General features: G+C 64.6%; 112 protein-coding genes and 1 tRNA gene. 53 read left to right on the plus strand and 60 right to left on the minus strand.

The window, feature by feature from the left end; translation table 11 throughout:
• On the plus strand, positions 1–318 hold a 318-nt coding region (locus JJ959_RS13370; protein WP_292884349.1), incomplete at its 5' end, for a hypothetical protein.
• Between the two features lie 35 nt (positions 319–353).
• Here JJ959_RS13370 and JJ959_RS13375 read toward each other — a convergent pair.
• Both JJ959_RS13375 and polA read right to left on the minus strand, forming a co-directional pair.
• Positions 354–884 carry a GNAT family N-acetyltransferase gene (locus JJ959_RS13375; RefSeq protein ID WP_292884350.1) on the minus strand — a complete coding sequence of 177 codons (531 nt, stop codon included), beginning with the start codon at positions 882–884 and terminating at the stop codon, positions 354–356.
• 12 nt (positions 885–896) lie between these two features.
• Positions 897–3,749 (minus strand): DNA polymerase I, encoded by a 2,853-nt coding sequence (polA, locus tag JJ959_RS13380; protein ID WP_292884351.1) that lies wholly within the window; start codon positions 3,747–3,749, stop codon positions 897–899.
• A gap of 163 nt (positions 3,750–3,912) precedes the next feature.
• Between polA and JJ959_RS13385 the strand changes: the two genes are divergently transcribed.
• Together JJ959_RS13385 and JJ959_RS13390 are read left to right on the plus strand one after the other, a co-directional pair.
• A complete protein-coding gene (locus JJ959_RS13385) occupies positions 3,913–4,536 on the plus strand; it encodes an SAM-dependent methyltransferase (RefSeq protein WP_292884353.1) in 624 nt (207 codons plus the stop codon).
• A 52-nt stretch (positions 4,537–4,588) separates the two neighbouring features.
• Positions 4,589–5,194 (plus strand): SAM-dependent methyltransferase, encoded by a 606-nt coding sequence (locus tag JJ959_RS13390; protein ID WP_292884355.1) that lies wholly within the window; start codon positions 4,589–4,591, stop codon positions 5,192–5,194.
• A gap of 6 nt (positions 5,195–5,200) precedes the next feature.
• On the opposite strand, the gene JJ959_RS13395 is transcribed toward JJ959_RS13390, so the two are convergent.
• Positions 5,201–5,386 (minus strand): zinc-finger domain-containing protein, encoded by a 186-nt coding sequence (locus JJ959_RS13395; protein ID WP_292884357.1) that lies wholly within the window; start codon positions 5,384–5,386, stop codon positions 5,201–5,203.
• A 117-nt stretch (positions 5,387–5,503) separates the two neighbouring features.
• On the opposite strand from JJ959_RS13395, the gene JJ959_RS13400 reads away from it, so the two are divergent.
• The 8 genes from JJ959_RS13400 (at position 5,504) to JJ959_RS13435 (ending at position 13,996) form a co-directional block, all read left to right on the plus strand.
• On the plus strand, positions 5,504–6,505 hold the full coding sequence (locus JJ959_RS13400) for an ABC transporter ATP-binding protein (RefSeq protein WP_292884359.1): 1,002 nt from the start codon (positions 5,504–5,506) through the stop codon (positions 6,503–6,505).
• On the plus strand, positions 6,495–7,541 hold the full coding sequence (locus JJ959_RS13405; RefSeq protein ID WP_292884361.1) for an alpha/beta hydrolase: 1,047 nt from the start codon (positions 6,495–6,497) through the stop codon (positions 7,539–7,541). Before JJ959_RS13400 ends, JJ959_RS13405 begins: the two co-directional genes overlap by 11 nt.
• An 83-nt stretch (positions 7,542–7,624) precedes the next feature.
• Positions 7,625–8,131, plus strand: a complete 507-nt coding sequence (locus tag JJ959_RS13410) for a molybdopterin-dependent oxidoreductase (RefSeq protein WP_292884363.1) — start codon at positions 7,625–7,627, stop codon at positions 8,129–8,131.
• Between the two features lies 1 nt (position 8,132).
• Positions 8,133–10,034: an ATP-binding protein gene (locus JJ959_RS13415; RefSeq protein ID WP_292884365.1), complete on the plus strand. Its 1,902-nt coding sequence runs from the start codon at positions 8,133–8,135 to the stop codon at positions 10,032–10,034.
• Positions 10,031–11,002, plus strand: coding sequence for a response regulator (locus tag JJ959_RS13420; protein ID WP_292884367.1), 972 nt, complete (start codon positions 10,031–10,033; stop codon positions 11,000–11,002). Before JJ959_RS13415 ends, JJ959_RS13420 begins: the two co-directional genes overlap by 4 nt.
• Positions 11,003–11,100: 98 nt before the next feature.
• Positions 11,101–11,177, plus strand: a tRNA-Arg gene (locus JJ959_RS13425).
• Between the two features lie 186 nt (positions 11,178–11,363).
• Positions 11,364–12,275: a hypothetical protein gene (locus JJ959_RS13430; protein WP_292884369.1), complete on the plus strand. Its 912-nt coding sequence runs from the start codon at positions 11,364–11,366 to the stop codon at positions 12,273–12,275.
• Between the two features lie 92 nt (positions 12,276–12,367).
• Complete coding sequence (locus tag JJ959_RS13435; RefSeq protein ID WP_292884371.1) at positions 12,368–13,996, plus strand: FMN-binding glutamate synthase family protein; 1,629 nt, start codon at positions 12,368–12,370, stop codon at positions 13,994–13,996.
• 93 nt (positions 13,997–14,089) lie between these two features.
• Here JJ959_RS13435 and JJ959_RS13440 read toward each other — a convergent pair whose 3' ends face one another.
• The 7 genes from JJ959_RS13440 to JJ959_RS13470 all read right to left on the minus strand — a co-directional run bounded on the left by JJ959_RS13440 (position 14,090) and on the right by JJ959_RS13470 (position 22,202).
• Positions 14,090–14,923 carry an XdhC family protein gene (locus JJ959_RS13440; protein ID WP_292884373.1) on the minus strand — a complete coding sequence of 278 codons (834 nt, stop codon included), beginning with the start codon at positions 14,921–14,923 and terminating at the stop codon, positions 14,090–14,092.
• Between the two features lie 12 nt (positions 14,924–14,935).
• The gene (locus JJ959_RS13445) at positions 14,936–16,141 is read right to left on the minus strand and encodes a VWA domain-containing protein (protein WP_292884375.1); all 1,206 of its coding nucleotides are present in this window, start codon (positions 16,139–16,141) and stop codon (positions 14,936–14,938) included.
• Between the two features lie 2 nt (positions 16,142–16,143).
• Entirely contained in the window at positions 16,144–17,028 is an 885-nt protein-coding gene (locus tag JJ959_RS13450; RefSeq protein WP_292884377.1) for a MoxR family ATPase, read from the minus strand.
• 59 nt (positions 17,029–17,087) lie between these two features.
• Complete coding sequence (locus JJ959_RS13455) at positions 17,088–19,508, minus strand: aerobic carbon-monoxide dehydrogenase large subunit (protein WP_292884378.1); 2,421 nt, start codon at positions 19,506–19,508, stop codon at positions 17,088–17,090.
• Positions 19,505–19,999 carry a (2Fe-2S)-binding protein gene (locus JJ959_RS13460; protein WP_292884380.1) on the minus strand — a complete coding sequence of 165 codons (495 nt, stop codon included), beginning with the start codon at positions 19,997–19,999 and terminating at the stop codon, positions 19,505–19,507. Before JJ959_RS13460 ends, JJ959_RS13455 begins: the two co-directional genes overlap by 4 nt.
• Positions 20,000–20,012: 13 nt before the next feature.
• Complete coding sequence (locus JJ959_RS13465; protein WP_292884382.1) at positions 20,013–20,876, minus strand: xanthine dehydrogenase family protein subunit M; 864 nt, start codon at positions 20,874–20,876, stop codon at positions 20,013–20,015.
• Positions 20,877–21,053: 177 nt separating this feature from the next.
• Complete coding sequence (locus JJ959_RS13470) at positions 21,054–22,202, minus strand: MHYT domain-containing protein (RefSeq protein WP_292884383.1); 1,149 nt, start codon at positions 22,200–22,202, stop codon at positions 21,054–21,056.
• 275 nt (positions 22,203–22,477) lie between these two features.
• Between JJ959_RS13470 and JJ959_RS13475 the strand changes: the two genes are divergently transcribed.
• From JJ959_RS13475 to JJ959_RS13495, 5 genes are read left to right on the plus strand one after another with little or no spacing between them, the layout of a single operon-like run.
• Positions 22,478–23,935, plus strand: coding sequence for an amidase (locus JJ959_RS13475; RefSeq protein ID WP_292884384.1), 1,458 nt, complete (start codon positions 22,478–22,480; stop codon positions 23,933–23,935).
• Complete coding sequence (locus JJ959_RS13480; RefSeq protein WP_292884386.1) at positions 23,932–25,005, plus strand: ABC transporter ATP-binding protein; 1,074 nt, start codon at positions 23,932–23,934, stop codon at positions 25,003–25,005. Before JJ959_RS13475 ends, JJ959_RS13480 begins: the two co-directional genes overlap by 4 nt.
• Entirely contained in the window at positions 25,002–25,931 is a 930-nt protein-coding gene (locus JJ959_RS13485; protein ID WP_292884388.1) for an ABC transporter permease, read from the plus strand. Before JJ959_RS13480 ends, JJ959_RS13485 begins: the two co-directional genes overlap by 4 nt.
• Positions 25,924–26,748, plus strand: coding sequence for an ABC transporter permease (locus JJ959_RS13490; protein ID WP_292884390.1), 825 nt, complete (start codon positions 25,924–25,926; stop codon positions 26,746–26,748). The genes JJ959_RS13485 and JJ959_RS13490 overlap by 8 nt, the downstream gene beginning before the upstream one ends.
• A gap of 41 nt (positions 26,749–26,789) precedes the next feature.
• A complete protein-coding gene (locus tag JJ959_RS13495) occupies positions 26,790–27,821 on the plus strand; it encodes an extracellular solute-binding protein (protein WP_292884392.1) in 1,032 nt (343 codons plus the stop codon).
• A 72-nt stretch (positions 27,822–27,893) separates the two neighbouring features.
• Here JJ959_RS13495 and JJ959_RS13500 read toward each other — a convergent pair whose 3' ends face one another.
• Entirely contained in the window at positions 27,894–28,316 is a 423-nt protein-coding gene (locus JJ959_RS13500; protein ID WP_292884394.1) for a DCC1-like thiol-disulfide oxidoreductase family protein, read from the minus strand.
• 337 nt (positions 28,317–28,653) lie between these two features.
• On the opposite strand from JJ959_RS13500, the gene dctP reads away from it, so the two are divergent.
• From dctP to JJ959_RS13515, 3 genes are all read left to right on the plus strand, one after another.
• Entirely contained in the window at positions 28,654–29,649 is a 996-nt protein-coding gene (dctP, locus tag JJ959_RS13505) for a TRAP transporter substrate-binding protein DctP (RefSeq protein ID WP_292884396.1), read from the plus strand.
• 78 nt (positions 29,650–29,727) lie between these two features.
• Positions 29,728–30,237 (plus strand): TRAP transporter small permease, encoded by a 510-nt coding sequence (locus tag JJ959_RS13510; RefSeq protein ID WP_292884398.1) that lies wholly within the window; start codon positions 29,728–29,730, stop codon positions 30,235–30,237.
• 1 nt (position 30,238) lies between these two features.
• Positions 30,239–31,516, plus strand: a complete 1,278-nt coding sequence (locus JJ959_RS13515; RefSeq protein ID WP_292884400.1) for a TRAP transporter large permease — start codon at positions 30,239–30,241, stop codon at positions 31,514–31,516.
• 15 nt (positions 31,517–31,531) lie between these two features.
• Here JJ959_RS13515 and JJ959_RS13520 read toward each other — a convergent pair whose 3' ends face one another.
• From JJ959_RS13520 to JJ959_RS13545, 6 genes are all read right to left on the minus strand, one after another.
• Positions 31,532–32,440, minus strand: a complete 909-nt coding sequence (locus JJ959_RS13520) for an amino acid ABC transporter substrate-binding protein (protein WP_292884401.1) — start codon at positions 32,438–32,440, stop codon at positions 31,532–31,534.
• Between the two features lie 119 nt (positions 32,441–32,559).
• Positions 32,560–32,940, minus strand: coding sequence for a hypothetical protein (locus JJ959_RS13525; protein ID WP_292884403.1), 381 nt, complete (start codon positions 32,938–32,940; stop codon positions 32,560–32,562).
• Positions 32,941–33,063: 123 nt separating this feature from the next.
• The gene (locus JJ959_RS13530; protein WP_292884404.1) at positions 33,064–35,625 is read right to left on the minus strand and encodes a PAS domain-containing protein; all 2,562 of its coding nucleotides are present in this window, start codon (positions 35,623–35,625) and stop codon (positions 33,064–33,066) included.
• An 86-nt stretch (positions 35,626–35,711) separates the two neighbouring features.
• A complete protein-coding gene (locus tag JJ959_RS13535; protein ID WP_292884406.1) occupies positions 35,712–36,632 on the minus strand; it encodes a glycosyltransferase family 2 protein in 921 nt (306 codons plus the stop codon).
• Between the two features lie 218 nt (positions 36,633–36,850).
• A complete protein-coding gene (locus JJ959_RS13540; RefSeq protein ID WP_292884408.1) occupies positions 36,851–39,241 on the minus strand; it encodes a PAS domain-containing protein in 2,391 nt (796 codons plus the stop codon).
• 391 nt (positions 39,242–39,632) lie between these two features.
• The gene (locus JJ959_RS13545) at positions 39,633–40,235 is read right to left on the minus strand and encodes a superoxide dismutase (protein ID WP_292884410.1); all 603 of its coding nucleotides are present in this window, start codon (positions 40,233–40,235) and stop codon (positions 39,633–39,635) included.
• Between the two features lie 198 nt (positions 40,236–40,433).
• Here JJ959_RS13545 and JJ959_RS13550 point away from each other — a divergent pair, with 198 nt between their 5' ends.
• Together JJ959_RS13550 and nudC are read left to right on the plus strand one after the other, a co-directional pair.
• Complete coding sequence (locus tag JJ959_RS13550; RefSeq protein ID WP_292884412.1) at positions 40,434–41,225, plus strand: phosphodiesterase; 792 nt, start codon at positions 40,434–40,436, stop codon at positions 41,223–41,225.
• A gap of 67 nt (positions 41,226–41,292) precedes the next feature.
• Positions 41,293–42,249 carry an NAD(+) diphosphatase gene (nudC, locus tag JJ959_RS13555; protein ID WP_292884414.1) on the plus strand — a complete coding sequence of 319 codons (957 nt, stop codon included), beginning with the start codon at positions 41,293–41,295 and terminating at the stop codon, positions 42,247–42,249.
• A gap of 7 nt (positions 42,250–42,256) precedes the next feature.
• On the opposite strand, the gene JJ959_RS13560 is transcribed toward nudC, so the two are convergent.
• Complete coding sequence (locus JJ959_RS13560; RefSeq protein WP_292884416.1) at positions 42,257–42,565, minus strand: 4a-hydroxytetrahydrobiopterin dehydratase; 309 nt, start codon at positions 42,563–42,565, stop codon at positions 42,257–42,259.
• 78 nt (positions 42,566–42,643) lie between these two features.
• Here JJ959_RS13560 and JJ959_RS13565 point away from each other — a divergent pair, with 78 nt between their 5' ends.
• The 4 genes from JJ959_RS13565 to JJ959_RS13580 all read left to right on the plus strand — a co-directional run bounded on the left by JJ959_RS13565 (position 42,644) and on the right by JJ959_RS13580 (position 44,381).
• Positions 42,644–43,033: a metallopeptidase family protein gene (locus tag JJ959_RS13565; protein ID WP_292884418.1), complete on the plus strand. Its 390-nt coding sequence runs from the start codon at positions 42,644–42,646 to the stop codon at positions 43,031–43,033.
• Positions 43,034–43,140: 107 nt separating this feature from the next.
• Positions 43,141–43,596: a group III truncated hemoglobin gene (locus JJ959_RS13570; protein ID WP_292884420.1), complete on the plus strand. Its 456-nt coding sequence runs from the start codon at positions 43,141–43,143 to the stop codon at positions 43,594–43,596.
• A complete protein-coding gene (locus tag JJ959_RS13575; RefSeq protein ID WP_292884422.1) occupies positions 43,593–43,817 on the plus strand; it encodes a hypothetical protein in 225 nt (74 codons plus the stop codon). Before JJ959_RS13570 ends, JJ959_RS13575 begins: the two co-directional genes overlap by 4 nt.
• 135 nt (positions 43,818–43,952) lie before the next feature.
• Positions 43,953–44,381 (plus strand): Rrf2 family transcriptional regulator, encoded by a 429-nt coding sequence (locus JJ959_RS13580; RefSeq protein ID WP_292884424.1) that lies wholly within the window; start codon positions 43,953–43,955, stop codon positions 44,379–44,381.
• A 9-nt stretch (positions 44,382–44,390) separates the two neighbouring features.
• Here the strand turns inward: JJ959_RS13580 and JJ959_RS13585 are convergent, their stop codons facing one another.
• From JJ959_RS13585 to JJ959_RS13615, 7 genes are all read right to left on the minus strand, one after another.
• Positions 44,391–45,020 (minus strand): GNAT family N-acetyltransferase, encoded by a 630-nt coding sequence (locus tag JJ959_RS13585; RefSeq protein ID WP_292884426.1) that lies wholly within the window; start codon positions 45,018–45,020, stop codon positions 44,391–44,393.
• A gap of 2 nt (positions 45,021–45,022) precedes the next feature.
• Positions 45,023–46,864: a DNA mismatch repair endonuclease MutL gene (mutL, locus tag JJ959_RS13590; protein WP_292884552.1), complete on the minus strand. Its 1,842-nt coding sequence runs from the start codon at positions 46,862–46,864 to the stop codon at positions 45,023–45,025.
• 29 nt (positions 46,865–46,893) lie between these two features.
• A complete protein-coding gene (locus JJ959_RS13595; RefSeq protein ID WP_292884428.1) occupies positions 46,894–48,222 on the minus strand; it encodes a glucose-6-phosphate isomerase in 1,329 nt (442 codons plus the stop codon).
• An 83-nt stretch (positions 48,223–48,305) separates the two neighbouring features.
• Positions 48,306–49,658, minus strand: coding sequence for a pitrilysin family protein (locus JJ959_RS13600; protein WP_292884430.1), 1,353 nt, complete (start codon positions 49,656–49,658; stop codon positions 48,306–48,308).
• A 10-nt stretch (positions 49,659–49,668) separates the two neighbouring features.
• Positions 49,669–51,018, minus strand: coding sequence for a pitrilysin family protein (locus tag JJ959_RS13605; RefSeq protein ID WP_292884432.1), 1,350 nt, complete (start codon positions 51,016–51,018; stop codon positions 49,669–49,671).
• An 89-nt stretch (positions 51,019–51,107) separates the two neighbouring features.
• The gene (locus tag JJ959_RS13610; protein ID WP_292884433.1) at positions 51,108–51,866 is read right to left on the minus strand and encodes a molybdate ABC transporter substrate-binding protein; all 759 of its coding nucleotides are present in this window, start codon (positions 51,864–51,866) and stop codon (positions 51,108–51,110) included.
• Positions 51,863–52,072, minus strand: coding sequence for a TOBE domain-containing protein (locus JJ959_RS13615; RefSeq protein WP_292884435.1), 210 nt, complete (start codon positions 52,070–52,072; stop codon positions 51,863–51,865). The genes JJ959_RS13610 and JJ959_RS13615 overlap by 4 nt, the downstream gene beginning before the upstream one ends.
• Before the next feature lie 104 nt (positions 52,073–52,176).
• On the opposite strand from JJ959_RS13615, the gene JJ959_RS13620 reads away from it, so the two are divergent.
• Genes JJ959_RS13620 through JJ959_RS13630 form a run of 3 tightly spaced genes read left to right on the plus strand, consistent with a single transcriptional unit; the run spans position 52,177 to position 55,057 of the window.
• Positions 52,177–53,256, plus strand: a complete 1,080-nt coding sequence (locus tag JJ959_RS13620; RefSeq protein ID WP_292884437.1) for an iron ABC transporter substrate-binding protein — start codon at positions 52,177–52,179, stop codon at positions 53,254–53,256.
• On the plus strand, positions 53,253–54,284 hold the full coding sequence (locus tag JJ959_RS13625; RefSeq protein WP_292884439.1) for an iron ABC transporter permease: 1,032 nt from the start codon (positions 53,253–53,255) through the stop codon (positions 54,282–54,284). The genes JJ959_RS13620 and JJ959_RS13625 overlap by 4 nt, the downstream gene beginning before the upstream one ends.
• On the plus strand, positions 54,275–55,057 hold the full coding sequence (locus JJ959_RS13630; RefSeq protein WP_292884441.1) for an ABC transporter ATP-binding protein: 783 nt from the start codon (positions 54,275–54,277) through the stop codon (positions 55,055–55,057). Before JJ959_RS13625 ends, JJ959_RS13630 begins: the two co-directional genes overlap by 10 nt.
• 9 nt (positions 55,058–55,066) lie before the next feature.
• On the opposite strand, the gene JJ959_RS13635 is transcribed toward JJ959_RS13630, so the two are convergent.
• From JJ959_RS13635 to JJ959_RS13655, 5 genes are read right to left on the minus strand one after another with little or no spacing between them, the layout of a single operon-like run.
• Complete coding sequence (locus tag JJ959_RS13635; RefSeq protein WP_292884443.1) at positions 55,067–55,660, minus strand: DUF3035 domain-containing protein; 594 nt, start codon at positions 55,658–55,660, stop codon at positions 55,067–55,069.
• 32 nt (positions 55,661–55,692) lie between these two features.
• On the minus strand, positions 55,693–56,211 hold the full coding sequence (lspA, locus tag JJ959_RS13640) for a signal peptidase II (protein WP_292884445.1): 519 nt from the start codon (positions 56,209–56,211) through the stop codon (positions 55,693–55,695).
• A gap of 4 nt (positions 56,212–56,215) precedes the next feature.
• Positions 56,216–59,023: an isoleucine--tRNA ligase gene (gene ileS / locus JJ959_RS13645; protein WP_292884447.1), complete on the minus strand. Its 2,808-nt coding sequence runs from the start codon at positions 59,021–59,023 to the stop codon at positions 56,216–56,218.
• 40 nt (positions 59,024–59,063) lie between these two features.
• Entirely contained in the window at positions 59,064–59,996 is a 933-nt protein-coding gene (locus JJ959_RS13650) for a bifunctional riboflavin kinase/FAD synthetase (RefSeq protein ID WP_292884449.1), read from the minus strand.
• A 12-nt stretch (positions 59,997–60,008) separates the two neighbouring features.
• Complete coding sequence (locus tag JJ959_RS13655) at positions 60,009–60,485, minus strand: MaoC family dehydratase (RefSeq protein WP_292884451.1); 477 nt, start codon at positions 60,483–60,485, stop codon at positions 60,009–60,011.
• A 114-nt stretch (positions 60,486–60,599) separates the two neighbouring features.
• Between JJ959_RS13655 and JJ959_RS13660 the strand changes: the two genes are divergently transcribed.
• A complete protein-coding gene (locus JJ959_RS13660; RefSeq protein WP_292884453.1) occupies positions 60,600–61,373 on the plus strand; it encodes a fumarylacetoacetate hydrolase family protein in 774 nt (257 codons plus the stop codon).
• Positions 61,374–61,383: 10 nt separating this feature from the next.
• Here the strand turns inward: JJ959_RS13660 and JJ959_RS13665 are convergent, their stop codons facing one another.
• Together JJ959_RS13665 and JJ959_RS13670 are read right to left on the minus strand one after the other, a co-directional pair.
• The gene (locus JJ959_RS13665) at positions 61,384–61,938 is read right to left on the minus strand and encodes a hypothetical protein (protein WP_292884455.1); all 555 of its coding nucleotides are present in this window, start codon (positions 61,936–61,938) and stop codon (positions 61,384–61,386) included.
• Between the two features lie 62 nt (positions 61,939–62,000).
• Complete coding sequence (locus JJ959_RS13670) at positions 62,001–63,413, minus strand: amidase family protein (protein WP_292884457.1); 1,413 nt, start codon at positions 63,411–63,413, stop codon at positions 62,001–62,003.
• Positions 63,414–63,620: 207 nt separating this feature from the next.
• On the opposite strand from JJ959_RS13670, the gene JJ959_RS13675 reads away from it, so the two are divergent.
• From JJ959_RS13675 to JJ959_RS13685, 3 genes are all read left to right on the plus strand, one after another.
• On the plus strand, positions 63,621–64,637 hold the full coding sequence (locus JJ959_RS13675; protein WP_292884459.1) for an Ldh family oxidoreductase: 1,017 nt from the start codon (positions 63,621–63,623) through the stop codon (positions 64,635–64,637).
• 12 nt (positions 64,638–64,649) lie between these two features.
• Positions 64,650–65,141, plus strand: coding sequence for a GNAT family N-acetyltransferase (locus tag JJ959_RS13680; protein ID WP_292884461.1), 492 nt, complete (start codon positions 64,650–64,652; stop codon positions 65,139–65,141).
• Between the two features lie 82 nt (positions 65,142–65,223).
• On the plus strand, positions 65,224–66,060 hold the full coding sequence (locus JJ959_RS13685; RefSeq protein WP_292884463.1) for a mechanosensitive ion channel domain-containing protein: 837 nt from the start codon (positions 65,224–65,226) through the stop codon (positions 66,058–66,060).
• Positions 66,061–66,078: 18 nt separating this feature from the next.
• Here the strand turns inward: JJ959_RS13685 and JJ959_RS13690 are convergent, their stop codons facing one another.
• On the minus strand, positions 66,079–67,080 hold the full coding sequence (locus JJ959_RS13690; RefSeq protein ID WP_292884465.1) for a S1C family serine protease: 1,002 nt from the start codon (positions 67,078–67,080) through the stop codon (positions 66,079–66,081).
• 176 nt (positions 67,081–67,256) lie between these two features.
• On the opposite strand from JJ959_RS13690, the gene JJ959_RS13695 reads away from it, so the two are divergent.
• Positions 67,257–67,643, plus strand: a complete 387-nt coding sequence (locus JJ959_RS13695) for a hypothetical protein (protein WP_292884467.1) — start codon at positions 67,257–67,259, stop codon at positions 67,641–67,643.
• 30 nt (positions 67,644–67,673) lie between these two features.
• Here the strand turns inward: JJ959_RS13695 and JJ959_RS13700 are convergent, their stop codons facing one another.
• From JJ959_RS13700 to JJ959_RS13715, 4 genes are all read right to left on the minus strand, one after another.
• Positions 67,674–68,315 carry a hypothetical protein gene (locus JJ959_RS13700; protein WP_292884469.1) on the minus strand — a complete coding sequence of 214 codons (642 nt, stop codon included), beginning with the start codon at positions 68,313–68,315 and terminating at the stop codon, positions 67,674–67,676.
• Positions 68,316–68,521: 206 nt separating this feature from the next.
• Positions 68,522–68,896 (minus strand): hypothetical protein, encoded by a 375-nt coding sequence (locus tag JJ959_RS13705; protein ID WP_193184338.1) that lies wholly within the window; start codon positions 68,894–68,896, stop codon positions 68,522–68,524.
• Positions 68,897–68,965: 69 nt separating this feature from the next.
• Positions 68,966–69,457, minus strand: a complete 492-nt coding sequence (locus tag JJ959_RS13710) for a hypothetical protein (protein ID WP_292884472.1) — start codon at positions 69,455–69,457, stop codon at positions 68,966–68,968.
• A gap of 17 nt (positions 69,458–69,474) precedes the next feature.
• Positions 69,475–69,960 (minus strand): response regulator, encoded by a 486-nt coding sequence (locus JJ959_RS13715; protein WP_292884473.1) that lies wholly within the window; start codon positions 69,958–69,960, stop codon positions 69,475–69,477.
• Between the two features lie 240 nt (positions 69,961–70,200).
• Here JJ959_RS13715 and JJ959_RS13720 point away from each other — a divergent pair, with 240 nt between their 5' ends.
• The 4 genes from JJ959_RS13720 to JJ959_RS13735 all read left to right on the plus strand — a co-directional run bounded on the left by JJ959_RS13720 (position 70,201) and on the right by JJ959_RS13735 (position 75,054).
• Complete coding sequence (locus JJ959_RS13720) at positions 70,201–71,199, plus strand: D-2-hydroxyacid dehydrogenase (protein ID WP_292884475.1); 999 nt, start codon at positions 70,201–70,203, stop codon at positions 71,197–71,199.
• A 75-nt stretch (positions 71,200–71,274) separates the two neighbouring features.
• The gene (locus JJ959_RS13725; RefSeq protein ID WP_292884477.1) at positions 71,275–71,802 is read left to right on the plus strand and encodes a PAS domain-containing protein; all 528 of its coding nucleotides are present in this window, start codon (positions 71,275–71,277) and stop codon (positions 71,800–71,802) included.
• Positions 71,803–71,864: 62 nt separating this feature from the next.
• Positions 71,865–72,563 carry a gamma-glutamylcyclotransferase gene (locus tag JJ959_RS13730; protein WP_292884479.1) on the plus strand — a complete coding sequence of 233 codons (699 nt, stop codon included), beginning with the start codon at positions 71,865–71,867 and terminating at the stop codon, positions 72,561–72,563.
• 67 nt (positions 72,564–72,630) lie between these two features.
• On the plus strand, positions 72,631–75,054 hold the full coding sequence (locus JJ959_RS13735) for a Lon protease family protein (RefSeq protein WP_292884481.1): 2,424 nt from the start codon (positions 72,631–72,633) through the stop codon (positions 75,052–75,054).
• A 3-nt stretch (positions 75,055–75,057) separates the two neighbouring features.
• Here the strand turns inward: JJ959_RS13735 and JJ959_RS13740 are convergent, their stop codons facing one another.
• Entirely contained in the window at positions 75,058–76,038 is a 981-nt protein-coding gene (locus JJ959_RS13740; protein WP_292884482.1) for a GNAT family N-acetyltransferase, read from the minus strand.
• A gap of 40 nt (positions 76,039–76,078) precedes the next feature.
• On the opposite strand from JJ959_RS13740, the gene JJ959_RS13745 reads away from it, so the two are divergent.
• Positions 76,079–76,288, plus strand: coding sequence for a hypothetical protein (locus JJ959_RS13745; RefSeq protein ID WP_292884484.1), 210 nt, complete (start codon positions 76,079–76,081; stop codon positions 76,286–76,288).
• Here JJ959_RS13745 and ltnD read toward each other — a convergent pair whose 3' ends face one another.
• The 4 genes from ltnD to JJ959_RS13765 all read right to left on the minus strand — a co-directional run bounded on the left by ltnD (position 76,289) and on the right by JJ959_RS13765 (position 79,100).
• Positions 76,289–77,197 (minus strand): L-threonate dehydrogenase, encoded by a 909-nt coding sequence (gene ltnD, locus JJ959_RS13750; protein WP_292884486.1) that lies wholly within the window; start codon positions 77,195–77,197, stop codon positions 76,289–76,291.
• A gap of 10 nt (positions 77,198–77,207) precedes the next feature.
• Positions 77,208–77,957: an SDR family NAD(P)-dependent oxidoreductase gene (locus JJ959_RS13755; RefSeq protein WP_292884487.1), complete on the minus strand. Its 750-nt coding sequence runs from the start codon at positions 77,955–77,957 to the stop codon at positions 77,208–77,210.
• A gap of 91 nt (positions 77,958–78,048) precedes the next feature.
• Positions 78,049–78,534 carry an isoprenylcysteine carboxylmethyltransferase family protein gene (locus JJ959_RS13760; RefSeq protein ID WP_292884489.1) on the minus strand — a complete coding sequence of 162 codons (486 nt, stop codon included), beginning with the start codon at positions 78,532–78,534 and terminating at the stop codon, positions 78,049–78,051.
• The gene (locus tag JJ959_RS13765) at positions 78,531–79,100 is read right to left on the minus strand and encodes a nucleotidyltransferase family protein (protein ID WP_292884491.1); all 570 of its coding nucleotides are present in this window, start codon (positions 79,098–79,100) and stop codon (positions 78,531–78,533) included. Before JJ959_RS13765 ends, JJ959_RS13760 begins: the two co-directional genes overlap by 4 nt.
• Positions 79,101–79,257: 157 nt before the next feature.
• Here JJ959_RS13765 and JJ959_RS13770 point away from each other — a divergent pair, with 157 nt between their 5' ends.
• The 3 genes from JJ959_RS13770 (at position 79,258) to JJ959_RS13780 (ending at position 83,006) form a co-directional block, all read left to right on the plus strand.
• Positions 79,258–80,295, plus strand: a complete 1,038-nt coding sequence (locus JJ959_RS13770) for an AbrB family transcriptional regulator (protein WP_292884493.1) — start codon at positions 79,258–79,260, stop codon at positions 80,293–80,295.
• Between the two features lie 88 nt (positions 80,296–80,383).
• On the plus strand, positions 80,384–81,574 hold the full coding sequence (locus JJ959_RS13775) for an acyl-CoA dehydrogenase family protein (RefSeq protein WP_292884495.1): 1,191 nt from the start codon (positions 80,384–80,386) through the stop codon (positions 81,572–81,574).
• A gap of 235 nt (positions 81,575–81,809) precedes the next feature.
• On the plus strand, positions 81,810–83,006 hold the full coding sequence (locus JJ959_RS13780) for a matrixin family metalloprotease (RefSeq protein ID WP_292884497.1): 1,197 nt from the start codon (positions 81,810–81,812) through the stop codon (positions 83,004–83,006).
• Between the two features lie 106 nt (positions 83,007–83,112).
• On the opposite strand, the gene acs is transcribed toward JJ959_RS13780, so the two are convergent.
• A complete protein-coding gene (gene acs / locus JJ959_RS13785) occupies positions 83,113–85,053 on the minus strand; it encodes an acetate--CoA ligase (protein WP_292884499.1) in 1,941 nt (646 codons plus the stop codon).
• Between the two features lie 122 nt (positions 85,054–85,175).
• A complete protein-coding gene (locus JJ959_RS13790) occupies positions 85,176–85,781 on the minus strand; it encodes a RecX family transcriptional regulator (protein WP_292884500.1) in 606 nt (201 codons plus the stop codon).
• 115 nt (positions 85,782–85,896) lie between these two features.
• Here JJ959_RS13790 and JJ959_RS13795 point away from each other — a divergent pair, with 115 nt between their 5' ends.
• Positions 85,897–86,733: an ABC transporter permease gene (locus JJ959_RS13795; RefSeq protein ID WP_292884502.1), complete on the plus strand. Its 837-nt coding sequence runs from the start codon at positions 85,897–85,899 to the stop codon at positions 86,731–86,733.
• Here JJ959_RS13795 and JJ959_RS13800 read toward each other — a convergent pair.
• On the minus strand, positions 86,723–87,457 hold the full coding sequence (locus JJ959_RS13800; protein WP_292884504.1) for a Stf0 family sulfotransferase: 735 nt from the start codon (positions 87,455–87,457) through the stop codon (positions 86,723–86,725). The two genes, JJ959_RS13795 and JJ959_RS13800, sit on opposite strands and share 11 nt — an antisense overlap.
• Before the next feature lie 188 nt (positions 87,458–87,645).
• Between JJ959_RS13800 and JJ959_RS13805 the strand changes: the two genes are divergently transcribed.
• Positions 87,646–88,803 (plus strand): 2'-deoxycytidine 5'-triphosphate deaminase, encoded by a 1,158-nt coding sequence (locus JJ959_RS13805; RefSeq protein WP_292884506.1) that lies wholly within the window; start codon positions 87,646–87,648, stop codon positions 88,801–88,803.
• A gap of 127 nt (positions 88,804–88,930) precedes the next feature.
• On the opposite strand, the gene JJ959_RS13810 is transcribed toward JJ959_RS13805, so the two are convergent.
• Complete coding sequence (locus JJ959_RS13810) at positions 88,931–89,101, minus strand: hypothetical protein (RefSeq protein ID WP_193184387.1); 171 nt, start codon at positions 89,099–89,101, stop codon at positions 88,931–88,933.
• Positions 89,102–89,376: 275 nt separating this feature from the next.
• Between JJ959_RS13810 and JJ959_RS13815 the strand changes: the two genes are divergently transcribed.
• The 4 genes from JJ959_RS13815 to JJ959_RS13830 all read left to right on the plus strand — a co-directional run bounded on the left by JJ959_RS13815 (position 89,377) and on the right by JJ959_RS13830 (position 93,162).
• Positions 89,377–90,552: an aspartate aminotransferase family protein gene (locus JJ959_RS13815; protein WP_292884509.1), complete on the plus strand. Its 1,176-nt coding sequence runs from the start codon at positions 89,377–89,379 to the stop codon at positions 90,550–90,552.
• 62 nt (positions 90,553–90,614) lie between these two features.
• Entirely contained in the window at positions 90,615–91,517 is a 903-nt protein-coding gene (gene argF / locus JJ959_RS13820; protein WP_292884511.1) for an ornithine carbamoyltransferase, read from the plus strand.
• Between the two features lie 30 nt (positions 91,518–91,547).
• Positions 91,548–92,513: an Hsp33 family molecular chaperone HslO gene (locus JJ959_RS13825; RefSeq protein WP_292884513.1), complete on the plus strand. Its 966-nt coding sequence runs from the start codon at positions 91,548–91,550 to the stop codon at positions 92,511–92,513.
• Positions 92,514–92,577: 64 nt separating this feature from the next.
• A complete protein-coding gene (locus tag JJ959_RS13830) occupies positions 92,578–93,162 on the plus strand; it encodes a hypothetical protein (protein ID WP_292884515.1) in 585 nt (194 codons plus the stop codon).
• Between the two features lie 55 nt (positions 93,163–93,217).
• Here JJ959_RS13830 and JJ959_RS13835 read toward each other — a convergent pair whose 3' ends face one another.
• Both JJ959_RS13835 and JJ959_RS13840 read right to left on the minus strand, forming a co-directional pair.
• A complete protein-coding gene (locus JJ959_RS13835; RefSeq protein WP_292884517.1) occupies positions 93,218–93,700 on the minus strand; it encodes a peroxiredoxin in 483 nt (160 codons plus the stop codon).
• A gap of 94 nt (positions 93,701–93,794) precedes the next feature.
• Entirely contained in the window at positions 93,795–95,915 is a 2,121-nt protein-coding gene (locus tag JJ959_RS13840; RefSeq protein WP_292884519.1) for a protein-disulfide reductase DsbD domain-containing protein, read from the minus strand.
• Between the two features lie 145 nt (positions 95,916–96,060).
• Here JJ959_RS13840 and JJ959_RS13845 point away from each other — a divergent pair, with 145 nt between their 5' ends.
• From JJ959_RS13845 to JJ959_RS13855, 3 genes are all read left to right on the plus strand, one after another.
• Entirely contained in the window at positions 96,061–96,651 is a 591-nt protein-coding gene (locus tag JJ959_RS13845) for a YqgE/AlgH family protein (protein WP_292884521.1), read from the plus strand.
• Between the two features lie 100 nt (positions 96,652–96,751).
• Positions 96,752–97,072 carry a type II toxin-antitoxin system RelE/ParE family toxin gene (locus JJ959_RS13850; protein ID WP_292884523.1) on the plus strand — a complete coding sequence of 107 codons (321 nt, stop codon included), beginning with the start codon at positions 96,752–96,754 and terminating at the stop codon, positions 97,070–97,072.
• Positions 97,065–97,349, plus strand: coding sequence for a helix-turn-helix transcriptional regulator (locus JJ959_RS13855; RefSeq protein ID WP_292884524.1), 285 nt, complete (start codon positions 97,065–97,067; stop codon positions 97,347–97,349). The genes JJ959_RS13850 and JJ959_RS13855 overlap by 8 nt, the downstream gene beginning before the upstream one ends.
• Positions 97,350–97,370: 21 nt before the next feature.
• Here JJ959_RS13855 and JJ959_RS13860 read toward each other — a convergent pair whose 3' ends face one another.
• Together JJ959_RS13860 and JJ959_RS13865 are read right to left on the minus strand one after the other, a co-directional pair.
• Positions 97,371–98,570 carry a M20 aminoacylase family protein gene (locus JJ959_RS13860; protein WP_292884526.1) on the minus strand — a complete coding sequence of 400 codons (1,200 nt, stop codon included), beginning with the start codon at positions 98,568–98,570 and terminating at the stop codon, positions 97,371–97,373.
• A gap of 87 nt (positions 98,571–98,657) precedes the next feature.
• Positions 98,658–99,536 (minus strand): LysR substrate-binding domain-containing protein, encoded by an 879-nt coding sequence (locus JJ959_RS13865; RefSeq protein WP_292884528.1) that lies wholly within the window; start codon positions 99,534–99,536, stop codon positions 98,658–98,660.
• Between the two features lie 113 nt (positions 99,537–99,649).
• Between JJ959_RS13865 and JJ959_RS13870 the strand changes: the two genes are divergently transcribed.
• Positions 99,650–100,600, plus strand: a complete 951-nt coding sequence (locus JJ959_RS13870; protein ID WP_292884530.1) for an AEC family transporter — start codon at positions 99,650–99,652, stop codon at positions 100,598–100,600.
• 3 nt (positions 100,601–100,603) lie between these two features.
• Here the strand turns inward: JJ959_RS13870 and JJ959_RS13875 are convergent, their stop codons facing one another.
• The 3 genes from JJ959_RS13875 to thrC form a co-directional block, all read right to left on the minus strand.
• Positions 100,604–101,215, minus strand: a complete 612-nt coding sequence (locus JJ959_RS13875; RefSeq protein ID WP_292884531.1) for a GNAT family protein — start codon at positions 101,213–101,215, stop codon at positions 100,604–100,606.
• Between the two features lie 85 nt (positions 101,216–101,300).
• Positions 101,301–102,572 carry a pitrilysin family protein gene (locus JJ959_RS13880; RefSeq protein ID WP_292884532.1) on the minus strand — a complete coding sequence of 424 codons (1,272 nt, stop codon included), beginning with the start codon at positions 102,570–102,572 and terminating at the stop codon, positions 101,301–101,303.
• Entirely contained in the window at positions 102,569–103,993 is a 1,425-nt protein-coding gene (gene thrC, locus JJ959_RS13885; protein ID WP_292884533.1) for a threonine synthase, read from the minus strand. The genes JJ959_RS13880 and thrC overlap by 4 nt, the downstream gene beginning before the upstream one ends.
• A 106-nt stretch (positions 103,994–104,099) precedes the next feature.
• Here thrC and JJ959_RS13890 point away from each other — a divergent pair, with 106 nt between their 5' ends.
• Positions 104,100–104,996 carry an NAD(P)-dependent oxidoreductase gene (locus JJ959_RS13890; RefSeq protein ID WP_292884535.1) on the plus strand — a complete coding sequence of 299 codons (897 nt, stop codon included), beginning with the start codon at positions 104,100–104,102 and terminating at the stop codon, positions 104,994–104,996.
• Here the strand turns inward: JJ959_RS13890 and JJ959_RS13895 are convergent.
• The gene (locus JJ959_RS13895; protein ID WP_292884536.1) at positions 104,993–105,460 is read right to left on the minus strand and encodes an Lrp/AsnC family transcriptional regulator; all 468 of its coding nucleotides are present in this window, start codon (positions 105,458–105,460) and stop codon (positions 104,993–104,995) included. The two genes, JJ959_RS13890 and JJ959_RS13895, sit on opposite strands and share 4 nt — an antisense overlap.
• Positions 105,461–105,589: 129 nt before the next feature.
• On the opposite strand from JJ959_RS13895, the gene JJ959_RS13900 reads away from it, so the two are divergent.
• Complete coding sequence (locus JJ959_RS13900) at positions 105,590–105,850, plus strand: DUF6356 family protein (protein WP_292884538.1); 261 nt, start codon at positions 105,590–105,592, stop codon at positions 105,848–105,850.
• A gap of 11 nt (positions 105,851–105,861) precedes the next feature.
• Here JJ959_RS13900 and JJ959_RS13905 read toward each other — a convergent pair whose 3' ends face one another.
• From JJ959_RS13905 to JJ959_RS13930, 6 genes are all read right to left on the minus strand, one after another.
• On the minus strand, positions 105,862–106,308 hold the full coding sequence (locus JJ959_RS13905; protein WP_292884540.1) for a hypothetical protein: 447 nt from the start codon (positions 106,306–106,308) through the stop codon (positions 105,862–105,864).
• Between the two features lie 5 nt (positions 106,309–106,313).
• On the minus strand, positions 106,314–107,306 hold the full coding sequence (locus tag JJ959_RS13910) for a hypothetical protein (RefSeq protein ID WP_292884542.1): 993 nt from the start codon (positions 107,304–107,306) through the stop codon (positions 106,314–106,316).
• Between the two features lie 99 nt (positions 107,307–107,405).
• Positions 107,406–108,902, minus strand: coding sequence for a carboxypeptidase M32 (locus JJ959_RS13915; protein WP_292884544.1), 1,497 nt, complete (start codon positions 108,900–108,902; stop codon positions 107,406–107,408).
• A complete protein-coding gene (locus JJ959_RS13920) occupies positions 108,892–109,641 on the minus strand; it encodes an SURF1 family protein (protein ID WP_292884546.1) in 750 nt (249 codons plus the stop codon). Before JJ959_RS13920 ends, JJ959_RS13915 begins: the two co-directional genes overlap by 11 nt.
• Positions 109,642–109,698: 57 nt before the next feature.
• Entirely contained in the window at positions 109,699–110,073 is a 375-nt protein-coding gene (locus tag JJ959_RS13925; RefSeq protein ID WP_292884548.1) for a DUF983 domain-containing protein, read from the minus strand.
• Positions 110,074–110,107: 34 nt separating this feature from the next.
• Positions 110,108–110,292 (minus strand): cytochrome c oxidase subunit 3 (locus JJ959_RS13930; RefSeq protein WP_292884550.1); only part of this gene is annotated, 185 nt, incomplete at its 5' end.

Raw genomic sequence — 110,292 nt, forward strand, 5'->3', positions numbered from 1 at the left:
GAGGGGGGATCTGGTCTGGTCAGATACCGCCACACCTACAGCGTCGGTATCTCGCAGAATGTTGATTACGACTTCAATGCCGACGGCTCTTTCAACGCCAATACCAACTCGCCAAACAGCAACTGCGACGGGGCAAGCCTTTCCTCGCTCATCAGTTCCGGAGCAGCGTTCTATACGCGTAATCAGCTTGTGTCCGGCACATCCGGCCAGATGTCCTACTTCAACCTTGAGACATGTCCCGAGAGCTGGACACGTCAGATTCAACTCAACCGCACGATCAATCCGGACACTCCGATGGTGCTGTGTCGCAAAGATTGATTTTCACTCTACCGGCCTGAGCCGGTCGCTCCGATTCAAGTATCCCCGAGCTTCTTCTCGAACACGTGCGTCGCGACCTTGTAACCGAGGATGTCGGTGTCGATCCGGCCGGTCTCCTCGTAGCCCATGGCGCGGTAGAACACGGCCGCGCGGGCATTGAAGACGTCGCATTCCACATAGACGGCCGCATGCCCAGCCTTCGCAAGCTCGGCTTCGGCATCCACCAGAAGCGCACGGCCGACGCCGCGGCGCTGATGCTCCGGCAAAATCTGGATGGTCTTGATCTGCCTGTCGATCAGGAAGGAAAAGCCGACGATTCCGGTTTTCCCGTCGTCCGCCTCGGCGACCCGGCAGGTCTGCCAGGCGTGATCGACGAAGGCCTGACCGAGATTCTCGTTCCGGTACCGGGCCGGGACCGCCGGCGGCATGAACGGCATCCAGGTCGCCTCCCAGCACTGGTCCATGATCTCGACCATCCGCGGCTTGTCCCGTTCCTCCGCCTGACGGACGGTGACGGGGAGCGGTTTCGCCTTGGGCTTCGGTTTCGGTCTCGGCAGATTGCTCATGATGCCTCCGCTCTAATGCGCTTCGGCCCAGCTGTCGCCGGTCCCGGCATCGGCGACCAGCGGCACGGACAGGTCGACAACCGGCTCGGCGGCGCCCTCCATCACCCGGCGGACCACCTCCGTCGTCTTCTCAAGCTCGGCTTCCGGCACTTCGAACAGCAATTCGTCATGCACCTGGAGCAGCATCTTCGCCTTCAGGCCGGCCTCGTCGAGCGCCGGATCGATCCGCACCATGGCGCGCTTGATCACGTCGGCGGCCGAGCCCTGGATCGGCGCGTTGATCGCGGCGCGCTCGGAGAAGGCGCGGCGGGCCGGGTTGTTGTCCTTGATCCCCGGGATGTGGACCCGGCGGCCGAAGATCGTGGTGACATAGCCGTGCTCGCGGGCCGCGCTCTTGGTTTCGTTCATATAGTCCCGGATGCCCGGATAGCGCTCGAAATAGGCGTCGATATATTTCTTCGCGACGCCAGGTTCGGTGCCGATCTGGCGGGCGAGACCGAAAGCGGAAATCCCGTAGATGATGCCGAAATTGATCGCCTTGGCGTTACGCCGGGTCGTCGGATCCATGTCCTTCAGCGGCACGCCGAACACCTCCGACGCGGTCTGGGCGTGAATGTCGATGCCGTCGCGGAAGGCCTGCTTGAGGCTCTCGATATCGGCGATATGGGCGACCAGCCGAAGCTCGATCTGGGAATAGTCGACCGCCAGCAGCTTGTTGCCGGGCTCGGCGACAAAGGCGGTGCGGATTTTCCGGCCCTCCTCGGAGCGGATCGGAATGTTCTGCAGGTTCGGATCGTTGGAACTCAGCCGTCCGGTGCTGGCCCCGGTCATCGAATAGGAGGTGTGGATGCGCCTGGTTTCGGGGTTGATCGCCTCGACCAGCGCGTCGGTATAGGTCGATTTCAGCTTGGAGAGCTGGCGCCAGTCGAGCACCCGGGCCGGCAGGTCGTGGCCCTGCGCCGCGAGCTCGTCGAGCACCTCGGCGCCGGTCGCATAGGCGCCGGTCTTGCCCTTCTTGCCGCCCGAAAGCCCCATCTTGTCGAACAGGATCTCGCCGAGCTGTTTCGGCGATCCGATATTGAATTCCTCGCCCGCGAGCTTGTGGATATCCACCGCAAGCTCGTCCAGCCGCTTTTCGAAATCCTTCGACATGTCGCGCAGGATCTGCGGATCAACCCGGATGCCGGCCTTCTCCATCCCCGTCAGCACCGGAATCAGCGGCCGTTCAAGCGTCTCGTAAACGGTCAGCAGACCGGCTTTCGGCAGTTCGGGACGAAGCGTCCGATGCAGGCGGATCGTCATGTCCGCATCCTCGGCCGCATAGTCGAGCGCCTTGTCCAGCGCCACCCGGGAAAACGGGATCTGCGTCTTCCCCTTGCCGCAGACATCCGCGTACTTGATGTTGGAGTGGTCGAAATGCAGCTCCGAGAGCTCATCGAGCCCGTGCCCGTGCAGACCGCCCTCCAGCACGTAGGACATGCACATCGTGTCGTCGACCGGCGCGACATTCATTCCGCCGTTCCGCTCCTGCGCCAGCACGAGCAGGTCGTATTTCGCGTTGTGCAGAACCTTGAGGACCGACGGATCCTCGAAGAGAGCTTTTAGCAGGTCGAGCGCCGCTTTCGTATCGATCTGCTTCGGACGTTCCTTATCCGATCCGCCGTCCAGCAGGCTGCCCTGCGCCTCGCCCTCGCTCTCGTGACCGAGCGGGATGTAGCAGGCCTTGCCCGGCTGGACACTCATGGAAACGCCGACCAGATCGGCCTGCATCGCGTTCAGCGAGGTCGTCTCGGTGTCGATCGCGACCGTCCCTTCCGCATGCGCCATCGCGATCCAGCGCTCGAGATCGGCGACCTCCTGCACGAGTTCGTAAGCGACCTCTCCTTCCGGCTTCGGCGAGCCGACCGAGCCCTCCGCCGGCGCGCCTGCCGTCTTGCTTCCACTCGACGCAGCCTCGCCGTCCGCGAGCTCGGCCTCGTAGCGCGCGATCAGGCGCTTGAACTCCATTTCCTTCAGGAAGGCGAGCACGGTCGCGTGGTCCGGATCCTCGACCGTGAGCCGCTCAAGCGGTTCCTCGACCTCGACATCGTCCTTCAGACGAACCAGTTCCCGCGAGATCCGGGCCTGCTCGGCGAACTCGATCAGGTTCTGCCGGCGCTTCGGCTGCTTGATCTCCTCCGCCCGCGCCAGAAGAGTGTCGAGATCGCCATATTCGGTGATCAGTTGCGCCGCGGTCTTGATGCCGATCCCGGGCACCCCCGGGACGTTGTCGACGCTGTCTCCGGCGAGCGACTGGACGTCGACCACCTTGTCGGGACCGACGCCGAACTTCTCGAAAACCTCATCCGGGCCGATCGCGCGGTTCTTCATGGGGTCGTACATGTCGACGCCGTCGTCGACGAGCTGCATCAGGTCCTTGTCGGAGGAGACGATGGTGACCCGCATCCCCTTCTGCTTGGCCTGCTTCGCATAGGTCGCGATCAGGTCGTCCGCCTCGTACCCCTCCATCTCCAGGCAGGGCACGTTGAAAGCGCGGACGGCATCGCGGATCAGCGAGAATTGCGGCCTCAGATCCTCAGGCGGCTCGTCCCGGTTGGCCTTGTAGTCGGCGAAGATCTCGTTGCGGAAGGTCAGCCGCTTGGTATCAAAGATGACGGCGACATGATCGGCCTCGATATCCTCGACCAGCTTCAGCAGCATGTTGGTGAAGCCGAAGACCGCGTTGGTCGGCGTGCCGTCGGACCGGTTCATCGACGGCAGGGCGTGGAACGCGCGGAAGATATAGCCGGAGCCGTCGACCAGATAGAGATGATTGTCGCCGTTCGAGGCGGCGGTCTGATCGTCGGGAATCGCGAGATCGGTCATGGCTGCGGTCCAGCTTGGGCGTCGGGGAAACCTCGCCGGAGTCTAGCGGCGGAACACTTCATGACAAGCAGTTTGGCTAAGGACAGGCGGTCAGGGCGATTGAACGCCCGGTGCGGCGGCTGTATGCATGAAGCCCCCGATGGAAAGGCCGAATCGAGACTTGATGAAAACTTTGCTGCATGTGGGCTGTGGGCGCCAGAGCACCGAGATCCTGCCGCCGTTCGACTTCGAGAACGAGTGGTGCGAGGTCCGGGTGGATATCGATCCATCCGTCGAGCCGGACGTGGTCGACGATATCGCAACCCTGTCGAAGATCCCGGACGGGTCGGCGATGATGGTGTTCTCCAAGCACAATATCGAGCATCTCGAGTCCCACGTCGTACCGCAATGCCTCGCCAATTTTCACCGGGTGCTGGATGATCGGGGATTCGCAACCATCCGCACGCCCGATCTGGAAGGCATTTGCCGGCGGGTGATCGAACACGGGCCGGAGAGGCCGCTCTACCGCTCGAACGTCTATGGCGAACAGCACGACGTCATGGCCCTCGACATGCTGTTCGGAGCGAGCTGGGAAATCGCCAGGGGCAACCGGTTCATGGCGCACCGCACCGCCTTTACCAAGCGGACGCTCTACCGCAAACTTCGCGCCGCCGGATTCGAGGGAGTGGAAATCCGTACGGTCCCGAACGGCCTCGGACTCTTCGCCATGGCGATGAAGAAGGTCGAGAACAACCTTTTCTGGGAGGTCACCGGGCGCGTACAGAACATGGTGGATACGCCCGAATGAGCCATAACCTTCAAATCACGGAAACCCCGGCTAACAGCGGAATACGCATTCGATGAAAACACTTCTGCATGTCGGCTGCGGACGCCAAAGCAAGGAAACCCTACCTCCACTCGATTTCGAAACCCAGTGGAAGGAGATCCGTATCGACCTCGATCCCGACGTCGAGCCCGATATCGTCGACGACATCCGGACCCTGTCAAAGGTCGCGGACGGTACGGGGCAAATGCTGTTCTCGAAGCACAATATCGAACACCTCGATTATCACGAGGTACCGCTCTGCTTCAGCAACTTCCATCGCGTGCTGGACGATACCGGCTTCGCCATCGTGCGGACGCCCGACCTTGTCGCGATCTGCCGGGCCATTCTGGAGCATGGCCCCGAAACCAAGCTCTATGAGGCGGATACCCTGGAAGGTCCGAGAGAGGTGACGGGCCTCGACATGCTGTTCGGAGCCTCTTGGGAGCTCGCCCGGGGCAATGACTTCATGGCGCACAGGACCGCGTTCAGCGGCAGAACACTGACCGAGAAATTGCGTGCCGCCGGCTTCGAGCATGTCGAAGTCTCGTCGGAGGCCGGCGAACTCAGGGGCTTTGCCGTGAAAAAGACGGAGGGAAATCTCTACTGGCAGCTTTCGGGCCGCAAACCGGTTGCCACCTGAAGCGCGTCAGGCCGCGCTTTCGCCCGCCACGGGCTTGCTGTAGACGAATTCGCGGGAACAATAGGGGCAGGTTACCTTGCCGTCATGGTGGTCGATCGTCAGGAAGACCCGCGGATGGCCGAGCGCACCCTTTCCACCGTCGCAGGCGACGCGCTTTTCCGTAACAGTGATCACTTCGAACGGTTTTGCCATCTGACTGGTCCTTCCACGCACGGGCACCTATATTGAGCCCAGTCTCCGATCCTGGAATGCCGGGAGATAATAGCCATTCGCCGCGTATTTTCAATCGCCTGCAAAGAGTCTTTTCCAGTGCCGAACCAGACCCAGACCATCCGGACCGCCCCCGCGCTCGCCCTTGAGATCAAGGGGCTGGAGAAAGTCTACGGCCGGGCCGGCAGTCCGCGCCGCAAGCATGCCCTCAAAGGCATCGATCTTGAGGTTCCGCGCGGCTCGATCTTCGCCCTTCTCGGACCGAACGGCGCCGGAAAATCGACGCTGATCAACATCCTCGCCGGCATGGTGAACAAGAGCGGCGGCACGGCAAGGGTCTGGGGCATCGATATCGACGAGGATCCGCGACAGGCGCGCGCCGCGATCGGCATCGTGCCGCAGGAACTGAACATCGACGCCTTCTTCAGCCCGCGCGAACTCCTCGACCTCCAGGCTGGGCTCTACGGCGTGCCGAAATCCGAACGCCGCACGGACGAGATCCTCGAACTTGTCGATCTCGCGGACAAGGCGGACGCCTATACCCGCTCGCTCTCCGGCGGCATGCGGCGGCGCCTGCTGGTCGCCAAGGCGATGGTGCACAATCCGCCGATCCTGGTGCTCGACGAGCCGACCGCCGGTGTCGATATCGAGCTGCGCCGCAAGCTCTGGGACAATGTCCGGGAGCTCAACCGGCGCGGCGTCACGATCCTGCTCACCACGCACTACCTGGAAGAGGCGGAAGAGCTCTGCGACCGCATCGCGATCATCAATCACGGCGAGGTCATCGCCTGCGATACCAAGGAAAACCTGATGCGCCGGCTCGACGCGAAGACGGTCACGGTGACCGTCGCCGAAGAGCTGCCGGAGGTGCCCGAGAAACTGCCGCACGCGCTCTCGTCCTTTGCGGTGCAGATCAGCGCGCCCAACCGGCTGACCTTCGAGTTTCGCAAGAGCGACGGTCCGATCGCCCGCATCCTCGGTGCGCTCGCTTCCGCCGGCTACCACATCCAAGACATCAGCACCGAGGAAAGCGATCTCGAGGACATCTTCCTCGAGCTCACCAGCGCCAAGCAGGGGGCCGGCCGCATTCATGCGGCGTAAGGCGGGTACCGGACTTCTGATTGCCGCTCTTGTCCTTCTGGCCGGAGCGGCCTGTACCCCCTCCGTCGCACCGCGCGTGGAAGCGCACCGCCCGGCGGAAATCCGCGAAGACGTCCTGGTGATGCAGGACGGCGGGCTCCTTCCCTACCAGCGCTGGAGCCCGGACGGGACGCCGAAGGCCGCGGTGATCGCCCTGCACGGTTTCAACGACTATTCCGGCGCCTATCGCGATCTCGGGCCCTTGCTCGCCGCCAGGGGCCTGCTCGTCATCGCCTACGACCAGCGCGGCTTCGGCGGCACCTCGATGCGCGGCGACTGGGCCGGCGCGGAGGCGATGATCCGCGATCTCGACACCGTCACCGAACTGCTGCGCAAAGCGCATCCGGACCTGCCGGTCTATGCGCTCGGCGAAAGCATGGGCGGAGCCGTCATCATGGCGGCACTCGGCGGCTACAGTCCGCCGCGCCTCGACGGCGCCGTCCTGTCCGCGCCCGCGGTCTGGGGACGCAGCACGATGAATGCCTGGCAGCGCGGCGCGCTCACCGCCGGCGCCCATCTCGCTCCCAGGATTCATGTGCGGCCGCAGACCCTGCCGAAACTTCCGTCGGACAATATCGAGATGCTGCGGCGGCTCTATTACGACCCGATGATGATCAAGGAGACACGGATCGAATCCGCCTGGGGTCTGACGGGACTCATGGACCGGGCCCTGGAGGCAGCGCCGCTGCTCGACACGCCGCTTCTGGTGCTCTACGGCAAGGAGGACGGGATCATTCCGCGCGGCCCGACCTGCCGCATGTTGCAGACCCTGCCGGACGGACCGGGCGGCGCGCGCCGCTGGCGGCTCGCGCTTTACGAGAACGGCTACCACATGCTGTTCAGGGATCTCGAGGGAGATCTGGTCAGCACCGATATCGCCGCCTGGCTGGAGAACCCGTCCGGCCCACTCCCTAGTGGAGCCGAACTCACGGTCAAAGGCGGCGCGCGCGCGCTCCCCGAATTCTGCCGCCCGGTCCCGCGGGACCGGGCACGCTAGGCGTGCAGAAAGAAATCTAAACCGTATTTTAAATGTTCTTCGGTATCCAACGCCTCTTACGATCACATCAAGGGGCGCCACACATGTCATTGCGGACCTGCCTGAGAGCATGCGCGTTCTTTCTCCTGTTGGCCGTGATTGGCGGCAGCCCGGCCTGGACCGGTCCGGCGCGCGCCGCGGGCGAGCCCCTGCTCACCGTGAGCGGCAATCTCGCCGGCGGCAGCGCTGTCGATTTCGACCGGGAGACCCTTGAATCGATGGCGACCGAGACGATCAGGACAAGCACGCCCTGGACCCAGGGAGTTCAGGAATTCAGGGGCATCCCTCTGAAGACGCTATTGGCGCATGTCGGCGCCAAGGGCGTAAAACTCCGCGCCATCGCCCTTAACGACTATGCCGCCGAAATCCCGGTTGCCGAGGCGACCGCCGCGGGCGCGCTCGTTGCCGTGCGCCAGAACGGCAAACCGATGTCCGTCCGGGACAAGGGACCGCTGTGGATCGTCTTCCCCTACGACTCTGACCCGAAACTGGTGACGGACGATTTCCTAAACTGGTCGGCCTGGCAACTGCGTACGCTCGTGGTGCAGTGACGTGGACTCCGCGCGGGGAAAGGACAGGACGAGGATCCGGCGGCTGACCATCGCGGCCGTGGCGGTGATCGTCGCCAGCCTGGCGGCGGCAGCCGTGGCGGTCACGATCTACAGCCAGCTGAAATCCGAGATCGCCGAACCGCAGGAAAACTACCAGTGGGCGGCATATCAGCTGCAGGCCGAATATCTGAAACTCTCGCTCGCCCTGGAGCAGTCCGAGACCGGAAAGATCACCGCCGAGGACCTCCAGACGCGCTACGACATTTTCGTCAGCCGGGTCCTGACATTGCAGAATGGTGAGGCCTACCGGGCGGTCCGCGAGACCGGTGGTTTCGATATGGTGCTGACGGAACTGCTCGCCGCGGAGGAGATCATCGACCGCCGGCTTGCATCCGCACCGGCCCATCCGGCCGTCCGTGGCCGCATCATCTCGGCCGGGCTCGCCGGCTTCGGCGCGCCCTTGCAGCGTCTGTCTCTTGAAGTCGTGCGCGATGCGGCCGCCGAGCAGACGGCGCACCAGCTCACCCTGCTCGACATCATGACCTATCTGGTCGCGACGCTTGTCGTGATCATCAGCATCAGCAGTCTCCTCGCCCTCGTCACGATCAAGCAGCTCGGCGCCCTGCACCAGGGTCGGCGGCAACTCTCGAAGGCGCTTGAGCGGGCGGAGGAATCCAGCCGGGCCAAGAGCCGCTTCCTTGCCAGCATGAGCCACGAGATGCGGACACCTCTGAATGCCATGATCGGATTGTTGCGGGAAATCGGCTACCAGACGCGGACCCCGGCGATCCGCGAAATGGCAGACACCGCGACCACCTCCGCCGACATGCTTTGCACGCTGGTCGACGACGTCATCGACGCGACCCGGATCGAGACCGACAAGTTCCGCTTCAACGAGTCCGTCTTCGATCCCGAGATCCTGATGCACGAGGTTGCCGCGATGCTTGCCGCCCCGGCGCAGGACAGGGACAACGAGATCCTCGTCAATACCGAGGGGCTGGACGGCAATTCGATCCAAGGCGACCGGGGCCGGATGAAACAGATCCTGGTCAACCTGCTGACCAATGCCGTCAAGTTCACGGAGGACGGGACGATCCGCCTGCGCGCGGTGCTGCACTCGTCTTCGGGTCAGCGCCCTCATCTGCTCATCGACGTCACCGATAGCGGGATAGGGATTCCGGAAGAGGAACAGCACCGGATTTTCGAGCGGTTCGCGCAAGTGGCCGGCGGCGAGGGCCTCGGCATCGGCCTGTCGATCACCCGCGCGCTGGTCGAACGCATGAACGGCACGATCACCCTCAGGAGCAAGCCGGGCGAGGGCAGCACCTTTTCCGTCAGTCTGCCGGTCACGATCTCAGACGTCGACGTGCCGATCGAACGCCAGATTTTCTCCGAGCCGTTGCTGGTCGGCCTCCGGCTGCTCGTCGCCGAGGACAACGCGACCAACCGGCAGGTCGTCTCGCACATCCTGCGCCGCCACGGAGCAAGCTACGTCTTTGCCCGGGACGGAAAGGAAGCCGTCGAGCGTGCGGTCGAGGACGCCTACGATTGCATCCTGATGGACATCAACATGCCCAAGATGGATGGCCTCACGGCCATGAAAATCCTCAAACAGCGTCTGAACGGCTCGACTCCTCCGGTGCTTGCCCTGACCGCCGACGCGCTGCCGGAGGATCTCGACCGTTTCATCGAGTCAGGGATGGCCGGCGCCGTGGTCAAACCGATTTCCGAACCGGAGCTGTTGCGCCGGATCGGAGAGGTCCTCGGCCGCGCCGACATCGTCGAGCGCTGCCGGAGGCCGCACCCGGGGCAGAACGGCGCGTCCGAACGCGAGACGGAACTGACCGGCCCGCAGCGCGAAGCCCTTGCCGCCTTCATGGCCGAAGAGAAGGAGCAGCCGTGAGGAAGGCGTCCGGTGCAAGCGACAGGCTCTTCGATTCGCGCTCCGCGCTGATCGTGGAGGACAGCCATCTCATGCGCCAGCTGCTGCGTTCGCTGCTGCGCGAATTCGGGTTCGGCGAGATCGGCGAGGCGACCGATGGTTCGGACGCGATGGAGAAGCTGAAGGCCCGGCGCTACGACGTGATCATCTGCGACTGGATGATGGAACCGACCGACGGTTTCACCTTCGTCAGCGGACTGCGGCAGCATGGTTCCCCCGAAGTGCGCAGCCTCCCGGTCGTCATGCTGACATCTGTCAGCGAGGAACCGCAGATCGTCGCGGCGCGCGATGCGGGCGTGACCGAGTATCTCGTCAAACCGGTTTCCGCCGACAAGCTGAAGAAGCGCCTGCATGCCGTGTTCACCCGGCCGCGCGACTTTCTCGCCACCGACAGCTATGTCGGACCCGACCGCCGGCGCCGTCAGATAGAAGGGCCGGGCATCCCGGCGCGGCGCCTTTCCGACAAACTGGAGGCCCGGGCCGGCAGCCGCCACATCCCGACGGACGCCCCGACCGCGGAAGACTACCTGCCGGTTCTGCGGGCGGAGCTGAAACGGCTTTCGGCGCTTGCCGAAGAGATCGAGGAGTCCGGTGGCCGTTCCGCGGAGCCCTGGATCATGGCCATGCGGATCGCCCACGATCTGAAAGGCCAGGCCTCGACTTTCGGCTACGGCGTCATCGCGGAGATCGCCGCGCGGCTCGACCGGCTGACCAGACCCGTCGCCCGTGACGTACAGTTAATGGAACTGCCGCTGGAACGGCGTATCGGTTCCGTCAGGCGTCATGTCGACGCCCTGCATCTGATTTTCGAACAGGGCGTGCTCGCCCGTTCGGTGGAGACCGACGCGCTTCTCGAACAGCTCGACCGGGCGATCACCCGTGTCGAGCGCGACGCCGCCGCACAGCCCCCGGGCAAGGGTGGGCTTTAGGCCTTCCGCCCGCGCCGCTTTCTCCTTGCATGAGCGCGCCCGCGCGGGTAGTTTCCGCCTCGCTCGCCTGCCGGGACTTCCCGGCACGGCCCCGGCATGCACCCGTAGCTCAGCTGGATAGAGCGCTGCCCTCCGAAGGCAGAGGTCAGAGGTTCGAATCCTCTCGGGTGCGCCAAACTTTTCCCTTAAACCGGCACGTCGAGTTTCTACCGCTTGTTCCATACGGAACAGGTATGGAAGACCTCGGGTAGTCTGCTCGCTGCACCGGGACACGCTCAGACCGGTGCCGGGTTTGCATCACAAAACAATGCCCGGGATAATAGCCGTCAGCGATCCGTCAAGATCGAGGCGCTTTCATCCGATGAGGGGCACCCTGTTTCACACAGTCAGTCGATACCTGACCGGGCATTGGCGCGGCGAACATGGGTTTGCATGGTCCTTCTGGATCAATCTTGTCTTGGTTCGCGTCGTGGTATTTGGGCTGCAAGAACTGCTCCGCCCCGGAAAGGGGCAGGATTTCCATGACGATCAGCTATTGGTCCTGCTTCTGGCCTTGTTCTTTCATGGAGTCTTATTTGTCTGGCAGGCGGTTGGAGTCATACGCGCCGCTGAGGCCCATATCCGCACCAGCGGATACATGGCCCCGGTCTGGGGCGCTCAGCTGATCCTGGTCGTGGCCTCGTTTTGGGTCGTCACCTACGCGATCGATGCGTGGCACATGACCTTTCCGGCACCGGATGATCTCAGACTTCAAACCGCATATGAAGCGGAACGCGCCGGAAAATACAGCATCGAACCGACATCCGACGGACAGTCGCTGATCTTGAACGGTTCATTGGAGCTTGGCATTACCCGCCATCTCAAGCGCCAGCTCGAAGCGTATCCGGGTGTAAAACAGGTCATTCTGGCCAGCGCCGGCGGCAATATCTACGAAGCCAGGGGGCTCTCGAATACCATCAGGCAGAATGGTCTGAATACATTGGTCATGTCTGAATGCAGTTCAGCATGCACGACTGTTTTCATCGGCGGGATCGAGAGACAATTGGCGGCAGGCGGCAGGCTCGGGTTCCACCAGTACCGGATCGACGCCGACTATGCCGTCCTGAATGCAGCCCCATTGCGGGAACAGGACCGGGACCGCGCGATTTTTCTCCAGGCTGGAGTTGCGGCCTGGTTCCTGGACATCATGTTCGACAGCCGCCCCTCGGACATGTGGTACCCGGAGGTGGCTGAACTGATTGACTCGCACGTCGCAACCGGTGTCGTGCCTTAGATGTTCGGACCTGCGATCCAGCCTTTCCGGTAACCGAATCAAAGTCTACCCTTGGCCCCGGGGCCGGTGTCAGTGGGGGGAGAGATTTCCTGATGCGCTTTGCGTTCTTCGCTGCGTTCGTCGCAGCAGCTTTCGTCTCATTCGGCCTCGGACTTGCCGGCTTTTTCTGGGGCTGGATCGCTCTCGCCGTCACCGCGCCGTTGTCGCTCCTCGGGATCCGGGACCTCGTCCAGACCCGGCACAGCCTGCTCCGCAACTACCCGCTTCTCGCCCATATGCGCTGGCTGTTCGAAGGCATCCGCCCGGAGATCCGCCAGTACCTGATCGAGAGCGATGCCGACGCCTTCCCGTTCAACCGGGAACAGCGCTCGCTGGTCTATCAGCGCGCCAAGCAGGAACAGGAGACGGTTCCCTTCGGCACCCAGATGGACGTGTACAAGGCGGGCTACGGATATTTCACCCATTCCCTCGCCCCGGTTCATCCGAAGACGGACAATTTCCGGCGCAGGGTCGGCGGGCCGGACTGCACGCAGCCCTACGACATCTCTCTCTTCAATGTCTCGGGCATGAGCTTCGGCGCGCTCAGCGCCAACGCGATCGCCGCGCTCAACAAGGGCGCCGCCACCGGCGGCTTCGCGCACGATACAGGGGAGGGCTCGATCTCGCCGCATCACCGGCGTCATGGCGGCGACCTGATCTGGCAGATCGCCTCCGGATATTTCGGCTGCCGTACCGCGGACGGAAAGTTCGACCCTGACAAATTCGCCGCGACCGCCGCCGACCCGCAGGTCAAGATGATCGAGCTGAAGCTCTCCCAGGGCGCGAAGCCCGGCCATGGCGGCGTTCTTCCGGCGTCCAAGATCACGCCGGAGATCGCCGAGACCCGCGGCATTCCGATGGGACAGGATTGCGTCTCGCCGGCTTCGCACCCGTCCTTCTCGACGCCCGAGGGCATGGTCTCCTTCCTCGGCGAGCTGCGCCGGCTCGCGAAGGGCAAGCCGGTCGGCTTCAAGCTCTGCGTCGGCCATCCACACGAATTCATGGCGATCTGCAAGGCGATGATCGCGCAGGGCATCTATCCCGATTTCATCGTCGTCGACGGCAAGGAGGGCGGCACCGGCGCCGCGCCGGTGGAATTCACCAACAGTCTCGGCATGCCGCTGCGCGAGGGGCTGCATTTCGTGCATATGACCCTGATCGGGGCCGGGGTCCGGGAGCGGATCCGCATCGGCGCCAGCGGCAAGATCATCTCCGGCGCGGATATCGCGACCGCGCTCGCGCTCGGCGCCGACTGGTGCAATTCGGCCCGCGGCTTCATGTTCGCGGTCGGCTGCATCCAGGCCAGGGCCTGCCACACCAACCGCTGCCCGACCGGCGTCGCGACGCAGGACCCGACGCGGCAGCGCGGTCTGGTGGTCGAGGACAAGTACAAGCGGGTGGCGAACTTCCACCGCAACACGCTGCACGGCTTCGCCGAGATGCTCGGCGCCATGGGGCTCGACGATCCGAGCCAGATCCGGCCGGAGACGCTGCATATCCGCTCGACCGATCCGACGAGCATCCTGCATCACCGCCTGAAGCCGGGGCAGCTCTTCGAGGAGGAGTGCCCGGTGGCCTTTGCGACTCCATGGAACCTCGCCAGGATCGACAGTTTCCGTCCCGCCGACCTGGCGGAGACGCCGACCTCCGGTCCCTACGCGCCGTCCGAGACGCACCCGTAGCTCAGCAGCAGACCGGCGTCGTGTCCGAAACCTGGTCGAGCGCCCGGTGAAGCAGGGAGCGGAGGCGTCCGCCGATGGAACCGAGCCGGCGTCTCATGCCGTCGCCCGCCCGCCGGTGACGGCTCGATCCCGCGCCTCTTGCCGCCGGACCGCGACCAGTTCCGCCATGATGGAAAGGGCGATTTCCTCCGGCTCGATGGCGTTGATGTCGAGACCGGCGGGCGCCTTCAGCGCATCGAGTCGCGCCTCCGGCACGCCGCGATCGGCCAGCTGCGCGCGCAGCGCCTGCGCCTTGCGGCGGCTGCCGACGAAGGAGACGAAGCCGGCATCGCTGCCGAGCGCGGCGGCAAGCGCCTCGCGGTCGCGCTTGCCCTGGGTCGCGACGACAACGAAATCGCGCTGCCTGAGATCGAGACCATCGAGCGCGAAGCCCTCGTGCCGCGTTGCATCAGCGGCGAAGCCGTCGAGATCTTCCGCGAGGGCCGCCGCCGTCACCCGGTAGCCGAGCGTCGCCGCGAGCCGCGCCAGCACCGTCGCGACCGGCGAGCCGCCGCAGATCACCAGACGCGGCGCCTGACGCATCGGTTCGATGAAGATATCGACCGTCCCGCCGCTCGGGCAGCCGCTCTTGTGCAGTTCGACGCCGTCGCGATCCAGCCGCTCGACCACCTCGTCGCCGGGCTTCACCCGGATCAGCCGGGGCTCTCCCGCCGCGAGCACCTCCGCGGCGGAGCGGCGCACGGCCCCCTGGACACAGCCGCCACCGAGAAAGCCCTTGATGACTCCATCTGAAAGAACCACCGCCTTGGCCCCGGCCTTGGCGCTGGTCGCGTTCTGCGTCCGCACCACGGTGGCGACGCAGAATTCCGCTTCCACCTCCATCAAAGCCGCGATCGCGGAGAAGACATCATCGTGGTGCCGTTCCATGCATCCGCCTCCCTAGATGGCCGCGAGCTCGGGCTCGAGCGCCGCCAGCGCCTGCAGGCTGTTCGCCGCGGCGAAATGGTCGATATGCGGCAGTGCGGCCGCCATGCCCCGCGCCACCGGCTCGTAGTCCTTCCAGCCGAGCAGCGGGTTGAGCCAGACGATGCGGCGCGCGCGGGTCCGCAGCCGTTTGAGTTCCCGTGCCAGATCTTCCGGCGCCTCGGTGTCATAGCCGTCGCTCAGGATGACGACGACGGTGCGGCTGTCGATCGCCTCTTTTGCGTAGCGCGCGTTGAAATCGGCAAGCGCGCCGGCGATCCGCGTGCCGCCGCCGAAGCCCTCGATCATGAGCGAGAGCTTCGCCAGCGCCCGGAACGGGTCCTTGTCCGTGAGCGCCTCCGTCACGCGGACGAGACGGGTATGGAACAGATAGGCGTCGGCCCGCATCCAACGGCTCAGCAACCCGCGCACGAAGAGCAGGAAATAGCGGCTGTAGAGCTTCATCGAGCCGGAGACGTCGAGCAGCACGACGACGCGCACCGGACGGTCCGGCCGGGTCCGCCGCAGGAGGTCGACCGGCTCCCCGCCATGGGCGATGTTACGCCGTATGGTGCGCCGGAGATCGAGGCTCCGCCCCCGCGCGGACGGCTTGCGGCGGCGGCTGAGCCGGTAGCGCATCGCCTTCGCGAGACGTTCGGCCACCCGTTCGGCCTCGGCGATATCCTCTTTCGCGGCGATCTCGCGCAGGTCGGTCTTGAACAGGCTGTCGCGCCGGTCCGCGGCGATCCGGTGCGGCGCCGAGGGCGCGTCCGTATCTTCCTCCGCATCGCTCCCGCCCGCCGCCTGTGCCGCCGCGCCGATCGGCCGGCCCACGCTCTCTTCCGGCGGCAGCACCTTGTCCCAGAGCGCGGGCCGTGCCCGCTTCGGTGTGCTCGTGTTCTCGCCGCGCAGGACCGTGGCGCGCTTCACGCCTTCCCCGAACCAGTAGACGGGGAACAGGTCGTCGAACCGCTCCCAGTCCTCCCGGCAGCCAGAGAGCGCGACTTTGAGCGCCGCCCGGACGCCGTCCGGCGTCGGCCTTTCGAGGCGCCCGACGATATCGAGCGCGAGGGCGGTCTCGGAGGGGCCGAGAGTGAAACCGTTCAGCCGGAGATGGGCGATGAAGCCCCGCATCCGCTCCCGCGGCCCCGGCAAGGCATCAATCTCGCCAGTCTCCGTCATGCTCAGGCGACCTTCCCGAGGAGCCGCCGGGTGACCTCCGGCACGATCGCCCGCTGGTCCGCCTCGGTCTTCAGCAGGCAGATCAGGCTCGCCTGCAGCAGCTCGAGATTGTCCTCCAGCTTGTCCACCCTGAGGCCGACGAGCGCCGTCGCCCAGTCGAGAGTCTCCGCGATCCCGGGGACCTTCTCCAGATCCTCGCGGCGGAGCTGCTGGACGAAGCCTACGATGCGCCGGGCAAGCTCCGCGTCGATCTCCGGCATGCGGGCGGCGAGGATCGCCCGTTCCTTTTCCGCGTCCGGATAGTCGACGAAAGAATAGAGGCAGCGCCGGCGGAGCGCGTCGGAGAGCGCGCGGGTGCCGTTCGAGGTCAGGATCACATGCGGGATCGAGACCGCCTCGATGGTGCCGAGCTCAGGCACTGTCACCTGGTAGTCGGCGAGCAGTTCCAGCAGGAAGGCCTCGAACTCCTCGTCGGCGCGGTCGATCTCGTCGATCAGGAGGACCGGCGGCTCGAGCTGGCTGATCGCCTCCAGCAGCGGCCGGCGGAGGAGATAGTCCTCGGAGAAGATATGCTTCTCCAGGCTCTCGGCGGAATCCGCGCCTTCGGTCGCCTCGCGGGCCCGGATGGAGAGCAGCTGGCGCTGATAGTTCCACTCGTAGAGCGTCGCGTTCGCGTCCAGCCCCTCGTAGCACTGCAGGCGGATCAGCCGGGTGCCGAGCAGCGCCGCCAGCGCCCGCGCGATATCGGTCTTGCCGACCCCCGCTTCGCCCTCCAGCAGCAGCGGGCGGTGGATCTCGGTGGCGAGCGTCAGCGCCATCGCGAGGCTGCCCTCCGCGATGTAGCCGGTCTCCGCGAGTTCTGCCTGAAGTTCCTTGTAATCTTTCATGGCCCGAAAACCCGGGCCGGACGGCGCATGATCCGCCGCCCGGCCCGCAAGGTGGGGTCCTATGCCGTGACGCCGAGCCGCTCGGCTGTCTTCCACACCCGCCAGTGATCGTGCGGCATCTGCGTGTGGGTCAGACCGAGATGGGCGAAGGCATCGTTGACCGCGTTGGAGAAGGCCGAGACGCCGCCGACATTCGGCGACTCTCCGACCCCCTTGGCGCCGATCGGATGGTGCGGCGACGGGGTCACGGTGAAGTCGGTCTCCCAGACCGGGGTCTCCACCGCCGTCGGCAGGAAGAAGTCCATCAGGCTCGCGCCCTTCACGTTCCCCATCTCGTCATAGGAGATCTCCTGGCCCATCGCGATGGCGAGCGCCTCGGTCAGGCCGCCATGCACCTGGCCCTCGATGATCATCGGATTGATCCGGGTGCCGCAATCGTCCAGCGCGTAGAAGCGGCGGATGTCGGTCACCCCGGTATCGACGTCGATATCGACGACGCAGATATAGGCCCCGAACGGATAGGTCATGTTCGGCGGGTCGTAGTAGCTGACCGCCTCCAGACCCGGCTCCATGCCCGGCGGGACGCTGTTGTAGGCGGCGAAGGCGACCTCGGCCATGGTCTTGAAGCGTTCCGGCGCACCTTTCACCACGAACCGGTCGACCTCGAACTCGACGTCGTCGTCATGCACCTCAAGCAGGTAGGCAGCGATCATCTGCGCCTTCGCCCGGATCTTCCGGCCGGCCATCGCCGTCGCCGCGCCGGCGACCGGGGTCGAGCGGGAGCCGTAGGTTCCGAGCCCGTAGGGCGCGGTGTCGGTGTCGCCTTCCTCGACGGTGATCTGGTCCGCCGGGATGCCGATCTCGGATGCCAGGATCTGGGCGAAGGTGGTGGCGTGTCCCTGCCCCTGACTGATCGTTCCGAGCCGGGCGATCGCGCTGCCCGTCGGATGCACGCGGATCTCGCAGCTGTCGAACATGCCAAGCCCGAGGATGTCGCAGTTCTTGATCGGACCGGCCCCGACGATCTCGGTGAAGAAGCCGACGCCGACCCCCATCAGCGAGCGGGTCTCGCCGCGCGCGAAAGCCTCGCGGTTGGCCTTCTGCTCTTCCCTCAGCGCCTTGTAGCTGACCGTCTCCAGCGCCTTTTCCATCGCCGTGTGATAGTCGCCGCTGTCGTATTCCCAGCCGAGCGCCGAGGTGTAGGGGAACTGCTCCTTCCTGATGAAGTTCTTCATCCGGAGTTCCGCCGGGTCCATCTCCAGCTTGCGCGCGAGCACGTCCACCATCCGCTCGATGAAATAGGAGGCCTCGGTCACCCGGAAGGAACAGCGATAGGCGACGCCGCCCGGCGCCTTGTTGGTGTAGACGCCGTCGACGCTCACATGCGCGACCGGGATATCGTAGGACCCGGTACAGATATTGAAGAAACCGGCCGGAAACTTGGTCGGGTCGGCGCAAGCGTCGAAACCGCCATGGTCGGCCAGCACGTGGCATTTCAGCCCGGTGATCTTCCCGTCGCGCGTCGCCGAGATCTCCCCGGTCATGTGGTAGTCGCGGGCGAAGGCGGTCGATTGCAGGTTCTCGATCCGGTCCTCGATCCACTTCACCGGCACGCCGAGCACGATGGAGGCGACGACGGCGCAGATATAGCCCGGATAGACGCCGACCTTGTTGCCGAAGCCGCCGCCGATATCCGGCGAGATGACGCGGATCTTGTGTTCCGGGATGGTGGAGATCAGCGAGGCCACGGTGCGCACCGCGTGCGGCGCCTGGAAGGTGCCCCAGAGCGTGAGCTGGCCGTTCACCTTGTCCATGCTGGCGACACAGCCCGCGGTCTCGAGCGGACAGGGATGGACGCGCTGGTAGGTGATCAGCTCCGTCGCCAGCACGTCGGCCTCGGCGAGGGCCTTCTCGGTGCCGTCCTTGTCGCCGACCTCCCAGGTGAAGATATGGTTGTGGTGGCGGCGCGGCCCGTGGGCGCCCTCGGTCTTGCCCTCGAGGTCCTCGCGCAGCACCGGCGCGCCCGGATCCATCGCCTTGAAGGGATCGACCAGGACCGGCAGCTCCTCGTACTCGACCTCGACCAGCTCGGCCGCGTCGGAGGCGGCATAGCGGTCCTCGGCGATGACGAAGGCGACCTCCTGGCCCTGGAACAGCACCTTGCCGTCGGCGAGCACCATCTGCACGTCGCCGGCGAGCGTCGGCATCCAGGCGAGATTGACCGGCTTCAGGTCGTCCGCGGTGAGCACCGCCTTGACCCCCGGCACAGCCAGCGCCGCCTCCTTGTTCACCGACTTGATGCGCGCATGGGCATAGGGCGAGCGGACGAAATCGCCGAACAGCATGCCCGGCAGCTTGATGTCGTCGACATAGTTGCCCTTGCCCTGCACGAAGCGGGCATCCTCAACCCGGCGGCGGGCCGTGCCCATGCCTTTCAGGTTCTGTTTGCGTTCCTCGACGCTCGCGACTTCGGCGTTCATTGCGCTGCCTCCCTGCTCGCGTTCAACTCGTCCGCCGCGGCCCGGATGGCCTTGACGATGTTCTGGTAACCGGTGCAGCGGCAGAGGTTGCCGGAGATGCCGTAGCGGATTTCCGTCTCGCTCGGATCGGGGTTCTCCTGCAGCAGCCGGTAGGCGCGCGTGATCATGCCCGGCGTGCAGAAGCCGCATTGCAGGCCGTGATGCTCTCGGAAGGCCTCCTGCAGGGCATGCAGGGTGCCGTCGGCATTCGCGATCCCCTCGATCGTGGTCACCTTCGCGCCGTTCGCCTGGGCGACGAAGACGGTGCAGGACTTCACCGACTTGCCGTTGAGATCGACCGTGCAGGCCCCGCAATGACTCGTCTCGCAGCCGATATGCGGGCCGGTCAGGCTCAGCTGCTCACGCAGGAAATGGATCAGCAGGGTGCGCGGCTCGGCGAGGCCTTCGACCTCGGCGCCGTTCACGTTCAGTTTGACATGCATCTTTGCCATTGGTCGGCTCCCCTCAACCGGCGTTCTTCTGGGCGCGGGCGATGGCGCGGCGCACCATGACCCCGGCGACATGGGTCCGGAAATCGGCCGGCCCCCGTCCGTCGCTCGTCGGTTCGGTGATCTCCTCGGCGAGGCGCACCGCCGTGTCGACAGCCGCCTCCCCGAGATCCGTACCGACCAGCGCGGCCGCCGCCGCTTCCGCGTAGAGCGGAGTTGCGGCCACGTTGGTGAGCGCGATCGAAGCCGAGCTGCAGCGTCCACCGTCCATGGTCAGGATGACCGCCGCCGCCGCGGTGGCGTAGTCGCCGATCTTGCGTTTCTGCTTCTCGTAGGCGGCTCCGTGCCCGGCCGCCGGCGTCGGGATCCGGATCTGGGTCAGGACCTCGTTTTCCTCGAGTGCGGTGAAATAGGCGGCCTCGTAATAGTCGCGGGCGGCGATGTCCCGGCTGCCGTTCGGACCGACCGCGCGATAGGTCGCGCCGAGTGCCTGCATGATCGCCGGCATGTCATTGCCGGGATCGCCGTTCGCGACATTGCCGCCGATGGTCCCGCAATAGCGCACCTGCGGATCGGCGATCAGCGCTGCCGCTTCAGGCAGGATCGGGCATTTGCCTGCAAGGAGCGCGGAGGCCAGCACCTCGTGCTGGGTGGTCAGCGCGCCGATGACGATCTCGCCGCCCTCCTCCGAGATACCGTGAAGACTCTCGATCGCCTGAAGATCGACGATGTGCGACGGCACCGCCATGCGCAGCTTCATCATCGGAATCAGGCTGTGCCCGCCCGCGAGCAGACGCGCCTCGTCGCCGTGCTCGTTCAGCAGGGCGACGGCACCGTCGACGGAGTCCGGGCGATGATATTCGAATGATCCTGGGATCATTGTGGCTATCCTCCCTCAAGGATTGCGGCTCTGAAGGCCTCGTTGCCGGTTTTCCGGCGCTTGGGAGAGAGGATGAATGGGCTGCGGAGGTTGCACAGATGGCTTTGCGCCCAAGACGCAACTCTTGCACGAACGGCGCGCTGGCTGCACGAGTTGCGAAATGCCGGGAGGACGCGTCTAGAGTCCCAGCGCCTTGCGGACGTCTTCCATATGCGACCGGCTCACAGGCACCGTCTCCCGGCTTTGCCCGGCAACCAATACGAAGCCCTTGTCCTTCTGGCGCTTGAAGCCCGTGGCATGTTCCGTGTTCAGCAGGAAGCTGCGGTGAGTCCGCAGGAAGGCGGTGCCTTTCAGCACGTCCTCCAGCTTGGAGAGCGACCAGGGACAGAAGACATGCGCCGCGCCGTCATAGATCTCCGTGTAGTGGCCGTCGGCCTTGATCGAGCGGATTTCGTCCGGGGTCAGGAAATAGGTCGTGTTGTTACGCTCATAGGGAATGCGGATCCGCCCGAACGCCGGCATCGTCGCCGGCCATTCCGGCTGCGCCGGAACCTCTCCGGAGCGCGGGATGCTGACACGAGCCGCGGGCGCGCGCTCCTCCTCGCTTTCCGGCTTCGGAGCGTCTTCCATCGGCAGCGCGGAGAGCAGGAACAGGCCGCAGACGACGAAGGCGGCGAAGGCGACCACCAGGGCGAGATAGGTATCCGGCAGCACGGGGCCCTCCACCGGAACAATAACCTCCGTACGACCGAAGGCGGTGAAGGCCATGGCCGAATAATGCATGCTGGAAATCGTGATCCCGAGAACCAGCGCTCCGAGGCTGAGCTGAGCGAGCGTGCGCTTCTTGTAGGCCAATGCCAGCGCGCAGGTGGAGGAGAGGATCGCAATCAGGGTAGGCAGCACGAAGCCGAGCGGGCTGTAGCTGACGATGCAGCTGCCCTGCATGGCCTGCATCCCGACATAGTGCATCGCGACGATACCGCAGCCGATCAGCGTCCCCGCCGCGACGGTCTTGAAGAGCGAGCGCGCGCCCAGATGCATGAGCGCGAGGCCGCCCCCCGTGATCAGGATCGCGATCAGGACCGAGCCGAGGGTATAGAGCAGATCGTAGGCGACCGGTACCGGCAGACGAAGGGCCAGCATGCCGACGAAATGCATCGACCAGATCCCTCCGCCGATCGCCATCGCGGCTTTCGCGAGCTGCGCCTTTCGGGTCGCATTGTCCACGTGACGGAGTCCGGTCAGGAGACGCAGTCCGGTAAAGGAGGCCATCGCCGCCACAGCGACCGAGGCCACAACCAGAAGCGGATCGTAAGAGACGATCATTTCGCCGCCACCCGCAGGCTCCTCCCTGAAACGAGCCGGTTTTCCGGCTTCTTCTTCGCTTATTCAGTGTAGCAAAAATCGGAGCGGTAGAGGAAGACAGGAGGGATCGGCAGCGATCAACAGACCGATATTCCGGCGCCGAGAATGACCGGCAAAGGGGTCCCGTCCGGACCCGGAGCAACAGAATAATCGTTGTATGCCAGCCGGTAATTGCTACTGTTTGAGCCGGATCAGCCGCATATCCCGTTTCCCAACCATGTGAAAACCGTACGAAAATGCAGGGCCTTTCGGACTATGACGACTTCGATGCAACCGGACTGGCCGAGGGCGTTGCAAAGGGCGACTTCAGCCCGGACGAGTTGCTCTCCACCGCGCTGGAGCGGGTCGAGACTCTCAACCCCGCGCTGAATGCCGTCACACAGGTCCAGGCCGATCGGGCCCGCGCCAATATCGCGGCGGGACTGCCGGACGGGCCACTTAAAGGCGTGCCGTTCCTGCTGAAGGATCTCGGCGCCGAGGCCATCGGCTTTCCGGGAAACAACGGCTCGCGCCTGCTCCGGAACACGACCTATTCCTATAATTCCACGCTGGTCGAACGGCTACTGTCCGCGGGTCTCGTGGTCTTTGCCCGCACGACCTCGCCGGAAGGCGGCATCGGCTGCGCGACCGAGGCGGCGGTCTATGGCGGGCCGACCCGCAATCCCTGGAACCTCGACCATACGCCGGGCGGTTCCTCCGGCGGCTCCGGCGCCGCGGTCTCGGCCGGGATCGTTCCCGCCGCACACGGCTCCGACGGTGGCGGATCGATCCGCATTCCGGCCTCGAGCTGCGGCCTCTTCGGTTTCAAACCGACGCGGGCCCGGCTGCCCGACGGTCCGGCCTCCGGCGAGGGCTGGGGCGGCATGGCGATCGAGGGGTTCCTGACCCGCTCGGTGCGGGACAGCGCGCTGCTGCTCGATATCGGCTCCGGTCCGGAGCTCGGCGCGCCCTATGTGGCGCCGCCGCTCGAGGGCAGTTTCATCGAGGCGATGGAAAAGCGCCCGAAGGGACTGCGTGTCGCCCTCTGCGCGACAACCTTCGACGGCGACAATGTCCATCCGGAATGCGCCGCGGCGGCGGAAGCGGCGGCGAAGCTTCTGGAACAGATGGGGCACCATGTCGAGCCCGCCCGCCCGGACGTGGACACGATGGGCATGATGCAGTCCTGGACTTCCATCGTTGCCTGCGGCACTGCGCTCGGCGTCAGCCAGAAACTGAAGAAGCTCGGCCGCGAGTTGCAGCCTGACGATCTCGAGCCCGTCGCGCGCAGCGCCTGCGAATACGCCCGGACGATCTCCGGCGCGGACTATCTGGACGCGCTCGAAACCGTCCATGCCTACGGCCGCCAGATGGCCGGCTTCCTCGATCGCTACGATCTCTTGGTCAGCCCGACGCTGGCGGAACCTCCGGCGCGGGTCGGGCGTTTCTCCCATGACAGGGAAAGCTATCTCGATTACCGGCTCGGCCCGGACGGAGTGTTCGCCTATTCGCCCTACACCGCCTGCTTCAATGCCTCCGGCCAGCCCGCAGCCTCGTTGCCGCTGGCCTGGTCGAGCGACGGCCTGCCGATCGGTGTCCATATCGCTGCCCCCTTCGGCGCGGACGAACTCCTGATGAGCGTCTGCGCCGAGCTCGAGCGGGCAGCCCCCTGGTTCAGCAAACGTCCGCCACTGGCACGGGAGGGGCGCCGATGAGCGACGTCGCGGTTTCGGCCCAATCGATCACCAAGATCTTCGGCCCGACCGAGGGTGGCCTTCGCGCGCTCGACGACGTCTCCGTCGACATCAGGACCAACGAATTCTTCACGCTGCTCGGCCCGTCCGGCTGCGGCAAGACCACCCTGCTGCGGATGATCGCCGGTTTCGAGACCCCGACCTTCGGCAGCATCATCCTCGACGGCAAGGATATCACCACCGATCCGCCCTTCAGGCGGCCGGTCAACACCGTGTTCCAGAGCTACGCCCTCTTCCCCCATCTGACGGTGGCCCAGAATGTCGGCTTCGGGCTCGAGATGCGCGGCAAGCAGAAATCCGAGATCGGCGCGGCCGTCGCCGAGGTTCTGGCGCTGGTCCGCATGGAGCAGATGGCCGAGCGCTATCCCTCGCAGCTCTCCGGCGGCCAGCAGCAGCGCGTCGCGCTTGCCCGCGCGCTCGCGCCGCGGCCCTCAGTGCTACTGCTCGACGAGCCGCTCTCGGCGCTGGACCTGAAATTGCGCAAGCAGATGCAGATCGAGCTGAAGCGCATGCAGCTCGAGACCGGCATCACCTTCATCTTCGTCACCCACGACCAGGAAGAAGCGCTGACCATGTCGGACCGGATCGCGGTGATGAGCGCCGGACGGATCCTGCAGATCGGCGCCCCACGCGAGATCTACAACGCGCCGGCCAACCGATTCGTCGCCGACTTCATCGGCGAGTCCAACTTCCTGCCCGCCGAGGTGGAAGGACCAGCGGCGGTCAAACTCGGCAACGGCGCCTCCGCACCGGCCGCCATGCCGGACGGCCTCGGCGCCGGAACCCGCGTCACCGTCGCGGTTCGCCCTGAGCAGATCGATGTCTGTCCGGAGGCCGAGGGTATCCTCAGCGGAACGATCGCCGAGCTGGTCTATTTCGGCACCGACATGCATGCCCATATCGACCTCGGCGACGGGGCCACGCTCGTCGCCAGGGTCACGGCGCGCTCCGACGCCGGCCTCGAGAAAGGCGGGCGCACCGGTATCCGCTTCGCGACAGGCGCGCTGCGCGTCGTCGAGGAGACCGCATGAGCGAGGCGAGCGGCAGCCTGCGGACCCTCGAAGCCGACGCGGCCGCCCGCCGCATCCGGCGCAACTGGCTGCTTTCGCTGCCGGCCCTTGCGCTCCTGCTCGTCGGCGCCTCCGGGCCGCTGCTGATCGTGCTGGTCTATTCCTTCCTGAAGCCCGGCGATTTCAGTGGCGTGATCTGGGAGCCGACCTTCAATGCCTGGTTCCAGATCCTGTTCTCGCGCGACATCTTCGACGACACGATCGGGCTCGCCGATGCGCATCTGACGATCTTCTGGCGCTCCGTCCGGCTCTCGCTCTCGACCACGCTGATCACGCTGCTGCTCGGCTTGCCGACAGCCTATTTCATCGCCACCCGGTCCGGCCGCCAGCGCATGTTCTGGCTGTTCCTGATCACCATTCCGTTCTGGACCAACCTGCTGATCCGCACCTTCGCGATCCTCGAGATGCTGCGCAACGAGGGCATCGTGAACAACGCGCTGATCGACCTCGGCGTGATCACGGAGCCGTTGCAGATCCTCTATACCGACACCGCCGTGCTGATCGGCATGTCCTACGTCTATCTGCCGCTGATGGTGCTGCCGCTCTATGCCGCGATCGAGCGGCTCGACTTCCGCCTCGTCGAGGCCGGCTACGATCTCTATGCGAACCGGGTGCAGGTGTTCCGCCGGATCATCCTGCCGATCATCAAGCCGGGCATCGTCGCCGGCTCGATCCTGGTCTTCGTTCCCTCGCTCGGCGCCTATGTGACGCCGCGGGTGCTCGGCGGCGGCAAGAACATGATGATCGGGAACTTCATCGAGCTGCAGTTCGGGCAGGGCCGGAACTGGCCGCTCGGGGCCTCGCTCTCGATCCTGCTGCTGTTCATCGTGATGGCCGCGCTGCTGCTCTATGTCCGGGCCTCCTCGCGGGAGGAGCCCCATGGCTGAGCGTGCGCGCAAATCCTTCTCGGTCCGGCAGCTGCCGGGCGTCACCCCGATCACCATGGCCTGCTTCGCGGCGCTCTACGCGCCGATCGTGATCATCGTGATCTATTCCTTCAACGCGGGGGATTCGGTGGCACTCTGGCAGGGCTTCTCCTTCCGCTGGTACGCGATTGCGGCGGAGAACGAGCTGGTGCAGGAAGCCACCGTCCGCTCGCTGGTGATCGCGCTCTGGGCGTCCGGCATCTCGACGGTGCTGGCGACCATGGCGGCGCTCGGGACGACGCGGACGGCGAAGTTTCCGGGCAGCACCTTCATCTACGTGATGATTAACCAGCCGCTGATGGTCCCGGAGATCGTCACCGCGGTGGCGCTGCTGATCTTCTTCGCCTCGATCAAGGTGGCGACCGGCTATTCCGGCCTCGGCTACCTGATCCTCGCCCATTCCGCATTCTGTGTGCCCTTCGCCTATCTGCCGATCCGGGCGCGTCTTGAGGGCATGGACCGCACGCTGGAGATCGCGGCGGCGGATCTCTATGCCACGCCCTGGCAGACCTTCCGCCGGGTCACCCTGCCGCTGGTCCTGCCGGGCATCGTCGCCGGCGCCATGCTGGCTTTCGTGATCTCGCTGGACGACGTCATCATTACCGAGTTCGTCAAGTCGGCCGGACAGGATACCCTGCCGACCTATATGCTCGGTCAATTGCGGCGGGCGGTCACGCCCGAGGTCAATGCCATTTCGACGGCATTGCTCGGGCTGACGATTTTGCTGCTCACCGCCTTCTTCCTCCTCACCGGGAGGGGCAACGACAAGAAACCGTGAACGGACAAGAACAGAACAGAGGCGCACGAAAGGAGATTCTCATGCGTACGTCCTTGCTTGCACTGACAGCCGCCGCGACGCTCGCCCTGAGCGCACCGGCCTTCGCCGCGGGCGAACTGAACATCTACAACTGGGGCAACTACACCAACCCCAAGCTGATCGAGAAATTCGAGAAGACCTACGACGTCAAGGTCACGCTGACCGACTATGACTCGAACACCACCGCACTGACCAAGATCGAGGCCGGCGGGCACGGGTTCGACATCGTCGTGCCGACGAACAACTACGTGCCGATCTATGTCGAGAAGGGCCTGCTGCTGGAGACCCGTCCGGACCAGATGGAGAACTTCAAGAACCTCTCCAAGCAGTGGCAGGACGTGACGTGGGATCCGAACCGCCACTACACCGTTCCCTGGCAGTGGGGCACCACCGGCGTCGCGGTCGACACATCGGTCTATGGCGGCGACATCAACACCTCGGCGATCTTCCTCGACCCGCCGGCGGAACTGGTCGGCAAGGTCAATGTCGTCCCGGAAATGAACGACGTCATCAACCTGACCCTGTTCTATGTCGGCGGCGAGGCCTGCACGACCGACAAGACGGTGCTGCGCAAGGTCCGCGACACGCTGATGGCGGCGAAGCCGAAATGGCTGTCGATGGATTACGGCACCACCGACAAGCTTTCCAGCGGCGAATACAAGGCGACCGTGAACTGGAACGGCTCGACCTTCCGCGCCCGGCTGAACAACCCGAAGGTCGCCTACGGCTATCCGAAGGAAGGCTATCCGCTGTGGATGGATTCCGTCGCGGTGCTGAAGGACGCCAAGAACGTCGAGAACGCCAAGCTGTTCCAGAACTTCATCATGGACCCGGAGAACGCTGCGATGATCTCCGCCTTCGCGCGCTACGCGAACGGGGTCGACGGTTCGGAAGCCTTCATGCCGGAAGAGATGAAGACCGCGCCGGAAATCGTCACTCCGGAAGCGCTGCGCAGCGCCGGCAAGTTCCTGCCGACCTGCCCGCCGGAATCGCGCGATCTCTACACCGCGATCTGGACCGAGCTGCAGAAGTAAGGCTTTCCGTCTGATCTAAAACGGAACGGCCCGGGGGGTAGCTTCCGGGCCGTTCTGCGTTTGCGCCATCCGTCAGGACTGCTCCTTCGCGTCGCTCGGCTTACCGAGCCGGTCCACGCCGCGAAATGCAAGCAGGACCCTTCGAACGCCGCGCAGCAGGGCATAAGCCAGCTCCGAGGCCACGCGGGATCGCCTGAGCACCCGGGCAAGCGTAGTCATCAGCCGGCCGGGATCGCCATAGCTCGCGAGGAAGAGCGTCACTTCGGCGCCATAGTAGAGACGCCCGTCCACCTCGATCAGCATTCCCCTGTCGAGATCGAGGCCTCTCTCCTCCGCCGTCCGGCAGAGCCGATGCTCCGGCATCGTGCGGGCATCGACAAGCGCGAGCGTTCCGTACTCTTTTCTGAGTGCCATCGCATGGACGGCTGACCGGCAGAGCGGGCAGGCGCCATCATAGACAATCGAGACGCCCCCAAATGCCGTATCGCCTTTCAAACCGCTCGCCCCATCCGGTTCAGCTTTTCACTCGTCGCGATGCGTCAATCGCGAACCACATGGCAATTATAAGCGGCGGTCGAAATTCTGCGCAGGATCAATTGTCAAAGGCCCCGCAATGGACGCTTGCATAATACCCGTAACGGGGATCGCATTGCGTGACACGGGAACCGCGCCACAGCACAGCCTCGCATCACGCCGCCTTGACCCGCGCGCAATTTCAGATATGAAACGTCCGAAATCCTCTTCTTCGACATACGTCCGTTGCTCAACGGGGCCGCTTGTCGAACGAACCTTTCGAATGACCCAGAAGACCAGTCCTTAAAGGAGGAAACCCATGAAGCGTTGGATTCTCGGTGCCGTCGCCGCGGCCGCCCTGGTGGCTCAGCCGGTGCAGGCCTTCGCCGAAACCACCATCCGCGTCACCCTGCAGCTGCCGGAGAAGCATTCGCTCGGGCAGAACTGGATCGCCTTCAAGAAGATCGTCGAGGAGAAGTCCGGCGGCGACCTGAAGATCGAACTGTTCCCGTCGGCCCAGCTGTTCAAGGACAACGAGGTTCCGGGCGCGGTCGGCTCCGGCGCGATCGAGGCCGGTTCCGCCTCCATCGCCCGCTATACCGGCTCGGTCCCGACCGTCGACGTGATGGCCATTCCCTTCATCTTCGACAACGAGGCCCATCTCCGGGCCGCGGTCGCGCCCGGCTCCACGCTGCGGCAGGAAATCGACGGTGCGATCCTGAAGGAAACCAACAACAAGATCCTCTGGTGGCAAGCGTTCGGCCGGAACATCTATCTCGGCAAGTCCGCGCCGATCGTCGAGCCCTCCGACCTCAAGGGCAAGAAGGTCCGGACCTACGGCAAGATGCAGGGCTGGACCGTCGAGGCCCTCGGCGGCGCGCCGACCCTGATGTCCGGCTCCAAGCAGTTCCTCGCCTACCAGCAGGGCGCGGTCGATGTCGGCATGACAGGCGCCTCCGCGGTGAAATCCCGCAAGCTCTATGAGGTGATGGACCACATGACGCTGACCTATGACAGCGCCATCGAGTTCGTCGCGGTGATGAACAAGGACTTCTACGAAGGCCTGACCGACGCTCAGAAGAAGATCATTGACGACGCCGCCCGCGAGGTCGAGCAGCAGCTCCGTGACGCGATCTTCGCCGAGGAAGCGGACGCCGTCGCCGAGGCCCGCGGCAAGATGAACGTGGTCGAGCTGACCGACGCCCAGCGCGCCGCCTGGAAGCAGGCGACCGCCGGCATCGTCGACCGCTTCGTCAGCGAGACCGGCGCCGCCGGCAAGGCCGCCGTCGAGGCCGTCAAGGCCGCTTCGAAGTAAGCAAGCACACGGGGGAGGCGGGATCGTCCGCCTCCCCCGCCCTTTTCCACCCGACTGTCAGGCCAGGGAAGTACCGTCATGATCCTGCGGTGCATCGATGCGGTGTCCGAATTCACAGGCAAGCTCTGCGCCTGGAGTCTCGTCGCCGTCGGCTTCTTCATCACCTTCGAGATCGTCATGCGCTACGTCTTCATCGCGCCGACGATCTGGGTCGACGAGGTCAGCCGGATTCTCCAGGTCTGGGTGGTCTATCTCGGCGCGGCCTATGTGCTGAAGCACCGCGAGATGGTCACCATCGAGCTGATCCTGCGCGATCCGCGGTCCCTCTGGCGGCGCCTCGCCGAAAGCTTTGCCATCATCGTGATGTTCGTCTTTGCCGGGGTCGCGATCTATTACGGCTTCTCGCTCTGGCTGAAGGAAACCATCGCGGGCCACACCACGGACACCTATCTCGCGCCACCTAAATGGATCACCAGCGCCCCGGTCTGGCTCGGCAACGCGCTGCTGGTTCTGCAGGGTCTCGCGCAGCTGGTCCGCGTCTGGACCGAGAACCTCCCGGAGGACGACGTCCTGGAAGGCGCGCACTAAGATGGAAGCCTTCCTGATTCTTTCCGCGCTGGTCGCGCTGCTGCTGCTACGCACCCCCGTCGCCTTCGCGCTCGGCGGCCTCGGATGCATCCTGCTCGCCCTCAAAGGCCTGCCGATGGTCGCCGTACCGCAGCGCCTGCACGGCTCGATGGACAGCTTCGAGCTGCTCGCCGTGCCGATGTTCCTGCTCATGTCCAACGTCCTGCTGAAGGGTGGCGTCGGCCGCGATCTCTATGCCGCGGTGCAGAGCTGGGTCGGCCACTGGCCGGGCGGGCTCGGCGTCGCGACCATCCTCTCCTGCACGCTGTTCTCCGCGATCTCCGGCTCCTCGGTCGCGACCGCCGCCACAATCGGAACCGTCGCCATCCCGGAGATGGTGGCGCGCGGGTACGACCGGCGCTTCGTCTTCGGCATGCTGGCCGCCGGCGGCACGCTCGGAATCCTGATCCCGCCCTCGATCCCGCTAATCGTCTATGGCGTGATCTCCGAGACCTCGATCCCGACCCTGTTCCTCGCCGGCGTCGGACCTGGATTGTTCCTCGCCACGGTCTTCACGATCTATGGCATGATCCATGCCCGCGTATCCGGCAAGTACGAGCGGGTCGCCGCCGCGAACTGGGGCGAGCGCGGCAAGGCGACGATCGGTGCCCTGCCGACGATTCTGCTCGCGGTCGCCGTCGTCGGATCGATCTATCTCGGCATCGCGACGCCGTCCGAAAGCGCCGGGCTCGGGTTCGTGGTCGCGCTGATCATCACCTTCGGCATGGGCCGGATGGACTGGCCGAAGCTGAAGGAGGCGGTCGAGGCCTCGCTGAAGACCTCGGTGATGGTGCTGATCATCATCGCCGGCGCCAAGGTCTTCTCCTATGCGATCACACTCTACCTGATTCCGCAGACGATCTCTTCGCTGCTGACCGAGACCATCACCACGCCCGGCCTCTTCATGCTGGCGGTCGGCTTCGTGCTGCTGATCATGGGCTTCTTCCTCGAGAGCCTCTCGATGCTGCTGATCATGGTGCCTGTGATGCTGCCGGCGGTGCTCAACATGGGGATCGATCCGGTCTGGTTCGGCATCTTCTTCGTCGTGCTGATCGAGACCGCACTGATCACGCCGCCAGTGGGGATGAACCTGTTCGTCATCCAGGCGGTCGCCAAGGCGCGGCTGGAGGACGTCGCGCGCGGCGCGATCCCCTTCGCGATCTTCATGCTGCTGACGGCGGCGCTGCTCTGGTTCTGGAAGGATCTCGCGCTCTACATTCCCTACCAGCTGATGCGCTGATCCACCCGCCCGCGACTATTCGGGAAGCGAGACGGCTCCGTAGAAGAACCGCACCTCCGGGCTCGGCTGGCCGAAATGAGCCTCGAAGATTTCGAGGATCTTCTCCGAGCGGTACAGCCTGCTGAGCGCCCGGTCGATCAGCAGCCGGAAATCCTCGTCGCCGCGCGGAATGGCGAGCGCGTAGGGCTCCAGCGTGTAGCTCTTGCGGGAGAACTCGAACTGGCTGAGCGCCCCTTTGCGGATAAGTCCGGCGAGAATGGCGCGGTCTGCGAAATAGGCGTCGATGGTTCCCGCCGAGAGCCGGCCCATCCCCTGGTCGTGGGTTTCGACGACCTCTATCTTCACGCCCTCGATTTTCGCAATCGCGCTTTTCATCAACCAGGTCTCTGCCGTGGTTCCCTTGCGCACCGCGAACGTCCGCCCTTGCAGGGCAGTCGCCACCACGGCCCGCGACGCATTTGCGGGACTGTTCGTCAACAAAACCTCCTTCAGCAGATCCGGCGCGTCCGAGCGTACCGCCGCGCCGACGCCGGTGATGAAGGTCGGGATGGAGAAGGAGACCCGCTCGCGCCGCGACAGGGTGGCCGTCGTCGCGCCGCACAGCACGTCGATCTCTCCGGCCGCCAGTTTCTCGAACCTGTTCGACGCATCGACCTCGACGATGTTTCCCTGCAGACCGTCGATGCCCGCGCTGTCGACGATGACGTTTGCGATCAGGGAGCATAGGTCCACGCTGAACCCGCTCAAGGTCATTCCGTCCTTGGAGGCAAAGGGAGGCGCATCCGTGCGGAGACCGAGCGCGATGGTCTTCCCGGCGACGATCTTATCGAGAACGGGACCGGCACCGGCACGCATCGAAGGAACGAGCAAGACCAGAAGAACGGCCATCGACATGGCCGCCGCGGCTTGAAACACTCTCGACATGACTCCCTCCGAACGCTTCGCCCAACCTATTCTACCTTACATTGATGAATTGTCAGGACAAGGCCCGCATCGCGTTTTCGGTGCTTGGACGGGAAGGCACGAGGACAGCCCCGCGACGGCTATTCGGCCGCCAGCCAGGAGACGGCATCCTCGAACTTCAGAAAGGCCTTTCGCTCCTGGGGAAATTGCTCGATCCGGTAGACCGACCAAAGTCGGGCCAGGAACAACGCCCCGTCATCGAGGAGCAGGCTGGCCGATTTCACATTGAGGCGCCCCGGATATTCCGTGAGATGGTCGTTTGTTTCTTCCATGTCCCGGGTGGTGTAACGGGACAGGTCCGAGGCCCGGAGGTCCCAGAGGACCGGAATGCCCCGACCGAATTCGGGATAGTTGTTGAGCAGCGCCATTCCGCGGCCAACCAATTCGCCCGTCAGCAGTTCCTTGACACGGATGGTCAGGAAATTGAACCCGTTCCGACTAAGGCGGCTGGTTTCGATCACGCGGCCTAAATCCATCTTTTTTTTAAAAGATTATAACTGCCGCGAGATTTTTACAATGCGTATCAGTGACTTGTCAGAAGCCTATTCAGACCGATCACGCCGGGAGACGTCTCGAGAGAAAGGTCAGTCCTCGGGCTCGACCATCGGGAAGCGGATCACGACCTCGACGCCCTCGTCCGGTGCGCTCTCGCAGCGCACCGTGCCTTTCAGGATCTGCGTGACCAGATTGAAAAGGATATGCATGCCGAGACCGCTGCCGCCCTGGCCGCGCTTCGTCGTGAAGAACGGGTCGAAGATGCGCTTCACCGTCTCTTCCGCCATCCCCTCGCCATCGTCCGCATAGGTCAGTTCGAGAAAGGCGCCGGACCGAGCAACCTTGACGGAGATCTTGCCGCGATCGCGCGCAGGGAAACCATGGATGATCGAGTTCATCACCAGATTGGTCAGAATCTGCGCGATCGCCCCGGGATAACTCCTCAGAACGATATCGTCCGGCCCGGAAAGCGAGACCTTGACCCCCTCCCGCCGGAGCTGCGGGCTGAGGCTGTCCATGATGTCCTGCAAATATCCGAGCAGGTTGAACGTCCTCTCCTCCTCGCTGGTCTGATCGACCGCGATGCTCTTGAAGCTCGAAATCAGCTTTGCGGCACGCTCTAGATTTGTATCCACGAGCCGCATCCCCTCGACGATCCGGGCCAGGGAGGCTTCGAACTCGCTCTTCTTGAGGTTTCCTTTTTCAAGCGCCGTCATGAGACCGCTGGCGGAGCTCGAGACAGTGGAGCCCGCGGTGACGCAGATGCCGATCGGCGTGTTGATCTCGTGCGCTATGCCGGCAACCATCGATCCGAGCGACGCTAACCTTTCAGACTCGATCAGACTTTTCCTGGCTTCGTGCAGTTCTGAGATATCCGTGACGGCGCCGACATACCCTTCGAATTTTCCGTTCTCCCAGAGCGGGATCGCATTCAGCCGGTAATGGCCTGGCATCCCCTCCGACGTGCCGGCGATCTCATAGTCCCGGATCTGCTCTCGCCGCTCGAAAGCCTCCCGCATGGTGCGCGCCGCCTCTTCATCGTCGCCGAACAGGTCACGATAGTCGGGAAGGCGCGTTCCGGTGAGCTTCGATATCGCCAGCCCTTGCGGTGTCGGGAAGTTCTCGGAAAGGTAGGTAAAGCGAAGCTCCTCGTCGCACTCCCAGAACCAGTCGGCGGACGCGTAGGCCAGGATGCGGAATCTGCGCTCGTTCACCCGCAGCTCTTCCGTGCGCTCGAGAACCTTCTTCTCGAGATCGTCCTTCGCGCTTTCAAGAGCGCGCTGGGACTCGATCAATTCCGTGACGTCGTAGCGCAGGACGCCCATGCCCCGCACCATGTCGTTGCGGTCGACGATCGGAAAGCGGCTGATCTGAAGATGCGCGACCTTGCCGTCGGGTCCGGCCCGGGAAACGAGGGCGTCCTTGCGCACGCGCTTCTCCATCATCTCGATTTCCTGCGCCGTAACATCGCCGGAACTGTCTTCGACCCCGAGCAAATCGAACATTTCCTTCGTCGTCCGTCCGACGATCTGTTCCGCGCTCAGCCCGATCTGCTCAAGCGCAGCCATGTTGGCGCGGACCAGCCGCGTTTCCCGGTCCCGGACCATGATCCCGTGCCCGATATTGTCGAACAGGTTGCGCAAGAGATCCTCAGCCTCCTGATGCTGACGTTCGAGCAAGCGCTGTTCGGTAACGTCCTGGCGCAGGAGAATGATTCCGCCCTGCGGAACCCGCGTCTCATAGGTCAGACAGGTCCGCTCCCCCAGCAGTTCCTCGTGCGGAGTACCGGTTGCATCGAGGTGAGTCCGGAGACGCTCGTCGATGAAGCGGTCAGCCTCCCGCGGATTCAGTCCCGAGATCAGCCCGCACTCCACAATCTCCGAAACGATCTGGCTGAAACTGAGGCCGACCGCGAGATCGGGATCATTCCGGAACGTCGGATTGAACTGAGCGAATTCCCTGTTGCAGATGACGAGCTTGTCCTCGCGGTCGAAGATCGCGAAGGCCGCCGGCATGGCCATAATGGCCCCCCGCAGGATCGCCTCGAGATGCGCCGCGCGCGCGCGTTCCGCGGACAGGGCCGCTTCGGCCTCTCTGGCTTCGGTGACATCGATCGCAATCGTACCGAGGCCGATCACGACGCCTCTGTCATCCAGTGCCGGAAATTTCACAAGAATCCTGTTATGGCGCCGCCCGAGACGATCGGCTTCGATCTCCAGCGTCGCCGGCCTGCCCTTTTCGGCGACTTCGTGCTCGACACGCTCGATTTCGCTAATGTTCCTGGTCGACTGCGAGATCATCGACTTGGAACTCTTGCCGATCACCTCGGACCGGGGCTTGCCATACCACTCGCAGTAGGCCCGGTTGGCCATGAGATACCGGCCCGTCGGATCCTTCAGATTCATACAGACCGGCGAGTGCTCGAAGATTGCACCGAAAAGGAACTCCATTTCCCTGTGACGGCGAAGTTCGCTCTCCGCTGTCCGAGATTTGATCGAGAGCATCACGACCAGAACCGCGGCGACGGTCGCCAGCGCAACGGCAGCCGCAAGCCCCGTCCCCGCGGCCGGACCGACGCCGCCCCAGAGCAGGACAAGGACAGCCAGCAGCGCCAAAGTCACCCCGCCGAGAGCGATCGAATATCTGAACATCGGGAAGGCCTCTCAGGAACCGTCGGGCGAGTCTCCGCAGGTCAGCGTACCGTGACGCGGAATAACGGGCCAGAATCTAGATGTCTTCAATTGCCGGAGGCCGCAGTCCCGGCCGCTTCAAGCTTCTTCCTAATCCGTTTCAGGTCAGCCCGGTTCTTCAAATGCTGGCGGAATTGCAGCAAGGGCAGAACGGCGGTGATATAGAATGCGACCCAAATCAGGTCCCGCTGTTTGTTCCGGAAATCCCACGGCAGGTAATGCCTCCAGACAAGATTCACGCAGTACGCGGTCTGGCGCAGGGTTCGCGGGATTGACCGCAGGTGCGGACGCGACCAGCTGACATAAGTCTGATACCGCCAGTAGGCATGAGCGATCGACTTGAGAGTATCCCGGCGCAGATGATGGACGAAAGCGCTCGGCAAATAGCGCAATCTCGCATCCGGAACATTTGCATAGATCTTTTTGCAGATCTCGAAATCTTCTCCGTTGGTCCGCAAATAGGCGGAATATGGTCCCGCTGCCTCAAGCGCACTTCGGCGGAACAATGTATTGGCACCAAAGAGGAAACGCGGATTCTCCACGACGCCCCTCCCGTAGTGCTGCCGCATGTGGTAGGTCCGCCAACGATCCGCAATTGTACTTCGCTCGGTCTCGTTTACCGCGCCTGCGACTCCGGTCAATTCGGGGTTAGCCTCCAATTCCTCCGCAAGAATCCGAAGCCAATGCGGATCGGCGGCACAATCCGAATCGATCGATCCGATAAGATCGCCCTTGCTGTACTGAACTCCCGTATTGCGCGCGGTCGCGAGCCCTTTGTTGACAGCATGGTGAATGACCCTGACTCCGGGATAGCGCTTGGCGATCAACTGCGTGCGATCTGTACTGCCGTCGTCGATAACCAGGATCTCGTCCGGTTTACGCCTTTGCGCAATCAGCGATGCGAGGCAGGCGCCGATCGTCCGTTCGGCGTTGTAGCAGGGAACGTAGACAGAGATTTTCAGGGACACGCGACAACCTGTTGAAAGACGGAAAGAGACCGCATTCAGCTTTCGCCGAACAGTCCCCGGCTGTAAGCCGGAGACCTCGACTATCTCACTTGCCGGCAGCTAATAAAACTGTTCACCGATTTCCGGAAACCTGATTTCGCGATCACCACGCGCCTCGCCGTCCGAGCCCCATCCGCGGTGCAGTGTGTCCCGGACCATTCCGGGATGAATGGCCCCGATCAACCCATCTCCGGAGATCGGATAGGAAAGCGGACCTCAAACTCGGCGCCGTCTCCAGGCTCGCTACGGCACTGGACTGTTCCCTCCAGCACCTTCACGACAAGATTGAACACGATATGCATTCCGAGCCCGCTGCCTCCTTGCCCGAGGCGAGTGGTGAAGAAGGGATCGAAGACCCGGCGCACGGTCTCCGCCGACATTCCGCAACCGTCGTCGCGGTAGAGAAGGACGGCCGAGCCGCCGTCACGTCGGACCTCGATCGTAATGCTCCCTGCCTCTCGCGCAGCGAATCCGTGAATGATGGAGTTCATCACCAGATTGGTCAGGATCTGGGCAATCGCGCCGGGGAAACTCAGGAGCTCGATCTCCTCATTTCCCGATATTTCGACCGCGACATTGTCCCGGTCGAGCTGCGGACTGAGACTGTCGATCACTTCACGGGCATAGTCGATCAGATTGAATGTGCGTTCTGCTTCACTGGTCCGGTCGACCGCGACGCTCTTGAAGCTCGACACCAGACGGGCCGCACGGGCCAGGTTGGATTCGACGAGATCCGCCGCGCCGACGATCTTCGAGATTCCGTTCTCGAAATCGCTGCGCTTGAGACTGCCTTCCTTCATTTGCGATTGCAGCCGCCGCGCATCCGCCGAGACGGTGGATATCGCGGTCACGCAAACCCCGACAGGCGTATTGATCTCGTGCGCGACACCGGCCACCAGGGACCCAAGGGAGGCCAGACGCTCGGCCTCGACCAGGCTCTGCCGCGCCTCATAAAGTTCAGTGATATCGGCCGTCGAACCGGTGTATCCGGCGAAGCCCCCATCCGCATGGATTGGCATCGCGGTTATCCGATACATCCGGATCTCACCACCGACGGAACGCGTGACCTCGAAGTCGCGGAGCGGCGCGCGGCTGGACAAGACGTCGATGAGTTCCCTGCAGAGATCCGGATCGAAGCCGCTCGCCGCGAAATAGTCCGACAGAGCGGTGCCGATCAGATCCTTCCCCGTCACACCGGAGGAAAGCGGGAAGCTCTCCGAGAGATAGGTGAACCGGTAGTCTGAATCACACTCCCAGAACCAGTCGGCCGAGGCCTGAGCCAGATTGCGAAACCGTCTCTCACTGACCCTAAGTTCGCCCGTCCGCTCGGCGACCGTCATCTCCAAATGTTCTTTGGACGCCTGAAGCGCTTCCTGCGTTTCGATCAGTTCCGTGACATCGTAGCCAAGCGCCCCCAGGCCCTGAACCTCGCCGCTGCTGTCGATGATCGGAAAACGGCTGAGGCGCAGATGACGGGTCGCCCCGTCCGACCGGACGCGCTTGCGCATCGACACGTCGCGACGACGCTCCCTCATCAGGGCGCGCTCTTCCGTGATGACCTCTTCGGCTTCGAGGGGATATCCGGCGAGCCGAAGCAGCTCCTCCGTCGTCTTGCCGATGATCTCCTCTGCGGGCATTCCCCCCCAGTCGGCAGCTGCCTTGTTGAGCCGGACGATTCGGCAGTCCAGATCGCGGATCGTGACGCCCTGATCCAGATGCTCGAACAGATTGCGGAGCAGATCCTCGGCCTCCTGGCGCGCCTTCTCAAGCTGCCTCCGTTCGGTGATATCCTGACGCATCAGGATGATCCCGCCCTGAGGCATGCGCTTCTCGGTCGTGACCAGCAGGCGATCTCTGACAGGCGTCTCGAACGGCATGCCATCAGCCACGCGATGCCGCTCCGTTCTCTGCGCGACGAACGCAGCCATCTCCTGCGGAGCCGCAGACGTAATATGCCCAGCCGACACGAGCTCCTCGACGAGATCATGGAAAGTATGCTCGAGGCCCAGTTCCGGGTCGCTCTGAAGCGACGGATAATATTGCGCGAATTCGGGGTTGCAGATCACCAGCCGGTCTTCGGCATCGAAGATCGCGATTGCCGCAGGCATCGCCATGATCGCTTCCTGGAGGATGCCTTCCAGGTGCATGGCGCGCTCGCGCTCCCGCGTCAGTGCGTCCTCTGTCTCCTTTTGCACGGTGAGATCGACCGCGCAGGTTCCGACAGCGACGACATTGCCCGTCTCGTCGCGCATCGGAAACTTGACGAGGAAACGTTCATGCACCTTGTCCCCGCGACGCACCTTGACCTGCTGTCTCAAGAGTTGGCCGGTCTCGGCAACTTCACGCTCGATTCTGTCGACATTTGCGCGACGGACCGGGTCCGACGCGTAGACCTCTGCATTGCTCTGTCCGAGAATCTCGTCCGGGGACTTGTTCAGCCAGTCGCAATAGGCGGCATTGACCAGAAGATAGCGGCCGTCAATGTCCTTCAGATCCATGCAGATTGGCGAATGCTCGAAAAGCGCACCGAGCCGGGACTCGGAAACCTTGAGGCGCTGAACCTCGCTCACAAGGCTTCTCGCTCTGGATCGAACGAGGATCAATATGAGCGACGCGGCACCCAGGAGACCGGCAGCGACGGCAGATGTGAGCGTACCGGCCGAAACAAACCCGCTCCATTCGGCGCATATCACCGTCGCTGCGGCAAGATTGCATCCGAAGGCAGCGGTCACATATTTCGACATCTGCTCTGCCAACAGAAGACTCCTTCGCCTGCAAGACATTCAAACGCGTAAACAAAACGCAATCGGAACACCCAAATGCTGAATAAATTTTTAAGTTATTCCACTTTCAGACATTTTTTTGCAGATCCCGTTATCAGCAATCTCGCACACTCCTTATTTCAAACGAAAACGGGCCCGTCTGTGACGGGCCCGCTCCGGATCGTGATGGTGTGGTGTGTCAGCTCGCCTTGGCGAAGAGCTCTCCGACATAGTCCCAGTTCACCATGTTCTCGATGAACGCCTTCACGTAATCGGGACGCCGGTTGCGGTAATCGATGTAGTAGGAATGCTCCCACACGTCGCAGCCGAGCAGCACGGTCTCGCCATAGGCCATCGGGCTCTCGCCGTTCGGCGTCTTGGTGACCTTCAGCTTGCCGTCCTTGCCCATGGCCAGCCAGCACCAGCCGGAGCCGAACTGGGTGACGCCGGCATCGATGAAGGCGGCCTTAAAGGCATCGACGGAGCCGAGATCCTCGACGATCTTCTTTTCCAGCGCGCCCGGAATGGCGCCGCCGCCGTTCTTCTTCATCATCTGCCAGAACTGGACATGGTTCCAATGCTGGCTCGCATTGTTGAACAGACCGGCCATCTTTTCCTTGTAGGCGGTCTGCACGATCTCCTCGACGGACTTGCCTTCGAGACCGGTACCTTCGAGCAGCTTGTTGCCGTTGGTCACGTAGGCCTGGTGGTGCTTGTCGTGGTGGAACTCGAGGGTTTCCTTCGACATGTACGGCTGGAGCGCTTCGTAATCGTAGGGAAGGGCAGGCAGTTCGAGGGCCATTTCGGTCTCCTGTCTTTTCGAATGTGATCTCGCCGGAAGCCGGCTGCGCAATGGCAATGCTAGTAAAACGATTCCAATGTGCGCCAGTTCCCCCGTGAACGTGACTTAATTCACATTCGCCGAATTGCAAAGGGAAACAAACTGGACAATTCGGCGACGGACCCGTGCAATAGGGTCAGAAATTGGGGAGTACCGGGCATGTTGATCGCCGAGATCACAGATACCCACCTGATGGATGGCGGGATCCCGGCCTATGACACCATCGACACCAGATCCTTCCTGGAAGCGGCCGTCGACAAGCTGGCGTCCCTCACGCCCCGCCCCGACGCCCTGCTCGTCGCCGGCGACGTCTCCGAGGACGGAACGATCGGCTCCTACCGGATCTTTCGCGAGTGCGTCGGCCGCCTCGGAATCCCGGTCTATGTGGTTCCCGGGAATCACGACGCCCGGGAGAACATGCGCTCCGCCTTCGCTCCGGACGGCTACATGCCGGCCTTGGGGCATCTCGACTATGTCGCCGAAATCGGGCCGCTGACCCTGATCGCGCTCGACACCCTGGTCGAAGGCGAAGTGCATGGAGAGATCGCCCCGGAGCGGCGGGACTGGCTTGAAGCCGCCCTCCACGCAGTACGGGATCGTCCAGCGATCGTCATGCTTCATCACCCGCCCTTCGCGACCGGAACGAAGATGGACGAGATTGGCTGCCGCGACGGCGATGCACTCGAAGCCGTGATCCGGCGGTTCGAGAATGTGGAAATCGTGCTCGCCGGACATTTTCACCGCTCCGTTCACCGGCGCTGGGCCGGCACGGCCGCGAATATCTGTTCCTCGACGGCGCACCAGATGGGTCTCGACCTTGCGCACGTGCCGGGTTTCAAGGTCTTCATGGAACCGCCGCAGATCCAGCTGCTGCACTGGCACGCCGAGACCGGGCTCGCGGTCCATCAGGTTCCGGTCGGCGACTTCGAGTGCGTGCACGAGAGCGGATAGGCCCGACCGGCTCTCTTTCCCCAACCCGTGATTGCCGCGCGCGCCGGAGCGTGTAAACTCCGGCGCCATGACATCCGGATATCCCCTCGACCTCACCCGCCGCAAGCCGAACATCTACGGTTTCAGCGGGCTCGACCGCAGTGCCCATCTCCGCGAGGAGGAGGGCTGGCTGGAGCGGCTAGTCGGCGACGAAACCACCCGGCTGGTGCCGGTCTGGCGCAGCCGCTCGCTGGTGCTCGGCGCGGATAGCGAAACCCCGTCGGCGGCGCTGCTGAACGCCCGGGAGTTCGCCGTCCTTGTCCAACGGTCCGAAACCGTCATCTTCCTCGGTAACCGGGGACCCGAAGCGCATGTCGCGGTGGATCTCTCCCATCTCGAGGAAGACGAGGCGGCCGGGCTGGTCGGTGACGCCGGGCAATTCCTGGATCTGCGGCAGGTCGGCCCGCTGCTGGAGCGTTTCGAGGGTTCGGTACTCGCCTATGCGCGCGGCCTGATGCACTGGCACCAGCGGCACCGCTATTGCGGTGTGTGCGGCGCCTCCACCCGGGTCTCGAAGGGCGGTCACCAGCGCAACTGCAGCAACGAGAGCTGCCGCGCGCCGGCCTTCCCGCGCACCGACCCTGCGGTCATCATGCTGGTTCACGACGCTGCGGGCGAAAAGGCCCTGCTCGGACGCCAGGCGGTCTGGCCTGAAGGACGCTATTCGACCCTGGCGGGCTTCGTCGAGCCGGGCGAGACCCTTGAGGAGGCAGTTGCGCGCGAGGTTTTCGAGGAGACCGGCGTCGAGGTGCGCGACGTGCGCTACCACTCCTCCCAGCCCTGGCCCTTCCCCGCCTCGATCATGCTCGGCTTCCATGCCGAGGCGAAAACGACGGAAATTCACCGCCGCGACGAGGAACTCGAGGATGCGCAATGGTTCAGCCGCGAGGAGCTGCTGAATTTCGGCGCACTCGGAAAGGGGCTGCCGAGCAAGGATTCCATCGCCCGGCGGCTGATCGAGGACTGGCTCGCGGGCGAGGTCTGAACGGGCGCTAGCCCGTCTCCGGCTCGCCTTCGGCCAGTTCGTCCATCTGCACGGCGAGATCGATATCGAGGCGCGTCAGACCGCCCGCGTCGTGAGTATTCAGCGTCACGTCGACCCGGTTATAGACGTTGAACCATTCCGGATGGTGGTCCATCTCCTCGGCGATCTCCGCGACCTTCGTCATGAAGGCGAAGGCTTCCCTGAAATTGCCGAAACGATAGCTGCGTGAAATCGCGTCGCGGCCTTCGACCGGACTCCAGTCCGGCAGCCCCGCAAGGGCCTGGTCCCGCTCCGCCCCGGCCAGCTTCTTGACCATGTCGGCTTCCCTCTCCAACGTTCGGCTTCCATGCTAGCGCAAAACCCGCGCGCCGGTTATAGCGATGGCATGGTGCAGATGATCGAACCGCCGACCCTCGACGATATCGAACGGCTCGCCCGCGAAGCCTTCGCGACGATTCCGGACGAGCTCCGCGCGCAGACCGGCGACGTGACCTTTCTGGTGACCGATTTCGCCGAGGACGACGTGCTTGACCAGTTCGAGGCCGAGAGCCCGTTCGAGATCCTCGGCCTCTATGCCGGCATCCCGTTCGGCGAGGCCGAGAGCATGGCGAGCCCGGCGGACCTCAACCGCATCTTCCTCTACCGCCGCCCGATCCTCGACTACTGGTGCGAGAGCGGCGAGGACCTGCAAAGCATCGTCCGCCACGTGCTGATCCACGAGATCGGCCATCACTTCGGGTTTTCCGACGACGACATGGAAGCCATCGAAGCCACCGCAGACTGACACAGCGCTCCACGGCTCCGGTGCAGATTGTCGCAGGCCAGAGAGGTTCCTTGAATCGTGCAAATAAAGATGCATATTAAATTCATCTTTTAAGAGGGAGACCTCCGATGACTATCGAACCGATCCGAAGCGCGCCCGAACGTCGGGCGGAACTGCAGACACAGGCCGCCGCGCTCGGGATCGACGAAGGCTATATCGATCGCCTCGTCGAGGCCTTCTACAGGAAGGTCCGGCAGGACGGGATGCTCGGTCCGGTCTTCGCGCGGCGGATCGCGGACTGGGGGCCGCACCTCACACGGATGAAGGCCTTCTGGAGTTCGGTGGCCCTCAATAGCGGGCAATATTCCGGCAAGCCGGTCCCGGCGCATCTCGTGCTGAAAGAGGTTCGTCCCGCGCATTTCGAACGCTGGCTCGCGCTCTTCCAGGAAACCCTCGAAGAGACCGCCCCCACCCCCGGCGCGGTCTTCCACTTCATGGAGCGGGCGCAGCGCATCGCCACCAGTCTGCAACTCGCCATGTTCGGAGTGCCGGAACTGCAGCGCCCGAAAGGAGAGGGCAAATGATCACTCTCAAGATCGTCACCATGCTGGCGCTCGCCGCCACGGCCGGTTTTTTCCTGATCTACCTGACCGCGCTCGAGACCGGCAGCCGCGAGGATGAGCGTCTCGGTCGGAAATCCTTCCTCGACGAAACCGGCGGCGCTCTGGTCTTCGCCGCACGCGGCGCCTTCTTCGGCTGGATCGCCCTGCTCGTCGTGCTGACCGCCGTCGATGCCGTCGGCTGAAAGGAGACATGATGAAACATCCCCTCCCCCTCTGGCGCCGGTTCGGACCGATCCTTCTGCTCTGGGTCGCCGCCCCCTTGCCGCTCTACATCTGGGCCGGGATCTCTCTCGCGCTCGGTCTGAGGTGAACGCGCCATGCGGCTCAACGTGCAGACCGACTATGCGCTGCGCCTGCTGATGCATCTCGCGGTCAATACCGGCCGCCTGGTGACCATCAAGGAGGCCTCCGACCGTTTCGGGATCTCGAAGACGCACCTGATGAAGCTCGCCAGCGCATTGACCCATGACGGGTTCGTTGAGGCGCTCCGGGGCCGCTCAGGGGGCCTCAGGCTGGCACGTCCGGCGGCGGAGATACGGGTCGGCGAGGTGGTGCGGCGCATGGAGAACGATTTCGACGTCGTGGAATGTTTCCGGGCCGGGCGCAACGAATGCCTGATTACCCCAGCCTGCCGCCTGAAAGGCGTGCTGCACCGGGCCGTCGAGGCGTTCCTCTCGGAGCTCGACAGCTGCACGCTCGAGGATCTGGTGAAAACGAACCAGCCGCTTCGTCTGCTGCTCGCCTGAACCGCAGGCTCAGGGAAGCGCCCGCCCGAGCCAGATGGCCTTGCCGGTGTCTTTGTCCGCCGGTAGATCGATCGGCGCGAACCCGGCGCGCTGCCAGAACGTGAGACCACCGGTATTGCCGGGATTGACGCCGACATGGACGTGCCCCGCGCCCGCTCTTCGCACAAGCGGGTACCCGGTCTCCAGCAAACGCGAGCCGATCCCCCGGCGCTGCAGGCGCGGCAAGAGGTTCATGTGCAGGTGGCCCGGATGCTCCGCCACCACCGCGTCCGGGATTACGCCTTCCGGATGATGGATGCGGTGCGCCCGCTTGGCATCCGCGTCCCAAGCCGGGTCCGGCAACGGTCCCGGATCCGGATAGCAACGGCGAAGAGACGGCCACCACTCGGCCTGCTGCCGGGCTTCGAAATCCCGCGTGTTCGGAACGCCGACCAGATAGCCCGCGACGCCCTCTGCGTCCTCGGCGACAAGGCAGAGGTCCGGCAGCAGCGTCGCATAGGGTCCAACATAGACATGGCCGATGATTTCGCGATGCCGGTAGAGACGCGTCGCATCCCCGCCGCCGTCGCCGGTGCGGAGTGAAATTTCATAGAGTGTGGGGAGATCCTCGTCGCGGAAGGCTCTGATCCGGACCTCCATCCTCAGCGCCGTCCGAACAGCTTCTCGATGTCGTTGAGGGAGAGCGAAACGTAGGTCGGGCGGCCGTGGTTGCACTGGCCGGAATGGGGCGTCGCCTCCATCTCGCGCAGGAGCGCGTTCATCTCCTCGACCGTCAGCCGCCGCCCGGAGCGGACCGAGCCGTGGCAGGCGATCGTGCCGCAGATATGCGCGAGCCGGTCCTTCAGCGCCATCGCCTCGCCGAACTCCGTCAGCTCCTCGGCCAGATCACGCACCAGCCCCTGCACATCCGCCTCGCCCATCAGGGCCGGGACCTCGCGCACCACGACGGCGCCGGCGCCGAACGGCTCCAGGACGAGGCCGAGCTCGGCGAACTCCTCCGCCCGCGCGCCGAGCCGGTCGACCGAGCTTTCGTCCAGGTCGACCACTTCCGGGATCAGCAGCATCTGCCGCTTGATGCCGTCCGCCTCGAGCGCCTTCTTCATCCGCTCATAGACCAGCCGCTCATGCGCCGCGTGCTGGTCGACGATGACCACACCCTCGCCGGTCTGGGCGACGATGTAGTTCTCGTGCAGCTGCGCCCGGGCGGCGCCGAGCGGGTGGTTCTGCAGGGCGGCGGTTTCCGGCGCAGGCGCCTCGGCGCGGGCCTGCGGCGCAACGCCCTCCATCATGCCGGCAAAGGGTGCCTGGCCGATCGGGGCCTGATAGGCCATCGCCGCTTCCGCCATGCCGCACGGCACATGGGTCTGCGCATAGCTCGGCGGCTGCCACTGATAACGCGGTGCGCCAGCGGGTTCCGCCGAGCGGCCGAGCGCGCCGAGCGCTGCGTTCGAGACCGTGGTCGAGGCCCGGTGGCCGGCGGCGGTCAGGGCGTGTTTCAGCGCTCCTACGATGAGCCCGCGCACCAGCCCTGGCTCGCGGAAACGGACCTCCGTCTTGGCCGGATGCACGTTCACGTCGACCGCCTCCGGCGGCACGTCGAGGAAGAGCGCCAGCATCGGATGCCGGTCGTGCGAGATGAAATCCATGTAGGCGCCGCGCACCGCGCCGTAGAGCAGCTTGTCCCTGACCGGCCGGCCGTTCACGAAGAGAAACTGGTGGCTGGTGGTCCGCTTGTTGATGGTCGGCAGGCCTGCATAGCCCGAGAGCCGGATACCCTCGCGCTCTGCCTCGATCGGCAGCGCGTTGTCCTCGAAATCGCGTCCCATCACGGCGCCGAGGCGAGAGAGGCGCGCCTCGAAGAGATCGCCGGCCGCCTCGTTGAGGCGCAGGCTCGTCCGGCTGCCGTCGCCAAGCGAGAAGGCGACATGCGGATGCGCCATGGCGAGCCGCTCGATGACGTCGACTGCGTGAGCGTATTCCGTACGCGCCGCCTTGAGGAACTTGAGCCGCGCCGGGGTGGCATAGAACAGGTCGCGGACCTCGATCCTCGTTCCCTGACCCAGTGCCGCCGGCTCCGCTGGGCCAACCCGCCCGCCCTCGACAGTGAGGCTCCAGGCGCTGTCCTCCGGCCCGGCCGAAGCCGAGCGGGTGGTGATCGTCATCCGGCTCACCGCGCCGATCGACGGCAGAGCCTCGCCGCGGAAGCCGAGGCTCATGATGTTGGTCAGGTCCTCGCCCTTGAGCTTGGAGGTGGCGTGCCGCTCGACCGCGACTTCCAGCTCTTCACGGGTCATGCCGATACCGTTGTCAGTGATGCTGATCGCGGTTCGCCCGCCGTCGCGCATCACGATATCGATCCGTGTCGCCTCGGCGTCGAGCGCGTTCTCGACCAGCTCCTTCACCGCGCTCGCCGGCCGTTCGACGACCTCGCCGGCGGCGATGCGGTTGACCAGCCCGTCGGGGAGGCGGCGGATCCGCCCGATGCGTTCGTCGATGCGCTGCGCAGCCGCGCTCACCCGCCCATCTCCGCGAGATAGCGCCGCGCCAGCACCTTGCCCTGCTCGACGGCAGGCTGATCGAATGCGTCGACGCCGAAGAGGTCGGCGGCGATCATGGTCTCGAGGAAGAAATGCATCATCAGGGCGCCCACGCTTTCCTCGTCCACCTTCGCGGTGCGGATGATCCGGGTCGGCCGTCCGTTGGCGATCAGGGTCTCCGCCGTCGCCCGCTGCTCGGCATCTAGCAGGTCTCCCATGGTGCGGCCCTCGAGATAGGCGAGCCCCTCGCCCATCAGCTCGGTCGCGCTGCCATTCACCCGCCCGCCAGTCTTCGCGACGTCGCTCTGCACGATGGTGACCAGCTTGTCGCGCGGCCCGTCGAGGAAGAGCTGCAGGGCGCTGTGCTGGTCGACCGCGCCGAGCGCGCCGATCGGCGTCGTGCCGTTGCCCCCCTTGCCGAGGCTTTCGGCCCAGAGCTGGGTGTACCAGTCGCCGATCCGGTCGAGCCGGTCGCTGTAGGGCATCAGCACGCTTTGCGTCACGCCGCGCTCACGCAGCAGGCCGACATTGACCATGGCACCGACCGCGGGCGCGCTCTCCTCCGGCCGGTTCGCCTCCAGCGCGGCGGCGGTTACGGCAGCCGCGCCGCGCCGGATCGCGCGCGCGTCGAGCCCGACGATCATGGCCGGCAGCAGACCGTTGAGGGTGAGCCCGGAATAGCGCCCGCCGATATCGGGATCGTGGTCGAGGCAGGGGCAGCCGACTTTCTCCGCGAACTGCCGCAAGGGGCGCGCGCCCGGCTCGGTGATGGCGATGAAATGCTGTGACGGATCGAGCCCGGCCTCGATATAGGCGTCGTGCAGCAGCAGGGTCTGGCAGAGCGTTTCCGCCGTGCCGCCCGATTTCGAGATCGCGATCACCATGGTCTTCGCGAAATCCACACGCTGATAGATCGCCGTGAACGTGGCGGGATCGATATTGTCGAGGAAATGAAGACGCGGCGCGGTCGGCGAGAAGGCAGCTCCCTTCTCCGACAGCCGGCAGATCGTCGCGCCGCCAAGGCTGGAACCGCCGATCCCGAGGATCAGCACATCGGCCGCGCGGCGGCGGATGTCGTCGGCAAGCGTTTCGGCGAGTTCGAGATCGTCCAGGCGCTCCGGCAGGGAGAGCAGCGGAAGCTCGCCGGTCTCGCGCTTGCGGCGCAGCCCCTCGAGCGACGCCGCGGCCGGTTCCGCGAGCGCGGCAAAGGCGGCACCGGACAGACCGCCCGGACCGAGTTTGCGTTCGAATGTCGCAGAAAAATCATGCCGGAGCGATCCGGCCGTCAAATGAAGCGCTTTCATGGTTACCGAATCTAGCAGATGCGGTTCGGGCGAACCACCTTCGGAACGGCGCTCTTCCGCCTCCGCTCGGTTTTTCGGCGTCCTCAGGACCGCGGCTGTGGCACCGGGGCCGTTGCCTTCAGATCCTTCGGCTGCCCCACCACGACGAAGGTCAGCTCGTCCGCGTGGAACAGTCGCTTCGCAACCCGTTTCAGGTCCGTCATCGTGACCGAATCGATCAGTTCCGGACGCTTCTCCAGATAATCGAGCGGACGCTTATCGCGCTGCAGGGAGACCAGCATGCCGGCGATCGGCGCCGAGCTGGTGAGCTGCATCGGGAAGGAGCCGTTGATATAGGTCTTGGCGTCCCGTACCTCCTGCTCGGTCGGTCCGTTCTCCGCCATCTCCGCCCAGATCTCGCGCACCAGCCGGACGGTCTCGGCGACCTTGTCGTTGCGGGTCGAGACCCCGCCCATGACCATCTGCGCGCCGTCGAGCGGCAGGCTGTAGGCATAGATCCCGTAGGTCAGGCCGCGCTTCTCCCGGATCTCCTCGGTCAGACGCGAGCCGAAACCACCGGCCATGATCTCCATCAGAATGGCTGCGGCAAAGCGGTCCGGGTCGTCGCGCGGGATACCGCGGTGGCCGAAGACAACGACGGATTGCGGCACCGCCTGCTCCACCACGAAGGTCTCTCCGACCGCGCTGAGCTGCGCTGCCTCCAGCGGCGTCTGCGCGGGGGTATCCGGAAGCGCGCCGAAGGTCCGGTCGAGCAGCAGGCCGAGGCGCTGCGGATCGATGTCGCCGACCACGCCGATTTCCATCTGATCGCGCGTCAGGACCTTGCCCGCGAAACCCTTCATGTCCTCGACGGTTATGCGGCCGACGCTGTCGACCGTACCACTGTCGGGCCGGCCATAGGGATGATCCGGGAAGGCCGCACGCCACCAGGTCTCGCTGGCAATGGTCTGCGGACGTGTCGCGCTGCGTTTCAGGGAAGAGACGATCTGCGCCCGGATGCGCTCGACCGGCTCCGGATCGAAACGCGGCTCGCTCATGGCGAGGCGCATCAGCTCGAACGCCGTGTCGGAATGCTCCGTCAGGGTCTGCAGGCGGGCGCTGAAGCCGTCCCGCCCGGCACTGAAGCCGAGACCGATCACACGGTCCTCGAGCTGCCGGCGGAAAGCCTCGCTGTCATAGGGTCCGGCGCCTTCGTCGAGCAAAGCCGCGACCATGTCCGCGAGGCCTTCCTTGCCGTCCGGATCCGCCGCCGCACCGCCCTTGAAGGAGGCGGAGAGCGTGATGATCGGATTCTTGTGGTCCTCGACCAGCCAGGCCTCGATCCCGCCCGGGCTGACCACGCGCTTGATCTCGATCGCCTCGGCGCCGCCCGCGCGGCCGAGGACGAGAAGGGTGCCGAGCGCGAAAACGGCACAACGGAAAAGCATCGTCGTCATCTAATTTTCCTCAGCTCGCCGGTTTCGGACGCAAGACGCTGGTGACATGGCCCGGTTTGGTCAGCACGGCGCGCGCCGCCTCCATCACCTGCTCGGCGGTGACCGCACCGACCTCCTCCGGCCAGCTCTCGATCTGCTCGATCGTCCGCCCGACCGCCAGCGCCTGGCCGACCGCATGGGCCGGGGCCGTCACGCTGTCGCGGGCATAGACGGCGCTCGCCTTCATGCTCTTCACGGCGCGCGCGACCTCGGCCGGGTCGACACCGTCACGCAGGATCGCCTGCAACTCCGCCTCGACCGCCTTTTCAAGCGCCTCGACGGAATGGCCTTCGGCGGGCACGCCGTAGAACCCGAAAGTCGAGGGGCCTATATCGCCGCCGCCGCTGAAGGCGCCGACGGAGAGCGCGACCTTCTCTTCGATCACCAGCTTCTTGTAAAGCCGGCTGGTCGACCCGCCGCCAATCACCTCCGCCAGCACCGCGAGCGGCAGCACATGACGGCTCTCGCCCCAGAAGCGGCTCGGCGCCAGCCAGCGCCGCGTCCAGCTCTCCTGCGCAGCGAGCGGATGAGCCAGCTCGACCCGGCGGGCGGCGATCTGCTCGGGTTCCTCGGGCCGCATCCGCTCCGGAACCGGACGGGCCGGGATGACGCCGTAATATTTCTCCGCCAGCGGCTTCAGCCGCTCCATCGTGATGTCGCCCGCGACCACCAGAATGGCGTTATTCGGCGCGTACCATTTGCGGTAGAAGGCGAGCGCGTTCTCCCGCGTCAGCGCCTCGATCTCATGGGCCCAGCCGATCAGCGGACGGCGATAGGGGTAATTCAGGTAGAGCGCCGCGTTCGTCCGTTCACTCAGGAGCGCGGCCGGGCTGTTGTCGACCCGCGAGCGCCGCTCCTCCAGCACCACCTGGCGTTCCGCCGCGACCTCGTCCTCATCCAGCATCAGGTTCGTCATCCGGTCGGCTTCCATCTCCATCACCAGCGGCAGCTTGTCGGAGGCGATGGTCTGGAAATAGGCGGTGTAATCGTATCCGGTGAAGGCGTTGCCCTGCCCGCCGTTGCGCGAAACGATGCGGGAGAACTCGCCGGACGGCACCTTCTCGGTGCCCTTGAACAGCAGATGCTCCAGAAAATGCGCGAGCCCGGTCTCGCCCGGCGCCTCGTCCGCGCCGCCGACCTTGTACCAGACCATGTGGGTGACGACCGGAACGCGCTGGTCGGTGATGGCGACGACCTGCATGCCGTTGGACAGGGTGAAGCTCTCTGGCTCGTAGACCTTGGCCCCGGCGGATCCGCCGGGGACCAGGATGCAGAACAGGGCGAGGAAAAGCGCGCCTCGTCCGATGGCCGGAAGTCTCACGGGGTCAGTCTCCTGGGTTACGTCGCCGGCAAAATGGCTTTCGACCCTTCGAGATATGGACAGGTTTGCGGCAGGAACAAGGCCGTCGCTCAGGGCAGATCGAAGCCGAACTGCGCCAGCAGCCTCCTTCCGGACTCCGCAAGGATGAAGTCCCGCAGCGCGGCGGCCTCTGGTGGCGCGTTCCGCAGCAGCGCCAGTCCGTTTTCGGATCCGACGGCAAGCGATTCCGGCAGGTCGACGATCTTCAGGCCGCCGACCTGATTGCGCGCGAGCGCCGCATTCGTCCGGTATGTCAGAAAGAGATCGGCGTGCCCCTGTTCGAGGATCCAGCCGTAGGGGTTGCGTCCCGCCGGAACCGGCAGCGCATCCCCGCCGCCCGTCAGTTTCCGGGCTTTCGCCTCAAGTAGGGTGAACGCGCCAAGGCGCAGACGCTCGGCCTTCCCGAACAGCGTCCAGGCATAATCGCCCGCCGGATCGGTGACAGGTGTCGAGGTTGCCACACGGACGTCCTCATCCAGCAGGGCGTCGAGCAGCGTCTCCGGCGAGACCTCGATCCCGGGGCGGACGAGCGCGCAGAGCCGGTTGCGGGAGAAGAGGGCAACCTCGCCGGCCAGCCCGGCCCGCCGAAGCGCTTCGGGATGCGCCATGTCCGCCGAGGCGAACAGGTCTGCCTCTGCGCCCTCCTCTATGCGCTGCCGCAACAATCCAGACGGGCCGAAACGCGTCCGGACCGGAAATCCTGTCTTGGAGGTGAAATCCGCGACGACGGCGCCGAGCGCAGCTTCGAGACTGCCCGCGGCGAAGAGCGAAATGGCCCTGTGCTCCGTCTCCCGGGCGGCTGGACTCAATCGACCGCCAGCATCACGTCGGAGGCCTTTATGATCGCGGTGACGTTCTTGCCCACTTCGATCCCGAGCCGCTTCGCCGAATCCATTGTGATCGAGGAAATGACGTGATTGCCGTTCCCGATATCGATCGTGATCACGGCGGTGACCACGCCTTCCTGAAACTCGACCACCTTGCCGGTGAGAGCATTGCGTGCGCTGATTTTCATGAAAGAATCTCCCGGTTGCGGCGGGTGCCAATTGTCGTTCATGCCGCCTGACTGCAAGATGGTACAAAGTCCCGGCGGGAACAATGGCGACAGGCGAGGACAGGATGCATCCTGCGAAAGTGACGCTCAGAAACCTCATCCGTTTCTGTCTGGCATTCGGCATGCTGCTGGGCGCGGCGGCGGATGCCGCAGCCGTGGCCTTCAAGGACTCCGCCGGGCGCGCGGTTCCCGTTCCGGAGCGGGTCACCAAGGTCTTTCCAGCGGGACCGCCGGCGGGGATCTTCCTCTACATGCTCGCCCCCGACCTGATGGCCGGATGGACCCGCTCGCCCCGTCCCGACGAACGCGATCTGATGCCGCAAGCTTATGCAGACCTGCCGGAAATCGGCCGGCTGACGGGGCGCGGCGGCAGCGCCAACCTTGAAACGGTGCTCGCCTCGAAGCCGGATCTCATCCTCGATTACGGCTCGCTCAGGCCGACCTATGTCTCCCTCGCCGACCGGGTGCAGACACAGACCGGAATCCCCTATGCCCTGATCGACGGCAGCTTCGACCAGATTCCGCAGGCCTTCCGGGCAACCGGCAACCTGATCGGACGGCCCGCGGAAGGGGAGGCAAAGGCACAGGAGACCGAACGCATCCTCGCCGACCTCGCCGCCGTCAGGCAGTCCCTCTCGATCGGCTCCTCGGCGCCCCGGGTCTATTACGGCCGCGGCGCGGACGGATTGCAGACCGGTGTCGGCGGATCGATCAATTCGGAACTTCTCAAATATGCCGGCGCGGTAAATGTGGCCGAGAATGTCGGCGGATCCGGCAATCTCGCGTCCGTTTCGATGGAGCAGGTGCTCTCCTGGAACCCGGACGTCATCCTGACCACCGATCCGAATTTTTACGAACGGGTCTGGTCCGACTCAGTCTGGGCGACGCTCGGCGCGGTGAAGGCAGGCCGGGTCTATCTCTCCCCCACCCTGCCCTTCGGCTGGTTCGACCGGCCACCGTCCGCCAACCGCCTGATCGGGCTGCGCTGGCTGCTGGCCGTGCTCTATCCGGACCGGTTCGCGGGTGAACTGGAAGCGGAAACCCGGGCCTTCTACAGAACCTTCTACCATCTGGAGCTTACCCACGCGCAGCTCTCGAAGGTATTGGGGCCCGGCACCCGACCCGGGACCGGGCGCTCGAAATGACGCTTTCGGGCGGCGTTTCGGCGATGCGCACGGGCGCATGGGCCGCTGGCGGGCTTGGGGCCATCTTCCTGCTGTTCTGCATCGCGGCGACCGTCGGCCAGTATCCGCTGAGCATCGCCGAAGTGCTGACCGCTCTCGGATCCCTTTTGAGCGGCGCGGAGACCGGAAGCGCGGCGGAAACCGTGGTGCTGAACATCCGGCTTCCGAGGCTTGCTGCCGCGCTCCTCGTCGGCCTCGCCCTGGCCGCCTCGGGCGCCACCTACCAGACCGTGTTCCGCAATCCGCTGGTCGCGCCGGACATTCTCGGCGTTTCGGCCGGCGCGGGTCTCGGCGCGGTCACCGCTATCTTCCTCTCGCTCCCGGTGCCGATGATCCAAGCTTTCGCTTTCGTCTTCGGACTGCTGGCAGTGATCGTCGTCTATTTCATGTCGAAGCTGGTGCGGGGCGTGCACGATCCGATCCTCGTACTGGTGCTGTCGGGCGTGGTCATCGGGGCGGTGATGGGCGCGGGGATATCGGTGCTGACCTATCTTGCCGACCCCTATGACCAGCTGCCGGCGATCACCTTCTGGCTCATGGGCAGCCTTGCCGGCATCACCTTCGACGACCTGATGGCCGCCTGGCCGCCGGTACTGGCCGGGATCGTTCCGCTCTTCCTGCTGCGCTGGCGGATCAATCTGATGGCGCTCGACGAGGAGGAGGCGCGCGCGCTCGGGGTCGAGACCGGCCGCCTGCGCGTCGTCCTCGTCGTCGCGGCGACGCTGATGACCTCGTCGGTGGTGGCGATCTCGGGCACCGTCGGCTGGGTTGGTCTGATCATCCCACATGTCGCGCGGTTCCTGGTCGGTCCGGAATTCAGCAGGCTGCTGCCGGCCACCGTCCTGATCGGCGCCGGTTACCTGCTGCTGGTCGATACGATCGCCCGGAGCAGCGCCGGGATCGAGATCCCGATCGGGATACTCAACGCCTTCATCGGGGCGCCGCTTTTCCTCTGGATCCTCGCCCGGGCGCGGCGGTCATGGCGTTGACGCTCAGTGCCCGCGGGCTTGGTTTCGGCTATCCGGGCCACAGGGTCGGCCACGCGCTCGATCTCGATATCGGGGCGCACCAGGTGACGATGCTGCTCGGCCCGAACGGCTGCGGCAAGACGACCCTGTTCCGCACCCTCCTCGGACTGCTTCCGGCGCAGGCCGGTGCCGTCACACTGGACGGCATGCCGCTCTCCTCCCTCTCTCGGCAGGAGATCGCCCGCCGCCTCGCCTACGTGCCCCAGGTCGCGGAAGGCTACTTTCCGTTCTCGGTTCTGGATGTCGTCCTGATGGGGCGGGCACCTTTCCTCGGGACCTTCGAGGCGCCCGGAAGAAAAGACCGTGAGCTTGCCGGGGCCGCGCTCGGGCAACTCGGGCTCGACGAGCTCGCTGACCGCTCCTTTTCCGCAATCAGCGGCGGGCAGCGCCAGCTCGCGCTGATCGCCCGTGCCCTCGTCCAGGCCGCGCCTGTCCTGATCATGGACGAGCCGACGGCCAATCTCGACTACGGAAACCAGCACCGGATCCTGAAGCGGGCGCGGGCGCTCGCCTCGGACGGACGAACGGTGGTCATTTCATCGCACAATCCGGATCACGCGCTCGCATACGCCGATCAGGTGGTGCTGATCAAATCGGGCACGGTGATTGCGGCCGGACCGGCAGAGGAAACGATGACCGCGGAGCGCCTCTCCGGGATGTACGACATGCCGGTCGCAGTACTGGAGGTCGAGGACGGCCTCGGCGGCCGCTCCCGGCGGTGCGTCCCGCTCTAAGCGTAGAACCTAGTCGAACAGGCCCTTGCGCTTGCGCTCGATGACCGGCGTCTCGCCCGTGGTCGGCGCGTTGCCGAGCGCCGCGTTTTCCTGCAGGCGCTTCTTTTCCGCCTCGGCATCGACGACGACGCCGCGCGGCGCCTTTTCGCGCCAGAACAGCAGATTGTCGATCAGGTATTCCTCTTCGTAGACGAAGCTCTTGGTCTCCTGATTGACCGTGTTCCGGATGCCGGGCTCGGCATCGGCCGTCCTCAGCAGCTGGCGCATCTTCGACTCGCCCGGAGTCTCGCGCGAGACCGGCGTGCTCGGAGCGAACGACGGGACATTGCCGGCAGTGCCGGAAACCGTGCTCTGGTTTCCGGAGCCGAGGACCAGCCGTTCGGCGGCTTTGGTGACGTCGCGCTCCTGCGGGCGCGGCTCGCCTGGGGTCGGCGGCCGGAGGGCGAAGTTCGGCGGCAGGCTGAGCGGCGGACGCGCCACCACCGCGAACTCGTCGGGAGACTGTTTCTTGTTGCCGATCGCGGACTGGATGTCGCTGCAGGCCTGCAGGCCGAGCGCGCCGACGCAAAGGGTGAGTCCCAGAACCCTGCCGAGCCTCAACATGCCAATTTCACTCCGGTCTCTCGCTTTCCGCGTCACTCGCCGCTCCCCTTCGAGATATGGGCATCCGCCCCTCGCGAGTCACCCAGAAAGCTGTCAAACAGCAAAAACACCACGCCGATGGATATCGCACTATCGGCAATATTGAAAGCGGGCCAGTGATAGCCGGCAAAGTGCCAGTCGATGAAATCCACCACGGCGTGGAAGCGGATCCGGTCGATCACGTTGCCGATCGCGCCGCCGATGATCAGCCCGAGCGAGATCCGCAGCAGCGGGCTGGTCGCCTTCGAGAGCCAGATCCCGAGACCGATCACCACCGCCACGGCGAAAGCCGAGAGATAATAGGGCGTCATCGGATGGTCGCTCGCCATCAGGCCGAAGCTGACGCCCCGGTTCCAGACAGCGACCAGATTGAAGAACGGGGTCACCTCGACCACGCGCCCGTCCTGGAAAATGGTCGCAAGCGCCCATTGCTTGGTCGCCTGATCGGCCAGCACGACCAGCAGGGCCAGCAGCCCGCCAAGCTTCAGACTGCGTTTCGCGGCGTCCGTCACCGGTCTATTCGGCGGCGGTTTCGAGGGAACCGACAGCGTCGGCACAACGACCGCAGACCGGCGGCTCCGTCACTTCCGGCAGAACCTTCCAGCAGCGCTCGCACTTGCCGCCGTCGGCCAGCGCCGGAACCACGCCGACGCCCGCGACATCCTCGAGACGGAAGGCTTCGGCCGGCGCCTCTCCGACGATCAGCTCGGCATCAGAGGTGATGAAGAGTTCGGCCGCGTCGAGACCCTCGAACGCTTTGAGGGCCGCCTCGCCGACATAGACCTTCGGAGCCGCCTGCAGGGAGGAACCGATGCGCTTCTGGTTGCGCTCGATTTCGAGCGCGCCGGTGACGACCCGCCGGACATTGCGGATCTCGGCCCAGCGCGCGGCGACCGCCTCGTTCCGCCATTCGGCCGGGGTCTCCGGGAAGGTGCGGAGATGCACCGACTCTTCCGGGCCGGTGCCGCGGGTCATCCAGGCCTCTTCCGCGGTGAAGCAGAGCACCGGGGCGAGCCAGGCGGTGAGCCGGCTGAAGATCTCGTCAAGCACGGTGCGCGCAGCACGGCGGCGGATGGAGTCCGGCCGGTCGCAATAGAAGCTGTCCTTGCGGATATCGAAATAGAAGGCCGAGAGATCGACCGCGCAGAAATTGTGCAGCTGGGTGAAGAGCGTGTGGAAATCGAACGCGTCCACCCGGTCGCGGATCATCGCGTCCAGTTCCCAGAGCCGGTGCAGCACCCAACGCTCCAGTTCCGGCATCTCGGCGACGGACAGCCGCTCCGCCTCGGTGAAGCCGTCGAGATTGCCGAGCAGATAGCGCAGCGTGTTGCGCAGACGGCGATACTGGTCGGCCTGGTGCTTCAGGATCTCCTTGCCGATGCGCAGATCCTCGGAATAGTCCGAGTTCACCACCCAGAGGCGCAGGATGTCGGCGCCGCTCTGGTCGATGACGTCCTGCGGCGCAGTGACGTTGCCGAGCGACTTCGACATCTTGCGGCCGTTCTCGTCGAGCACGAAGCCGTGGGTCAGCACCGCATCATAGGGCGCGCGTCCGCGGGTGCCGCAGCTCTCCAGCAGCGAGGAATGGAACCAGCCGCGATGCTGGTCCGAGCCCTCAAGATAGAGGTCGGCCGGCCATTTCAGTTCGGGACGGGCTTCGAGCACGAAGGAATGGGTCGAGCCGCTCTCGAACCAGACCTCGACGATGTCCTTGTTCTGCTCGTAGTCGTCGGCGTTGTACTTGTTGCCGAGGAAGCGGGACGGGTCGCTGGTGAACCAGGCGTCCGAGCCTTCCTCCTCGAAGATGGCGCCGATCCGGTCGATGACCTCCTGGTCGCGCAGCATCTCGCCGGTCTTCTTCTCGACGAAGACCGGGATCGGCACGCCCCAGGCACGCTGGCGGCTGATGCACCAGTCCGGCCGCTGCTCGATCATGGCGCGGAGCCGCGTCTGGCCGGCCTGCGGCACGAAGCGGGTCTCGTCGATCGCCTTCAGCGCGTTCAGCCGGAGATCGTTCGTCTCCATGGAGATGAACCATTGCGGCGTGTTGCGGAAGATCAGCGGCGCCTTGGAGCGCCAGGAATGCGGATAGGAGTGGGTGATGCTGCCGCGCGCCAGAAGACCGCCCGCATCGCGGATGATGGCGGAGATCTTCAGATTGTCTTCCAGCACATGCATGCCGGCGAAGAGCGGGACGTGATCGTAGAAATAACCGTCGTCGCCCACGGTCTGCGGGATCTCGAGGCCGTTCGCCTGGCCGAGCACGAAGTCGTCCGCGCCATGGCCCGGCGCGATATGGACGAAGCCGGTACCTGCGTCGGTGGTGACGAAATCGCCGAGCAGCAGCGGAACGTCGTAATCGTAGCCCTGGCCGCGCAGCGGATGGGCGAGGATCGAGCCGGCGATCTCGGCGCCGGTGACGCGCGCCAGTTCCGCGACCTCCTCGATCTTGCCCGCCTGCTTGACGGAATCGAGCAGATCGGCGGCGACGACCAGCTTCTCGCCGACCTCGGCGAGGCTGCCTTCGGCGACCGCCTTCACCTCAACGACGACATAGACGAACTCCTCGCCGCCCGCGACCGCGCGGTTGCCCGCCATGGTCCAGGGGGTGGTCGTCCAGATCACCACGGATGCGCCTTCGAGGGCCGGATGCTTCGGCTTCACCACCTTGAAGCGGACATGGATCGTGGTCGACTTGTGGTCGTGATACTCGACCTCGGCATCGGCCAGCGCGGTCTTCTCGACCACCGACCACATGACCGGCTTGGCCCCCTTGTAGAGGCCGCCATTCATCACGAACTTGCCGATCTCGCGGGCGATCTGCGCCTCGGCCGGGAAGGTCATGGTGAGATAGGGGTCTTCCCAGTTGCCGCCGACCCCGAGGCGCTTGAACTCCTCGGTCTGCACATCGACCCATTTCTGGGCGAACTCGCGGCATTCGCGGCGGAACTCGACGACCGGGACATTGTCCTTGTCGAGACCCTTCTCGCGATACTGTTCCTCGATCTTCCACTCGATCGGCAGGCCGTGGCAGTCCCAGCCGGGGACGTAGTTCGCGTCCTTGCCGAGCATCTGCTGCGAGCGGTTGATCACGTCCTTCAACACCTTGTTGAGCGCGTGACCCATATGCAGGTGGCCGTTGGCGTAGGGCGGGCCGTCATGGAGGATGAACTTCTCGGCGCCGGAGCGGCTCTCGCGCAGCTTCTTCTGCAGGCCGATCTTCTCCCAATGCGCCAGAATTTCGGGCTCGCGGGTCGGCAGGTTGCCGCGCATCGGGAAGTCGGTCTTCGGCAGAAAGACGGTCGTCTTGTAGTCCACGCTCATCGGTTTTCTCTCTGGGCGGACCGTCCCGGCCCGCACCCTCTTATCCGGACAGTTTCTCCCGCGCGACCTCCGCGTCGCGCGCGATTTGCGCCTTCAGTTCGTCGAGGCCGCTAAATTTCATTTCCGGGCGGATAAAGTCAATGAATTGCACGCGGAGTTTGCGCCCGTAAAGATCGGGCGCGACGTCGAACAGATTGACCTCAAGCAGTGGCCCCCGGTCATTCACCGTCGGACGACGCCCGAAATTCGCGACGCCATTCCACCAGTCCCCGCCCCGGACGTCCCGCGCCCGCACCGCATAGACGCCGTGCGCCGGATGCAGAATATCGGCGAGTTGCAGGTTGGCGGTCGGGAACCCGATCGTCCGTCCGCGCTGGTCGCCCTTGATCACTTCGGCCTCGACCTCCCAGGGACGGCCGAGCAGCGTCGCCGCGCCGCGTGGATCACCTTCCTTCAGGCACTGGCGCACGCGGCTCGAGGAATAGACCGCGCCATCCTCTTCCGTCACCGCATCCACCACCGAAACGCCGAAGCCGAGCCGGATGCCGAATTCCTGCAGCATCTCGGGCGTGCCGCGGCGGCGATGGCCAAAGAAAAAGTCGTGGCCGATAATGACATGCCGGAGCCCGAGGCCGCGATGCAGCACCTGCGTGATGAAATCTTCCGCCGAGAGGTGCGAGAAAGCCTCGTCAAAGCCAAGCTCGAACAGGAGATTGACGCCAAGCGCGGCGATCGCTTCGGCGCGCAGCGCGGCACTCGTCAGCCGGAAAGCCTGCGCGTCCGGCTGGAACAGCATGCGCGGATGAGGCTCGAAGGTGAGCACGGCCGCCGGCACGCCGGCGAGATGCGCCGCGCGCTGGGCCTGCCCGATCACCGCCTTGTGGCCGAGATGGACCCCGTCGAAATTTCCGACAGCGGCGATCGCGCCGCGATCGTCCGAGGTGACGTCCCCGAGACTCCGAATTATCCGCATGTTCCAGCCATCCTATCGCGGACGGCTGGGTACCATGATCAGTGCGTCGCCGTCGATCACCAACTGCTCGTTGACGTAGCAGCGCGTGGCGAACAGGACGCGGCTTTTCTCTTCATGGATCTCGAGCACCTCGATCTCCGCCTTGACCTCGTCCTCGTAGCGGACCGGAGCGACGAATTTCAGGTTCTGCTTCAGGTAGACGCTGCCCTGTCCCGGCATGACCGTTCCGAACAGTGTCGAGAAAAAGCCGGCGGAAAGCATCCCGTGCACGATGCGCTCGCGGAAGATCGTCCCGCGCGCGTAATCCTCGTCGAAATGGATCGGGTTGCGGTCTCCGGAGACGCTGGCGAATTGTTCGACCATGGCTCCCGTAACCTTCCGGCTGAATTCGGCGCGCATTCCCGGAGCAAGGTCCTCGAGAAAATAGCGGCCGATCTTCTCCGGTGCGTGGGACACGACCGGCGACATCATGGCTCCGTCGGGGGACATCCTGACTCCGTCAATTTATTGTGCAGTGCAGCAAAACAAATATAGCCGTGGAGCCGAAAGCGCTCAACTGCTTAGATGGAAAAAACGACGGAATTTCACGAGGAAATGCATCAAATGAAAGACTCGGCGCGCCTGACGGAGCTGATTCTCGCGGCCAGACTTGACGGGAAGATGCCTGCCCCGACCCGGGACTGGTACGGCAACACCGATATCGAGGACGCTTACAGAATTCAGGAAACGGTTCTGAAGGAGATGCTCCGCCGGCGCGGCGGAAAGATCATCGGGCACAAGGTCGGCTGCACCAATCAGGGCGCACGGGATCTGCTCCAGCTCGACGGGCCGTTCCACGGCGCGCTTCTCTCCGGGACCGCCACCGAAAGTCCAGCCCGCATCTCCAAGGACGATTATCCATTCATCATCCTGGAGCCGGAGTTCGCCCTCAGGATCGGCACCGCCTTACGTCCCGGCGACCGGACGCACACGGCGGAGAGCGTCGCAGCGTCGGTCGATGCGATCGTGCCGGCCATCGAAATCGTCTCGTCCTGCCACGACGAATGGACCGAGGCCGGCCCCGCCCTGCTGATCGCCGACAACGGATCCTCCTACGGCTGGGTCCGCGGCGAGCCCGTGACCGACTGGGATCCCGAGATGCTGATGAGCGCCACGGTATCGCTCTCGGTCGGTAAGCATCACGTCGCTTCGGGCAACGCCGCCAATGTCGATGGCGGACCGCTCGGGGTCCTCGCCTGGGTGGCCAACAGACTCCCGCTGGAGCCGGGCGCCTATGTCAGCACGGGTACGGCGACCAGTGTTCATTTCGCCGAACGCGGAGACATGGTGGTCGCGCATTTCGGCCCGTTCGGCGAGGTCGAGGTGGAGATCGCCTGAGAACGCGGGATCAGTCCCCGTTGAATGGCAGGAGCTGCTCCGGTGGAAAGGAGAGCGCCACGCCCTGCACGCTGCAGGACAGGATGACATTCGCTTCCTTGCCGTGGCCCGGGCAGGGAAGCTTGACCACGGTCCATTCCGATACGCGCCCGTAACTCGTGACCATGCCGGCGTTCGTGCCGATCGCGGGCAGGGCGAGAATGTTCCGGTAGAATGGGATGAGATCGTGTTCGGCGATTGCCGGCGACTGGCTCAGCGGCTGGTTCGTCTCGTCGATCCCGAGCCGGTCCACAAGCTCGGTGCCCCAGAGCCGGCAGCGCATGTCGAACGGCACTTCGGATATCTGCTCGTCGACATGGATCCAGCCGTACCAGCCCCGGAAGTCGTAGAAATCGAAGGCCGACCAGGACGGCAGTTCCGTTCCCTGCCATTTGCTCCGCCAGATCTCGACGAAGGCGCCAAGCGGGCCGAACCGTTCGCTCGGCGCGTCGAGCGGATGCAGGCCGAATTGCCGGCCTGCGCCCGACTGCGGCAGGACGAACGGTTTCCAGGGTTTCGCGTTCAAGGCGGCTCCGATCTTGGTGGACTGAGTCTATCTCAGGCGCAGCCTTTTTGCGAAAACAGTAATCAAACAGGGTCGATCGGCACCGCCGCCGCATGACCGATCTCCGCTTCGAGCAGGGCCGCGGCGGAGAGCAGGCCCGCTTCGTCGCGCGGTCCTCCGACGACCTGCAGGCCGACCGGAAGCCCTTCGGCGGTGAAGCCTGCCGGAATGGACAATGCGGGGAAGGTCGTCAGGGTGATCGCATAGGCCATGGTCAGCCACTCGACGTAATTGTCGAAGGTGTGGCCGTCGCAGACCTCGACATAACGCTGCTCGACCGGATAGGGGCCGACGCAGGTCGCGGGCGAGAGCAGGAGATCGTAGGTTTCGAAGAAATCGACCGCGCGCTGGATATAGGCGCCGCGTGCGAGCTGGACCCGGGTGAAGTCCTCGAGGCTGTATTCCAGCGCCTTCTCGATGTTCCAGACCACTTCCGGCTTCATCTTGTCGCGATGCGCGTCCAGAAGCTTTTTCTTGGTCATGTAGAACCCTTCGGCGCGCAGGGCCTGGAAGATCTCCTGCACATCGTGGAAGTCCGGATGCGCCTCCTCGACCTTGACGCCGAGCGCTTCGAATTTGAGCGCGGCGGCCTCGCAGATCTTCGCCACTTCCGGGTCGACCGGCGTGCAGCCGAGATCCCGCGAGAAGGCGACCCGCTTCGGCAGCCGCTGCGCGTTAACGGCATCGACAAAGCTTTCGGCCGGACGGGCGAGCGAGATCGGGTCGCGCGGATGTTCGCCGGACATGGCGTCGAGCATCAGCGCGACGTCGGCGACGTTGCGGGCCATCGGGCCGGCGACCGGGAGATTCGCGAACGGCGTGGCGGACGGTCCGCGCGCGACCCGGCCCGGGCTCGGACGGAGGCCGACAATGGAGCAGAAGCTCGCGGGATTGCGCAGCGAGCCGCCGGTATCGGAGCCCTGCGCGAGCCAGGCGGTCCCGGAGGCCAGCGCGGCGGCCGAGCCGCCGGACGATCCGGCGACACTGCGCTTCTGGTTCCAGGGATTGAGCGTGGTCCCGAGAACTTCATTGAAGGTATTGCCGCCGGCGCCGAATTCCGGCGTGTTCGCCTTGGCGTAGACCACCCCGCCGTTCTTCTCCAGCGTCTCGACGACGATGTCGGACTTCGTCGGAATATGGTCGGCGAAGATCGGCGAGCCGAAGGTGGTCCGCACCCCTTTCACTTCTTCCAGGTCCTTGATCGCGACCGGGATGCCGAGCAGTTCCCCGCGATCCGCGACGGGCTTTTCCATCAGCGCTTTGGCGTGGTCGCGCGCGCGCTCGAAGCACAGCGTCGGCAGCGCGTTGATTCTCGGCTCGACCGCGGAGATCCGCGCCTCCAACGCGTCCAGCAGGTCGAGCGGAGTGACCTCGCCCCTGGCCAGCAGATTGCGGATTTCGGTCGCGGTTTTCCAGATCAGGGAACTATCGGTCATTGGGTACTCCGGGCGCATTGCACGCATGTGACTCGTAAGGCAGGGAGGCGCAGCTTATAGCAATGTCCCGCGCCTGCAATTGTACTCCGCGTGGATGGTCTCGTGCCCGCCGGGCGAAGGCGGGCGCGTTGACACCGCACATCGCATCGTCGCAAGGTCTGACCTCCTCCAGACCACCCGAGACCCGATCCTCCCGGAGACCGAGATATGCGGATACCCCTCGCGACGCTGCAGGACACCATTGCGGCCGCCTTCGTGAACAGCAAGGTCGCGCCCGACATGGCGGAGATCGTCGCGCGCGCGCTGGTTCGGGCGGAAGCGGACGGCATATCCTCGCACGGCGTGGCGCGGGTCCCGCCCTATGCCGAACAGGCGAAATGCGGAAAGGTCGACGGCTTCGCGAAACCGACCGCGCACCGCCCCCGTCCGGGCGTGATCAATGTCGACAGCCATATCGGCTTTGCCTTCCCGGCGATAACGCTGGGCCTCGCGGAAGGCTCGAAGGCCGCCAAGGAGACCGGGGTCGCGGCCGTCGGCATTGCCCATTCGCACCATTTCGGCGTCGCCGGACATCATGTCGAGGATGCCGCGGATGAAGGTCTCGTCGCGCTCGCCTTCTCCAACACACCGTCGGCGATCGCGCCCTGGGGCGGCAAGAAGGCACTCTACGGCACCAATCCGATCGCCTTCGCCTGGCCGCGGCCCGGCAAGCCTCCGATGGTGATCGACCTGTCCGTCTCCACCGTGGCCCGCGGCAAGGTCATGCTCGCCGCGAAGGCCGGCAAACCCATTCCCGACGACTGGGCGCTCGATGCCGACGGTAACGCAACGACCGATGCGAATGCCGCGCTCGAGGGCTCCATGGCACCGCTCGGCGGCACCAGTGCGGGCGCCAAGGGAGCGGCCCTCGCCCTGATGGTCGAACTGCTCTGCGGCGCCCTCACCGGCTCCAATTTCGGCTATGAGGGAACCTCCTTCTTCGAGCCGACGGGCGCTCCGCCCTCGATCGGCCACATGATCCTGCTGTTCGATCCGGCAGCCTTTGGCGGTGCGGAGAGTTTCGCCCTGCGCGGCGAGGAGATGTTCGCGGAGATCATCGCGCAGGAAGGCGCGCGCCTGCCCGGCGATCGCCGGCTGGTCCTGCGCGAGCAGGCGGCACGGGACGGCGTCGAGATTCCCGATGCGCTTTATGAAGACATCATGGCCCGTGCGGCCTCAAACTGACGAGAAACGAGTATGACTGACGGCATCATCATCCGCCCCGCGACACGTGAGGACGTTCCGCAGCTCTTCAAGCTTGTGCAGGGTCTCGCGGAATATGTGAAGGAAACCCACCTTCTGAAGGCGACGGAAGCCGACCTGCTGCGCGACGGCTTCGGGCCCGAGCCCCGCTTCAAGGCGGTCGTTGCCGACGACGGCACCGGGAACCTGCTCGGGAACGTCATCTATTCCGCCAATTACTCGACCTGGCTCGGGCGCTCTGTCTGCTACATCGACGATTTCTTCGTCTCCGAGGCCGCGCGGGGCAAGGGTCTCGGCAAGAGACTGATGGCCGCTGTCGCAGCCGAAGCGGTTGCGGCGGGACATGGCCGTATCGCCCTTTCGGTGCTGCACTGGAACCCGGCCCGCGAGATCTATCACCGGCTCGGCTTCAAGCACGAAGAGGAATGGCTGCGCTATTCCGTCTCCGGCGACGCCCTGAAAGAGCTCGCCAACGCCGCCGGTTGAGCCCCAGCTTACAGGCTTGACATCCGACGGCCGGTTAACCGCCAATTGACCTCAGGTTTCCTGGAGCGGGAGAAAGAGCATCATGAATGTCGATGTCGCGGGCGAAATGAACGTGCTTTGGGACGAGATCCAGCTGACTCTGGCCACATACGGCTTCGATGTCCTCGGCGCCATAGTGATCCTCCTGCTCGGCTGGGTCGTCGCCGGCTGGGCAAGCCGGGCGACCCGCAACGCGGTGGAACGGATCGGCTGGATGGACGGCACGATCAAACCGCTGATCGCGTCGGTCGTCCGCTACGTGATCATCGTGATCACCGTCGTCGCGGTCCTGAACCGCTTCGGGGTCGAGACGACCAGCATCATCGCCGTGCTCGGCGCCGCCGGCCTCGCCGTCGGCCTGGCGCTCCAGGGCACGCTCAGCAATGTCGCCGCAGGGGTGATGATCCTCTTCCTGCGTCCCTTCAAGGTCGGCGACTATGTCACCGCGGGCGGCAACGGCGGGACGGTTGCCGAAGTCGGCCTGTTCACCACCGAATTGACGACGCCCGACAATGTGTCGATCTCCGTACCGAACAGCCAGATCATCGGCGGCGCGATCACCAATTTCTCCCGCCACCCGACGCGGCGCATCGATATCATCGTCGGCATCGGCTACAGCAGCAATATCGACACCGCTTTCGCCGCGCTGACGAAGCTTGCCGAGGGCGATGCGCGGGTCCTCGCCGATCCGGCTCCGCAGGTCAGCGTAAGGGCACTCGCCGACAGTTCGGTGAATGTCGGGCTCCGCTTCTGGGTCAATTCCGCCGACTACTGGCCGACCCTGTTCGATTTCAACAAGGCGGTGAAAGAAACGCTGGACGCGAACGGCATCGAGATTCCGTTCCCTCAGCGCGTCGTCGAGCTCAAGAACCCGAAGTAAAGGCCTGGCCGGGCCAGATCAGTAGGTCCGGCCGAGCTTGAGCCAGTCGTGGCGGTCCCGGCTTTCGACGTCGATCACGTGGATCTTCCCCTCGCGCAGGACCGTGAGAGGAATCCGCGTCCCCGCCGGACCGAGCGCCCAGACCGAACGGAAGAAGCCGGCCATGTCCGTCACCGGCGCACCGTCGACCGCGACGAGCAGATCGCCGAACCGGAGCCCCGCCGTTTCGGCCGGACCACCTTCGGATACGCCTGAGACGATGAGATATCCGTTCACTTCGGTCGGATAGAGCCCGATCCATGGCCGGGCCGGTTCCGTCGAGCGCCCGAAGGCAAGCAGGTCGGCGAGGATCGGCTTCAGCAGGTCTATCGGCACGAACATGTTGCCCGCCTGCCCGCTCCCGCCCGCATCCTGCAGGATGAGCGAACCGATGCCGAGCAGACGGCCGTCTTCGCCGAACAACGCGGCACCGCCGAATTCCGGGATCGGAGGCGACGTGAAAATCGCCCCGTCGATGAGGTACTCCCAGCCGCCGGCGAAGGGATGCACCGAGCGGACCTCGACAGCCAGCGCCGGCACCGGCCCGACGCTCGCCGCGAGCGCCTTCTGGCGGCTTTCGACCGCGGCTGACGAGCCGAGCGCGACCGACGGCACGCTGAGGCCCTCGTAGGCTCTGAGGAGCCCGAAACCGGTTGCATGATCGTAGGCAACGATATCGGCCGGGAAACGGCGGCCGCTCCGATCGGTCACCGAAACCTCGTCAGCTTCCAGGATCAGATAGCCGATCGTCAGGATCAACCCATCATCCGCGATCACGACGCCAGCGCCCGCGCGTTCGGTGCCGAGGCGGGAGGCGGTTCTCGAATCTCCGGGAACGCGGGCTTCCACGCGGACGACGCTGAGCAGAGGATTCGCCGTCCCCGCCGCAGGGGCAGGGGCGGACGCGAGCGAAGACCCCAGAAGAACGAGGCAGAGCGTTAGGATAGCCGCTCCGCGTTGCACGAAGAACTGCACCTGCATCACTCCTCCGTCTGCTGCCGCGGCTCCGGGCCGCATGTCGAACGATATATGGCGCTCGAGCCGGCAACCAAGAGTCTCGCACCCGCCGCATGCGTCCTATCGAACGCAATACGCTTCAGCCCTCGAACTATGTTATTGTTCCCAAAGGATGCGACCCAAGACGCGGCAGGTGGTGAATGGCGAAGAACCATGCAAAGGAAAAAGCGCTGGAAGCGCTGGAAGCGACCGGCAACAACCGGCGCGAGGCGTCCTTGCTCCTCCGGGTCTGGGCCGAGTCGGACGAGAAACTGAAAGCAGATCTGGTCCGGCCGTTCCTCAACAATATCTGTGCGCTCGCGGTGCAGAGTGCGGCGGCCGGCCGAGCCACCCTGCGCAAACCGGCGTCCGGGCGCAAGCGTCCCGCGGACAATGCCGCGTCGCTGCTGAATGCGATCAGCGGCGGCGCCGCGCAGACCATGTCCAGCACGCGCAGCTCCGCGCCGCCGCCGCCGGCGAGCAGTGCGCGCCACCGGCAGGCCGTCACACTTCTCGCCTCGGCCTTCAAGCCCGGCAACAAGTCCTGAAAATGAACGGATGAAGTCGAGCGGCGGCCCTTACCTCGGCCGTGCCTCGACCATGTTTTCGTAAAGATTCGCGAGATAGGTCGGATCCGCGCCGATGCTGACCTGCTGGTTCGTCCGGCTGCGGATTTCCGCTGTCTCGGCCACGCCCGCCGCGACCATTTCCGGGGTCGGCTCGTCCGGAACCACGACCTGCCCGTTCTTGATCAGCCCCGCCAGCATGTCCTGGGAATGCTTGCGGAAGCGCTGGAACGAGGAATCCATGCCGCTGTCCCGCCGTGCCCGCGGGTTCGAGGCGCGCGACAGTGCCATCGAAAAGATATCGAGGATCAGGTTCGGATTGTAGCTCGCGATCCACCCGTCGACCATTGCGCCGAACACGGCCTCGACATAGACCCGCGCGCCGCGCTGCCCCATCAGGCCGCCGGCAAGCGTCTTGTCCGCTCCGGCGACCATCTGGTCCGTCGGCTGCTTCGGGACAATCGCGAAACCGGCCAGCTCAAGCGATTGAACGACGCCTTCCGCGTCCTTCTTGTACTGCTCCCACTCGTTCTCGATCAGGAAAGATCCGAGGATATCGACCTGATCGTTCTGCACACGGTTCAGGAACCGCGCGAATTCCTTCGCGACGTGCTCAACGACCGAAAATGTCTGCACCGGCTCTCTGCCGCGCATCGCCAACTCCTTAACAGGCCCGCCCGAAATCGGGGCCGGCGTGTGACTCTCGTTTGCTCCGCAAGGAGCGGCCCATGGGCCTATCCTCCGGAAATAAATTTAAAAACCGCGAAAACTCTAGCCGATGCGCAGCATGAAAAACAACGCCGTCTTTCCGACAGGCACTGGCCATCGGTCCGGAAGGTGCGATAGCGCACGCTGCCGTGCTATCGCGGCGCGCGCGTGAGAAAACGCGGCGGCGCCTGAAGATCGCCACCGGCGTCGGGCTTGCGTGCCGTGCGCACCCGCCGCTGCGGCGATTCCATATCCCGCCAATCGCGCTCCGTCTGAAACGGCTCGCCCTGAAGCGCCTCGCGAATGATCGCATGAGCGAGATGTTCGGCGGCCGAGCCGATATCGGTGCGCTGCCAGCCCGGCAAGGCATCGAAGGCGGCGCGCGCCATGAAGCGGTCGATCTGCTTGCCGGACGTGTAAGCCCTGCGGATTTCCCGCGTCACCTTGTCCGACGGACCGAGTTTCTCGGCAACCGTGTCCGAAAGGATACCAAGAGCCCTGCGATCTGTGGTCTCAAAGCTCGCCATCTAGCGCTCCATGTGACTGAACGGACACAAGATACGCATGCGGAAGCGCTCTGTCACCGGCTTCCTGCATCATCCGAATTTCCTGACCGCCGCCCTCAGCCCGCTCAGGACCTGATCTTCCAGAATTCCGCCGTTATCCGTGATCCGGTCGGCGATGACGACATACATGGCGTCGATGTGAAGCTGCAGGATCTCGAACTGGATACGTCCGAGTTCCGTCCGGCCGGCGACGAAATCGTTCAGCGTCGTCGCGATCAGGCTGAGGACGTTGTAGCCGATGGTCCCGCCCATCCCCTTGATCTGAAGACTTTCGTCAAAGACCAGCGCCAGCATGTCCTGCTGGGTCATATCGCCGTCGAGAACCGTCTGGACGCTGGTGCGCAGTTTGCGCAGCCGGGCCGCGAGATCGATCACGAAACGCTCGCGCGACTCGTTGACCACCTCCTCCAGCCGCCGCAATACGGCCGGGCTCAGACGCAGATCCATGCCCGTCCTGCTGTTGACGGCACGCGCGCGGAGTTCTTCGACAGGAGGCAGAAGCTTGGACTTCGCGGCGGTCAAACCGGCTCCCCAGATGATTATTGCCGACGGTCCGGGCCATCATAAGGCAGTTGGCGCCGTCTCCGGTCGGGTCCGTAGTACTTATCACTGTCAACGAAAGCGCGCGGATGCGCAATGATTCCAACCATACGTCGGTAGAAACCCTCGACTCCATACGGCTTTGCGATGAATTCGGTCACCCCGGCGTCACGGGCCTCGAAAACATGATCCTTGGCGGAGAGGGCGGACATCACGAGGATCGGCATCTGGCGGCTCCCGCCGGTCTTGCCGGACCGCACCTCGCGGATCAGATCGAGTCCGGAGCGCGGCGGCAGATGCAGTTCGGTGAGCAGCACGTCGACCACGTTCGATTTGAGCGCGGCGATCGCCTCGTCATAGCTATGCGCGACGAAAACCGTCGTCGCCCCCATCGTCAGCAACAAATCCCGCGCGAGATCGGCCGAGAGCTGATTCCCGTCGACGATCAGGAAATGGACGAGGCTAAAATCTACTTTCTCCGCCATGAACGGACCGGCCCTCTGGTTCTGTCCTTGCCTTATATCTCATTCCAGGGAGGCTTTTGCGAGCCAAACCATTGCTTCGCAAAGCCTTTGCTTCAATGCTCTCGCACAAATCGTACCAATTCCGTTTCGCGCCGACGGCAAGCATCGCCCGGCGACGATTGATATGGTTTCATCGAAGCCGGTGAAAAACTCACCGGAAAACCTCCCGCATACTTCTCAACTCCCAATCCGGCCGACGACATGCACCCGACAAAGCGTCTCATTCTCCACATCAAGAACAACCGCGCCGGGGAAGAGGCTTTCCGCTTCACCGAAGAGCGGATTACCGCGGCTCTGGAACGCCACAAGGGTGCCGCGGATCGTATCGATATCCGCGTGGATTGGGACCTCGACAATTTCGAAAAATCGATGCGGGACGCCGATGCGCTTGTGACCTGGGACCTGCCGACGGCAGGGCTCGCCGAAAAGGCACCGCACCTGCGCTGGATCCACATCATCGGTGCCGGGGTCGAACATCTGCAGCCGCTGACCTGGCTTCCGCCGCAGACCATCCTGACCAACAACCGGGGCGTCCATGCCGAAAAGACCGCCGAGTCCGCCGCCATGGCGGTCCTCATGCTGCACAACCGGATCCCCGCCTATGTAAGCAACCAGCGCGCGGCCCGCTGGAACCCCGTCTATGTCCCGCCGATCGCCGGCAAGACCGTTGCCGTGATCGGGGTCGGAGAAATGGGCGGCGCCGCGGCGCGCGCCTTCAAGGCGCTCGGCCTCAAGGTGCTGGGTATTCGCCGCGGTGCAGCCCCGCATCCGTCCGTGGACGAGATGCATGGCCCGGAAGACCTGAGGACCGTCCTCGGTGCGGCGGACTTCGTGCATGTCACGCTCCCGCAAACGCCGGAGACGACGGGACTGATCGACCGGCAGGCCATCCGCGCGATGAAGCAAGGCGCCGGCCTGGTCAATTTCGGCCGGGCGCCGGTGCTCGACCATGACGCGCTTGTCGAGGCGCTCCGGGACGGTCATCTCGGCGGCGCGATCCTCGACGTCCATGACCCGGAACCCCTGCCTGCCAGCTCGCCGCTATGGGAGGTTCCAAACCTGATCCTGACGCCGCACGTCAGTTCGGACGACGAGCGTTCCTATATCCCTGCGACGCTCGATCTGGTGTTTGAAAACTGCAACCGCTTGTTAAACGGAGAGTCTTTGAAGAATCGGGTCGATCCGTCGCTGGGCTACTGACTCAAGTAATCCTGTCAACGCTGCAGGTTTGAACTACTCTGGCTCAAACGGACCGGGCGCGCCCAAAGGAGCCAAATGAATCGGGTACTGGATGACGACGAGCGCATTCATGAATTTGCGGAGCTTCGCCGCAAACTGTCCGCACGTCTTCATTTGGCCGGTCTCGATTACTGGGCGTCGCTCAAGCGGATCAGCGATCTACCTGCGCGGAGCGAGTTCGACCCCGCTCATATTCCCTTACTTCTTCCGCATCTCATCTTTCTCAGGGTCACCCTGGACCCGCTCGACTACTGCTACAGGGTCATCGGCGGGACGGTGCGGGAGCATCTCCTGGCCAACTATACCGGCCGCTGGATCTCCGAGATCGCGCATCAGCGCCCCCCGAGCAGGCTGCACGCCAACCTGACGCGAGCCGTCACCGAGCGGGCCCCGGTGCTCTCCGACACGCCCTATGTCGGCACAAAGAAAGACTTTCTGAAGAGCGACGAACTCATCCTTCCCCTCGTCGACGAGAGCGACCAGGTCTCGCACCTGCTTGTGCTTCTCGACTTCGACCGGCGCCCGCTGCAGGTCGTCGGCCGCTGGTCGAGCAAGCGCGACTGAGGCAACAGTCTGTTCGGGATTGCTGCATATCGCGGGTATATTGCCGGTGCTAAGTTCCGTGCATGGCACCTTCGAACAAGATCCCGCTGACGCGCGACACGATCCGCTCCGGCCACATCCGGGAGCTCATCCGCCAGCATGCGACTACCTACAGGGTCCTGACCGACGAGGAACTGCACGCCTCGCTCGCCTCGATGTTTCCGGACGGCAAGCCCAATGAGGACGTCTGGCTGTTCGGCTACGGCTCGCTGATCTGGAACCCGACGATCCATTTCGCCGAATCCCGCTGTGCCACCGCGCACGGCTATCACCGTCGTTTCTGCCTGCAGACCCATCTCGGCCGCGGCTCGCCGGAAGTCCCTGGCCTCACCCTCGGGCTCGACCGGGGCGGATGCTGCCGCGGCGTCGCCTTCCGGATCACACGGGACACCGCCTATGACGAGCTCGAGATCGTCTGGCGGCGCGAGATGGTCAGCGATGCCTATATCCCCCGCTGGCTTTCCCTTGCGAGCGACGAAGGCTCGATCCGGGCGATCGGTTTCGTGATGAACCGCAAGCATGAACGCTATGTCGGCGAGATGCCGGAAGAGGAGATGGCGCGCACCATCGAGCGGGCGCACGGCTTTCTCGGTCCCTGCGCCGAATATCTCTTCAATACGGTGGACCATCTGGAGGAACTCGGCATGCCCGACCGCGGCCTGAAGCGGTTGCGCGACCGGGTCTCCGAAATCCGCTCGGAGGCGTCCCGGAAACCCGCTTGAGGACTCCGGTCTTTCTTGTACGGCGAAGCGGCGATAAAACCGAAGAAGGCTTTCAGAGGGACGCGCCATGGCCGTTAAGCCACTTGCTGCTAAAGCACTCTTCACCAGGACCGACCTGAAGCCGCATTCCATCCAGAGCACGGACGACCTTGAGGATATCGAGGCGCTGATCGGCCAGGAACGGGCGCTCGGCGCCGTCAAGTTCGCCGCCGGCATGCGGCAGCGCGGATACAACCTCTTCGTCATCGGCCCCAAGGGGTCCGGCCGGCACATGGCGGTGAACCGCTTTCTGCAGCAACGCGGGGCCGAACTCGACGCGCCGCCTGACTGGGTCTATGTGCACAATTTCGAAAAGCCCTACATGCCGCTGGCGATCTCGGTTCCGCCGGGCCGGGGCGAGCCGTTCCGCAAGGCCATGCAGGAGCTTGTCTCGGACCTGAAGGCGGTCCTGCCGACCTTGTTCGAGAGCGAGGATTACCGTCTCAGGATCGACGCGGTGAACAAGGACGCGGCCGAGAAGCAGCAGCACGCGCTGGAGGGCGTCGATACGGAGGCGCGCAAGCACGGCGTCACGCTGATCCGAACCCCGCAGGGATTTGCCTTCGCGCCGCTCTCCGGCCAGAAGCCGATGGCGCCCGAAACCTTCCAGCAGCTCCCCGAGGAAGCACAGAAGCGCTACCAGGAAGCCACCAAGGGCATGATGGAGGAACTGCAGAAGGTCCTTCACGGTCTGCCGATGATCGAGCGCGACCGGCTACGGGAACTGCGCAAGATCGCCCGCGAGACGGCACGGCACGTCATCGAGCAGGAAATCGCTGATGTCGCTGCGGTGATGACCTGCTGCGACGACGTTCTCGCCTATCTGAAGATCGTCGCCGACGACATGGTCGAGCATATCGGCCTCTTCATGCATTCCGACGAGGACGGTCCGCTCGCGCTGCCGAACGGCGGCAGCGGCGAAGGCGCGGTCGAGCACGATCCGGCGACCCGCTATCAGGTCAATGTCCTGGTCTCGAATATCCCGTCCGGCGGCGCGCCGGTCATAGTCGAGGACCATCCCGCCCTCGGGAAACTGATCGGGCGGATCGAGCACTATGCGCAGATGGGCACCCTGATCACCGACTTCACGCTGATCAAGCCGGGCGCGCTGCACCATGCCAACGGCGGCTTTCTGCTGATCAACGCCGACAAGCTCCTGCTCAACCCGATGAGCTGGGAGGCCCTCAAGCGGGCGCTCTATGCCGAGCAGATCACCATTGAATCGCCCTACATGACCTCCGCCACGGCCACCGTGCTGTCGCTGCAGCCGGACCCGATCCCGCTCGACCTGAAGATCGTGCTGTTCGGCGACTACCGGCTCTATCTGCTGCTCTCCTCGCTCGATCCGGACTTCCAGGACCTGTTCAAGGTCGCCGCCGATTTCGAGGAGGTGCTGGACCGATCGCCGGAGAACGACCAGCTCTTCGCCCGCCTCGTCGCCACCATTGCCCGCAACAACAAGCTACGCCGCTTCGGGCGCGACGCCATCGAGCGGGTGATGGAGCATGCGGCACGGATCGCGGGGGATTCCGAACGGCTCTCGACCCGCGTCGGCCTGATCGCCGACCTGATGCGCGAGGCCGACCACTGGGCCGGAGAGGCCGGCAAGCAGAGCGTCTCGCGCACTCATGTCCAGCAGGCCATCGACGCGCAGATCCATCGCGCCGACCGGATCAGGGAGCGTTCGATCGAGCAGATCACCCGCGGCACGGTGCTGATCGATACGGATGGCGCGAAGGTCGGGCAGGTGAACGGGCTCTCCGTTCTGCAGATCGGCACTTTCGCTTTCGGTAAGCCGAGCCGGATCTCGGCCACGGTGCGAGTCGGCGGCGGCAAGGTGGTCGATATCGAGCGCGAGGTGGAACTCGGCGGCCCGCTGCATTCCAAGGGCGTGATGATCCTCTCCGGCTATCTCGCCCGGACCTATGCGCTCGAGGCGCCGATGTCGCTCGCAGCGACCCTCACCTTCGAGCAGTCCTACGGCGGCGTCGACGGCGACAGCGCCTCCTCGGCGGAACTCTACGCCCTGCTTTCCGCACTTTCGGAGGTACCGATCGACCAGTCGCTGGCGGTGACCGGCTCGGTCAACCAGATGGGCGAGGTGCAGGCGATCGGCGGCGCGAACGAGAAGATCGAGGGCTTCTTCGACGTCTGCGCGGCGCGTGGCCTGACCGGCCGTCAGGGCGTTCTGATCCCGGCCTCCAACGTGAAGCACCTGATGCTGCGCGAGGATGTGGTCAAAGCCTGCGAAGAGAAGAAGTTCCGCATCCTGCCGATCACGACCATCGAGGACGGCATCGAGGCGCTGACCGGCAAGAAGGCCGGCGCGCGCGGTGCCAAGGGAAAGTACCCCGCCGGCAGCATCAACCGGCTGGTCGAGGACCGGCTGCTCGCCTTCGCCAGGGCGCGCTTCAAGGCGGGCAAGGGACAGAGCGGGCCGGTCAATACCTGACGGTCAGAGATAGGTCCCCGCGAGCGTCACCAGTTCGCCGCCGACACCGAGCTTGAAGCGCGAGACGCCGGGCATGTGCAGCCCGTCGACGCCGCCGAGATCGAGCCATTCGACGCCGAGCCCCTTCAGCTTCTCGATCGCGTTCCAGAGCAGCAAATTGTGGGCGTGCTTTTCCCGTCCCTCCACCCCGGTCCAGCCGACATAGTAGGTCGCGGCCCTGCCGTGCCGGACGGTGAGGAGCGCGGCAACCGGCTCGCTGCCGGAATAGGCAGTGAACACCTGCACCGCACGCTTGTCGCGCCCGCTGTCGGCGATGGCGGCGACAAAGGCACCGGCGGGCGCGCGGAACTTCCGGCGTTTGCGGTGCTGGTCGTGCCGGGCGAGCAGCCACTCCATCGGCGCGCCGCCATAGCCGCTGCGTACCCTGAGCTTGGCGCTTTCCGCGAGTTTCAGCTGATTGCGCCATTTCATGTGCAGTCCGCTGCGGAGCTCTTCGAGCTCGGGCCTGAGATCGAGCCAGACCGTACTGTAGCCGGTCACCACCGGCCGCATGCCGACAGCTCTGAGAAGCCCCTCGCTTGCCGCACCCGCGGGCAATTCGGGCGTCATGAAAAAAAGGTTCAGCTTTGTCACCGGATAGCGCCGCTTGATCAGACGGAAGACCGCTTCCCGTTCAGGCTCCGAGACATCGGCAAGAAAGACCGGGCCGCGGGTCAGCTTGGCCATCCGGAAGCCGCCAGGGAAACGCCATTCGAGCAGCAACGCGAGCGCTACGGGATCAGGTCCACGCATGAACACGGCAGGGACCGGCCGGTATGCCGAGACACGACCCATGGCGGCACCGTAGGCGGAGGCCTGCTCCAGCGGCGGACGCGCGGCCTTCGCCAGCAGTTCGTCCCACTGCCGCTGGTCGACGCTGTCCCAGAGAGCGACGATGCCGTCCAGTTCCTCGCCGCGCCTGTCGGTTCCGGCGCCTGACGCCATTGCTGTTTCCCCCGCCCCGTTCGCCGGTTAGTCTTAGCCCATGGCGCTCTTCGCACAATTCAAAAAGCCGCCGCTGATCCACGGGCAAAGGATCCCCGGCCGCCGCTTCACCCGCTGGGCGGCGCTCTATTTCATCGGCTTCGTGGCACTGCCGATCCTCGGTCTGACGCTGGCGCTCGACCTGATCGGCTATCTCGTCGCGGTGAAGCTGTTCGGCGCGTCCTGCTACGGGCTGCTCTGCTTCTTCTGATCAGGACTTGGCTTCGGGCAGATCGATCCCGGCCAGTTTCTGGAACACCTTGATCACAGCGGAATCGTCCTCCCGCCCGAGCCCGGCCGCCGCCGCTCCGAGAAACTGCTGGTGCGCCGCCGCCGAGAGCGGCAGCGGGAAGGTGAGCTGCTTGCCCGTCTCCAGCACGATCCCGAGATCCTTCACGAAGATGTTCACCGCGCTGAGCGGGGTATAGTCGCCGTCCAGGATATGCGGCACCCGGTTGTTGAACATCCAGGACGAGCCGGCGGAATTGGAGATCACCTCGAACAGGTCCTGCGGCGCCACTCCGGCCCGGATGCCGAGCGCCATCGCCTCCGCCGCGGCGGCGATATGCACGCCGGCAAGCAGCTGGTTGATGGTCTTCACCGTCGAGCCCGGTCCGGCCATGTCACCGAGGCGGTAGACCTTGGAGGCGATCGCGTCGAGCAGGAACCCGGCCGCCTCGAAGGCTTCCGGCCTGCCGGAACCCATCACCGTCATCTCGCCGGTCGCGGCTTTCGCGGCACCGCCGCTGACCGGCGCGTCGACCATCAGGATCCCGTGTTCCGCCAGCCGCGCTTCGAGATCCCGCGCATAGGCCGCCGGAACCGTGCTGCTGGCGACCACGACCGCACCTTTCTTCAGGTGCCTCACCGCGCCGGTTTCGCCGAACAGCACGCTCTCGGTCTGGTCGGCATTCACCACCAGCACGAGAAGCGCATCGACGTGGGCCGCGAGTTCGGCCGGGCTGGCCGCCCCCTTGCCGCCATTCGCGGCAAAATCCGCCACCGAGTCCGCGCGCACATCCGTGCCCCAGGTCTCGACGCCGGCCGCAACCAGCGAGCGCGCCGCGCCCATGCCCATGGAACCGAGGCCGATCACCCCGGCGATTCTCGCTTCTGCCATTCTTCTCTCCCTAGACCAATCCGCCGTTCACATGGATGAGCTGACCGGTAACGTAGCTCGCCTCGGGGGAAGCGAGAAAGCCGATCACCGCCGCGACCTCGTCCGGCGTCCCGCGCCGCCCCATCGGGATCGACGGCACGAAGGCGTCGACCGCCCCGGGCTTCAGCGCCGAGGGCGTGCCCGCATCCTTCTCGATGAAGCCCGGTGCGACGATGTTGGCCGTCGCCCCGGACGGCGCCAGGCGCAGGGCCAAAGCCCGCGCCGTCGCCTCGAGGGATGCCTTCGCTCCGGCCGTCGCCGCGAAGGACGGAAGATCGGTGCGCCAGACATGCGGGCCGAACGCACTGACCGCGACAGCCCGGCCAGCGGGCGAGCGTTCGAGATACGGCAGCGCCGCCTCCGCCATCTCGAAGAAGGAGCGCGCGATGGCGTCATGGGCCTGCTCGAAAAGCTCCGTGCCCGCCTCGCCGAGCGGGGCGCGGTCGGCATAGCCGGCATTGGCGATCAGAATGTCGAGACCACCGAACCGCTCCGTGCAACGCTCGACCAGCATGCGGCCGGCATTCGGTGCGGCGAGATCTGTCAGCAGGGTCTCGACCTCGGCCCCGGCCTCCCGGAGGCCGTCCGCGACACGCGAAAGCCCGGCTTCATTTGAACGGGTATGCAACAGAAAGCGGTCGCCGGGACGGAGCAGCTTCCGCGCCGTGGCGGCGCCGATCCCGCTCGCCGCGCCCGTCACCAGAATGGTTCTCGCATTCATCCCGCTCCCCCCCGGATATCAGCGCGCACTCTCGCACGTGACCTGCGCCGGCAAAAGAGGCGCTCGCGCCCTCATCGGGAAAGACAGAATTCTAGATCCAGCGCCGGACCCGCGCCTTGTACTCCACATAGGGCGTCCCGAACTTGCGTTCGAGATAAGCCTCCTCGCGCAGGATGACGCCATACTGCATCACCCCGACGAAGCCGATGGTGATGACGGGGAACCAGAGGGAATTGCCGAGCAGACCGATGCCTGCCAGCAGGATCACCATGGCGAGATACATCGGATTGCGGGTGCGGGCGAAGACCCCGGAGGTGACAATCGCCGTCGAGGGCACCCAGGGTTTCACGCTGGTCCCGGCGCGCTTGAACTGGCGCTCTCCCGCGATCGCGAGCGCTATGGCCGAAAGGATCACCGCGGAGCCCAGATAATAGCGCGCCCAGTCCGGCGCGAAGGGCCTGGGCCAGAGATAGTCGAGACCGAACCCGAGAAGCACCGCGATCAGCAGGATGACCGGCGGCGGCAGGATGACCCCGGCCGTATCCTTTTCTTCCGCCTGATTGCTTTCGTCGTTCATACCGTTCCCTCCACGACACTGAGCCAGGACCAGCGCTCCAGATAGCTGCCGCATTTGTAGGCGAACTGATGCGGCGTCGGGCTTTCGGGATTGAGACGCAATATGCCTCCGAACATATCGTCATAGCCATGCGGCGCGTAGACTTCGCCGGACGAAGAGATACCGCAACAGGTCCCGGCCACGACGAAACGCTCGATACAGGTCTTCGCCTCGAAGATCGGCGGGTAGGGTGCCCCGAACCGCTCTTCGAACCAGAGCGGAACCCGCGCCTGGTTCCGAATCTCGATCTCCACGCCGAGATCCCCGAAGAGTTCCGTACCGCGCCGGATCACCACATCCTCTGCGTCGTATCCGGTATCCGGATCGAAATAGACGATGTCGTAGTCGCGGATATTTTCCGTCGCCGGACGTCCGGAAAGACTGTTCCAGACAGCGCCGAAGAGACATCCGGCGACCAGCCATGCGTCGTCGACCCCAAGTTCCGGTAGGCGGTCGAGGATCGCCCTGTTCACAGGGTTGCGGTGGATCAGCGCGACGAACCGTTCCTGCATTTCCGCCTCGCTCACGCTTGCGCTCCCGCATTTTTTCGGCTTTGTGGAATACATCCCAACCACGACGGCGAATCCCGGGTCAAGCGATTGACGGGCGGCGCGCCCGATCCGTAAAAAGAAACATTCTTTCCTTCAGGACCGCTTCCGGTCCGCCGACTGGACCATCGCCAGGATGTCCGCAGCAACGCTTACCCGTCACGCATTCAGTCTTGCCATCGCGGCAGGAGGCGGCTGGGTATTTGCCCTCCTCCACGTCCCCTTGGCCTGGCTGCTCGGCCCGATGCTCGTCGTCGCCGCGATCAGCATGAGCGGCAAGACTCTCACGATGCCTAAAGGTGCGCGGCAGACCGGCCAGCTCCTGCTCGGAACCGGCATCGGCCTGAATTTCACCCCGGCCGTCGCCGCCTTCGTCATTGACCATATCGTGGTCATGGTGGTCTGCGCCCTCGCCTCGATCGGCTTCGGAATGCTCTCGGCGCTCTATCTCCGCCGGGTCGCGAAGGTCGATATCGCCACTGCCTTCTTTTCCAGCCTGCCGGGCGGCGTGGTGGAGATGGCGCTGCAGGCGACCCGCTGGGGCGGCGACATGGCCCCGGTCTCGCTTGCCCAGTCGCTCCGCATCCTCTGCGTCGTGACCACGATCCCGACCACCCTGATCCTGCTCGGCGCCACCGGCCATTCGCCGTTCGAGGTGGCGAAACTGCCGTTCGACCTGGAAGGCTTTCCGATCCTCATCGGAGCGTCCCTCGCCGTGGGCGGCCTGATGGCCTGGCGACGGATCACCAATGCCTGGATCCTCGGTCCGCTGGCCTCCGCCGCGCTGATCACCGTGCTGCAGCTCGATCTCTCGGGCATGCCACGGGAACTGCTGAACCTGTCCCAGGTGCTGATCGGCTGCTTCATCGGCCTGCGCTACCGCCGCGATCTCGTGCTCTCGCTGCGCCGCTTCCTGCCGCATGCCGTGGTGAGCACGCTGGTTCTGGTCGGCCTCAATGTCGCATTCGGAATCGGCGTCGCCGGCGTCACCGGCCTGCCCGCAGCCACGATGGTGCTGTCCGTCTCGCCCGGCGGAATGGCTGAGATGAGCATCACTGCCGCTGTGCTTGAACTCGGCGTGCCGCTGATCGCGGCGTTCCATATCGTCCGCATCTTCCTTGTCATCGGACTCTCGGGGCTTATTTTCCGCTATATTCTGAGTCCACGCAGCTGACGTAATCTGTATTCTCGGTTGATCGACACACATCAAAGCCGACGCCACGAACCGGCGCATCACTCCGGCCCGTCCGGGAGGAAAGCTCATGAATGCCATCGCCGCCGCCAATGACAGCGGTCTCACCCAGGAAGAGCGCGCCGAGCAGGAGCGCATGGTCCTCGACGCCGTCGAACGGTTCCTCGAGCGCGACGTGGCACCCTACGCGCACAAGCTGGAAGCGGAAGACGCCTGGCCGGAGGAGATCGTCGCGAAGATGTGCGAACTCGGTCTCTTCGGCGCGACCATCGGCGAGGAGTGGGGCGGACTCGGCCTCTCGGCCACGACCTATACCAAGATCGTCGAGCGGGTCAGCCGGGTCTGGATGTCGATCTCGGGCATCTTCAATTCGCACCTGATCATGGCCGCCGCAATCGAGCGCTCGGGGACCGAGGCGCAGAAGGCCGCCTGGCTGCCGCGCTTCGCCACGGGCGAACTTCGGGGCGGGATCGCGCTGACCGAACCGGATGCCGGCACCGACCTGCAGGCGATTCGCCTGCGCGCGGAGAAATGCGAGGGCGGCTACAAGCTGAACGGCACCAAGATGTGGATCAGCAACGCCTATCACGGCCATATCCTCGCCGTGCTGGCGAAGACCGATCTGGAGGCGAAGCCCCGGCACAAGGGCATGAGCCTCTTCCTGGTCGAGAAGGGCGAGGGCTTCAACGTCTCCAAGAAGCTGGAGAAGCTCGGCTACAAGGGCATCGATTCCGCGGGCTTCACGCTGGACGACTGTTTCGTCCCGGACGCCAACCTCGTCGGCGAGATCGAGGGCCGGGGGATGCAGCAGATCCTCGGAGGGCTCGAACTCGGCCGCATCAACGTCGCCGCGCGCGGCGTCGGCATCGCCCGCGCCTGCCTCGAGGAATCCGTACATTACGCACAGATCCGCAAGACCTTCGGCAAGCCGATCGCCGAACACCAGGCGATCCAGCTCAAGCTCGCCGACATGGCGACGCAGGTCGAGGCCGCCCGTTTGCTGGTGGAACAGGCTGCCGCCGCCTACGACCGCAAGGAGCGCTGCGACATGGAAGCCGGGATGGCGAAACTCTTCGCCACCGAGGCGGCGCTGCATAACAGCCTCGAGGCGATGCGCCTGCACGGGGCCTACGGTTATGCAAAGGAATACAATATCGAGCGCTATTACCGGGACGCGCCGCTGCTCGCCATCGCCGAGGGCACCAACGAGATGCAGCGCCTGATCATCGCCAAACAGCTGGTGCAGCGGCACCCGGCCTGAGCGCCCCCCCAACACAGAAATTTCTGCCTTCTTTAACGAGGGCAAAGCTAGCTCAGAAGCCCGGCTCATGCCGGGCTTCCTGATTCTGGGCAACGGCGCTTTCGAAATGCCGGAAAAACAAGGTTAACGGGTATTTACCGTCTTTCCCTGCAATGCGTCATATGGAAATATGGCAACCAGGGCGGGTCTCGGATGGCTCGTATCAATTTTTAATATATTTTAGAGAGTCATAAAAATGGGTCTTTATACCGGCATTTCCTTTGTTCCCGGCTCGACGGTTCACTACACGACGGAGCTGGACTTCTCCTTCACACTCAACGGATTTTACGAGATTTCCTCCTCCGAGAAATCGATCACCCATTCCGTTTTCAACGAATGGGAAAGCCAGCTCAATATCGACTTCGTCTTCACCTCGAACACCTACGCCGCCGACGTGTTCGTGATGGAAAGTTTCATCGACGGCTTTGGCGGGACCCTCGGAGTCAATATTCCCTATGACGGCAACGGCGACGGACTCATCGCGACGGACGGCGTCGATTATGACTTCATCGTCATGGACTACTACGACTCAAGCTATTTTACGGCCACGCTGCGGCATGAGGTCGGACACGCGCTCGGGCTCGATCATGACGAGACTCCCGGAAGCCTGATGAACAGCCGTCTCGGCGGCACCGAGACGATCACCGATTACGATATCGCGAAGGCGGCCGCGATCTACGGCTACAACAAAAGCGGGACCGCCGGCGCCGAGAACTGGACCGGCAGCCAGACGGCAGACAGGTTCAGCACGCTCGGCGGAAACGACGTCGTCCAGGCGGGGCTCGGCAACGACACGGTGATGGGCGGCGACGGCAGCGACATCCTGATGGGCGAGTCCGGCACGGACTATCTCTCGGGCGAGGCTGGCAACGACGTCCTTTACGGCAATAAGGAAATCGACTTCCTCGACGGCGGAGCCGGCGACGACACGATCTTCGGCGGCCAGAACAGCGGCACGGCCAGGGTCGACGCCTACGGCAATCTGCGCCAGCAGGACGGCGTGGAAACCCTCCTCGGCGGCGACGGCAACGACTCCATCTTCGGCAATTACGGCCAGGACCTGATTTCGGGCGGCAACGGAAACGACACGATCTTCGGCGGCCAGAACGAGGACACGATCGACGGCGGCGCCGGCGACGATCTCATCCTCGGCAACCGTGAGAACGACGTGCTCACGGGTGGCACGGGCGCCGACACGTTCTTTTTCGCGACCGACGCCCAGGGCAACGACACGGTGACGGATTTCAACGCCGCGGAGGGCGACCGGCTGAGCTTCACGACCACCTACTCGACCTCGAGCTCGGGTTCGGATCTGGTGATCACCCACGGCGGCGGCACGGTCACGCTGATTGGCGTCGGATCGACCGGTTTCGACGCTGGATGGATTGCTTGATACGCCAGGACTAGGCGATTCTCAAAGCACCCGGCCGATCGACATATAACCGCCTTTACTTTGAGTGAAGCTCGCAGGGCCCGCCGAAGCGGGCCCTGCGTAAGGCTTATTTGTTCATCCGGTTCTTGACCAGATCGTCGACCACCGCCGGCTCGGCCAGGGTCGAGGTATCGCCGAGCGCGTCATGCTCGTTCGCGGCGATCTTTCGCAGGATACGGCGCATGATCTTGCCGGAACGGGTCTTCGGCAGGCCCGGCGCCCACTGGATCAGGTCCGGCGAGGCGATCGGGCCGATCTCCTTGCGGACCCAGGCGACCAGCTCCTTGCGCAACTCCTCGGTCGGCTCCAGCCCGGCATTCAGGGTGACATAGGCGTAGATGCCCTGGCCCTTGATGTCGTGCGGATAGCCGACGACCGCCGCCTCGGCGACCTTGTCGTGGGCGACCAGCGCGCTTTCGACCTCGGCGGTACCCATGCGGTGGCCGGAGACGTTGATCACATCATCGACGCGGCCGGTGATCCAGTAATAACCGTCCTCGTCGCGGCGGCAGCCGTCGCCGGAGAAGTAGCGCCCCGGGAAGGTGGTGAAGTAGGTCTGGATGAAGCGTTCATGATCGCCATAGACCGTGCGCATCTGCCCCGGCCAGCTGTCCTGGATGCAGAGGTTGCCCTCGGTCGCGCCGTCCAGGACCTTGTTGTCCCCGTCGACGATCACCGGCTGGACGCCGAAGAACGGCTTCGTCGCCGAGCCCGGTTTCAGCCTGGTCGCCCCCGGCAGCGGCGTGATCAGGATCCCGCCGGTCTCGGTCTGCCACCAGGTATCGACGATCGGGCAGCGCTTCTCGCCGACCACCTCGTGGTACCACATCCAGGCTTCGGGATTGATCGGCTCGCCGACCGAACCGAGGATGCGCAGGCTCTTGCGGCTGGTCGACTTGACCGGCCCGTCGCCCTCGCGCATCAGCGCACGGATCGCGGTCGGTGCAGTGTAGAAAATCGAGACATTGTGCTTGTCGCAGACCTGCCAGAAACGGCTGAAATCCGGATAGTTCGGCACACCCTCGAACATCAGGGTCGTGGCGCCGTTCGCCAGCGGACCGTAGATGATGTAGCTGTGGCCGGTGACCCAGCCCACGTCGGCCGTGCACCAGTAGATCTCGCCGTCGCGATAGTCGAAGACGTACTGGTGCGTCATCGAGGCGAAGACCATGTAGCCGCCGGTGGTGTGCAGGACGCCCTTCGGCTTGCCGGTCGAGCCGGAGGTATAGAGGATGAAAAGCGGGTCTTCCGCGTTCATCTCCGCCGGCGGACAGTCTTCCGAAGCCGCATCGCAGATGTCGTGATACCAGTGGTCCCGGCCCTCGACCCAGTCGACCTTGCCGCCGGTGCGCTTGACGACGACCACGGTCTTGCAGTCCGGGCAGTCTTCCAGAGCCTTGTCCGTATTGACCTTGAGCGGCACCTTGCGGCCGCCGCGCAGGCCCTCGTCGGCGGTGATGACGATGTTGCTTTCGCAATCCTGGATCCGCCCGGCGAGCGCGTCCGGCGAGAAACCGCCGAAGACGATGGAGTGGATCGCGCCGATGCGGGCGCAGGCCAGCATGGCGACCGCGGCCTCCGGGATCATCGGCAGGTAGATCGTCACCCGGTCGCCCTTCTTCACGCCGAGATCCTTCAGCGCGTTGGAGAACTTGCAGACGTCGCGATGCAGCTCGCGATAGGTGATCTTCTTGTCGTCCTTCGGGTCGTCGCCTTCCCAGATGATCGCCACCTGGTCGCCGCGCTCCGCGAGATGCCGGTCAAGGCAGTTCGCCGACGCGTTCAGGGTGCCGTCATGGAACCATTTGATGTGCAGGTCGGAGGCGTTGAAGGAGACGTCCTTCACCTTGGTGTAGGGCTTTATCCAGTCGATCCGCTTGCCGTGCTCGGCCCAGAAGCCTTCCGGGTTCTCGACCGACTCCCGGTACATTTTCTCGTAACCGGCCTCGTCCACATGCGCGGTCTTGGCGAGATCCGCCGGCACCGGAAAATCATGGACTTCCCACATTGTTTCCCCCTCTCTGCTCCGATGCGGATTGCTGACCGCATCCGTCGTGATTCGTTGGGCGCCACTATAGCAATCGTAAGCACGGGGTTAAGCGATTTTTGTGCGCTGCGTTGACGCGGAACTCAGCCGCCGCTTGCGAAATTCAATTCCGCTTCGAGCGCCTCGACACTCTCGGCATCGACCACTTTGGCTGCGATTTCGAAGGGAAAGCCCTGCCGGGCAAGCGCCGCGAGGTCGCGATCTCGGGTCTCCGCGCGCTTTTCCGCGCTGCGAAAGGGACCGATCCTCCGGCGGCGGGCATAGCGGAACGCCGCGTCGAGCTCGCCAGTCCCCTCTTCGCGCACCGCCTCGAGCGCGGCATCGATATCCGCCGAGGCAACACCTTTCTCCATCAGCTTGCGCTGGATCATCCGCGCCGAGCCGCCGCGCGCGGCGAGCGAACGCGCCCGGGTCTCCGCGAACAGCCGGTCGTCGAGGATCCCCGCCTCGCCATAGCGCCGGATCAGTTCCTCCACCATCGCCGCGCCCTCCGCAGGATCGGTGCCGTGATGGGCGGAGGAGACCCGCACACGGCGCATCAGCACGTTGCGCAGGTTCGCCGCCGAGCTCGCATAGCGCTCCAGATACCAGAGCGCGACATTCTTCAGATAGCTCTCGGTGATCCGTTTCGGCACCTTCTTGGCCCGGCGCGGCTTGCCTTTTGCGGCCTCGTTCTGACTGTCGTTCATCGGGTTTCCGGGCGCCCGCGGGTTGTTTCCCGCCGGGCATGCCCCATCTGGTTGCTGTCACTCCACTCGGCGCCTATTGTGCGCGCCGACCGCCCACTCGCCAACGGCCCAGTTCATGACAGACCGCCCGTTCGTCCCGAACGACAACGAGACTTTCGTACCCGTCCCCACCGTCCGCCATGTCGGCCGGGTGAACTGGGTCGGGGTCTGGACGCTCTACGAGAAGGAAGTCCGGCGCTTCCTCAAGGTGATCACGCAGACCGTCTTCGCGCCGGTCGTGACCTCGCTGCTGTTCCTCGCGATCTTCACCCTGGCGATGCACCGCTCGATCGATCTCGGCAACGGGATCAGCTATTCCGAGTTCCTGGCGCCAGGCCTCGTCGTCATGGCGATGATGCAGAACGCCTTCGCCAACACCTCCTCCTCGATCATGATCTCCAAGGTGCAGGGCAATATCGTCGACGTGCTGATGCCGCCGCTCGGGCCGGGCGAGCTGCTCGCCGCCTTCGCCGCCGGGGGCGTCACCCGCGGCCTCGTGGTCGGCATCTCCACCGTCGTCACCATGTCGTTCGCCGTCGGTTTCCACGCCGCGCACTGGCCGGTCGCGATCTTCTTCGCGATCTCCGCCTCGCTCGCCATGTCGCTGATCGGCATCGCCGCCGGCATGTGGTCGGAGAAGTTCGACCATCTCTCCTCGGTGACGAACTTCGTCATCCAGCCGCTCGCCTTCCTCTCCGGCACCTTCTATTCGATCGACCAGCTGCCGGGGATCTGGAACCAGCTCGCGCATCTCAACCCGTTCTTCTTCATGATCGACGGCGTGCGCTACGGCCTGATCGGCTGGTCGGATTCGAGCCCGCTGGTCGGTGCCGCGGTGCTGACGGGGATGAACGCGGCGCTGATCCTGCTCTGCTACCTGCTGCTGAAGCGCGGCTACAAGATCAAGAGCTGACCTCGCGCCGGTAACGCTCGGCCCATTCCGCGCTCTCCGCGTCGGCGAGCTTTCCGGCCCTGATCTCCACCCTTTCCGCGATCGCGGGATCGCGCCCGAGCGCACGGAGCACCTTCGCCAGCTCCGCCTTCGGATCGCGGCTGAGATCGTCGTAATCGACGCGGACCGGCTCGATACCGTGCGCCACGAGCCAGTTCGCCCACCCCGCATCGGCCGCCGTCAGCCGTGCAACGAGATCCGCGAGCTGCGCGGAATCGAATTCGGCCGGTTTCGGCGGCGCCATACGTTCGCGCTCAGAGCCGTCGGCATAACGGTGCCAGAGACCGGTCTGCTGCGCCTTCAGGAAAGAGACCGCCTGCGCCACCTTGTCCGCTCGGGTCAGGTGCACGAAGAGCACTTTCCCGAAGGCCCGCTCCAGCCGCGCCGGAGCGCCGGGAAGCCCCGGATGGATCCGGTCGAGCGCCGCGTCGAGCTCGCCGAACGTCTCCCACATGATACGCACGCCGAAGATACCGGTGTCGCCGGTTCCCTCGCGGATCACAGCGTCGAGATAGGCCCTATCGATCCCGGACGACGAAAGTCCGAACTCCTCGGCATATTCGGCGAGGTCTTCGCGCCGGAAGAAGGAATGCGGGTTCCCCGCCACACCGGTGCCGGCAAGCAGGTCGCAGAGCAGCGTGCTGCCCGAGCGCGGGGCTGAGCAGAGAATAAGGGACTGGTACATCGCCGCGCGTTTCCGCAAAGCCGTTTCGATCCCGCGAATTAACCATCCCGGACCGCGCCAGGCACCCGCGAAGCACAGCCGGGTTCAGCTTTGCCCGGCTCCTGTTGCACGGCGGGCACAAAACCGCTGGTCCCGGCGGGCGCGTCTGCTATTTTGCGCCGGTTACGGACGATTTGGCGGAAGAGACCATGCCCGCAGATGCGACAGCACCCGCGCCGGAAAGCGGCGCAGCGGCCCCGCGCGAAAAGCGCAGCACCGGGATTCTGCCGAGCCAGACGATCCGCGAGATGATCCGGAAAGGCGAGATCTCCTCCGAGACCCCGGTGATCGACGGGCAGATCCAGCCCTCCAGCATCGACCTCCGCCTCGGCAAAAAGGCCTACCGGGTGCGCGCGAGCTTCCTTCCCGGCCGGAACGCCACGGTGCAGCAGCGGCTCGACGCGCTCTCCATGCACGAGATCGACCTGACCGAGGGCGCGGTGCTGGAGAAGGGCTGCGTCTATATCGTCCCGCTGCAGGAAAGCGTCTCGCTGCCGGCCAAGGTCTCCGGCACGGCGAACCCGAAGAGCTCGACCGGACGGCTCGACATCTTCACCCGGCTGATCACCGATTTCGGCACCGAGTTCGAGAGCGTGCCGGAAGGCTACGAGGGCCCGCTCTATGCCGAGATCAGCCCGCGCACCTTCAGCGTACTGGCCCGCACCGGCTCGCGCCTCAACCAGCTCCGCTTCCGCCGCGGCAATCCGGTGGCGAGCGACGCGGCGATGCGGCGCCTTCAGGACAGCGTCAAGCTGGTGCACGGCCAGGACGCCGACATCAAGGAGGGCGTGGCAGTCAGCGTCGATCTCACCGGCGATCCGAAGACCGGGCTGATCGGCTACAAGGCGAAACAACATACCGGCCTGATCGATATCGACCGGCCGGGCGCCTACGAGGTTTCGGACTTCTGGGAACCGCTCTACCGCCTGCCGAACCGCCCGGCGGAGCTGGTGCTGGACCCGGACGAGTTCTACATCCTCGCCTCGAAGGAATATGTCTCCGTCCCGCTCGACCATGCAGCGGAGATGCGGGCCTACGACACCCGCGTCGGCGAGTTCCGCGTGCATTACGCCGGCTTCTTCGATCCCGGCTTCGGCATGTCGGAGGCCGGCGGCGAGGCCACGCGCGGCGTGCTCGAGGTGCGCTCCCACGACGTGCCCTTCGTGATCACCGACGGCCAGGTCGTCTGCCGCCTGGTCTACGAGCCGCTGACCGAGGTCCCGGACAAGATCTACGGCGCCGGCGGCATTGGTTCGAACTACCAGGGCCAGGGGCTGAAGCTCGGCAAGCATTTCAAAGCGGGCTGAATTCGCCGCGTCTGAAGCACAAAAAAACAGTCAGCGCAGCCCCGAAATGCCTCGGCATCCCTGAGCGTCGCTGACTGTCTCGATGGAGCGTGAACGGGCCGGAAGCGGTCGCTTCGGGCCCTGCCGGTCAGACCGTGATGTCGACCCCGCCGGAGGACGCGGCTTGCGCGCCGTTCGACTGGGCGATCTGCTTCGCCGTCTCGACGGCGCTGCTGACGACCTGGGCCTGGACCAGCTGCTGCTGTTTGTCGGACCGGAACGCGAAGATCGCGACGGTCGACTGCACTGGCGTTGTCATGGGCGGACTCCTTTCTGGCACTTCCGCTTTTCGAACCCTGGCACTATAGGGCGCACGGCTTAAGGAGTCATGAAGGATCGTCTTGGATTTTATGGGTTTTCCCACACAAATGAACGGGTCGGGAGGGAAAAACCGGCACTTATTCCGAAGATTCGTCCCCGGGACGGCGGCGCTCCACTACATTCCCCTTGGCGTTCCCCGGATTCCGTGCTTTTTTCGCTTTCCGGCGGCGCCGGGGATCGGTGCCGCCATTTCTTTTTCTCAGGAGAGGAAAGTTGGTTACGACGGTGATGCCCACTTACGGGCGTATAGATATCGCTTTTGAGCGCGGGGAAGGCCCTTATCTGTACAGCACCGAAGGCCGACGATTCCTCGATTTCGCCTCGGGGATCGCGACCAATTCGCTGGGCCATGCGCATCCGCATCTGGTCGAGACGCTGAAGCAGCAGTCGGAGAAGCTCTGGCACGTCTCCAACCTCTACGAAGTGCCGGAGCAGAAGCGGCTCGCCGACCGTCTGGTCGCGAACTCCTTCGCCGACACGGTGTTCTTCGCCAATTCCGGCGCCGAGGCCAACGAAGGCGCGCTGAAGATCGCCCGCAAGTACCAGTGGGAACGCGGCGAGAAGGAACGGCACGAGATCGTCTGCTGCCGCTCGGCCTTCCACGGCCGCACCCTGACGACGCTCTCGGCCGGCGACAACGAGACCTACCGGACCGGCTTCGGCCCGCGCCCGGAAGGTTTCCGCCATGTCGCTTTCGGCAACATGAACGAGATGCGCGAGGCGATGAGCGCGAAGACCGCCGCGATCCTGGTCGAACCGATCCAGGGCGAGGGCGGGATCAACCCGGCGGATGTCGAGTATCTTAAGGCGTTGCGCAAGGCGGCGGACGAGTTCGACGCGCTGCTGATCTACGATGAGGTGCAGTGCGGCATGGGCCGGACCGGCAAGCTCTGGGCCTATGAATGGTCCGGGGTCGCGCCGGATATCATGAGCCTTGCCAAGGGTCTCGGCGGCGGCTTCCCGGTCGGCGCCATTCTCGCGACCGAGAAAGCAGCCTCCGGCATGGCGCCGGGCACGCACGGCTCCACCTTCGGCGGCAACCCGCTGGCGATGGCGGTCGCGAACGCGGTGCTCGACGTGATCCTGGCACCGGGCTTCCTCGAGCACGTGACCGAGATGGGCGAGCTCTTCGCCAAGCGTCTCCGCGATATCGCGGCACGCCATCCGAAGCTTATTTCGGAAGTGCGCGGCAAGGGCCTGATGATCGGGCTCGCCTGCGTCGGCAAGAACACGGATCTGCAGGCCAAGCTGCGCGAGGCCGGTCTCCTGACCGTCGGCGCGGGCGGCAATGTGCTCCGTATCCTGCCGCCGCTGATCATCGAAGAAAGCCATGTCGCGGAAGCCTGCGGCATCATCGAGAAAGTCTGCGCGGACATGGACGCCTCTTAAGGCGCCGGGCCGGTTCCTCTCGCGGGAACCGGCCGCTTCCGCCCCCGAAGACGGAATCCCAAATGAGCGATATCAACCATTTCCTCGATCTCGACCAGATCGACTCCCTCACCCTTCGGGCCATGGTGGACGAGGGTCTCGCCATGAAGCGCGGCGAGGCGGGCACCGAGAAGCCGCTCGCCGGCAAGACGCTGGCGATGATCTTCGAGAAGCCCTCCACCCGCACCCGTGTCTCCTTCGAGGTCGGCATGAAGCAGCTCGGCGGCGACGTCGTCGTACTGAACGCGGCCGACCTGCAGCTCGGCCGCGGCGAGACCATCGCCGACACCGCCCGCGTGCTGTCGCGCTATGTCGACTGCATCATGATGCGGACGTTCAGCGCCGAGAACATCCGGGAAATGGCTGAATATGCCACGGTTCCTGTCATCAACGGCCTGACCGACGCGTCCCATCCGTGCCAGCTGATGGCCGACGTGATGGCCTTCGAGGAGCATCGCGGTCCGATCCGCGGCAAGGTCGTCGCCTGGAGCGGCGACGGCAACAACATGGCCTCTTCCTGGATCCATGCGGCCGCGAAGTTCGGTTTCGAGCTCCGCATCGCCTGCCCTGCCGAACGCAGCCCGGACCCGGCCCTGCTCGCCTGGGCGGAGAAGAACGGCGGCAAGGTCACCCTGCTGCACGATCCCGAGGCCGCGGTGGCCGGCGCCGATTGCGTCGTCACCGATACCTGGGTCTCGATGGGCGACGACACCACGAACGCGCACAATCAGCTCGCGCCCTTCAAGGTGACGGAGCAGCTGATGGCGAAGGCGAAACCGAACGCGGTCTTCATGCATTGCCTGCCGGCCCACCGCGAGGAGGAGGTTTCCTCAGCGGTGATCGACGGCCCGCAATCCATCGTCTTCGACGAGGCGGAGAACCGCCTGCATTCGCAGAAGGCCATCCTGCACTGGTGCCTCTCCTGAGAGACACGATCTGACGACTGAGGACTCATAATGAGCATCGCCGACATATTCGCCGAGTCGGGCCACGATGATTTGCTGCTGCCGTTCCAGGTCAATCCGTTCGGCCTGCGCGGCCGGCTGGTGCGCCTGAACTCGGCCGCCAACACGATCCTCTCGCGGCATGATTATCCGGAGCCGGTCTCGCTGCTGCTGGGCGAGCTGATGACCATCTCGGTCTGCCTCGCCGGCGCGCTGAAATACGAGGGCGTATTCTCGCTGCAGATCAAGGGCGACGGACCGGTGCGCAGCATGGTGGCGGACATCACCAGCGACGGCTATATCCGGGGCTACGCGGCCTTCGACAACGACGCGGTCGAGACCGCTGCGGCTGAAGGCGACCTGACGGTGCCGCGCCTGTTCGGCGGCGGCTACATCGCCTTCACCGTCGACCAGGGCGCCGACATGGAGCGCTATCAGGGCATCGTCCCTTTGTCCGGGCAGACCCTGGTGGAATGCACCCACGCCTATTTCCGCCAGTCCGAGCAGCTCGAGACCGGGATCAATGTCGCCGTGCGCAAGGACGAGTTCGGGATCTGGCGCGCGGGCGCCCTGATGCTGCAGCGCATGCCGCTTGAAGGCGGCGACGCGCCGGAGCCCGGCAAGGCCCGCCCGATGCACGATGTCGACGCGCACGAGGATGCCTGGCGCACCGCGGTGGTGATGCTGAGCAGCGCGACTCCGGACGAGCTCGCCGGCACCCGGATTGCCCCGGACCGCCTGCTGTTCCGCCTGTTCCACGAATCCGGGATCGTCGCCTATCCGGCCCAGAAAATCGTCGAGCAGTGCCGCTGTTCCCGGGAGCGCGTGGAGACCGTTCTGGTCTCCCTCACGCCGGAGGAAGTGCAGGACATGACGGTCGACGGCCTGGTTTCCGTGACTTGCGAGTTCTGCAAGTCGCACTGGGAGTACGACGAACCGGCGCTGGAAAAGCTCAGGGCAAAGTCTTCCGGGAATTGATCACATTCCCGCCCCATATCTTGCGCTAGTATGGGTCATCGACCGGTTTTCCGAGGGGGATCAAATGCGGAAACGTCTTGCGCTGCTTCTTTTCGTCCTGATGCTGCCGCTGCTGTCGGCCTGCGAAACGCCGCCCTCGGCGACCTTCCCGGAACTCACCTTCCGGCACAAGCAGCCGGTCCGGGTGGCGGTCGGTTCGATCGAGGTCTTCAACGAGTTCCGCATTCCCTTTGCGGCACCCAACGTCGAGCACAAGATGCCGGTTGCACCCGGCCCGGCGGCCGAGCGCTGGGGCGCGGACGTGCTGCAGGCGACGGGCGGCACGGACAAGCTTGTGATGGTCATCACCGACGCCTCGGTCACCGAGACGGCGCTGAAGAAGAAGACGGGCCTCACCGGCGCCTTCACCACCGACCAGACCGAGCGCTATGCCGCCCGGATCGCGGTCCGGCTCGAGATCCGCACGCCGGAGAACAAGCGCCGTGCCGTCGCGGAAGCCTTCGCCACGCGCAGCGCGACGATCGCCGAGGATGCCTCGCTCGCCGACCGGGAAACGCTCTGGTACAAGCTGACGGAAGAGCTGATGGACGATTTCGATACGGCGGTCAGGCCGCAGATCACTGCCCATCTCGGCGAGTTCCTGCGCTAGCGGCAGGAGAGAAAACCGGAGCGGCCACGCCGCTCCGGCTCCGGAAGGTCAATAATCAGAGATTCGCGAGCACGTGCTCGGCGCTGGACACTTCGAAGGCCCGCGGCTCTTCGACGAACAGCTTCGTCACGGTGCCGTCCTCGACGACCATGGCATAGCGCTGCGAGCGGGTGCCCATGCCGGCGACCGAGACGTCCATCTCGAGGCCGATCGCCTTGGCGAGTTCGCCGTTGCCGTCGGCGATCATGGTGACCGCGTCGCCGGCTTTCTGATCCTTGGCCCAGGCGCCCATGACGAAGGCGTCATTGACCGAGGTGCAGGCGATGGCGTCGACGCCGCGCGCCTTCAGGTCGCCGGCCTTTTCGACGAAGCCCGGCAGGTGCTTCACGGAACAGGTCGGCGTGAAGGCGCCCGGAACGGCGAACAGAACGACCTTGCGGCCCTTGAAGAATTCCCCCGTGTCGAGATCGTCGATCCCGTCAGCGGTGTTGGTTTTCAGTGTCAGCGCCGGGATCTTGTCCCCAACCTTGATCGTCATGTCTGGTCTCCCCCTATGACGTCCTTGCGGCCGGAGCGGCCGCGGTGATTCATGCTGCTAGAGATAGGGTCCGCCGGCGGGAATGCCAGCACCCTTATCCGCGTGCGTCCCGGATCGCGGTTTCCACCGCCTCCAGGTTCAGAAGTTCCGGCAGCGCCAGACCGGCAGGTGCCGCCGGACCGTAGACTGCATTGAACGGAATACCATAGCGGCCGAAAGATGCGAGATATTCCGCGATGGCGGGGTCGGGCGTGGTCCAGTCCGCCCGCATCGCGACAATGTCGCCGGAGGCGATCCTTTCGGCGATAGCACCATTTTCGAGCACCAGCGACTTGTTGACCTTGCAGGTCAGGCACCAGTCGGCGGTGACGTCGACCAGTACGGTCTTGTCGGCCGAGACGAGCCGCGCGATCTCGCGCCGGTCGAACGGCTGCCAGTCCACCGCGCTCGCCGTCGCCGCCGGCGCCCGGTTATCCCGCGCCGTCGCCTGCACGCCCAAGCCGATCACCGCCGCCAGCGCCAGCATGGCGGTGAGTCCGGCGATACGGCGTCCGGTGCCTTCGTGCCGCGCCCGCCAGGCAAGCGCGACGGTCAGGAGCAGAGCCAGCGCCGCAAGCAGCGCGGCATCGAGCGGCGCGGCAATCGCAGCGAAGACGGTAAAAAGCCAGAGCGCAGTCGCGAGCAGCGCCAGCGCCAGCACACGCCGGAACCAGACCATCCAGGGCCCCGGCTTGGGCAAGGCCCGGGCAAGCCCCGGCAGCAGGGCCACGAGCAGGTAGGGCGCTGCGAGGCCAAGCCCCATGACGGCGAAGACGGTCAGGATTTCCGCCGATCCGCGCGAGAGGGCGAAGCCGACCGCGGTGCCGAGGAAGGGTGCGGAGCAGGGGGTCGCCAGCAGGGTCGCGAAGGCGCCGGTCAGAAAATGGCCGGTCAGCCGCCCCTGCCCGGCATCGCCGCCGGCAAGCCCGAGCGCGGCGAGGCGCTGCGGCAGGTTGATCTCGAAGAGGCCCGCGAGATTGCCGGCGAAGAGCACGAGCACCGCGACCATCAGGGCAAGGAACAGCGGCTGCTGGAACTGGATTCCCCAGCCGACTGCGAGCCCGGCCTGCTTCAGCGCGATCGCCCCGCCTGCAAGCAGCAGAAAGGAGGCCAGAATGCCCGCCGCGGACGCGAGGAAGCCCGTGCGGATCGCCGCCTTGTCGGCACCGCCATATTTCACCGCGCCGACCAGTTTCAGCGACAGCACCGGCAGCACGCAGGGCATCAGGTTCAGGATCAGTCCGCCTAGAAAGGCGATGCCGAGGATCGCCGCCAGCGCGGCCCAGCGTCCGCTCTCCGCCCCCTCGTCCGCCGTGCCGACAATCAGGCTGCGCTCAAGGAAACGGTCGCCGTCGACAAGGGTCAGCGTCACTTTCTCCTCCGCCAGGCGGCCGCCTTCCGGCACCGAGGCCGGAACGGTCAGGACCGCGGAGAGCCGGTCCGGCGCGAAGTCCACCTCGGGCTTGCCGAAGGCGAACCCGGCCCGCGCTTCCGGGAAGACGTCCGGCTCCGTCAGCGGGACCGCGGAGGTGACCTCGACGGCCAACGAATGCGGCACCGGCGAGCCGACCGCGGAGACCGAGGAAATATCGAGGCCGAGGCCGCTCAGATCCTGCGGCACCCGTGCCCGGAAGCGGTCGATCAGCTGCGCGAAGGGCGTCGGTTCCGCCGGACCGGCCGCGATGTCGAGCGCGAGCTTGGCGTTCAGCGGCACGCAGATATCGCTGCAGGCGAGCGCGTTCATGTCGGCGCGGAGCGCGAGCGGCGCGCCCGGCTCCGTCAGGGCGGCGCGGATCGGGATCACCACCTCGTCATGATAGCCGTAGGTCTCCAGCCCGAAGAGACTGAACCGTTCCGGCACCGGCCATTGCCACAGGGCCGCCCCGAAATTCTCCGAGCCGTCCCAGGCGATTTCCGGCGGGAAGCCCGCGTCGCCAGGCGCGCGCCAGTAGATCTTCCAGCCCTCTGCCAGACGGAACTGCAGGCCGAGAGGCACATCGTCGCGCCCCTCCGTCCCGCTGATGGCGGAGATCAGGCGGACATCGGCGAAATCGGTGCTGACCCAGTCCGACGCCCCCTCCGCCGCGCGCGCATCCGGCGCCGACGCGGCGATTGCCGCAATCAGGCCCAGAAGCAGGAGCAGGGTTGGAATGAGGGGGCGCGAGACCCAATTCATAAGCTCAATGTCCGACTTTGTTTCCGGGGGCCTTACACCGCCCCTTCAGGGATATATAGTGGACCTCGGGGCGTACGTCGGTCACATTTTCCGGAACCCTGCGTCCCGGCAGGATCAGAAGGCTGAAACGAGCGGAACCGCAAGCATGACGACTACGGTCGCCGACGAAACCGAGGAAGGCTATCTCACCGGCCAGCTGCTGGTGGCGATGCCGGCGATGCGCGACCCGCGCTTCGCCCGGACGGTGATCTATGTCTGCGTCCATAATGCCGAGGGCGCGATCGGCCTGGTGCTGAACCGGCTCGTCGGCTCGATCGAGTTCACCGATCTGGTCGAGCAGCTCGATATGAATCTCATGGAGGCGGATATCGTCGCCAACCCGCCGGTGCATTTCGGCGGTCCGGTCGATACCGAGCGCGGCTTCGTCCTGCACAGCGCCGACTACCAGAGCGAGGAGACGCTGGACATCGACCGGGAAGTCGGCCTCACCGCCACCGTCGACATCGTCCGCACCATCGCCTCCGGCCAGGGCCCGAAGAACCACCTGCTCGCCCTCGGCTATGCCGGCTGGGGGCCGGGCCAGCTCGACGGCGAGATCCAGGAAAACGCCTGGCTCAACGTGGAGGCCGACAAGGCACTGGTCTTCGACACCGACCTCGACAGCAAGTGGGACCGGGCGCTGAAAAAGCTCGGCGTCGATTCCGCCCTGCTCTCGACGGAAGCTGGTCGGGCTTAGATCTCCGCGCCCCTCATCAAGAAACACGCCAGAACGTCACATTATCGAGCCAAAGCACGATTGCTGCATTGTCTCTTTTTTGATACGTTCTGGATGTTTGATGACATGGTACCTTGAGGTCGACGAACGCGCGGCGAGGGAACTTCGGACTTTTCCGGCCGACATAAAGGCACGCATTTTTCGAGTGGGACAACTCCTGACGGAATTCGGGCCTCAGAACGTCGGCCTGCCCCATGTGCGATATCTGAGACACAAAATCTGGGAGATGCGGGCATCGGGGAAAGACGGGATCGGACGAGCCCTCTACTTCACCGCGGAGGGATGCCGCATTGTCATCCTGAGTGCCTTCGTCAAGAAGACCCAGAAAATGCCGCAGCGGGAACTCGCGAAGGCCCTGAAACGGATGTTGGACAATGGCTAAGAAAATCGCATTCGCAAAGTTGCGGGCGGAACTGCTTGAGGACCCGGAAACCCGCGTCGAATACGAAGCGCTCGAGCTGGAATTCGAAGTCGCGCGAAAGATCATCGCAGCCCGCACAAGAGCCGGTCTGACCCAGCAGGCACTGGCGGAGAAGATGAACACGTCGCGCAGCACCATCGCGCGCCTTGAGGGAGGAAAGACGCTCCCCTCCCTCGAAACGGTCCGTCGCGTCGCGCGTGCGACCGGAACGGAAATCCGGCTCTCGATCCACGCCTGATGCGAAAGACCTGCGGGTCACTCACGCCGCCGGCAGCAACTCGTCCACCAGCGCCATCCAGTAGCCGATCCCGAGCGGGATCGAGGCGTCGTTGAAATTGTAGTCCGGGTAGTGCAGCTTGCCCGACCTGTGGTCCGGCGCTGCGGTGCCCATCCAGATATAATTCCCCGGCCGCTCGTTCAGCATGAACGAGAAATCCTCGCCGGCCATGCAGGGGTCGTGCTCGCGGATCACGTTCGCCGCGCCGACCACGTTCTCGGCGATCCCTGCGGCGACCTCCGCCTCGGCCGGCGGGTTGATCGCGGGCGGATAGTTCTTGCGGTAGTCGATCACCGCCTCACATCCGAAGCCCTTGGCGATACCTTCCGCCAATGACCGGATGCGCGCTTCCGCGAGATCCCTGACCGCCGGGTTGAAATAGCGCACGGAGCCGCCGATCACCGCCTCGTCCGGCATCACGACATAGGCGTCCGAGCCCCTGAACATGGAAACGCCGATCGTCGCGGTCTCGTGCGGCGAGACGTTGCGGCCCGGCACGCTCTGGATCGCGGTGACGAGATGGGCCGCCGCCAGCACCGTGTCGACGCCGTCGTGGGGCATGCCCGCATGGGTGCCCTGGCCGCGCACGGCGATGTCGAAATAGTCGATCCCGGCCATGGTCGGCCCGGCGAGCGGACAGAAGGTTCCAAGCGGCAGGTCCGGCCAGTTGTGCAGGCCCCAGACGCTCTTGCAGTCCGCCTTCTCGAAAAGCCCCTCCTCGACCATCACCCGGCCTCCCCCGCCGCCCTCCTCCGCCGGCTGGAAGATCAGCGCGACGGAGCCGGCGAAATCGCGGCTTTCGGCCAGCAGCTTGGCGGCGCCGAGCAGCATCGCGGTGTGCCCGTCATGGCCGCAGGCATGCATCTTTCCGGGCACGGTCGACGTGTAGGGGTGATCGCCGGTCTCCTGCATCGGCAGCGCGTCCATGTCGGCCCGGAGTCCGATCGTGGGTCCGTCCGCCTTGCCGCGCACGATGCCGACCACGCCCGTCTTGGCGATCCCGGTCAGCACCTCGTCAACGCCGAATTCCCTCAGCTTCTCGGCGACGATGCCGGCGGTCCGCACCTCCTCGAAGCCGGTCTCCGGATGAGCATGCAGGTCGCGCCGCCAGGTGGTGACCTCCTCGTGCAGGGCCGAGATGCGATTGTGGTGGCGGGAGGAAAAGGCGGGCGTCTGGGTCATGGCATATCCGCAAGATGTCGGCGGGTCCGGGCTTGCCGGAAGGAACAGACGGGAAGGATGCCCCGTCGCCGCGCCGGTTTCAAACCGTCATTCGGCGCGAACGGAGAAAGACTCCGTGCGGATCAGTTCCAGAAGCGGGGCGACGGCCGGGTTGTCCGCCTCCCGCCGCACCTTCAGCACCACCTCGAGCGTCGGCGCGTTCGTGAGTGGGCGGGCGACGATGTCGGAAAGCTGCCCGTCACAGATCGATTCCGGCACCAGCGCCACCCCGAGACCGGCGGCAACGAGACGGAGGATGGTGTTCTGCAGCTGCGGCTCGAACCGGAAACGGGGCACGATGCCATCCGCCGCGAAATAATCGGCCACCGCCCGGCGCAGGGTTTCGGCGATCCCGGCGGGCGTCGCGATCAGGTCCGCGTCCCGGAGATCTCCGGGCCCGAGCTCCTCCAATGCCGCAAGAGGATGCGAGGGCGGGGCGACGAGGCAGAGCCGGTCGGTGAAAAGCTTTTGGGTCTCCAGCTGCGGCAGGACGCGGCCGGAAAAAGTGATCCCGGCGTCGAGCTCGCGGTTCAGCAGCTTCGTCTCGATCTCCGCCGGCGTGGTCTCCGAGAGCGACACGCGAACATCCGGCCGGATCGCCGTAAAGCCGCTGACGATACGCGGCACGATGCGGTGCGCCGCATGCATCATGAAGCCGAGACGTAACTCGCCCTTCTGACCTTCCGCAACCAGACGCGCGTCCCGGCAGGCGGCTTCGAACTGCGCCAGCACCGCGCGGGAGTCCTTCAGAAAGCGCTGTCCGGCCGGCGTCAGCGAGACCTGGCGCGAGGTGCGCTCCACCAGCCGGGCACCGAGATCGCGCTCCAGATTGGCGATCTGCCGGCTGAAGGGCGGCTGGGTCATGTTCATGCGCTCCGCCGCCCGGCCAAAATGCAGGGTCTCGGCCAAGGCGACGAAGTAGCGCATCTGCCGCGTATCCATTGATACCTTTATTAACTCAATTTATGCTTTGATCTGGATTGGATTGTATCGATAAGACGGCGTAGAGAAAAGCCGTACCGCAACGAAACGCTCCGGCCATGCTCTCCAATCTCCTCGTCGTCCTGCCGATCTTCGCCCTGATCCTGACCGGCTTCGTCGCCCGCCGCTCGGGCGCGCTCGGCCCGACCGCGACCCGCGAAGTGAACCGCTTCGTCGTCTATCTCGCTCTGCCGGCCATGCTCTTCAGCATCATGGCCAAGGCCGATCCCAGGGAGATCTGGCAGCCGGACTTCATCATCGCCTTCACGGCGGGCTGCGCACTGGTCTTCGGAGCGACGCTCTGGGTCCGCAAGCGGCAGGGCTGCCATCTCGCGGACGCCGCGATCGACGGCCTCAATGCGAGCTATCCGAATACCGGTTTCATGGGATTCCCGCTGGTGCTGGCGGTGGTCGGCTCCTCGGCCATGGGCGCGACGATGATCGCGACCATCCTGACCGCCTGCGTGCTCTTCGCCGTCGCCATCGTGCTGATCGAGTGCGCGCTGCAGACCGGATCGCGCCGCCGCGACATCCTCGCCAAGACCGCGCTCGCCCTGGTGAAGAACCCCCTTCTCGTCGCTCCCGCCCTCGGCGCCGCAATGATGGCGTCCGGTCTCTCGCTCCCTGAGACTCTGGACAGCTATCTGGCGCTGCTGGGCGGGGCGGCCTCCCCCTGCGCCCTCGTCGCCCTCGGACTGTTCCTCGCGGACAATGCCAATGCCGCACGGGCGGAGGTCCCGGTGTCGAACAGCCGGGTGCAGGCGGTGCTGGTCGCATTGAAGCTGGTGGTACAGCCGGCCATCACCTGGGTGATCGCCGTGCCGATCCTCGCCCTGCCGACGGGCGTCGCGCATCTCGCTGTGCTGCTCGCCGCGCTGCCGACCGGCACCGGCCCCTTCATGCTGGCGGAGTTCTACCAGCGCGAGGCGCTGCTCACGAGCCGCGTGGTGCTGACCACGACAGTGCTCTCGGTCGCCTCGCTCTCGCTCTATCTTTCGATTGCAGGGTAAGCCCTAGAACTTCTTCAGCTCGTCGGCGAAGTTCGGATAGAACTCCTCGCGCAGCAGCGCGAAGAGAATGTGGTCCTGCCAGCGCCCGTCAATCTTCAGGTACTTGCGCGCCAGCCCTTCCTCGGTGAACCCCGCCTTCCGGAGCACGCCCTGGCTCGGATAGTTGCGCGGCAGGCAGGCCGCCTCGATCCGGTGCAGGGCCAGTTGGTCGAAGCCGAAGGAACAGACACCGTGCACCGCCTCGCTCATGTATCCACGGCGGGCGAACGGGCGGCCGATCCAGTAGCCGATGGTGCAGGACTGGGCGACGCCGCGGCGCACGTTGGCGATGGTGATGCCGCCGACCAGCGCGTCGTCGCTGCGGCGGTAGATGAAGAAGGAATAGCCCTGGTCACGGGCCCAGTCCTCCGCATAGCGCGAGAGGCGACGGCGGAAGGCGGCACGGGTCAGGGCATCGTCCGGCCAGCGCGGTTCCCACTCGACAAGAAAGTCCCGGCTGACGGCGCGGAGCTCCGCCCATTCACCCCAGTCATTCTTGTTCGGTTGCCTCAGATAGAGACGCGGCAGCGTGACGCGCGGCTCGATCTTCGACGGCGGGAAAAACGTCAGGACCAATCGGCGATCCCCCTTGGAGTCCTATGCCGACGATCATTTTTCCTGCTAACCGTGCGGAAGGCAAGCGGAAGTGCCCGCCCGGCCGTCAGTTCAGCCGCGCCCGGATGCTGTCATAGGATTCGAGCTGCCCGGTCGGGCCGAGCGCCGCCAGGGTCGGGGTCGAGGCCAGCAGGCGTTTCGCCGCCCGCCGGATCGCCGCCGTGTCCACCGCATCGACCTTCGCCACCAGTTCCTCGACCGGCACCGGCCGGCCATAGACCAGCATGTGCTGGGCCAGCTGCTCGCAGCGGTTGGACGTGCTCTCGCGGCTCATCAGCAGGCCGGAGCGGAGCTGGGTGCGGGCACGCTCGACTTCCTGCTCGCTGACATTCTCCGCCACGTCCTTCAGTTCGTCGCAGACCACGGGGACGAGTTCCGCCGCGTCCTTCTCGCCGGTCCCGGCATAGATCGAGAACATGCCGCCGTCATTGTAGGCGGCGCTGAAGGAATAGATCGAATAGACCAGGCCGCGCTTCTCCCGCACTTCCTGGAAGAGGCGCGAGGACATGCCGCCGCCGAACAGCATGGAAAGCACCTGCTGGGCGTAGAAATCCTCGTCATGGAAGCCCATGCCCTCGAAACCAAGCAGCAGGTGGAGCTGCTCGAGATCCTTCTCGACCCGGCTCTCGCCGCCCTTGTAGGCCGCGGCCTCGGTCTTCGCGCCGGACTTCGGTGCGAGCGAGCCGAAGCCGCGCTCGACCTCCTCGACCACCCTGTCGTGCTCGACATTGCCCGCTGCGGAGAAGACGAGGATATCGCCTGCGTAATTACCGTTGATGAAGGACATCACGCCGTCGCGGCTCATGTCGCGGACGATCTCCGAGCGCCCCAGCACCGGCCGGCCCATAGCCTGGTCCGGATAGGCGACCTCCTGGAAATAGTCGAACACGATGTCGTCCGGCGTGTCCGCCGCCTGGCCGATCTCCTGCAGGATCACGTGCCGCTCGCGGCTGAGCTCGGTCTCGTCGAAGGTCGACTGGGTCAGGATGTCCGAGAGGATATCGACGCCGAGGGCGACGTCCTGCTTCAGCACCTTGACGTAGTAGGCGGTCTGCTCGCGCGCGGTATAGGCGTTCATATGCCCGCCGACCGCCTCGATCTCCTCGGCGATCTGCGGCGCCGTGCGGCGCTTGGTGCCCTTGAAGACCATGTGCTCCAGCAGATGCGCGACACCGTTCTCGGCCGCAACCTCGTGCCGGGTCCCGACATTCAGCCAGGCCCCGAGGGACACGCTCTCGACGCTCGCCATCCGGTCGGTGACGACCCGGATGCCGTTCGAGAGTTCGGTGATGCGGACGCCGTTCGCGGCGTTACTCATGCAGCATTCTCCTTGCCGGCAACGATGCCGGCTATATGGGTACTGACGGTGCCGTAGTCATTGGCCAGCACCGTCATCCGCTCCTCGCGTTCCAGCAGGTCGGCGAGCCGCGCCGGCAGCGCCGGGCGGATACCGGTCGCGGCCTCGACCGCGTCCGGGAACTTCGCCGCGTGGGCGCAGGCGAGCGAGATCAGCGGTTCGTCCATGCCGATATCGCCCGCGGCGCGGGCCTTGCGTGCGGCACCGAGGGAGACGGCGGAATGCGGATCGGTGATCTCACCGGTCTCCTCGAAGACTGCCTTGATCGTCGCCTTGGTTTCCGCCTCGTCGGTGCGATAGCCGTCGAACACGGCGCGCGCCTTCTCCAGCATGCCTTGCGAGATCGTGAAGCTGCCGTCCTTGCGGAAGGAGGTCAGCACCTCGGTCACGGCGGCGCCGTCGCGGTCGTAGAGATCAAAGAGGAAGCGCTCGAAGTTGCTCGAGACCTGGATGTCCATGCTCGGGCTGATCGAGGGCTTCACGCCTTCAAGCTTCATCTCGCCCGAGGCGAGGAAGCGCGAGAGGATGTCGTTCTGGTTCGTCGCCACCACCAGCCGGTCGATCGGCAGGCCCATCTGCTTGGCGGCATAGGCGGCGAAGATATTTCCGAAATTGCCCGTCGGCACCACGAAGGAGGCCGGCCGTTCGGCGGTCGCGCCGACCGAAAGGGCGGAGGTCACGTAATAGACCACCTGCGGCAGGATCCGTGCCCAGTTGATCGAGTTCACGCCTGAAAGGTTGTACCGGTCGCGGAAATCCGGATCGTTGAACAGCGCCTTCACCATGTCCTGGCAATCGTCGAAGGTGCCTTCGAGCGCGATGGCATGGACGTTCGGGGCATCGACCGTCGTCATCTGGTGCTGCTGCACCGGCGAGACCCGGCCCTTCGGGAAGAAGATGAAGATCTCCGCGTTGGTCCGGTCGCGGAAGGCCTCGATAGCCGCCGAGCCGGTATCGCCCGAGGTCGCGCCGACGATGGTCACCTTCTCGCCGCGCTTCGCCAGCACATGGTCGAACATGCGCCCGAGCACCTGCATCGCATAGTCCTTGAAGGCCAGCGTCGGGCCGTGGAACAGCTCCATCATCCAGAGATTGGCGTCGAGCTGTTTCAGGGGCGCGACGGCACTGTGGCCGAAGGAGCCGTAGACCTCGTCCATGATTTTCTTCAGCGTCGCGTCGTCGAACGCGTCGCCGGTGAAGAGGCGGCAGATCTCGAACGCGGTCTCGGCATAGGTCAGCCCGGAAAGCCGCTTCAGGTCGGCCGCCGAGAGCTGCGGCCAGGTCTTCGGGACATAGAGTCCGCCGTCGCGGGCGAGGCCCGTCAGGAGCACGTCTTCGAAGCCGAGTTCGGGAGCCTTGCCCCGGGTACTGATATAGCGCACGTCCGCCGTCTCTTTTCGCTGTCCGAAAGAGCGCAACCTAGCGGTGGCCAAGGGTTCTTGCAACAATGCCCGCAGCCAACACGACAGGGACGACGGGACGGGCTCCATGGCACTCGACTGCATCGCGATCATGACGCCGGGGGACATGGGTCATGCCATCGGCCGCCGCCTCGCCAAGGGCGGGCTCCGGGTCGTCACCAACCTTCAGGGCCGCTCGGCCCGCAGCCGCGCCCTGGCGGAGAAGGCCGGGATCGAGGATCTCGGCTCCGACGCGAGCCTGCTCGCCGAATGCGACGCCATCTTCTCGATCATGCCTCCGGATCAGGCGGGCGGTTTCGTCGACCGGATGGCGAAGGCCGCGGGCACACTCACGGAGAACCCGCGTGCCGCGCTGGTGGACCTCAACGCCATCGCCCCCTCGACCGCCCGCGCGCTGCGTGACAAGGCCGAAGCGGCCGGCATCCGCTTTCTCGATGGCGGCATCATCGGCGGGCCGCCCTATCCGGGACGACCGAGCCCGCGGGTCTATGTGAACGGCCCGGGCGCCGAGGCGTTCGAGGCGCTCGGGCCGGCGCTCGACATCCACGTCGTCGCGGGCGAGGTCGGCGCCGCCTCGGCGTTGAAGATGTGCTTCGCTACCCTGACCAAGGGCGTGCAGGCGCTGGCGATCCAGAGCTTTGTCACGGCGGAACTTGAAGGGGTCGGCCCGGAGTTTCGCGCCGAGATGGAAGGCGCCCAGGCGAACCTGCTCAAAAGCCTCAGCAACAGCCTGCCCGGCATGCCGCCCAAGGCCTATCGCTGGATCGGAGAGATGGAAGAGATCGCTAAGACCTACGGCGACGCGGGCCTCAGCTCCAAGACCTTCGAGGGCGCGGCGGAGGTCTACCGCTTCGTCGAGAGCACGCCGCTCGGCAAGGAAGTGGTGGAGAACCGCACCATGGGGACGGACCTCGAGGATCTGGTTTCGCGGCTGGCGAACGCGCTGCGAGAGCGTCAAGCCTAACGCGCGTACCCCAGCGGCAGCGCCGTCGTGTACTTGATCTCCTCCATCGCGAAGCTGGAGCTGACCTCGGAGAGGTCGGCGATGGAGATCAGCCGTTTGTAGACCGCGTCATAGGCATCGACGCTCGGCACCACGATGCGCAGCAGGTAATCGACGGTACCGCTCATCCTGTAGAATTCCAGCACCTCGGGAATGTCCGAGACGCCCTTCGCAAACTTCTCAAGCCAGACGTCGTTGTGCTGGCTGGTCTTGATCATGACGAAAACCGTGAGCGGCACCTCGACGGCGCGGCGGTCGAGTAGAGCGACTCGCTTGCGGATGACGCCCTGCTTCTCGAGATTCTGGACACGGCGCCAGCAAGGAGTGGAAGAGAGCCCGACCCGGTTGCCGATCTCCGAGACCGAGAGTGCGGCGTCTTCCTGCAGCAAGGCCAGGATGCGGCGGTCGACATCGTCCATCGCCATGCTCTTTATCCTCACTCTATTAGAAAATTATTCCAACAATCTGAGGAAAAGCGTGAAAGATAGCAAACAAATTGCGCCAGATTGGGTGGACAATAGCGCCCTGTTCGCCTTTCAGCCGGGAGCCCAGCCATGATCTTCAAACTCTTCACCAGCCATCCCGAGTCGGTCGGCGAGAGCTATTGGCAACACTTCGGGTTCGCGACGTCGACGGGCGCGGCGATGATGCTCGGCGGGCTCGCCTGCATCGCGCACGGGCTGTTCCCGTTCCTCTTCACGCGTACCGGCAGCAAGACCATCGCCCGGCTCTACGAGCGCATGTCCTCCGGCGCCCGCCACAGGGTGATGGCGACGAACCATGCGGAGCTGGGCCGGCAGCAGCCCGCTGAATAATTTGCGACAGTTTACTGAACAGTCTGACCGGGCGTTTTTCGAATTTTAATGATTATTGCCGCAGTGTAGAGCACAACAGCTAAACCCGCCCAAGCAAAGAGATAAGATAATACAAATACTGTGCGAGCACCTAACATCATTGCGCCTTCTGGGTGCCAACTCTGCCCAAGATTGGCTCTAAATAACGCGAAAATGATTACCAACCCGATCAGCACAAGCAGCGCCACGCCAAGTCGCCACAGCAATCCTCTAACATTCAGGCCTGTGTAAAAAGAATTCAGAATCACACACGCGATAATAGAAAGAAACGGAATCGACACATTTGCATATGGCTGGTAGTAAGCCGGCAACAGGGTCAAACCGGTCAGGAAATCTTGCCATGGCAGCAAAATCGTTGAGATAGCAGGAAGCGCGAAATCACGCCATTTCTGGAACAAAGCGCCAAGACCAAAACTCATGACACTTACTCTTGAATCGTTGTTACTGGCATCTCAACGGAGCCATATCCGCTAAAATTAAGAACGACATTGACTGTTTGTCGTCGAGCAGGAAATGGAACAGATTCTGAAAATTCTTTTACAGTAAAATTTGGCTCATGAAGCTTCATATACTCGTTAAGCGATGGAAAGATTTTAAAAAATTCTGGATCCGTACCTAAAAAATCGACCTCAACCGTATCAGATCCAGAAAATATCTCAAGATCAGTTTCATCAACTCGGATAGAGAATATCGAAATAGGCCGAATTTTTTCTCCATCGAACTGCAGATACTGGCTTGCAGTTATATCTACAGAGAAAAATTGGTTATTAATTTCTGTGTTTTTGCCCCCGCCACCTCGAAGAGTTTCAAATACTTTTGAATTTTGAGGCAACGCGATGCGTGCGGCCGAGAGATGCCGAAATAAAGCATTCTTATCTTGAGTATTGCGGCGCAATTGATCAAGGGCGCGCTCAAAAGCCGAACGGGATACGAGCGCGGACTCCAAATTAATTTGGTCAGACATAGATGCAAATGTGGGGAATCCCCATTGAGGATTCGAAAACGTGACCTCAGATGGACGAAGAACCGCTTCAACATCCATATTTTCTGGAGCGACACCATGATACAGAATTGTGTCCGACCTAGCCCACTGATTATCCGTCGCAGAAAACCTCTTGTATGCGCGATCTTTAGTTTTCGCGACGCCTTTTAAACCTGTCTTTGTCCACTCAACCCATAACGGCCGACTATGTTTATTGTAAACGCATCGACCAAATTCATAATCGCCGTGAGGATCTTTCGTGAAGAAACTGATAAATTCAAAATGATACCCAGAATCGTCTCGGCCTCCTTTCGCAGCCTCTCCATTTTTCGGAGATGGGCATAGTCGAGAGTGTGGATGTGCATCGGCTGCGAATATTCCAATTAGAAAACCACAGGCGCCTAACAAGATTGCAGGCAAAACATACCAGCGCATGATCTCACCTCGATCAGGATGATATTGTACGACCCACCTTCAATCTATACGCGCAAAGAAGAATTTAGGAGCCCTTTTCTCGAAAATCATAAGCGCCCCTTACGCGAGATACCGCTTCCGTAAATGCCCAATAAATGCGTCGGCGCTGAGCTCGGAGCCGGTCGCCTCCGCGAGGATCTCGTTGGTGAGCTTGGAGCTCGCCTTCCGGTGCACATTCTCCCCAAGCCATGACAGGAGCGGTGCGAAATCACCCTCCGCAATCTGTACGTCGAGATCCGGCAGCGCGTCCTTCGCGGCCCTGAAGAGCTGCGCCGCGGCCAGCGCCCCGAGCGTGTAGGTCGGGAAATAGCCGAACGATCCGTGATACCAGTGGATGTCCTGCAGGCAGCCGTCCCGGTCGTCCTTCGGCGCGGCGCCAAGCGAGGCCATCATGCCGTCATGCCACGCACCGGGCAGGTCCTTCACCTTGAGGTCGCCCGCGAGGAGCGCCTTCTCGAGGTCGTAGCGCAGCATGACATGGAGCGGATAGGTCACCTCGTCCGCATCGACCCGGATCAGGCCGCGGGAAACCCGGTGGCCGAGCCGGTTCAGGTTCTCCGGCGAAAGCGCCGGCCCGTCCTTTCCAAGCACGTCCGACGCGAGCGGCGCCAGGAAGCGATAGAAGGCCGGCGAGCGGCAGGCCTGCATCTCCATCAGCAGCGACTGGCTCTCATGCATCACCATGCCGCGCGAGGATCCGACCGGCTGGCCGCGCCATTCCGCCGGCAGTCCGTGTTCGTAGAGCGCATGGCCGGTCTCGTGGATCACCCCCATCAGGGCGCGGGTGAAATCCTCCGACGAATAGCGGGTCGTGATCCGGATATCCTCCGGGATGCCTCCGGTAAACGGATGCGCGCTCTCGTCGAGACGGCCATGGGTGAAGTCGAAGCCAAGCGCGGCCATGACCTTCTCGCCGAGCGCCTTCTGCCTGTCTGACGGGAACGGCCCCTCCGGCTGAAGCGCCTTCGGCCCGGCCGCCTGATGCGCGAAAATCTTCTCCATCAACCCCGGGAGTTCGGCCTTCAACGTGGCGAAGATCGGATCAATCGAGGCCATGTTGCCGCCCGGCTCGTAGCTGTCGATCAGCGCGTCATAGAGGCTGCATCCCAGCTTCTCTGCCTTCACCTGACCGTATTCGCGGGTCAGGTCGAGGACGCGCGCGAGCTTGTCCGCGACAGCGGCGAAATCGTCCCGCTTGCGGGCTTCACGCCAGGCATTGACGCAGGCCGAGGTCGCCCGCGAGCGCGCCTCGACCAGATCGGCCGGCGCGACGGTCTCGTTGGTATGGACCCGGCGCATCTCACGCAGGTTCGCGCGCTGCCAGGGGTCCAGCGCCGTAGCGGCGGCTTCCGCCTCGGCAAGCTCCTCCTCGACCTCGGGATCGGAGAGCAGTTCGTGCTGCAACACGTCGAGCACGGCCATCTGCTCGGCGCGGGCTTCCGCCCCTCCGGGCGGCATCATCGTCTCCTGATCCCAGCCGAGCACGGCGCTCGCGCCGGAAAGCGCGGAGTAGCGCCGGAAGCGCGCCTCAAGGGCGGTATAGGGGTTATTGCGCACGGCCGGATCCCTCGCCACCGTCGGACACCTCGTCCTCGGGCTTCAGGTGGAAAATGACATAGATGACGATCAGAGTGAGGGCGAGAAGCGCCCAGGTCACCGCATAGCTCAGATGCTCGTTGCGGACATGGATCTTCGTATCCGCGCCGATCGGCATCCGGAACGGCCCCGGATCGCGCAGGCGGTCGACGTAATAGGGTAGCACCGGGCCGAGATTGCGCGCGGTCCCCATCTCTGCCGTATCGACATAGAGCCAGACCTCGTTCTGCGGCTCGTTCTCCGGAACGAAATAGCCTTTGACCCGGTCTTCCCGGATCAGTCCCTCGACGGTCTGCACGCCCTCGACATGCATCGGCTTGGTATCGACCGGGCCGAGCGCCTTTAGCTGGATCCAGCCCCTGTTCACCAGGATGGTGCGGCCGTCCGTCAGCTTCATCGGCGTGATCAGGTGAAAGCCCGCATTGCCCTCGAACGGCTTGCCCGTGATCAGCAGTTCCTTGTCATGCAGATAGACGCCTTCGAGACGCACGCGCCGGTAACGCCAGTCCTCGATATTGTCGAGGACGTCAGGGGGACTGACCGGTGCTTCGGCCACGCGGGCTTCGAACTGCTCGATGATCCCCGTCTTCCAGATCAGGCGTTCGACCTGCCAGTAGCAGAGGCCGAGCATGAAAGCGGCGGCGAGGACAGTAAAGAAGGTGGCCCAGAAGGTCGGGCGAAACCTGCGATTGCCGAGCATGTTCTAATCCCAGACTGTGCCCCGTCGGAGCGGGACGGCCCGCTCCGTTGACGCCGGCTAGGTCCCCGGCGGGCGGTGCGGTGTCTTGTGCTTGAATTGCAGCGCGATCGTATACGCTTTCAACGGCCGCAGCAGGGCCACGGTGCCGCCTAGGACCGCCGCGCTCCAGAGCACGGCATGTACCCATAGCGGCGGCTCGAACAGCGTCTCGATCCAGAGGGCCAGCGGCACGATGGTGCCCCCGAGCACGAAAATAATGAAGACAGCGGGACCGTCACCGCTGTCTTCGTTCTTCAGGTCCAGCCCGCAGTTCGGGCAGGCGTCGCGGACCTTGAGAAAGCCCTCGAAGAGGCTCCCCTTGCCACAGCGCGGACAGGTGCAGGAGAGCCCGGTCGAAAGCGGCGACAGCGGGGGATAGTAAGGCTCGCTCACGCGCTATCGTCCCGCATCGATCCCATTGTGGCCGTCAGCCGCCCCACCAGTAGACGCAGACGAACAGGAACAGCCAGACCACGTCGACGAAGTGCCAGTACCAGGCTGCCGCCTCGAAGCCGAAATGATGGTCCGGCTTGAAGTGGCCGGCGCGGCCGCGGAACCAGCAGACCGCCAGGAAGGTGGTGCCGATGATCACGTGGAAGCCGTGGAAGCCGG

Origin of the sequence: Nisaea sp. (assembly GCF_017640745.1) — a bacterium.
In the GTDB taxonomy this organism is placed as follows: Bacteria; Pseudomonadota; Alphaproteobacteria; order Thalassobaculales; family Thalassobaculaceae; genus Nisaea.

Bases quoted from the DNA above. Each gene is read 5' to 3' on its own strand.
- JJ959_RS13375 (WP_292884350.1), bottom strand. From the start codon at position 884: ATGAGCAATCTGCCGAGACCGAAACCGAAGCCCAAGGCGAAACCGCTC.
- polA (WP_292884351.1), bottom strand. From the start codon at position 3,749: ATGACCGATCTCGCGATTCCCGACGATCAGACCGCCGCCTCGAACGGC.
- JJ959_RS13385 (WP_292884353.1), top strand. From the start codon at position 3,913: ATGAAAACTTTGCTGCATGTGGGCTGTGGGCGCCAGAGCACCGAGATC.
- JJ959_RS13390 (WP_292884355.1), top strand. From the start codon at position 4,589: ATGAAAACACTTCTGCATGTCGGCTGCGGACGCCAAAGCAAGGAAACC.
- JJ959_RS13395 (WP_292884357.1), bottom strand. From the start codon at position 5,386: ATGGCAAAACCGTTCGAAGTGATCACTGTTACGGAAAAGCGCGTCGCC.
- JJ959_RS13405 (WP_292884361.1), top strand. From the start codon at position 6,495: ATGCGGCGTAAGGCGGGTACCGGACTTCTGATTGCCGCTCTTGTCCTT.
- JJ959_RS13410 (WP_292884363.1), top strand. From the start codon at position 7,625: ATGTCATTGCGGACCTGCCTGAGAGCATGCGCGTTCTTTCTCCTGTTG.
- JJ959_RS13430 (WP_292884369.1), top strand. From the start codon at position 11,364: ATGAGGGGCACCCTGTTTCACACAGTCAGTCGATACCTGACCGGGCAT.
- JJ959_RS13435 (WP_292884371.1), top strand. From the start codon at position 12,368: ATGCGCTTTGCGTTCTTCGCTGCGTTCGTCGCAGCAGCTTTCGTCTCA.
- JJ959_RS13440 (WP_292884373.1), bottom strand. From the start codon at position 14,923: ATGGAACGGCACCACGATGATGTCTTCTCCGCGATCGCGGCTTTGATG.
- JJ959_RS13445 (WP_292884375.1), bottom strand. From the start codon at position 16,141: ATGACGGAGACTGGCGAGATTGATGCCTTGCCGGGGCCGCGGGAGCGG.
- JJ959_RS13450 (WP_292884377.1), bottom strand. From the start codon at position 17,028: ATGAAAGATTACAAGGAACTTCAGGCAGAACTCGCGGAGACCGGCTAC.
- JJ959_RS13455 (WP_292884378.1), bottom strand. From the start codon at position 19,508: ATGAACGCCGAAGTCGCGAGCGTCGAGGAACGCAAACAGAACCTGAAA.
- JJ959_RS13460 (WP_292884380.1), bottom strand. From the start codon at position 19,999: ATGGCAAAGATGCATGTCAAACTGAACGTGAACGGCGCCGAGGTCGAA.
- JJ959_RS13465 (WP_292884382.1), bottom strand. From the start codon at position 20,876: ATGATCCCAGGATCATTCGAATATCATCGCCCGGACTCCGTCGACGGT.
- JJ959_RS13470 (WP_292884383.1), bottom strand. From the start codon at position 22,202: ATGATCGTCTCTTACGATCCGCTTCTGGTTGTGGCCTCGGTCGCTGTG.
- JJ959_RS13475 (WP_292884384.1), top strand. From the start codon at position 22,478: ATGCAGGGCCTTTCGGACTATGACGACTTCGATGCAACCGGACTGGCC.
- JJ959_RS13480 (WP_292884386.1), top strand. From the start codon at position 23,932: ATGAGCGACGTCGCGGTTTCGGCCCAATCGATCACCAAGATCTTCGGC.
- JJ959_RS13485 (WP_292884388.1), top strand. From the start codon at position 25,002: ATGAGCGAGGCGAGCGGCAGCCTGCGGACCCTCGAAGCCGACGCGGCC.
- JJ959_RS13490 (WP_292884390.1), top strand. From the start codon at position 25,924: ATGGCTGAGCGTGCGCGCAAATCCTTCTCGGTCCGGCAGCTGCCGGGC.
- JJ959_RS13495 (WP_292884392.1), top strand. From the start codon at position 26,790: ATGCGTACGTCCTTGCTTGCACTGACAGCCGCCGCGACGCTCGCCCTG.
- dctP (WP_292884396.1), top strand. From the start codon at position 28,654: ATGAAGCGTTGGATTCTCGGTGCCGTCGCCGCGGCCGCCCTGGTGGCT.
- JJ959_RS13510 (WP_292884398.1), top strand. From the start codon at position 29,728: ATGATCCTGCGGTGCATCGATGCGGTGTCCGAATTCACAGGCAAGCTC.
- JJ959_RS13515 (WP_292884400.1), top strand. From the start codon at position 30,239: ATGGAAGCCTTCCTGATTCTTTCCGCGCTGGTCGCGCTGCTGCTGCTA.
- JJ959_RS13520 (WP_292884401.1), bottom strand. From the start codon at position 32,440: ATGTCGAGAGTGTTTCAAGCCGCGGCGGCCATGTCGATGGCCGTTCTT.
- JJ959_RS13530 (WP_292884404.1), bottom strand. From the start codon at position 35,625: ATGTTCAGATATTCGATCGCTCTCGGCGGGGTGACTTTGGCGCTGCTG.
- JJ959_RS13545 (WP_292884410.1), bottom strand. From the start codon at position 40,235: ATGGCCCTCGAACTGCCTGCCCTTCCCTACGATTACGAAGCGCTCCAG.
- JJ959_RS13550 (WP_292884412.1), top strand. From the start codon at position 40,434: ATGTTGATCGCCGAGATCACAGATACCCACCTGATGGATGGCGGGATC.
- nudC (WP_292884414.1), top strand. From the start codon at position 41,293: ATGACATCCGGATATCCCCTCGACCTCACCCGCCGCAAGCCGAACATC.
- JJ959_RS13560 (WP_292884416.1), bottom strand. From the start codon at position 42,565: ATGGTCAAGAAGCTGGCCGGGGCGGAGCGGGACCAGGCCCTTGCGGGG.
- JJ959_RS13565 (WP_292884418.1), top strand. From the start codon at position 42,644: ATGATCGAACCGCCGACCCTCGACGATATCGAACGGCTCGCCCGCGAA.
- JJ959_RS13570 (WP_292884420.1), top strand. From the start codon at position 43,141: ATGACTATCGAACCGATCCGAAGCGCGCCCGAACGTCGGGCGGAACTG.
- JJ959_RS13575 (WP_292884422.1), top strand. From the start codon at position 43,593: ATGATCACTCTCAAGATCGTCACCATGCTGGCGCTCGCCGCCACGGCC.
- JJ959_RS13580 (WP_292884424.1), top strand. From the start codon at position 43,953: ATGCGGCTCAACGTGCAGACCGACTATGCGCTGCGCCTGCTGATGCAT.
- JJ959_RS13585 (WP_292884426.1), bottom strand. From the start codon at position 45,020: ATGGAGGTCCGGATCAGAGCCTTCCGCGACGAGGATCTCCCCACACTC.
- JJ959_RS13595 (WP_292884428.1), bottom strand. From the start codon at position 48,222: ATGAAAGCGCTTCATTTGACGGCCGGATCGCTCCGGCATGATTTTTCT.
- JJ959_RS13600 (WP_292884430.1), bottom strand. From the start codon at position 49,658: ATGACGACGATGCTTTTCCGTTGTGCCGTTTTCGCGCTCGGCACCCTT.
- JJ959_RS13615 (WP_292884435.1), bottom strand. From the start codon at position 52,072: ATGAAAATCAGCGCACGCAATGCTCTCACCGGCAAGGTGGTCGAGTTT.
- JJ959_RS13620 (WP_292884437.1), top strand. From the start codon at position 52,177: ATGCATCCTGCGAAAGTGACGCTCAGAAACCTCATCCGTTTCTGTCTG.
- JJ959_RS13625 (WP_292884439.1), top strand. From the start codon at position 53,253: ATGACGCTTTCGGGCGGCGTTTCGGCGATGCGCACGGGCGCATGGGCC.
- JJ959_RS13630 (WP_292884441.1), top strand. From the start codon at position 54,275: ATGGCGTTGACGCTCAGTGCCCGCGGGCTTGGTTTCGGCTATCCGGGC.
- JJ959_RS13635 (WP_292884443.1), bottom strand. From the start codon at position 55,660: ATGTTGAGGCTCGGCAGGGTTCTGGGACTCACCCTTTGCGTCGGCGCG.
- ileS (WP_292884447.1), bottom strand. From the start codon at position 59,023: ATGAGCGTGGACTACAAGACGACCGTCTTTCTGCCGAAGACCGACTTC.
- JJ959_RS13650 (WP_292884449.1), bottom strand. From the start codon at position 59,996: ATGCGGATAATTCGGAGTCTCGGGGACGTCACCTCGGACGATCGCGGC.
- JJ959_RS13655 (WP_292884451.1), bottom strand. From the start codon at position 60,485: ATGTCCCCCGACGGAGCCATGATGTCGCCGGTCGTGTCCCACGCACCG.
- JJ959_RS13660 (WP_292884453.1), top strand. From the start codon at position 60,600: ATGAAAGACTCGGCGCGCCTGACGGAGCTGATTCTCGCGGCCAGACTT.
- JJ959_RS13670 (WP_292884457.1), bottom strand. From the start codon at position 63,413: ATGACCGATAGTTCCCTGATCTGGAAAACCGCGACCGAAATCCGCAAT.
- JJ959_RS13675 (WP_292884459.1), top strand. From the start codon at position 63,621: ATGCGGATACCCCTCGCGACGCTGCAGGACACCATTGCGGCCGCCTTC.
- JJ959_RS13680 (WP_292884461.1), top strand. From the start codon at position 64,650: ATGACTGACGGCATCATCATCCGCCCCGCGACACGTGAGGACGTTCCG.
- JJ959_RS13685 (WP_292884463.1), top strand. From the start codon at position 65,224: ATGAATGTCGATGTCGCGGGCGAAATGAACGTGCTTTGGGACGAGATC.
- JJ959_RS13690 (WP_292884465.1), bottom strand. From the start codon at position 67,080: ATGCAGGTGCAGTTCTTCGTGCAACGCGGAGCGGCTATCCTAACGCTC.
- JJ959_RS13695 (WP_292884467.1), top strand. From the start codon at position 67,257: ATGGCGAAGAACCATGCAAAGGAAAAAGCGCTGGAAGCGCTGGAAGCG.
- JJ959_RS13700 (WP_292884469.1), bottom strand. From the start codon at position 68,315: ATGCGCGGCAGAGAGCCGGTGCAGACATTTTCGGTCGTTGAGCACGTC.
- JJ959_RS13705 (WP_193184338.1), bottom strand. From the start codon at position 68,896: ATGGCGAGCTTTGAGACCACAGATCGCAGGGCTCTTGGTATCCTTTCG.
- JJ959_RS13715 (WP_292884473.1), bottom strand. From the start codon at position 69,960: ATGGCGGAGAAAGTAGATTTTAGCCTCGTCCATTTCCTGATCGTCGAC.
- JJ959_RS13720 (WP_292884475.1), top strand. From the start codon at position 70,201: ATGCACCCGACAAAGCGTCTCATTCTCCACATCAAGAACAACCGCGCC.
- JJ959_RS13725 (WP_292884477.1), top strand. From the start codon at position 71,275: ATGAATCGGGTACTGGATGACGACGAGCGCATTCATGAATTTGCGGAG.
- JJ959_RS13730 (WP_292884479.1), top strand. From the start codon at position 71,865: ATGGCACCTTCGAACAAGATCCCGCTGACGCGCGACACGATCCGCTCC.
- JJ959_RS13735 (WP_292884481.1), top strand. From the start codon at position 72,631: ATGGCCGTTAAGCCACTTGCTGCTAAAGCACTCTTCACCAGGACCGAC.
- JJ959_RS13740 (WP_292884482.1), bottom strand. From the start codon at position 76,038: ATGGCGTCAGGCGCCGGAACCGACAGGCGCGGCGAGGAACTGGACGGC.
- JJ959_RS13745 (WP_292884484.1), top strand. From the start codon at position 76,079: ATGGCGCTCTTCGCACAATTCAAAAAGCCGCCGCTGATCCACGGGCAA.
- ltnD (WP_292884486.1), bottom strand. From the start codon at position 77,197: ATGGCAGAAGCGAGAATCGCCGGGGTGATCGGCCTCGGTTCCATGGGC.
- JJ959_RS13755 (WP_292884487.1), bottom strand. From the start codon at position 77,957: ATGAATGCGAGAACCATTCTGGTGACGGGCGCGGCGAGCGGGATCGGC.
- JJ959_RS13760 (WP_292884489.1), bottom strand. From the start codon at position 78,534: ATGAACGACGAAAGCAATCAGGCGGAAGAAAAGGATACGGCCGGGGTC.
- JJ959_RS13770 (WP_292884493.1), top strand. From the start codon at position 79,258: ATGTCCGCAGCAACGCTTACCCGTCACGCATTCAGTCTTGCCATCGCG.
- JJ959_RS13775 (WP_292884495.1), top strand. From the start codon at position 80,384: ATGAATGCCATCGCCGCCGCCAATGACAGCGGTCTCACCCAGGAAGAG.
- JJ959_RS13780 (WP_292884497.1), top strand. From the start codon at position 81,810: ATGGGTCTTTATACCGGCATTTCCTTTGTTCCCGGCTCGACGGTTCAC.
- acs (WP_292884499.1), bottom strand. From the start codon at position 85,053: ATGTGGGAAGTCCATGATTTTCCGGTGCCGGCGGATCTCGCCAAGACC.
- JJ959_RS13790 (WP_292884500.1), bottom strand. From the start codon at position 85,781: ATGAACGACAGTCAGAACGAGGCCGCAAAAGGCAAGCCGCGCCGGGCC.
- JJ959_RS13795 (WP_292884502.1), top strand. From the start codon at position 85,897: ATGACAGACCGCCCGTTCGTCCCGAACGACAACGAGACTTTCGTACCC.
- JJ959_RS13800 (WP_292884504.1), bottom strand. From the start codon at position 87,457: ATGTACCAGTCCCTTATTCTCTGCTCAGCCCCGCGCTCGGGCAGCACG.
- JJ959_RS13805 (WP_292884506.1), top strand. From the start codon at position 87,646: ATGCCCGCAGATGCGACAGCACCCGCGCCGGAAAGCGGCGCAGCGGCC.
- JJ959_RS13810 (WP_193184387.1), bottom strand. From the start codon at position 89,101: ATGACAACGCCAGTGCAGTCGACCGTCGCGATCTTCGCGTTCCGGTCC.
- argF (WP_292884511.1), top strand. From the start codon at position 90,615: ATGAGCGATATCAACCATTTCCTCGATCTCGACCAGATCGACTCCCTC.
- JJ959_RS13825 (WP_292884513.1), top strand. From the start codon at position 91,548: ATGAGCATCGCCGACATATTCGCCGAGTCGGGCCACGATGATTTGCTG.
- JJ959_RS13830 (WP_292884515.1), top strand. From the start codon at position 92,578: ATGCGGAAACGTCTTGCGCTGCTTCTTTTCGTCCTGATGCTGCCGCTG.
- JJ959_RS13835 (WP_292884517.1), bottom strand. From the start codon at position 93,700: ATGACGATCAAGGTTGGGGACAAGATCCCGGCGCTGACACTGAAAACC.
- JJ959_RS13840 (WP_292884519.1), bottom strand. From the start codon at position 95,915: ATGAATTGGGTCTCGCGCCCCCTCATTCCAACCCTGCTCCTGCTTCTG.
- JJ959_RS13845 (WP_292884521.1), top strand. From the start codon at position 96,061: ATGACGACTACGGTCGCCGACGAAACCGAGGAAGGCTATCTCACCGGC.
- JJ959_RS13850 (WP_292884523.1), top strand. From the start codon at position 96,752: ATGACATGGTACCTTGAGGTCGACGAACGCGCGGCGAGGGAACTTCGG.
- JJ959_RS13855 (WP_292884524.1), top strand. From the start codon at position 97,065: ATGGCTAAGAAAATCGCATTCGCAAAGTTGCGGGCGGAACTGCTTGAG.
- JJ959_RS13860 (WP_292884526.1), bottom strand. From the start codon at position 98,570: ATGACCCAGACGCCCGCCTTTTCCTCCCGCCACCACAATCGCATCTCG.
- JJ959_RS13865 (WP_292884528.1), bottom strand. From the start codon at position 99,536: ATGCGCTACTTCGTCGCCTTGGCCGAGACCCTGCATTTTGGCCGGGCG.
- JJ959_RS13870 (WP_292884530.1), top strand. From the start codon at position 99,650: ATGCTCTCCAATCTCCTCGTCGTCCTGCCGATCTTCGCCCTGATCCTG.
- JJ959_RS13880 (WP_292884532.1), bottom strand. From the start codon at position 102,572: ATGAGTAACGCCGCGAACGGCGTCCGCATCACCGAACTCTCGAACGGC.
- JJ959_RS13890 (WP_292884535.1), top strand. From the start codon at position 104,100: ATGGCACTCGACTGCATCGCGATCATGACGCCGGGGGACATGGGTCAT.
- JJ959_RS13895 (WP_292884536.1), bottom strand. From the start codon at position 105,460: ATGGCGATGGACGATGTCGACCGCCGCATCCTGGCCTTGCTGCAGGAA.
- JJ959_RS13900 (WP_292884538.1), top strand. From the start codon at position 105,590: ATGATCTTCAAACTCTTCACCAGCCATCCCGAGTCGGTCGGCGAGAGC.
- JJ959_RS13905 (WP_292884540.1), bottom strand. From the start codon at position 106,308: ATGAGTTTTGGTCTTGGCGCTTTGTTCCAGAAATGGCGTGATTTCGCG.
- JJ959_RS13910 (WP_292884542.1), bottom strand. From the start codon at position 107,306: ATGCGCTGGTATGTTTTGCCTGCAATCTTGTTAGGCGCCTGTGGTTTT.
- JJ959_RS13920 (WP_292884546.1), bottom strand. From the start codon at position 109,641: ATGCTCGGCAATCGCAGGTTTCGCCCGACCTTCTGGGCCACCTTCTTT.